The organism is Cohnella soli, from assembly GCF_042655525.1.
Taxonomy (GTDB): Bacteria; Bacillota; Bacilli; order Paenibacillales; family Paenibacillaceae; genus Cohnella; species Cohnella soli.
This window is the reverse complement of sequence record NZ_JBHSMI010000015.1, coordinates 1-115343: the sequence shown is the minus strand read 5'-3', so window position 1 is coordinate 115343 and position 115343 is coordinate 1. Positions and strand designations below refer to the sequence as shown.

Here is a 115343-nt window from a genome sequence, read left to right as displayed (position 1 = left end):
TCCCGCGACAATGCGCGCCAGTTCCAGGGCGGGCTCTCCCGTCGGCACACCGACGCGGCAGAAACCGCAATCGACTTCAACCAACATGCCGACGCTGACGCCTGCCCGGAAAACGGCGTCGGAGATCCCCCGCGCAGCCTCCTCGCTGTCTACCGCGACCACGAGCGATGATTGACCCGCGAGCGCCGAGAGCCGCTCCAGCTTCGCCTGTCCGACGATCGGGTAGGCGATCAGAATGTCTCGTATGCCACCAGCGACCATCGCCTCTGCTTCGCCGAGCTTCGCGACCGTAACGCCGACGGCTCCTGCGTTTATTTGCATCTGAGCAAATTGCGGCATTTTGTGCGTCTTCGCGTGGGGTCTCAGAGATACGCCCGCCTCCGTCGCGATCCGCTGCATGCGAGCGACATTTCGTTCCGTTTTGTCCAAATCGATAATCACGAAAGGCGTATCCAGCAGTTCCGTACGAGCCATTCGTCGTCTCCCCTTCCGTCTATACCCTCGGTCTATGTCTTGTCGTTGCGCCTTCTGTCGATCAGAACGCCAACTGGCCGCCGTCCACAACGATCGCTTCGCCGGTAATGAACGCTGCATCTTCGCTCGCGAGAAAGGCGAACACGCCAGCGACGTCCGCCGTCTTTCCCGCTCTGCCGAGCGGGATTTTCTCGTCGATATAGCGCCGCAGAAACGCTTCGTCATCGATCGCCTCGCTCATTGGCGTCTGAATATAGCCCGGGCAGACGCAATTGACGCGTATACCTTTGCGTCCGAGCTCAAGCGCCATCGTCTTCGTTAGCAGTACGACACCGCCTTTGGAAGCGTTGTAGTGAGCGTACTTCTCTTCTCCGACGAGCCCGTTGGTCGACGCCATGTTGACGATCACACCTCGGCCGGCCTGCGCCATATACCGGGCAACCCGCTGGGCCACGTAAAACATACCGTTCAGGTTAACGTCGACGATCCGCCGCCAGTTGCCGTCCTCGATGTCCAGAAAGGACTCCTCCCAAGCGATTCCCGCGTTATTGATCAGCACGTCGATCGCTCCGAACGCCTCGATCGCGCTGGCGACAGCCGCGTCCACCTCCGCCGGCAACGAGACGTCTGCGGCGAGCGCAAGCGCGCGCGTCCCGCGCTCTTCCAATTCCTTCGCCACGGCTGCCGCTTCCGCGCCGTCGTTGGACACAATGACAAGACTCGCCCCCTCCGCCGCGAAACGCTCGGCCGTCGCTTTGCCGATGCCCCGGCTTGCTCCCGTCACGAGAACGACCCGATCCACGAATCTTCTCATACGTTCGCCCCGTTCTCCGGAATGGCCGCGATCGCGTCAATCTCGACGAGAATGTCCCCGAGGCCAGCCTCCACGCACGTCCTCGCCGGCAACGGCCGGTCGAAAAACGTGCGATAAACAGCGTTGAACCGGTCGAAATCTTTCATATCGGCCAAGAAAACCCCGACCTTGACGACGTCGTTCATCTTGCAGCCCGCCGCCTCCAAAATCGCTTTGACGTTGTTCAGCGTCAACACGGCTTGCTCTTCGATCGTTCCCTCGACAACCTTGTCCGTCTCCGGGTCGAGTGGTCCTTGACCGGATACGAACACGAAACCGTTCGCCGCGATGGCCTGCGAATAAGGGCCTTCCCCTTTGGAGGCCTTGGCTGCGTTTACCGCTTCTCTCATCCTGGAACGTCTCCTTTGCGTCTCTCTATTTCGTCTCGCCTTCCGCGCGATTAGCGGCGCGCGGCACCGTGCCGCTATTCCGTCTCTCTACTCCGTCCCGCACCATTCCACAATCGCTCTTGCGTAAATCTCGACCAGTTGGCAAAGCCCCGGAATATCGACGTACTCATCCGGTGCGTGCGCATTGCCGCCGGGTGGTCCGAACACGATCGCCGGCGTTCGGCCGTAGATGTTAAAGACGAAGGCGTCGCACGCGAACGGTGCGCCTTGAACGAGCGCCGGACGGCCGGCGACCTTTGCCGTCTCTTCGGCGAGAAGCCGGATGAGCGGCATATCGTGCGCGACCTCCGCTCCCGGCAAGAAGCGGATCAGCTTGCGAATATCGGGCAACCCGCGATGACCGAGCCCGCGTTCCTCCAAATACGCGCGAAAGCCTTCGAGCAGCTCCGCGCGAAGCGCTTCCTCCGTTGTGCCCGGGTAACATTCGACCCAGACGTCGATATGGCACTCCGCCGGACCCGAATCGTTCAGTTCCGCCCGCATGTCACCCGCTTCGACCCTCGTCACGATGACCGGAAGAGAACGGTCGTGCCCATACCATGGCTCCGGCCCCCTGGCTTCCGCGCGCCGCTTCTCGAACGTCTCCAGATAACAAAGAAACGCACCCGCCTCGTACGCCGGATTGCGGATCGTCTCGCCGCTGAACGACATCCCGACGCTTCCCCGGAACGTCGCGCGCCACATCGCCCCACCGCGCGTCGCCGGACAAACGGCCAGATTCGTCGGCTCCGGCACGATCGCCGCATCCGCTTCGTATCCACGCGCGCGGCAGGCAACCGTCCCGTTCGCTCCGCCGTATTCCTCGTCGACGACCGATTCGATGAGAACGTCGCCCTGCGGCCGATAGCCAAGCTCCCGGAGACATCGAACGGCCATGACCGACGCGGCCAGGCCGCCCTTCATGTCGAACGCCCCGAGGCCATACAACCGATCGCCTTCGACGACTGGCGTCCACGGGTCTCGTTCCCAGCCAGGAGCGACGGGCGCCGTGTCGATGTGGCTGGAGAACAGGAGCGACCGGCCGCCGCCCGTTCCCGGCCATCTGGCGACGACGTTAGGACGCTCCGAATATTCCTTCCCCGGGTAATAGGCGGGATGATCCCGGAATCCTTCGGCCTCCTCGGGAGAAAACAAGTCGACTTCCAAGCCTAGCCCTTCCTCAAGCACGGTTGCCAAATACTGCTGGCTCGCCTTTTCCGTTCCGTCCGTTACCCGGTTGACGGTGTCGAAGCGGATCAAATCCGCTGCCAGGCCGACGATGCCGTCTCGATTCGCGTCGATCCATTCCCTGATTCTCATGACGGTCATCCTTTCTCGAACGCCGCCAAGCGTCCGTTCATGAAGTTGCCGGACACCCTCGCCCGGCCTTCCGCCAGCAGCCGTCCTAGCGGCTCGCTCCGAATGATCGGTACGCCGGCCGGCCGCTCCTCCTCGACCGAAATTTGATTGCCGGTCATGTTCAGCCGATCGATACGCGGCAGGTCGAACATCTCCTTCGAACAGCTCACGACGGACACGAGGTTGCCTGAAATGTCGAGCTGCACGCGCGCTTCCGCATCCTCTTCCGCTATGGCGTTCATCCGGACTAGACGGGTAATTTGGCCTCCGGTCACGATGTTGTTCCTGATCAAGATATTTCCGCGAGCCATGTTATAGTAACAATTGAACGGGTAGGCATCGCCTTCCCCCAGTCCGAAGTTCAGAATCTGGTTGCCTTCAACAATGAAGTTGTAATGCCCTTCCGTCGCCGGCTCATCCGCATACGGCCCGAAATCGATGCCCATGATCCATGTATAGGGTTCGCCGATATCGAGCGCGTCACGGTTCATCCCCGACACGATGTTCCCGCGTATCGTCGCGTTTCCCGTTTTGCGGCCTTCCGCATAGATGCCGTATAATCTGTTCCCGTGGCAAATGTTATCGGCGATGACCGCTCCGACGCCGGCGTGAAGGTCGATGCCTTTACGGTAGTTCCCATTGGCGCGGTTGGCAACGACCTGGACGTTCAAAGGCAACTCCAGGCTCGATCCGGCGCAGCCATAGCCGGTGCCGCCGTCCAGCGGCGATCCGTTATCGTTCAGGTCGTTATCCATAATGCTGATGCCGTCAACGTAACCGAACAGCACTCCCGCCACCCGGTTATGGTGCAGATGGCATCGAGTCACCTTAAACCTTGCCGCGTATTTCCGTTCGTCTCCCGTAGCGATCTTGACCGCGCTGTCGTTAAAGCCGCATATTTCCAACCGCTCAGCGACGACGTCGAAGCATTGCGAGAACCGGAGAGCCGACACCTTTCCGGCATACGATTGTCCCGGCTGCCCGAAAAAGCTTCCCTTATATTCGCACTTCAGCTCGCGGACAGCGATGCCGCTAATGCCCTCCCGGAAAACGAACAAGCTCGCCTCCGAATCGCCATCGTCCGGTCTCTGCTCGTATTCGTAGACGACGCGGCTGTTCATTCCGTCGCCAGTCAGCGACGTATGGTCGTGCCGGACGGCAACCGGTCCCGTTATCCGATAGTTTCCCGTCGGGATATACACGGTTCCGCCTCCCGCTGCTGCTTCGCAAGCGCTGCGAAACGCCGCCGTGTCGTCGGCCGCGCCGTCGCCCGCCGCCCCGAACTGTTTTACATTCCAAATCGGCATAGCGTTGTCCAGTCCTTTCGCAAACGGAGTTCTGGTGAAACAAACCCGCCCATCGCGAAGATAGGCGGGAATTCAGGGTCAACGGTATGCTCCGGTTACGGGTTGATGCCCATTTCCTTCGCCTTGGCGTTTAGTTCTTCGACAATCGTTTTGTAGTCCCCGTTCATATAACCCTGGGTTATTTTATTCCACGTTTCTTCGGCGTTTTTGCTAAGCACCGCCTTGACGAGGTCGACGTCGAACTGCTCGACCGCTTTCGTGCGGGATGGATAATCGATGAAATTCAGCCGCAGATCGGTGTCGACCGGCTTCGCGTTCTGCATCATCCATTGGAAGTTCGCCTCGGACATGTCCCGCAGCGTTTGCGGAATGAGCGGGTTCGTCGCGATACTCGTGCCGCTCCACTCGGTCAAATAGCTCGCCTTCATGAATGGATATTTGTTCATGAGCACGAGAGGCTTGCCGTCGGCATCCTTCTGATCGATCATGGAGATTTGGCCGTCCTTCTTCTCGTAATCGACGCCTTCGATGCCAAAGTGCAACAGATTGAAGCCTTCCTCGGAGAAAATGTAATCGAACAGTCGCAGAATGCGGTCGACCTTTTTGTCGTCCGCTTTGGCGTTGATGTAGCTCTCAGACCAAATGCCTGAGTCATAGAAGCGGTAGAAATTGCCATCGACGTTTTTGATAGGCGGGAGAATCATGAAGGCGTCCTCAAACTTCTTGTCGGGATTCAGCTCTTCGTATTTGGTCTTCAATGTTCTGAGCGTTCCCGGAGTCGTATCGTGGGCGTACGCGCCGGCCAAGCCGGAAGCGAACTTGTCGGTCGCTTCACCGCTTTTGATCGTGGCGAAGTCTTTATCCAGACCGCCGGCATCGTACAGCGCCTTGATTGCCTTGACGCCTTCCGTTGCCCTTGCGGTCGAGAACGCGGGAACCCACTTGCCGTCGCCGCGAACCCATACGCTTTTGCCGCCCATCAGACCGGGCTCGTAAGCGCCGAACAGGTCGGCGAGCCAGGACGGACTGTACGCGGTCAAGCCGATCGTGTCCTTCTTGCCGTTTTTGTCCGGATCCTTCTCGACGAACGCTTTCATCAGAGCGATGAATTCGTCCATCGTCTCCGGCGCCTTCGTTATGCCGACGTTCGCCATCCAATCCTTGCGTACGATAATTCCGTGGCTGTTGGCGTTCATGTTCGCGTCGCGGAAGTTCGGACGAGGGATCGAATAGAACTTGCCGTTCGTGTCTCCGAGCGGGAACCTGTAGGACTGGAAGTCCGGCGTCGCGAACAGTTTGGCCAGTTCCGGATACGGGCTCAAATCGGCTGGAAGCTCGTGTACGACGCCCTGCGTGATCCAACTCGTCAAGTTGGGCGAAGTGATCGCGTCGATCGCGAATACGTCGGGGAGCTGGTCGGAAGCGGCCCACACCTGGATTTTCTGGGTGTAGTCGTCCCACGTCGTGTTGACCGGCTTGATCGTCACGTTCAGCTTCTTCTCTACCGCGTCACGGATCGGATCGTTGAAGCCTTCCGGCATCGCATCGCCGATACTCCACAGGGCAATCGAGATATCCATGTGTTCCGCGAACGGATCCTCGGAAGGCGAAGCCGAGGCGGAAGCCGATTCCGAAGGCTTCGTGCTGTTTTCGGCCTGACTCGCCGACGGACTTCCAGACGCCTCGTTATTGTTTTTACCGGAGCAACCAGCGATCAAGGCGACGATCATTAACGACGCCAACAGCCATGCAAACGAGCTTTTTGCCACTTTCATTCGCTTTGCCATTCGCAACTCTCCCCTTTTCATACCAAATGGATTTTGTTCCAATAATCACATATAATAACAGGCGATTGCCGCTATTATCGATGTCCCAAGCGCGAAGCGGTTCGTTATTCCTTAACCGCGCCGAGCATGATGCCTTTATTGAAATATTTTTGGACGAACGGGTACACGAGCAGAATCGGCACGGTCGCGACGACCACGATCGCCATTTTCAGCGATTGCGTGTACACGTAGGAATTCTTGTTCTGCTCTATGATCGCCGAGCCGACGACGCTGCCCTTCAGCATCTCGAAGTTCATGAGCACTTCCCTGAGCACCATCTGCAAAGGGTACAGCTTCTGGTTTGAAATGAACAAGACGGCGGAATAGTAATCGTTCCAACGGTCCACAGCGTAGAAAAGCGATATCGTGGCGATGGCCGGCGTCGAGATCGGGATGACGATTTTGTATAGGATGTAAATGTCGTTCGCTCCGTCGATTTTTGCCGATTCCTCCAGACTTTCCGGCAAATCGTCGAAGAAATTTTTCAGAATGATGAGATAGAAAGGAGCGAGAGCCGTCGGGATGATCATAACGCTGATGTCGTTGATCATGCCTACTGCCTTCACGGTCAAGTAATATGGAATAAGGCCGCCGGAGAAAAACAACGGAATAATCGCCGCCGTATAGATCGGTCGCCATCCGGGGATGCCTTTCTTAGAAAGGGCGTACGCTGCGGCGATCGTGACGAGCATGCTGACAATCGTGCCGACGACGGTAACGATAACGGAAATATAGAAGGAGTTCAGGAAATAACTCGTTTCCATGACGATTTTGTAGGAACTGAAATTAAGCGATTTCGGAATGAGATAAATGAGCTGCTTGCGGATGTCCGCGTAGTCCGCGATCGAGATGATGAGCATGTAATAGAACGGAAAAACCGTGAGTATCGCGAGCAAAACCATCAGAAGAGAATTCGCGATGTCGAAAGGATTCCACTTTATCTTTTTCGTCCGCAACCGCGCCCCTCCTCTCAATACAAGCCTTTGCCAGTTCCCCTGCGGACGAGAACGTTCGCGCTGAACAGCAAGGTCAAGCTAATCGCGGATTTGAACAAACCGATCGCCGTGGAAGTTCCGAAATCAAGACCACTCACGAACGAACGCCGGTATACGTAAGTGTCGATCGTGTCCGCAACGTCGTAAACCGCGGGATTGTACAGGTTAAAAATCTGGTCGAAGCCATAGCTGAAGCTGTTTGCGATCTGTAGGATAAGCAGTATCCCGATGACCGACTTAATCGCAGGAAGCGTAATGTGGCGGATAAGCTGGAAACGGTTCGCCCCGTCGACGATCGCAGCTTCGTATAAGGAAGGATTAATGCCGGATATAGCCGCCAGGTAGATGATGGTGAGCCATCCGGCTTCCTTCCAGGAGTCGGTCACGAACAGCAACGGCCTGAACGTGGACGCCTGCGTCAGCAGATTGATTTTCTCCCCGCCCAAGGCAACGATAATCTGGTTCAGGACGCCTGCGTCGGCCAAGATGTTAAACGCCAAACCCGCCACGACGACCCACGAGACGAAATGCGGAAACGTGAATACGGTCTGCACGAATCTTCTGAATTTCTGCCTTCTAATTTCGTTGATCAGAATGGCCAGAACGATCGGAACGGGAAATTGGAAGATGATCCGACCAAGACTGAGAATGAGCGTGTTCCAGAAAGCCTTGTGGAAACTCGCGTCGTCCAGTAAGTCGTGGAAATGCTGGAATCCGTGCATGCTTGTCCAAGGGCTCCCCAATATGCCTTTCTTGAAATGGAAATCCTTGAATGCCAGAACTGCGCCGTACATCGGAATATAGGAGAAGACGATGTATAGGATGGCGGCGGGCAGCAGCAGCAAGTAAAAGTACCTGTAATAAACGATCCGCCTGACGACCGGTCTGGACAGAAATGCCGGCTTCTGGCGTGTAAGCGGTTTCCCAAATCCGAATTTGATATCCATCTTGACCCTCTTTCCGCCTCTGTCGTCATTGCCGTAACTGATAATCCAAGTATATAGGAGACGGATTGCCCGAGACTATGTCGGCAAATTAGATTCACCTATACAATTGTTAGATTTGCCCGATTTTTTTGTATTTCGAATATAAATTCAATGAACAAAAAATCATTTACGGTAATCGGAAGGGGTTTGGCCCATGATTTTCTTAAACACGCGCGTGAAGTAATAATACTCGTCATAGCCGACGCGGCTCGCGATTTCGTGGATCGGCAGCGCCGTCGTGCGGAGCAGCCGACCGGCTTGGCGGATTCTCAACCGGGCGACGTAGTCCGTGAAAGTCGCATTAAGGTTTTTCTTGAAAAGCTGGCTGACATAATTGGGGTTGATGTTAAAATGGCGAGAAATACTCTGAATGGAAATCTCGCCGTCGTAATGCTCGTCGGTGTATTGCAGAATGCTTTGGAACGTTTCGCTCCTCGCCTGCCGCGGCGACAGCGCGTCTCCTGCCCCCGAAGCCCGTTCGAGCGACTGCAGCAGCTCTTCCGCCATCCGCCCGAAATCCGGGTAAAGCCGGGCCAAATGCTCGTAGCTGTACGCGTAGTCCTCATAGGGGCCCGAATCGGAGCGATGCAGATATGACATGACCGAATTGTAGATCCGCAGCGCCTGACGGATGTTCAGTTGAGACCGCGAACGATTGAGCGATTCCAGTGAAACTCGGATTACGGGCGCATCCCTCTTCTCCAGCGCTTCATTCAATTGAAGCAACCCCGGATGTACCGCATCCGGGAACTCCGGGCCAATCTCGAACAACCCGGGCTTGCCCGTCATGAAAAACCGGTAAGCCGCTTCGATGACCTTCTCGATTTCGGACATGACCGTATCGACGCCGCCGGCTTCAGAGCGCCATCCGATCCCTTTGACGAGACGGGGAAAATGGTCCGTCAAATGTCGTTTCGTCATTTCCGCGTGCTTCTCGCCGATCAAATAGACGGATTTGTTGTTTCCGATTCGCAGGTTGGCCGCCTGAACCCGGGAAGGGAACGTCAACGCGCCGCCGATGCCGACCGCAACGACTATCCTGTCGTCGATCCGGCTCGTTACACCGAGCGCCTCCAGCGTCATCTGTGCCCGCCGCCGGCCGGCGGCCGTTACGTCCTCCAGCTCGTCCTGCAGCCTGAGCTCGTCGGAGGCTCTTAACTGATTCAATCGGCCCGCCGCCTTGGCCAGCATCCCGATGATTTCCCTCTCCTCGAACGGCTTCAGGCAGTAGCCGAGCGCCCCGCAATTCATCGCGTTCTGTACGTAGACGAACTCGGCGTAGCCGCTGATGACGACGAACAAGACGTTCGGGAAACGTCCGCTCGCGACGTTGATCAGCTCCAAACCGCCCATGCCGGGCATCTGCACGTCCGTAAACACCAGGTCGGGCTTAAGCGCTTCAATCGCCTCCAACGCCTCGATGCCGTTGGCCGCCTGGCCGACGACCGCGAAGCCGTGCTCGTTCCAATCGATGGTGGCGATCAAGCTTTTGACGACGAAGCTTTCGTCGTCGACGATCAATACTTTATGCATCCTCTTCACCTCTCGCCGGCAATATCAGAACGACCTCCGTTCCGATGCCTTCGGCTCCCTTCCCGATCTCCAAGCCGTATTCTGCGCCGTACATGAGTTGAATCCGGTTGCGCACGTTGCTGATCCCGATCCCCTCGCCCGGCGCGCCATCGCCGATCCCTTTGCCGTCGTCCTTTACCCATAACACAAGCTTGTCGTCTTCCATCCGCTTCCCTCCGATGCTCAAATGCCCTTTGTCCAGCTTATGCTCCAGCCCATGGGCGACCGCGTTCTCGACAATCGGCTGCAAAATCATTTTCGGGATACGCAGGTCGAGAACGCCCGGTTCGAAGTAGTAGGCCACTTCAAACCGGCCGCTGAACCGGGACTGCTGGATTTGCACGTAAGATTCGACGATGTCGAGCTCTTCCCGAAGGCTGACGATGTCCGCGCCTTTGACGCTGTAGCGGAAAATGCGCCCGAGTGACTTTGCCATGCCCATCGTTTTCGCCGCTCCTTCGTCCACGGCCATCCCTTTCAGCGTCTCCAGCGTATTGTAAAGAAAATGGGGGTTGATCTGACTCCTCATGAAAGCGAGCTCCGACTGCTGTTTGCCGAGCTTGGTCTCGTACAGGCTCGCGCTTGTGCTAATGAGCCGCTGCGTCAAATGATCCATCTCGTCCAGCATTGCGTTAAATTTATTCGCCACTATGCCCATTTCCACGTAGCCGCCCAGATTGATCCGCTGCTTGAGGCCATCCAAATCGGCCGCGATGACGGACGTCATGAACGATTTTAGCTTTTTCAAAGGATAGAGGATATTGTTAATAATGACGGTGAAAAGGATAAGCAGAAGCGCGCCGAATATGAGAAGAAGCGTTCCGATGACTTTCTGGATCAACGTAAGATCGGCGTACAGCTTGTTTTTCGGAATTACCGCGACGATCGAGCCGCCGATTTCGGGCACGTCCGCCTTGTCCACGACGAACCGATTCCCCGCAAACGCCTCCGGGTCGAGCCGCTTGCGAAGCTGGGAAGGGTCGCTGCTTGAATACACCCGGCTATCCCTGTCCAGCAAGTAGAATTGAATGGGGGATTCCTTGTATCGGCTATTCAGTTCAAGGCCGAGCACCTTGGCGTCGAAGACGACGGCCGCGACGCCGATCCTTCTGCCGAGCTGCCTGTTCGGATCGAGCGAATAGATCGTCGAAACGGCGACGAAGCAGTTTCGATCGAGTTGTCCGTACTTCAGCGTTTTCATTTCGGTAAAGTAATTAACGGTTTTGTCGCCCGTCCGGTCCAAAATGTCTTTGACGTCATCGTTCTTTCCCTTTAAATAGTAGGAAGTCCCCTCGTCGCTCAAAAATACGAAATCGACAATGCCCTCGTTCATGCCTTGCATGTTCAACAGGAAATTGTTCAACTGATAGAACAGTTCTACTTTGCGCAGCGGGTCCGTCTCGAGCAAATAGTCTTGCATGGCCTTGTTATTGGCGACGGCCGAAAGAATTCTCTCCATCAAGTCGCTGTTTCCCGCGATCGACTGCTTGATCTGGAACGTCATATCTCTCGTGTAGACGTCGTTGTTTTTCGTGATGACTTCCCTGACCTGTCCATAGATGAAAAAAATAATGAGCAAGACAGCAATACCGGTCGCAAAAGCCAGTATGATCAACTGCGTACGAATTGAAAGCCACTTGAAAAAATGCATGTTCTCCCCCTCCGGTCGGCTTGATCTCGCGTTCAGCATATCAAATTTTCACTTAATATATCACCGGCCGTTCGAGGAGGTCAACGAATAACACGAGAGCATGAATAAGCCGAGAACAACGGACTTTCGTTGAAGCGAACGTTGATTTATGCTTTAATGAATTTAACATAATGAAAGGAGTTTCCACATGGAGAAAAAGAAATATACCGTCCCTGCGCTGGAAAAGGGGCTCGCTATCATCGAACTGCTGGCCGACTCCGATCAACCGCTCGGCATTACCGATCTTTATACCCACTGCGGCATTCCGAAGTCGTCCATCTTTATGATTCTCTCCACGCTCGAGAGCTTGAAATACATCGAGAAGCTGCCGGGAGACAAATATAAGCTGACGATGAAGATTCACCATCTGGGCACTCGAGTGCTGTCCAAATTGAACATCCGCGACATCGCGCTTCCATATATGAAGAACCTTTCCGAGTCGCTCCAATTCACAGTCCACTTAGCCGCGCTGGAGCACGGGCGCGCCATCTACATCGAGAAAGTCAACGGTCCCGGATACGTTCAGTTCTCGACGAAGGTCGGCCAATCCCTTCCCGTTTATTGCTCGGCCGTAGGGAAGGCCCTTGCGGCGTTCCTGCCCGACAACGAGCTGGACGAGCTCGCCCGGTCGATCTCGTTCGAAGCGTACACGCCTTACACGATCGGAACTCCGGAAACGTTCAAAGAATTTCTCGTCTCTGTAAGAGAATCCGGGTACGCTATCGAAGACGAGGAAGGCGAGTCCGGCATCCGCTGCATCGGCGCTCCAATCTTCGATAACGAAGGCCGCGTGACGGCCGCCATCAGCGTCACCGCGCTAAGAAGCGAGCTGCCGAGCAACAAGTTCGGAGAAATCGGCCGCATCGTATGCGAGCACGCCTCGCTCATCTCCAAGGAGCTTGGTTACGTCTCGGAGTAAGGGAGGCTTGAGTAACTTTCAGGTAAGCGATCGCCCTGGCGTATAATGGTTTAAACTTGAAAGCGGCGGCGCTTAGGAATAATCCCTCTGCTCCGCCGCTACACGTCAATGGGCCCCCGGGATGCTATGCCCTCTCTACCAGTAACCCGTCATGCTCCGATCGAGCCGCATGAGCGCTTCCAAATAATAATAGTCTCCCAGATCATATAATCGTCCTTCGACAAGCCTCCGAGCACGTAATACGAGCCGTGCTTCAGCAACCCTTGCGCCTCCGAATCTCTTGTGATCTCGCTCATGAACGAATCGCGGCCAACCCCGCCTCGTATCCGAGCATCACTTCGCGCACGCGCTGCTCGTCGGACGAAAGCAGCGGCAGCCTCGTTTCAGCGCTTTGAAAAATGCCGAGCTTATAATAAAGCGCCTTCGTCGTCGGAATTTCGTCGCCGGGACCGAACATGTGAATAAACGGCAATATCGTTTGCGAAAAAATGCGGTAGCTCGTCTCGCGGTCCCTTGCACAGTATGCGTCCCAACTGGCGCGAAACGCCTCTGGATAAATGATAGGCGCGATGATCATGCTGCCATCTACGCCCGCCTCAAACGAGCGGAAGCAGATAATATCATCGCCGCCGAACACCTTCAGCGCGGATTGCCGCTTCAGTTCGCGCATTTTGCCGAAATGGTGGTCCGTCATCTTGACCGCCTTGATCGCCGGAACCGCCTTGGCCATATCGAGCAGCTCTTGCGCCGTATATTTCGTCCCCGTGGTCACCGGGTTGTCGTAGAAGACGATGTCAAGCGCCGTCTTCTCGCCGAGCTCCGCCATATACTCCGTAACCATCGCCGGTGAATTCGGAAAATAGTACGGGCTCGGTACGAGAGCCGAACGGACGCCGGCTTCCTTGGCGCTTCTCCCAATATCGATCGCCTCCCGCAAGTTCGTATGCCCGAGTCCGACGACCAGCTCCTTGTCTTGTGGAACGATACGCGCGAGATGGCGCACGATATCTATGCGCTCCTGCTTGGACAGCGCGGGGGCCTCGCCCGTGCTGCCCGCGACCACGTACCCGTCCACGTGAGCGGACGTATGCTCGATCATGCGGTCGAAGCCGCCGTAGTCGACCTCCCCGTTCAGGAAAGGCGTCGGAATTACCGGAATATTACCTTGCAGCGCCATTTTAAAACCTCCGTTCGTAGTTTTGGTTATGACTTCATGCTAACACTCCAGGTTAAGACCGTAGGTTAAGGCTGATATTGCATCAGTCTGCTGGCGGAAGGAATGAACTTGAACCAGTAGCACTCCGGTACGCCTCCTTTGTCCGGAAAAGGCAGTCGCTCTTCCTCGAGCTCTTCGATCGCCTCGACGCGCCCTTCGACAAAGTCGCCCAGCCTCGCGATCGCGTGCTCCGCATTCATAAGCAGCCCGCCGTAGCGGAAGTCGATCACTTCCCAGCCAAACGGCTTGTTCACCTCGTGCCAGCGGTCGCGATGGAAGTCGCGAAGGTCCCTCACTCTGCGTACGAGCTCGGGTAGCTTCACCGCGATCAACGTCTGCAGCAAGTCGAAATCCCGAGAACGATAAGTTCCGGTCAGTTCGAGGCCGATTCCGGCTTTGATTTCGAGTACCGCGCACAGCCGCTCGAGTACGCCGAACACAGCCGAGAATTCGCCGTTGCGTCCGGATGCCTCCGCCATTTTGTTTTTCATATCGCCGTAGTAGTCGCCTAGCGGCAGATCCTCGACGTTTTTGTCGAACAGCCCCATCAGCACGTTCTGCCACAGCAAGCAGCGTGAAGGATTCGCGTTGCCCGTGTTGCCTTCGGGCGCGCCCGGAATTTCGTCGATCCAGCGGATATCCATGAAATCGTCGTATCGCCCGCCCGTGCAGGCGGCGAATCTGGCCCTCAGCTTCTCCCCGGTCGGCTGCTCCGGGGAATAGCCGTGCTCCGCGAACAGTTGCAGGCCGAGCAATGCGGAATACCAATCGCATTCCGTGCCGTCGTCCCCCCACAGCGTCGCGATGATTTCCTTCACGCCCTCCCTCTTGCAGACGGCCAGCGCCGCGTTCGTCGATGCGAATGTCAAGCCGTAGTTTAGGACGAAGCCCTTCCAGTTCCAGATGCCCCCGGCGAAAACCGGCGTAGAACCGAACTCCTTATGCCGGCGAATCCAATTCTCGTAAAAAGCCTCGTCGCAGTGGTAATAGTCCCAATACACGAAACGGACGTCCTTCGGCATACCATCGATCGTCTCCTGCGGAATGACGCATTCCGGATCGTAGTAGCCGCCCGTCTTCGAGCCTGCCCGGAAATACATATCGCTCCACATCATCGGCTCCAAGCCGAGCTTGCGCGTAATGTCCAGTACACGATGCAAATGCTCGTTCATGATTTCGAACTTCGTACGGTAACCGTTCTCGCTTAAATACCGTCCGAGCCCGAGTTTCCAAGCTTCGTCCATACCAATGTGGATTCGTCTGCTCGTTACGGGAGCGACGGCCGCGCGGATCATCTGCTCGATAAAATCGTAAGTTCTCTCGTGCCCGACGAGCAGCGTCTCCTCGTCATCGCGAAATTCGTAGAACGGCTTCCACTTCAACACGTCCTCCAGATGGCTGAGCGTCTGAATGCAAGGAATCATCTCGATGCCGAACAGGGAGGCATACCTGTCCATAGCTGAGATCTCTTCCTTGGAATATCGACCTCTCATGTACCCGAAATAGGGTTGCTCCGGGACGTCGTAGCTGTCCTCCGAGTAAAGCATAATCATGTCGAGACCCATTAGCGCCATCATCCGCAAAAACCGGCGTACCGTCTCCGGCTTCATTACCGCGTTGCCTTGGGAAACGTCGAACATCGGGCCGTTCGTCGTAAACTGGGGCTGCTCTCGAATCACGCACTGCACTTCCCCCAACCGATACGCCTCCACGAGATGCCCAAGCGCGCGGTAAAACTCGACCTTGCGCCCATAAACGATTTCGGCGCCCTCCGCATTCATTCGCAGCGAAAGGCCGGGCGAGTCCGTTTGGACGACCGCGACCGGTACGCCCCCCGCTCCATACTCGATGCCTAGCTCGGGAGCGAGCTCTGAGATGCCTTGCTCCAGCCCCTCCATCAATCCCGAAAACGAAAAACGCATGTGCACCCCTACTTCGAATCGAAATTTTAAAATAATTTTCAATATACTGAATTTCAAATTGAGAATATCATTTGATTCGGACGTCGTCAATGCAATTATCGTTGTTTTTCATTGGGCTCTTAACATTTACGATCACATGATCTATGATAAATACATGATATCGTGAAATCGTTTTCTAAATACCGAACGAGATGAGGGGTTTCCATGAGACTAGCAATCGACGGCGGCAAGCCCGCCAGAAACGCGCCGCTCCCGCCGAACTATCCGGGAGCGGTCATGATGGGACAGGAAGAAGCAGCCGGCGCAACGGAAGTCATTCTGTCGAAGTCGCCCTTCCGCTATTACGGCCCCGACGTGCAAAACGCCGTCCACCGGTTCGAGGATACGATGAGTGCCGGGCTAGGAGTGCCCTATGCGTTGGGAGTGTCTTCTTGCACGTCGGCGCTGATCGTCGCCTTGAAGGCGCTCGGCATCGGCTACGGGGACAAAGTGATCGTGCCCGCCAATACGTTCCTGGCGACGGCCGGCGCTGTCGTATGCAGCCACGCGGTTCCGGTGTTCGTCGACGTCGACGACAGCCTGAACATGAACCCGCTCGATCTCGAACGCGTATGGGACGAGGACGTCAAAGCGATTATCGCCGTGCCTATCCTTGGCAATCCGTGCGACATGGACGCCATCATGGCGTTCGCGAGAGCGCGCGGCGTGCCCGTCATCGAGGACGTGGCGCAGTCTTGCGGCTCGAGCTACAAGGGCCGTTACGCCGGTACGATCGGGGATATCGGCGTCTTCAGCTTCCAGATGAACAAAATCATCACCTCCGGCGAAGGCGGAGCTGTCGTCACACGAGATGCCCTGCTGTTCGAGCGCGCCGTCCGCTACCACGATCAAGGCCTGTTCCGGGATAAAGAAAGATACGGCTTGGAGAGCGACGAGGAGGCGAACGGGTTCATCGGGCAAAATTATCGGATGAGCGAGCTTGCCGGCTCCGTTCTGATCGAGCAGTGGAACAAGCTGGAAGGAATCAACGCGAGCACCAGACGCAACCATGCCGCGATCCTGTCCGTTCTTAAGGCGTCCTTGCCGGGCTTTCGAAGCCGAAAGGTCGTCGACGAAGAAGGGTATCTCGGCTCCAACCTGGGCATGATTTTACCTTCCGCGGAAACGGCGGCCGCCTTCATTCGCGCATTGGACGCCGAAAACATCGGCACCCACCTGCTTTACGGCGGCAAACCTGTCTATCGCCAACCGCAGCTATACGAGCAAAGAACGGCGGATAAAAACAATTTCCCTTTCGACTATCGGTTCCGTAAACCCGTTTCATACAAAAAGCAGCCTTGCCAGGCTGCCGAGGATCTCATGGCGAGAACGGTTTATTTGCCCGTCAGCCCGCTGCTGACCAGCGAAGATATCGAGCAAATTACGGAAGGCATCGTCAAGGTGCACCGGGCGCTCGTGTCGGAAGCTCGGCAATAAACACCGGGAGCTGTACGGGGCCGACTCACAAGCGTTCGCATCTCGCATCGCTAGGGTAGCTTACGGCATGTGTGAACCTTGCACAAGCCCCCAAGACTCCGAGCAGGCGATTGCCTGACGGCAGCGCCATCTCGATTCACACGCGAGAGGACCTCAACTCCCACTGCAAAGCGGGAACTGAGGTCCTCTCCATCTTTCATGCGTTCGGCCGAAGCAGCACTTTCGCTACTTTCCCCGGGTTGCCGAGCAGCTTCTCGAACCATTCCTGCCCCGCCTCCAGCGGAGCTTCGATCGTCCAGTCGCGCAAATCGATTTGCCCTTCGGACAGCCAGCGCAAAGCGGTCTGAAAATTAATCGCCGAATATGCGAATGAACCGCTCAACGATATTTCCTGCCGGATCATATGATTGACCTGCAAGCTCGACTCGGCCTCGTGCAGCCCGGTCACGACGACTTTGCCGCCCGGTGCGCAATGCTCCACGCAGACGCGGCGAGTCGCAGCGGAGCCGACCGCGTCGATCGCAACCTGAACGCCCGCGCCGCCGGTCATCGCTCGAATCGCTTCGGCGGTATCCGTCTCCTTCGGATGCACGGCTGTCGCTCCGAGCGCCTCCGCCATTTCCAGTCTATCCTTGTTCAAGTCGACGGCCACGACGTCCCGGACGCCGTATACCCGCAGCGCCTGCAGTATGAACAGCCCGATTGGACCCATGCCCATGATCAGCACCCGATCCCCGGGTTTCGCCGCAGCCAGCTCAGCGACGCGGACGCCGCAAGCGATCGGCTCGACAAGAGCTCCTTGCTGAAACGACACATGATCGGGAAGCGCGTAAACGAAAGTCGCAGGAATTTTGACGTATTCCGCGTTGCTCCCCGGCAGCGCCGCGCTCAGCAGTTTACGTTCGGCACAAAGCTGCTGCATCCCTCTCAGGCAATAAGAGCATCGCCCGCAAGTGACGAGCGGGTTCGCCGTCACTCTGGCGCCGATAAGCAAATCCGGTCTTCCTGCGACGCCTTCGCCGATCGCCGCGATCGTCCCCGAGAACTCGTGCCCGAAAATGAGCGGCGGCTTGCGCAATGCGTTATGTCCCAAGTACCCGCTAAGCTCGGAGCCGCAGATGCCCGAATAAGCGACCTTGATCAGCACCTCGCCTACTTCCGGCGCAGGCACCTCCGCTTCCCTCATTTTCATATCGCGCGGCCCTTCGTACACCAATGCTTTCATCCGCTATCCCTCCCCGACAGTCACAGTTCCAATCTTTTTTCGTACGAAGTGAGATGCACCGGTCCATACAGCGTAATCTCGTAGCCGTTCTCAATGTGGATGCCGGCGCCCGGACAAATTTCTCTCATGCTCCTGCCTCCGTTACGGAAACCGAAAATACCCGCTTCACGCAGGGCACCCCGAATCGCGATTCGACGTCCGGATCGTCCTCTGTCGTCGGAATCCATGCGACAAGCTCCTCGACCGGCCGTTTCGCCGTTATTTCCGGCTCGCCGTTCTCCGATAATCCTCGAATCGCGGCCGATCTGCGCGCTTCGTGCCAATGCCATGCCTGTCCCGACGTCCAGAAGACGAACCCGTCCGCCCTCGCTCCGTCGACGAACGCGGACATCGCCCGCCTGACGGACGACAAGTTATGAATGTGAACCTGATGAAACAAAAAGTGCGCGATGCCTTGCGCCCGTCTCGTCCGCTCTAATATAGGACCAACGACGCTCGAGTCCGACCAGTAGCCCTGATCGAGGTCCTGCGTCTGAAAACCGATTTCGAGCACGTCGTAAATCCGGTTTTTTTCGTCGGCCCAAGCGACTGGGCGGTAAGGTCGGCACGTTCCGAACGGAAAACCGACATTGCCCCGCTTGCTCGGCCCTCTCGTCTGGTCGACCCGGATAGAGTGGCGCTCGCACCAACGGAACAATTCCCCCCAGCCTTCCAACCTCGTGTAGTGGTTTTTGTTGCTTACGATGTTCGGATGTCCCGTCACTTGCACGATCGCGCGCAATTGGCGGCTGAACGCTTCCTCGGACCATTCACCGCCGTCTTCCTCGAGCGCGTTATAATGAAACGCCAATTCGTGCCCCGCCTGGGCGACTCGCGCATGGACATCGGGGGAATATCCCGGATCGATCAAGCACCAGGTCGACTGAATGCCGCATTCATCCAGCGCCTCTAGCGTCGATACCGCATGCTCGTCTTCGTTCAAATCGCTGTCGTGCGAGATCATCGCGATATGTTCCGCCGAAGCCGGCCAAAAACCGAGAAAAGGCAAACTTAACCCTTGCGAATAAGCGCATCGGACGAGATGTCCGACCATCGCGTCCTTCCACATATCCGCGTAAGGGTAAGCGAAATAAGGCGATCCGGCCTCAGTCCGAAGACGATCGAGTTCCCAATCAAGCTCGATGCCGTCGTCCGCCTTCAGGATGCCTTCGTCCACGTCCGCGCTGCCGTCCGGCGCGGGTATGCCGTCGCGGAGAACGGGCTCCGTTCCTTGCTGCAAGCCAACGACTGTATACGGCACGTCGATCGCCCATCGCTCCATTCTCCCCCGGCCTACTTGGATCGACCGCAACGTCGGACCCTCGCCGCCTTCACCGTCCAGCCAGGGGATCGCGCGTAAAAATCGCAGCGGCGTCCCTTCCTCGAATGACGGAGGCAACGTCGCGTACCCGACGGAGACTGGCGCGCCTTCGCGGAAACCAAGTCCGCGCGCCAGACATCGCAAGCCGCCGTATGAAACGACGCAACCTCCCGCCTCCGCGTAGCTTCGCAAGCGGGAGGCCGTTCCGGCGTCGTCCGGCGCGTGCGCGGCGACGATGACATCGTACGAGCACGCATCCGCTTCCGGCCATTCGGCCAACGACTCGAAAGGAATACCGTAATCTTTCAAAATCTCTTCCGTATAAGCGCCGAACGTGTTGAGCCCGTGCGCCCAATGCTTTTCCGCCGACGCGCGGTCGAACCATACGCCCACCTTGGCCATTCTCATCGTCGTCACCTCGCGAACATTCAGACTGTTTGTTCCACAACACCTACGAATGGCATCACGGTTTTCCAGACCGGATCCAATGCGTCGTCAGCGAACACGGCCACCTTCGTTGCGCCTTCGCTGACGCCGTCGAAGCGAAGCGTTAATCTACCGTCCGACTCCAGCACGCCGCCCGTCCAACGGGATAACTTCAAGTCCACCAAATAGGCCATCGCATCGTCGAGCGTAACAGGAATGGCTCCCCGTTCGCGGACATAGGCGGTTACTCCATCCATGATGGCCCGCCAGCGCTCAGGCGAGATGTATTGGATGTAACCCGATTCGTGCGTAAACAATTGCGCGAGGACGAGCGAATCAAGCGCCCGGGACAGCTGGTTGACGCCGTGGTTGATCGTATCGTCGACGTTCTCGTTCGGCGCCCACTCGTAGCCTTGGTCGTCCCGAATCTCGGTCACGCTCGCGAAGAAACGGCTTTCGTCGCCGCTTTCTCCAGACGGATACCAATCTGCGTAATAGACGGGCGTGTTCGTCGCGAACGGCAGCCTCTTCGTATGGAAGGGCGCGCCATACGTCATCGTCCCGCCGTACGGCCGATCGGGCGGGTTCATCGACAGCACGTACCGGAAACCCCATTTTCGCAAATACGGGAGAAAACCGGCCGACAATTCGTAATAATGGGGAACGAACACCTTCGACATCGGCAAGCCCGGATTCGCCTCGTACCATGCTTCGACTTTGCGGGCGTTCTCCGCGACGGCTTCGTCCGGCAACGGCTCGCATACCGCCGCCTCCGACCAATAACCCAGTTCCGGTTTCCTCGGCTTATGCAGGAAATAAATAAAGTCCCAATAAGAGAACGCATGAGGACACGCCGTCGCCTGACCTGCGGCAAGGATCGGACGGAGTTCCTCCACGATCTCCGGCGTCAAGTCGTCGAGAAACAAGCCCGAGAAAGGCTTCCATCCAAGCTCGACGCAGTCCCTCATCCAATAAAGCCCGCTCTCGCCCCCCAGCCGTTTGCCGAAGCCGGATACGTCGTCCACGCGCATCGTGACGAAAGGAGGCAGGCAGCGGAGCACGAAAGGCTTGCGAGCCGTCCATACGAGAGAGCGCCAAAGTAAATCGTCCATACCGTACAACGGCCCGAGCACGTCCTGCCGCGCCCAAGCAAGCGTCGTCCATACGACTACTTTGCCCGATATCGCGTCTTCGGAAGGATTCAGGGACAGTAAAGGCTCTTGTCCGAGCGCAGCCACATTTTCTCCCTCGACGGCTAACAAAGGAGAAACCGCTTTCGACAGGTTGAAAAACAATCGACGTTCACCCGATTGATGCAGCTTTGCGATCGGATGGTCCGCATTCCTTACCGAAATCAGCCCGGAAGCACGGAGTTCCGAACGGCGAGACGCCCACGGAGAGATCGCCTCCCCGAAGGTAACTAGCCCCGTCCCGCTACCTACCGCTTGGCACACAGCTTCTGCCATGCCTGAAGAGCCCTCCAGGCATCCAGGATGCGAGAGCACGACAAGCGGCCATTGCGACAAGTTCGCCGGTATGCCTTCCGTCGCACAGTCGTGGATATCGTAAGCCATTCCCCATAATTCCAAGTACGGCGCGAACGTTTCCGTAAAAAGACAATATTCCGGGTGACGGGAGGAAACGATGATTAAAGGATGAACGAAACGGAGAGTCGCCATCTTTCAGCCGCCTTTGTTTGGTATATCGAAATCATTTTCAGATCACTGATTACGGAGACATCATAGCATATGCGACAAATGACCGTCAATCGTATCGCAACGCGTGCTTTAATCGCTGTCGGTGCGGCCAGCGATGCTCGTTCGGCGCGGGGAAACACACTTGATCTTACCGAACGGCAAAAAAACTACGACTGACCATTTACTTGCTATAGCCTTTGGATCACGCTCTACAGTGCCCGCAGTGTTCGCGGAATCACACCTCTAAAAAAAAGCAACGATTATATGGACTTTTCGTAAAGTCGCGTTAATCGTTGCCGTTGTTTAGATGTCCTTGCCCGCGGTGGCGTAATCGCGCTCCACTCGCTCAACTCGGGTATGGCGATAACTCATCGGTTCAACCATACCGTCATTCCTGAAACTTCGCTTTCGTTCGCAGCTTCCATGAAGCGGACGACTTCAATCATCTCCTGTGAATCAATCGGCTCTACGCCGTCCTGAAACATCTTCATAATCGCTTCCAGCAAACTGGCGTAATAGGGTTTGACTGCCTTGCTTATTTCGATGAGCTGGGACCCCCTCTCGCCATGGAGGAGACAGCCGTATTCAAAATTCCCTTTGCGATTCCCTCGAAGCGTGGCGACTCTGCCGCCCTTCCAACGGCCGACCACGACGTGCTGATCGCCATCTACCGTCGTCGATACGCTTTCGCAGCCCGGACCGAGAACAGAATAAGCGATCTCCGCCAGGTGAACGCCGTACCAGAACATGCCCGGCATAAGCAGTTCCAGCTTCATCGGTCCATAACAGTCAATTCCATACACGGTGCCTCCGGCCTCTTCCGCACAAGCTTCCATTAAGCTCTCCGCGTAACGAAGCGACGAGGCGCTCAAGAGCGTGACTCCATGCCGTGCCGCAAGCTCCGTCATCGCGCGGGCTTCTTCCTCCCGCATCGCAAAAGGCTTGTCTACAAACACAGGCTTTCCATACGGAGCAATGCGAGCGAATTGTTCAAGGTGTACGCGACCGTCGACCGAAGTCAGAAGAATGGCGTCCGACCGTTCGGCCAGCGCCTCCGGTGAATCGACGAGCGCGACACCGTATTCCTCAGTCAGCGTACGTGTGAAGCCGTCGATTCTGCCGTAGCTTAGCTCCAAATCGTGCGAACCTCCACGATATCCCGCGACGACACGCCCGCCCGACACATGGTATGGATGAGCCGAATCATTCAGCATTTCCGTGAAAGCGACGCAATGGGACGAATCTAACCCGATGATGCCGATGCGAAGAATATGCTCGTTCACTGTTTTGCTCCTTTCTGGTTTCGCAGAGCTTTTGTCTCTCATCTTGCATCTTAATGTTCATATAAATAAAAGACAAATCCATTAATCGTCTTTTAATAGGCGTACGATCAACGCTCCCCTGGACGATGCCGATCTACTTTAAGCGCAGATTCCGGTTCATTCAAGTAAAAACCCTCAACACACGCGTCATAGATGAGGGTTTTACCGATTTCGCCCGATGTGTCATTAAAGCCTCCGTCAAACCCGATCTCCGGTATAGGCAGTGAAGCGGTATTCACCCGATCCAACGTGGATCAGCGTCCGATCGCCGAGCCTGCCTATAAATTCAACATCAGGTACCTTGCCGATCTGTTGCCCATTCTCTAAAATGTCGTTCATGCTTGCAGCCGGAACGTGAATAACGGCAGTCGTATTAACAGGAATGGTGACATCGAGCTGCAATACTCCCGCCTCCTCTTGGCGCCAGTACACGGAGACGCGGCCCTGAACGAGATCATGATGAGCCCTCGCCCACCGGACTCCCTCTACAGGATGCGGTGTGATGGCGATCCGCTGAAAACGCGGTTCCTCATAGTCGATCCGGATACCGGCTAAGCTCGAATAGAACCATTCTTCGGGATGGCCGAACATAAAATGATTTTGCGAAAGCCCCGCCGTCGGACCGTCCCACAGTTCCGTCAACGTCGTAGCTCCGTACGAGATTTGGTACCCGTAGCTCGGATGATCGGTTTTGCGAAGCAGAGACGCGACGATTTCCGCTTGACCTCCTTCCGTCAGCGCCTTGAGCAGAAAGCGCAATCCAACCTCTCCGCCTGAAGGGCTGTTACCTCTTTGTTGAAAATCGCGCACGATGTTTGCCAACATCTGTTTCCGCAACGCATCGGGCACGATGCCAAGCGCGAGCGGCATCGCGTGCGACGTCTGGCTCCCGGTGGCGTACCGCCTAGCGTTCTCGTCGAGAAATTCGGCGTTAAACGATTGCCCGATACTTGTAGCAAGCTCCAGGAAATAACGCTCGTCTTCGGATTTTCCTAGCAATCTCGTGATTTTCTCCATCAATACGGCATTGTAATAATAAATTGCGGAAGCTGTGACGGGAATCGGCGTATGGAGCGGATAACCGTCGGACCCGACATCGCACCAATCACCCAGGCCGTGGCTTAACAGGTGATTTTCGGAACGGGACGTCAAATAGACGACGTACTTTTTCATGCCATCGTAATGCCGCTCGAGCATATCCCGGTCACCGTACCAATTGTAGGCGTACCATCCCGCGATAATATAGGCGCTCCCCCATTCCGGAGAATCCCGAAAACCGTCTTCGAAAACGGTATATTCCGGAGCGATATCCGGGACAAGCCCGTTTTCAAGCTGCGCCTCGGCCACGTCGTCCATGATTTTGCGGTAAAGATGCGGAACGTAGTAGTTGTACATGATGGAAGGCCCCATCAGATGGGCCTGCTCCAGCCAGCCCAATTTCTCGCGGTGAGGACAATCGGTCAACAGACTTTTCATGTTGCTTAAGATCGCCCAATTGATATTTTCGTGAATTCGGTTCCATAGCGGTTCAGAGCATGCGAATGCGCCTGACACCGATACGTCCGGATAAATCATCTGCCCTTCGATCCGTCTCAGCGTCGGCAACCTCTCGGCCGCAGGCGGAACATGATTTGCGGGAACGGCTCCTTCGACTTGAATATAACGAAACCCGGAGTAGGAAAATCGCGGGCTCCACGTTTCAATGCCTTCTCCATTCAACGTATAGGAGAAATAACTCGGCCCTTTCGTCCACGTTTGATTCACCGTGCCGTCAGCGTTCAGCAACTCGCCGTACGTCAGCTTCACGTTCGATCCGGCAGCGCCTTCCACATCGATCCCGATCCATCCTGAGAAGTTCTGCCCAAAATCATAGACATATACGCCAGGCGAGCATTCGTTCAACTGAACAGGCTGAAACACTTTCATGACTTTCAGCGGGGGCAGATCTTGCGCTCGAAGCTTACCGCTTGGCCCCATGACTGTCCGAGTACCATGCCATCTGTCGTCTTCTACGAAGTCGGCTTCGTCCCAGCCCGGCGTCCATAATCTCGCATCGTAATCTTCTCCGCCATACATACACGCGAACGCTATTGGCCCCCGACTTGCACGCCAATGATCTCCGCTTACGACTTTCGCTGTCGTGCCGTCGTCATATTCGACTTCCAAGCGCGCGATCAGCTTCGGCTCGCCGAAGCTGCCCACATACTTGGAATAACGTCCTCCCGTCACGTTGAAGAATCCGTTGCCGAGCATAACGCCGATTGCATTGTCTCCCTTTCGCACGTATTCCGTTGCGTCGATGACCGAGTACAGGCACGTCTTGTCGTAATTCGTCCAGCCGGGTTCCAGCACACGGTCGCCGACCTTTCTCCCGTTCAATCGGAGTTCATAGTGTCCGAGTCCGCAAATATATGCCTTTGCTCTTGCGACTTCTTTATCCAGACGAAATACCGATCTAAATATCGGGAGCGCCCCCGTATTCTCCTCGTCCGCCATCCCGATCCATTGCGCTTCCCAATCGCCCGGATCGAGCAATGCCATTTCCCATTCGCCCGTCTCGCTATCGTCCGTAGGCTGTCCGTTCGCATCCCATGCCTGCACTTTCCAATAGTAAGCCTGCCCGGATCGAAGCGGCAAACCCGCGTAGGCGATGTCGCGATGACTGCTGGAGACGACTTTTCCGCTGTCCCATAACAGTTCCGCTTCGCCGTTCGCCAATCGCTCCGGACTGGAAGCGACGACGATGCGATAAGCGGATTGGCTTTGCGCCCTTTTATCCGACTCGTAACCCCAACTGAATCGCGGATGGGGTCGATCGACCCCAATCGGCCGAGCTGAGTATTCGACTTGCAATCCGATCACTCGAAATTCGGCTGCCATTTCGTTCTCCCCTTTCCTCCACTACCCGTTCACGACAACCTTCCGAACGATCACGTTGGCGTCCAAGTTTATGTTAGGCATGAATTCGATCACCGAGAGCTTCTTGTCCGGATACGGGTTGGCGATAACGATCCGGTAGTACGTTCGTTCCTCTTCGCGGATAGGCCAAGTCGAATAAGACACTTCGATCAGAGAGCGATCGAACTCATAGACGTCGTAATCGTCGGACATTCGGGTCGTCCACGATCGGTTGAAATGCGAGATGTTTTCTCCGTATTTCACCGGGTACCGAATAACGGCTCCATCCTCGAACGTCAATACGTAATCCCCTAAATAATCTTTCTCCGGTTCAATGAACGTGCCGTCGAAAAACCAGGCGAATTCCCGCGTGAACGTCGTGGCGTGCGTAATTTCGATATGCGGCCCCGATAACGTGCGGCGATTTTTGTACCGGAACACGTCCGCGAACACTTCCTCTGCAAGAGCGGCGTATTCCCTTTCTTCGTAACCTTCCCGCCAGAACATCCTGGCGCCGTACGCCATATTGAAGAAAATCCCGTTTCGCTGCACATAATCTTCCCTCAGCGCGCTCCAATTCGAGATGCTCGCCCCTTGTACGCCTCTCGACAGCCTTCTCCCCCACTCCGGAATACCTGGCCCCTCGAAGTTGCCATAAACTAATGCCAAGCCGCGACTAAGATAATCTTCGTCATACGCTCTGGGCATCGACCAGTACCAGTGCATCACTTGCATATCTCGAGGAATAAGATCGATCGCCCGATAAGTTGGAGGAACGAATTGGATGAAGTTCCCTTCCTTGTCGCAGATGACGCGCGCTGACCCGCCGTGCGTCAGGCCGCGCTTGCTAATGCAATTGATCAGCTTATCGCCCCAGATCATCGCGCGTATCCCTTTGCGAGTTAAATAACCGTGGATCTTATTTAAATCTTCGGCGTAAATCTCCGCGGCGTCCTTGCCCTTGCATCGGTCGCACAAACCAACGGAATAATACTCATCGTGGCCGATATGGATCGTATCCGGCTGAAAGACGTCAGCCACTTCGTCAAGCACGTCGAACAACAGTTCATAACTTGCCGGGTTAGATGGACAATACGTGTCCGGGTATGCATCCTCTTTCCTCTCCGCCAGCTCGGGATGCCGGGTCAGCAAATAATCGCAATGGCTCAGACAAGGAACTTCCGGAATGACGCTCAATCCCCTGATCTTGCAATAAGAGACAAGATCCCGGACCGTTTCCTGCGTCAACCAGCCACCGCCTCCATTCTCGCAATGGATGGAGTTTTTCTCCCACTTGGAGCCATGTTGGATCTCTGTCGCTTTACCTGAATATTCGCGCATCTCCAGACAGTACGCTTCCCATCCTTCGTTAATTTCCGGATGCCGCTTGTACTCCATCGCTCCGCCGACCTCGATGACGATCGTATTATATCGATAATAGCAAGCCATATCGACGAAAGCCTTAAAGTAAGCAATGTCGTCCTCTGCCGGTAAATACACTTTAAGTCCACGGAAAGAACATAATGGAACGTTATAGATAAGGCCATGACGCAGAAACCCGTTATTCGCCAATTGAAGCAAATTGTACGCCCCATAGACGAAGCCTCTGCGGCTCGCCGCATAGATCCGAATCTCATCCTCTTCGAACTCGATCACGTACCCGTCTTCGTTGTTTTCGTACACATCGCCGAAAGTTACTCTAAGTTTATCGCGAAGATCTTCATGCGCCGAATCGACGAAGTGAACAGCAGCGTAATGGTTCTGCTCCTTGTTCGTCGACTGAGCCTCCGAGACGATCCCGCCGAGAAGCGCGTCCCCGTCAATGATCCGGGTGTCGGAAGTGATGAACGCTCCGACTTCCTTCAGCTTCGCGTACCTGTTCATCCGCTCCATCATTGAGCTGTATCCCCCATTCATTGTCTCTACTCTTTCACGCTGCCCATTACGATCCCTTTCATAAAATAGCGCTGAAGAAAAGGATACGCGCATAAAATCGGAAGCGCTCCAAGAAAGAGTTGTGCCGCCTTCGACGTGCGATCGGATACGTCCTTCAGATCTTCCAGGCTCTGGGACGAGACGAGCGTCAGATCGCGAACCGTCGTCACGGTCTGCAAGTAACTTTGCAATGGATAATGAGCCGGGGAGTTCATCAGCAACAATCCGTCGAACCACGAATTCCAGTGGTAGACGATCGTGAACAGCGCAACGGTCGCAAGCGCCGGTGCGGACACCGGGACAAACACGCGAATCAAAGTCGTCAGATGGCCTGCGCCGTCCATGAACGCCGCCTCTTCCAGTTCCTTCGGGAGCCCCCGAAAGAAATTCAGCAGCAGGATCACGTTAAACACTTGTACCGCATTCGGAATGACAAGGGCCCAGATCTGATCGAGCAGCCCCGTTTGATTAACGGCCATATACCACGGAATCAATCCGCCGTTAAACAAAATCGTAAGCATGAAAACCCAAGCGTATATCGTGCGCCCCCTAAACGCGTTCTCTTCCTTGGACAACGCGTAGGCGGAGAACAATGTCAACGTCAAACTGATGATCGTTCCAAGAGAAAACCGCTTTAGCGTCACGACCATCGCGGTCAGGAATTGTTGTTTATGCATAATAAACTTGTACGAACTGAACGTAAACTCGACCGGCCAAAACTTCACCATATTGGCGATTGCCGGCCCGGCGGAACTGAACGAAATCGCAAGAATGTTAATGAGCGGCAGCAAACAAACAATGGACAGGCCGGTCAGCAAGATGGTGTTGCCGATCAGGAACAGCTTTCTGCCAAGCGATAATCGAATCACGGTTCCCCCTCCTTCCTAGAAAATACGGTATTTCGCCAATCGGTACGCGAGGAAATAAGAAGCGGAAATAAGCACTAGGGACACGACGGACTTAAAGAGACCGACGGCTGTCGCGACACCGAATTGGGCATCATCGAACCCGAGACGGTACACTAACGTATCGATAATATCTCCGCTCTCGTACACTTGCGGGCTGTACAAATTAAACACTTGATCGAATCCGGCGTTAAGCACGTTCCCCAGACTGAGCGTCGTCAGCAAAATAACGATCGGCAAAATCCCCGGGAGCGTCACGTTTAAAGTTTGTTTCCACCGGCTCGCCCCATCGACGACCGCCGCCTCGTACAAAGAAGGATTAATGCCCGTGAGCGCCGCCAAATAAACGATCGTATTGAAGCCGAATTCCTTCCATACATCCGAACCGACGAGGACAAACGGGAACCAATGGTTATTTCCCAGAAAATAAATCGGCTTCACGCCATACGAACCTAAAATATCGTTCACAATCCCGGTCGACGGAGATAATATATCGATCAACACGCCGCTGAGAATGACCCAGGACAAAAAATGCGGAAGATATACCATCGTTTGCACCGCTTTTTTGAATCGTTCGTTCCGAACTTCGTTGAGCAGGAGAGCCATCAATATAGGCAACACCAGATTGGCGATAATTTTCATCAGCGCGATATAGACCGTATTCCACACCACTTGGATCGTTCCGGGCAAATTGGCAATATACTCGAAATTGTCCCAGCCTACCCACTCGGAATGCCATATGCCTTTCGCAGGCGTGAAGTTCTGAAAAGCGATTACCGTTCCCGCCATCGGATAATAACTGTAGATAGCAAGGATGGCCAGAGACGGCAACAACATGAGATGAAGCGGAAGCTGTCGCATCCTCGTTTTTCTTTGCATCGTTTCCACTCCTTCTGTTCCGCATAGGGAAGGGGGATACCCGTCGGGTTTCGCCTCCCGGATATCCCCCTCTTTTTAGACGATTATTTGTTTTTGTACCATTCGTTAACTTCTTTCGTAATCTCGTCTCCGCCGACTTTTTTCCAATCTTGTACGAACTTATCGAATTTATCGATCGAGTCGCCCATAATGATTTTCGTGAACACTTCGTATTCCATTTTGTCGAGCGTCGATTGCTTGGCCGCCATCGTCTTGGTCGGCGTGCCGTAAAATTCATTGTAATAATCCAGATTGTTTTTGGCGTATTCGTTCATCGCCCTGAACGATCCGGTTTCGCCGAAAATCCGGTCTTGTGACCATTCCGCGGTCGTTCCCGACCCGCTTAAATATTTCGTGATGAGGTCGTAAGTCTCTTTCTGCGTCGGATCGAGCTTCGACGTGTCTTTCGATTTCAACGCCTCGGTTACGCTCAAATGGATGTTCAGATTTTGCTTGGACGATCCGGCCCGCATGACGGCGAACTTGAATACTTCGATGCCGTCCGGTGTTTTGGCATATTTCTGGAGCGTTTCAAGCGTTTTCGATTTGCCGTAATTTCTTTCAATGTACAAATTCAGCATTTTGATTGCGGCTTCCGGGTTGGCGTAGCCTTTCTTCACGGCAACGAAATCGTTGATCGATTGGGTAATTCCCGGCATCGCCGGCTTATCGTCGACCGAGACGATCGGATAAGCTGTCCACTCCGCTTTCGGATCATTGTCGCGGCTGGCGTTAAACGGGAACAACGGATTCCACATGTGGCCGTAACTGAGCCCGTTTTTGCCGGCGCCTTGGGGTTCCGCCGCTTTGTTCGTGTCTTTGGACCCGAATTCTTTATCGATTAAGCCGGCTTTATACATTTCCTGAAGCTTCAGCAGCGCCGCTTTTACTTCAGGTTGAATGCTGCCGTTCACCAGATTGCCTGATGCATCTTTGATCCAAAAACGAGGGTACGCATGATAGCCGAACATAAAACCATCGATTCCCGCATAGCCGCTGTTGCGCTCATACAGTTCCTTCTGCAGTTCCAGCCCGATCGTGTCTTTTTTGCCGTTCCCGTCGGGGTCTTGGTTCGTGAATGCATCGGCGATTTTCACGACGTCGTCGATCGTCTTCGGCTCGGGGAGATTCAATTTCTTCAGCCAATCGCTGCGCACCCACAGCAAAGTGGAAGCATCGAAAGAACCGCTGACGGAAGGAATCGCCATCAATTTCCCGTTAAACGTCGCCGAGTCGAGAGCGATGTTGCCTTCTTCGGTGAAAATCTGTTTCGTGAGCGGGGACGCGTACTTGTTCCAGACTTCAGTTAAGTCTTCCACCATGTTCGCGTCGACAAGCTGTTTCAATTGAACTGCTTTTACGGGGATCAGATCCGGTACGTTGCCGGATGCGATAGAAACGTTCATTTTCTGCTCGAACGTCGATGCGTCCGCTGTCCAATCGTTTTTCAACTGAATGCCCAGATCGTCCAAATACGATCTTGTCCATACGTTGTTGTCGATCGTATCGCCCGGCGGGAACTTCATCGAGCCGGTAATGGCCATAGCGGTCGAAATGTTGATCGGCGTAGCGTACTTGCCCACCGGATCGATTTCCTCCGATGCGGCCGCCGATTCCGTCGGTTCCGCCGACTGGGACGATGGCGCGCTTGCGGAAGAAGGAGGTGCTGAAGCCGTGTTGCCGTTATTATTGTTTTTACTGTTACATGCCGTCGTTACCAGGATCAGGCTGATGACGAGCGCTAGGGCTGCGAACCCTTTCTTGCCTTTCCTCATGGATTGTGACCTCCTCTGTTTATGTTGCCTCTTCATTGTAGCAACGACCTCGACGTTCTCCCATTTCGACCTGTTGACGTTCCTTACGTTCCGTTTACATGTTCGCATCGCGATATTCCTGAGGCGTCATTTGTGCCATTCTTTTGAAAAATGTCGTAAAATAAGGCGCCGATGCAAATCCGATCGCCGTCCCGATTTCGTGAATTTTATATTTCGGGTCGCGAAGAAGCGCCATCGCTTTGTCTAACTTCGCCTCCGCAATATAGTCGGACAAGCCGACTCCCATCGTTTGTTTATACAGTCGCGATAAATAGGTGGGATTCAAGTACACCTGCTCCGCAAGCCGCGTGAGCGACAGATCCTGGTCCAGATGTGCTGCAATATAACGGTTGATTTGCTCCGCCACCCAGCTTGTCCGCTCATCCCATTCCTCTTTTCTTCGTTCGAACAACAGGTCCGACGTGAATGTTAAATAGCGGAACGCTTCCATAGCAGACCCGTGACTATCGAATCGAGTCAATTTATCCAAGTCAATCGCGGCAACAAGATCGGCGCCCGTCCTGCCTACATGGGACAAGAGCATAGACATGACGGAGTAATAACATTCGAGCATAAGCATGTAATGATACGGCTCCGCCAGCACGATCGATTTCAATTGCTCGAACCTTCTCGTAAACTCCTCCTGTTGTCGGCTTTCCAAACATTTCTCGAGCTCGATTATCTTTTTCCGTAATTGATCGTGATTTGGTCCGCTTTCGCGCGGAGTATGATTTCCGCCGGCCGGCAAGCCGTTAACTGCATACCATTGATCGGTAAGCAACATTTCATTCCCCTGACCAAGTCCAAGATTCAATATTTTATTTAATCGGGCATAAGTTGCCGGCAGTTCATCGAATGCCGATACCGAACTTCCCGCCGCAAGAGAGATCGGCAGCTTCAGTAACTCCTTGCAAGTCGTCTGAACCGACTCCAGCGTCCCGAGTACGAATCCCGCCCATTTCGAGCTTTCGCTGCTATCCGTTTCCCGGGCCTGGATAAACCATACGAATGTTTTGCGGTCGGCGAGCACCGACTGGAATCGACATGCGCCGAAATACTCCATTGCGACGTTCTGAACCGCGTACATGAGCAGTCCCATGTCCGAATAACTTGCTCCGTCCTCCCAACGGTCGACCCTGCCTACGACGAGTAAACAGGCTTCCTCCGGGCTTAACGCGATTTTGAGTTCTTTCATCCATCCGGAATCAAGCCGGTTGGCAGGCATATCGCCTTCCAGGAAAGCGAGCATATATTCCTTCTGCAGCGCCGGCAGCGCATGAAACATTTGCTCGCGCGCTTCGACGACAACCTGCTCGCTTCTTATTTCGCTTGCTAGCGCTTGGATCGCCTGCTCCACGCTTTGCACGATGGCTTCGTCGTATTCCGTCTTCAACACATAATCGATGACGCCGCCCCGCAGAGCCTCCTGAATATAAGCAAAATCGTCGTAACCTGTCAGGAAGATGACTTTACAACGCGGCCATTGCCGATTGATTCTTTTTTGCAGCTCGATGCCGTTCATGATCGGCATGCGAATGTCCGTCAGCACGATATCGATTCTCGTCTGCTCCATCCATTCGATGGCCTGAATGGGGGAATAGGCGCGGATGACGTCCAGCTCGAGATGCGTAAGTCCCGTAAACAATTCGAATAATCCGTCGACGATATACGGCTCGTCGTCAACGAGCAATAATCTAAGCATGTTCGTTCTCCTCCTTATCGATCGGAATCGACAGTTCGACTCTGAGACCGCCTGCCGCACCTCGGCTGAAAGACAATCCGTACTGCGTGCCGTATTTAATGCGAAGGCGACGATGCACGTTTATTAGCCCCGTGCTTTCTACCTCGTCTGCCGGCAGCTTCAATTGCGTCGCAAGGCGCACAAGCGTATCTTCAGTTAAATAATCTCCGTTGTCTTCTACGACGATGACAAGCGAATCCGTCTTTTCTTCGAAGGAAACGGTAATTTGGCCGTTGGACAATTTATTTTCCATGCCGTGGTCGTACGCGTTCTCGATGATCGGCTGAAGAATGAGCTTAGGCACGCTGATCCGCGAACAACCGGCCGGCACTTCTCCGAACCGCGCTTCGATTCGGTTGGAGAAGCGGATCGTCTGAATTTCCGCATAGGTTTTAACGAAAGCGACTTCCGTTTCGAGCGGGATGAACTCCGCCCCCGTACGCGTAATGAACTGATAGTATTCGCTAAGAAACTTCGTGAATCTCACGATGTTCTCGTAATCTTGAATTTTGGCCATGCGGTACAGAATGAAGAAACTGTTATATAGAAAATGAGGATTAATTTGCGATTGGAGTTGGCGAAGCTCGGATGATTGAACGCGGTATTTCTGCTCGTACACTTCGTGAACGAGCACGTTCAGCTTTCCGACCATGTCATTGAAATGATCGTATAAGTAGCGAAACTCGTCTTTGAACGGATTCACGACGACGGTCAGATTGCCTCTCTCGACTTCGCGAAAGGCGCCGATCAGTTTCTTAAGCGGCTTATGGATCAACCGGAATATCAAATAAGAGAAAAAGACGATAATGACAACGGACAAACACGAGAGCAGCCAGAAGCCGATCGTATATTGTTTCAGCGGTCCCAACACGTTTTTCTCGGGCAAATACATCAACAGCGTCATGTTGAACTTCGTAGAAGCTTCGTATGCCACCATCACTTTTTCGCTGTCGATTTTGACTGATTTCAATCCCGTACCGCTATAAAGGCTTGTCCGAGCTAGCTTGTCTTTGAAAAAATTAGCCGTGTCGCTATTGCTAGCGACGAGCCATGCCGCATCGCCGCCATATAACACAACGCCGCCTTGATCGTCGCTGCCAAAACCTTGGAGCGCTTTCTCGATTTTGTCTTTCGCAATCTCGACTGTCAGCACGAATAATGACGGAGTTCCGCGCATGACTGCATTGTCGGGATATGGAAAACTGAAAAAGAGCCTACTTTTCCATTGCAGGAACGGTGCTTCAACCCGGTCTGCCGGTGCGAGCATGGCCAGAAATTGTTCCTCTTGAATGCGGCTAATATATTCATTGGACGATATCGTCCGATTCAATGCCGGAATATATGCGACGACATTGCTAATGTACGGACTTGAGCTTTTGAGCAATTCCAGCCGTTTCTTCAATCGCATCGTCGCTTCCCAAATTTCGATTTCCGACATCACTTCCGATGCGATCGACAAGCGCTGTAAGTCGTCATCGACGATATATTCCTGCCCTTGCCGGATCATTCTTGCAAACTCAGCGTCCAATGACCCCATATAGAAGTGAACCCTGGAAGTCATTAACTTCGAGATCTCCTCTCGAACGCTGTTCGATCCGGATAGATTCATGAATAAACTAAGCGCGTTAAGCGGAATCAGTACGAGCAGAAACGTAAGCACCAACTTCGGAAAAATAGAAAGGGACAACAGCTTTCGCCTGAGGTAGGACAAAGGTTTCCATAACGTTTCGATTGTGGCTTGCACTATAGACCGCTCCTTCATCCATCGCTTCATGAAGTGAAATAAAGGACTGGCAAACCGAAGTTCCCAGCCCTTTATTTTTGTATATGAAACTATTTTACCTCGATTTCGGCGAATTGCATCCGATAAGTTCCCTCGTTAAATCTCAGGCTCGTTCCGTTAATCTTCACGTATCTGGCCGTTGAGGCAGGGAATGTGAAAGATTGCGCCTCGTTGCCCGGCTGCGTATATCCCGTCCGCGTGACGACGGTCGTCCAGTTGACGTTGTCCGGTGAAGTCTGGATCGTGAAATCGACCGGGAAGAAGTACCCCGTTTTCACGCCGTCGTTTCTCGGGAACAGGTTGACGGTACTGATTTTGCTGCTGCCTCCAAGGTCTACCGTTACCCATTCGGTATGGTTGGAGGTGAGATTGCTGTTACTGCTCCAGCCCATCGAATAGTAGACGTTCGATAACCGCGCACCATCCGTTGCGTTCATAAGCAACCATCCATCCGATGCGCTTTCATAAGAGCTGGACGCGGTCACTTTCTTACCTGCCGCCAAATTGCCCCCGAACGCCTGGATTTCGGCAAATTGCATCCGGTAGGAAGACTGGTTATCGATTCGAAGGCTCGTGCCGTTCACTTTAATGTATCTGGCATTCACGCTATCGAACGGGAACGACTGAACCGCATCGCCCGGCCGCGCATATCCCGTCTTCGTGACCACAGTCGTCCAGTTAACGTTGTCCGTCGACGTCTGGATCGTGAAGTCGATCGGGAAGCCGTATCCGGTCTGCGCACCGTCGTTGCGCGGATACAGGTCGACGCGGCTGAGCGGATACGTCTTGCCCAGATCAACGGAAATCCATTCGCTGTGGTTGGCTCCCGTGTTACTGTCGCTGCTCCAACCGTACAACCCCGGCGCGGATGACGCTTTTCCGTCCACGGCGGCCTGGGGAGACCAACCACCCGTAGTAAACGAGCTTGATGCGGCGACCGTCTTGCCTTCCGCATAGTTTTGCTCCGCGTTAATGGCCACGTTATCGAAATTGGCGCTGCTCGCGGTAACAAGCGCGATGTTGCCGGCCGAATAACCGCTATCGTTTACGTTCAATAGGGCGGTGGCATTATTGCCTGCGAATACTTGAATGTTATTGCCACTCGCCACGACCTTCACCGTCGTGTATTGACCGGCGACATAGCCGGGCACCGCCGCCTCGCTAAGCGTCGTGCCGGAACGATAGATAAAAATGTTCCCGTTGTTCCGCAGCCCGACCAAATATCCCGTATCGACATCCGTCGCGTTAGCGCTTCGCACGACGGCTCCGGCCCAGTTCGTACTAATTCCGTTATCGTTCAAGATTTTCGTATCGAACGTAAGGGCAAAATCGCCATAAGAACGGCCCTTCACTCCGGAAACAGCCTTCCACTGCGAGGCGTTGGACTGGCTGTATTCTCCTCCGGATACGGACCACGTCCCGAGCGCATGCACCCAATTGCCGTCGTTACCGCTGCTGAAGTCGTCGGAAAACGCGAACCTTGCATCGGCTTGCGACGAAACGATCTCGTCGAGAATTTGCTTGTGCGCAATATCCACGTTAACGCCCGAACGTGTGTAAGCCGTAAAATTTGTGATCAGAGATTCCGCGATGCTCTTGGCGATCAACGGTTTCGTCTGACGTAAAATGTTCAGCAGTTCATAATCTTGAACCCCGTACAGCTGGTTCTCACTGCGAACGCTGTCATAAATATCGTACGCCGGCTTATTCGGCCGCACGAGCCACCAATCGCCCCAGCCGTGTCCGTCTCCTCTTTCCGTATCGAGCGCGTACCACGATGACGTCGCGGCATCCCTGTCCGCCCAAACATTCCAGCCCCAGTGTAGATATCCTTTGGCGCCGACTTTCCATCCCAGCCAAGGGAGCAGCCTCGTTTTGTCGAGATGATAACTGATAAACCTGTTCATATAATTACCTTCAGGACTACTCGATGTGTAAAGCCATAACTCTTTGCCGTTTTCGATTCTTTGTTTTTGGTAGTACGCCGTATTCTGGTCGTAAAGCTCCGTCAGAGGCGTATAGTTTGTTAAACCGTTTTCCATCCCTGTCCATAAATAAGAATGAGCCTCGTTTGTCTGAACATTATTGCCGAACACCGCTTTAAATTTGGCGTAGTACCACATGGCGGCATCAATTTGACCTTGATTTTGGGGTTCGTCTTCGGCGGTCATAATTAATTTGTCGGTCCAGCCTTTCGCGTCGAGATGCGCTTTAAGAGCAGGAAGCAGCTGGTCCAAATACGCGTTGGCCGTAGCGGAATTGGGAACGTCGCCGTAATACACGGCTTTACCGCCCGTGCCTCTCACTAATGTGTCGACCTTCGAAGAACCGTCTCCCGGATGCTGTATTTGCTGCGGCACGTAAATATACTGCAAAGCGCCCGCATCGATAAACGTCTGAACGAACCGGTCGAACGTCGCCCATCCGAAATTAACGTGGCCATTCGTATCGACCGTCGTATCGGGAATAAGCAAGCCATGGAAATCCGTATGAATGACGTTGTTCCTGTGTTTAGCATGATTGGCAGCGATATTCTCGATGACCTTCCACCAGTTCGCATCGTACATTGTGACATTGTATTGCATAGGAATTTCTTGTTCCGTGGCGGCAAAATCCCAGCCCGCGGACCCGAACCAATTGTTCATCTTAAATGTGGATTGATTCGTGGGCGGAATGGTCACGTTATAGACGATAACCGTCACGTTCACCGTTACGTTGCCGCCGCTGCTGTTGACGACCGCCGTGCCCGTATACGTACCCGGCGTCTGCGTCGGCGACGCATATACGCTGTAGTAATAGGGCTGCGTCACATCGGCCTCGACCGTCTGCGGCGTGTTGTCCTCTAGAGAATCGGTATAATCGCCGCTGCCCGGGAAAGTGGATCCCGGAGGATTTTCCTAATCCCCGAAGCCGTTGGCGTCCGCGACTTTCCTTACGCCGGTATGAGTGATTTCTCTCGTCACTTTAATGTTCGAGGCGGGAATCGTCGCGCCTCCCGGTCCGGTAAGGGTGTTCGCGGTCACGTAGACGTTAGACTGTGAAGATGACGAACGAACGAGAATTTGTGCAGCTTGATATTCGTTTCTGGCCGCATATAGCGTAATAGCCGTGTTCGCGCCGGACGGCATCGTCGACGTCTGGAATGCCCTGTCGGACGCGCTTTGAATCCAGACGGACGGAGCCGCCGCTGACGCGCTTCCCACAGACAGAAAAAGGCTGGACAACAAGGCAAGCGTGAGCAGGAGTGAAAGCCGCGTTTTCGAGAAAATCGACGTTCGGATAAATGATTTCATTTTTTTCATTACAATCTCCTCCGTGTTGTTTGATTCCCATGCGACTTCTTCTTCGGATGTTCGCCGCGCATACCCCCTTTAGTCATACCATATAACAGTTGAAGCGTTTACATCGTTTCGAAATCTTGCGATTCCTTTCGTATTTCAGACCATTTTCGCGGAGAGCGATTTGGGACATTAAAATGCTCCCCTTAGCGGTGATAAGGGGAGCACTTCCTAAAGCTATTTCACTTCGATTTCGGCAAATTGCATCCGGTAAGTCCCTTCGTTATACCTCAAGTTCGTTCCGTTGATCTTCACGTATCTGACCGTCGCGGCAGGGAATGAGAAAGATTGCGCCTCGTTGCCCGGCTGCGCGTATCCCGTCCGCGTGACGACGGTCGTCCAGTTGACATTATCCGGCGAAGTCTGGATCGTGAAGTCAACCGGGAAGAAGTATCCCGTTTTCACGCCATCGTTTCTCGGGAACAGGTTGACCGTGCTGATTTTGCTGCTGCCTCCGAGGTCTACCGTCACCCATTCGGTATGATTGGAGGTGAGATTGCTATTACTGCTCCACCCCATTGAATAGTACACGTTCGATAACCGCGCGCCATCGGTCGCATTCATAAGCGACCATCCATCCGACGTGCTTTCATATGAACTGGATGCGGTCACCTTCTTACCTGCCGCCAAGTTGCCGCCGTACGCCTGAATTTCGGCAAATTGCATCCGGTAAGACGACTGGTTATCGATTCGAAGGTTGGTGCCGTTCACTTTAATGTATCTGGCGTTCACGCTGTCGAATGGGAACGACTGAACCGCATCCCCCGGTTTCGCGTAACCCGTCTTCGTGACGACGGTCGTCCAGTTGACGTTGTCCGTTGAGGTCTGGATCGTGAAGTCGATTGGGAACCCGTAGCCGGTCTGCGCACCGTCGTTACGCGGATACAGGTCGATGCGGCTGAGCGGGTATGCCTTGCCAAGATCAACAGAAATCCATTCGCTATGGTTCGCTCCCGTGCTATTGTTGCTGCTCCAACCGTTAGAATTCGCCGAAGATGACTTTCTGCCATCCACTGCTGCTTGCGGAGACCAACCACCCGCCGTATACGTGCTCGATGTGGAGACCGTCTTGCCTTCCGCATAGTTCTGCTCCGCGTTAATGACGACGTTATCGAACTTGGCGCTGCTGGCGGTAATGAGCGCGATGTTACCGGCAGTAAACCCACTGTCGTTCACATTCAGCAGCGCTGCCGCATTATTGCCCGCGAACACTTGAATGTTGTTGCCGCTCGCCACGACCTTCACCGTCGTGTATTGACCGGCGACATAGCCTGGTACCGCCGCTTCGCCAAGCGTCGTACCGGAACGATAGACGAACACTTTGCCGTTGTTGCGAAGCGCAACCAAATACCCCGTATCAACGTCCGTCGCGTTGGCGCTTCGTACGACGGCACCGGCCCAGTTCGTGATGTTTCCGGCATCGTTTACGATTTTCGTATCGAAAGTGAGGGAAAAATCGCCATAAGAGCGGCCTTTCACGCCGGAAACAGCCTGCCACTGCGAAGCGTTGGACTGGCTGTATTCCCCGCCGGATACGGACCATGTTCCGAGCTCATGCACCCAGTTGCCGTCGTTGCCGCTGCTGAAATCGTCGGAGAATGCAAACCTTGCATCACCCTGAGACGACACGATCTCGTCGAGAATTTGCTTATGCGCGACATCCACGTTTGCTCCCGATCGCGTGTAAACTGTAAAGTCGGTAATCAGGGATTCCGTGATGCTTTGGGCAATAATCGGTTTCGTCTGCTTCAAAATGTTCAGCAACTCATAATCTTGAAGCCCGTACAATTGGTTCTCGCTGCGGACACTGTCATAAATATCGTATGCCGCTTTATTCGGACGCACGATCCACGCATCACCCCAGCCGTTTCCGGCTCCGCTTTCCGTATCCGCGGCAACAAAATTCGTTCCGTTCCAATCAACCCAATAGTTCCAGGCCCAGTGAAGATAACCTTGGGCGCCGATTTTCCAACCCAGCCACGGGATGAGCCTTGTTTTGTCGAGATGGAAGCTGATGTATCGATTCATATAGTTTCCGTGCGGGCTGTTGGCCGTATAAAGCCATAACTCTTTACCGTTTTCAATTCTTTGTTTCTGATAGAACGCCGCATTCTGATCGTACGTATCCGTTTTTGGCGTATTATTCGTCAGACTGCTTGCAAGTTCAGGCCATACGATATAATGCGCCTCGTTCGTCTTCACGTTATTGCCGAAAACTGCTCTCAGCTTGCCGTAGTACCAAATGGCGGCATCGATTTCCCCTTGGCTTTGAGGTTCGTCTTCGCCGCTTACAATCAATTTATCGGTCCAGCCTTTCGCATCAAGATGTGCCTTTAAAGCCGGGAACAGTTGGTCCAAATAGGCGTTGGCCGATGCAGAATCAGGGACGTCGCCGTAATACACGGCTTTGCCATTCGGCCCTCTGACGAGCGTATCTACCTTTGAAATCATAATGTTGTTGACTTTTTCATGCTGAATTTGCTGCGGCACGTAAATATACTGTAACGCACCCGCATCAATGAACGTCTGAACGAACCGGTCGAACGTCGCCCAGCCGAAATTAACGAGGCCGTTCGTGTCGACCGTCGTATCGGGAATGAGCAAGCCGTGGAAATCCGTATGAATGACGTTGTTTCGGTGCTTGGCATGATTGGCCGCAATATTCTCGATGACCTTCCACCAGTTCGTATCGTACATCTCAACACCATATTGCAAAGGAATGATTTTTTCAGTACCGGCAAAATCCCAGCCAGCTGACCCGAACCAGTTGTTGATCTTAAACGTAGACTGGTTCGTAGGCGGAATGGTCACGTTGTAGACGATAACCGTTACGTTCACCGTTACGTTACCGCCACTGCTGTTGACGACAGCCGTGCCTGTATACGTCCCCGGCGTCTGCGTGGGAGACGTATAGACGCTGTAGTAATAAGGCTGCGTCACATTGGCCGCGTTCGTCTGGGGCGTATTGTCCTCCAGAGAATCAGTATAATCGCCGCTGATTCCCCCGACGGAACCCGGAGGATCTTCATGATCTCCATCGACTTTCCATACGCCGAAATGGGTAATTTCCCTCGTCACTTTAATATTCGAAACGGGAATCGTCGCGCCTCCCGGTCCGGTAAGGGTGTTCGCAGTGACGTACACATTAGACTGTGAAGACGATGAGCGAACGAGAATTTGCGCGGCTTGATATTCGTTTCTGGCCGCGTACAGCGTAATGGCCGTATTCGTGCCGGAAGGCATCGTCGACGTCTGGAACGCCCTGTCGGACGCGCTTTGAATCCAGACGGACGGAGCGGCCGCGGACACGCTGCCCACAGATAGGAACAAGCTGGACAGCAGAGCAAGCATGAGCAAGAGCGAAAGCCGGGTTTTCGAAAGAATCAGCATGCGGTATAGCGACTTCATGCTTTTCATTACAATCTCCTCCGATTTTCATTTTTTTCATTCGACTTCTTGTTCAGCCAACCGATCGCTCATCCCCCCTTGAGAATTACGATACAACAGTTGAAGCGTTTACATCGTTTCGAAATGTTGCAATTGCTTTCGTTTTAAAGACTTGATTTTTGTCAAGCGCTTCTGCCACATACAATACAAAAAATAAGAAGCTTTCAAAATTACTTTAATTTCGTATTTCTTCTCTTTTTTTTGCCTGTTGTGCGCTATCGACATTCGTGTCGATCTGACTAACCTTGCCTTAAATTGGGATCGTGTATCTTAAGATGACGCCCATGCTGGGCTTACCACAACAAACAGGCGCCGATGGGATATCGGCGCCTGTTTGTTCTCAAGTTTATTTATGTCCGTATGATAAGGTTAAGTCCAATTGGACTGTTCAACGGTTTTCCTTTACTGCTTGCCGAATTTAACAATTTGGTGCAGCGGAAGCTCCAGCGTATCGGCAACTTGTTCAGGCGTGAAGCCTTTGCTTAACAGCTTACGCGCGATAAGGCTTCGCTCCTCTTCCTTCCCTTCTTCTTTTCCCTCCGCTTTTCCCTGTTCGATCCCTTCCTCGTAGCCCCAGCGTTTCCAAGCCGGCATCAAATCCATGATCGCATCCCCTTCCTCCGGATATCGCTCTTGCAATTCCTTTAAGACGGCTTCGTCCTGCTCTCGATCCGGTACGAAATACATGTCCGCAACGGACATAATCAGCGCGATTCGCGCACTATCGAACTTCTTCCTCAGCCGCAGGATCATGCGCAAATAAGCCGATCGTAATTCTTTCTTCTCCGAATCATTATAACCCATTTTCGCAAGCAGCGCAGCAGCCACCGGGTTGTCGGAATCGATGAACCTCCGCCAGTTCTGCTTTCGCAGCTCCACCTTTAAAAACTTGAAGCGCACAATTTCAAGCCCGGGAATCTCCATCACGAACGTGTCCCGTTCATCCCGCGCTTCGTCCGACGTGAAGATCGCGATCGGAATAATCAGCTTGTGCTGCTTGCGATGCCGCTCGAACAGCCGGCTGAAGTAGATGAACATCCGTTCGTGAAAATCGCGTTGCCTGGTCGACTGAGGCTCCATATGCACCAAAATGTAAGCGTCCAGCGCCCGATACCGGGTTTCCAGCAGAAGGTCGAGCACACGTGCCTCCTCGCCGACAACGTCGACAAGCAACTCCTGCATGAGCAGCCTTGTCCGGCTGTGATCAAGCAACGCGTTTACATCCGTGAAAAACAACTCGAGAAATTCCGCGAAAAACGTCTGCAGCAGCTTCTTGAACGCCTCGTCATGAGGTGTAACCTCCTTCCCTTTTCGATTGACTTCCTCAGTTCGCCCGCTCATCCCAACCATCCTCTCCAAGGCCTCTCAAAACACAAACGCCGCCTGACCTCCTCATAAGGAGATCAGACGGCGTGTGCTTCACGACCGAAACGTTATATACAGAAGTTTAGCAGAATATACCTGTCGATGCAATAATTACTACGCCTACAAGTTTGCATAAAAGCAATCCCGGCAATGCTCCTCTTATCCTTCAATTTCGTAAGCGATTGCCCTGGACCTCTTTCGCTATGTCAAGAAACAGCAATCAGCCGCGAAACTTCCTTTACGAGACTGTTGAACTCCAACTTCTCGAACAATGCGTGGATCGCCGCGGCATCCGGTTGCCATAAACATTCCTCCGGCAAACATTCAACCGGCGCATCGCGACTGATCGTCGCCAGCTCCCGGCACAGATGCAGCATCTCGAGCTCGGCTTCGATTTTTGCTTTCACGCCTTTCGGCAAAGCATGGAGGTTGTCCAATATGCCTTCGATGGAAGCATATTCGACGAGCAATTTCGTAGCCGTTTTCTCTCCAATGCCTTTCACGCCCGGATAGTTATCCGACGTATCCCCGATCAACCCTTTCAAGTCGATAAATTGCTTCGGCGTCAATTGCTTCTCTTCCAGTAACAGCGCCGGGTCGTATACCGCGTAATTGGACGGGCCTTTTTTCATAATGACGACCTTCACTCGCTCGTCGACAAGCTGCAGCATATCGTGATCCCCGGTCAGCACGTACACTTCCATATGTTCGCTGAGTTTTCTCGATAACGTACCAATGCAATCGTCAGCTTCATAACCGGGAAAACCGATATTCGGAATACCGAGTCCACTGGCGACTTCCTTCACCAGATCGAATTGTGGAATCAGATCTGCCGGAGCATCGGGGCGATTCCCCTTATAGTCTGCAAACTTCTCCGTCCGGAACGTCTTGCTGCCAAGATCCCAGCAACAAGCAATGTGCGTCGGTCTAAACGTTCTGCAAGCGTCCAACAAATACCGGACGAAGCCGAACACCGCGTTCGTAGGCAATCCGTCTTTCGTCTTCCGAATGTAGCCGCCGTATGCGTTCGCGAAGTAACCTCTGAACAATAGCGCCATCCCGTCGACGAGCAATACTTTTTGTTCCGCCATTCGTTTTTCCTCCCCGTTTATCATTGCGTCGGTTCAGCTTCGCGTACGAACCATCCGATCCGCTGAGCCGCATCTAATAACACTTCTTCCGGCTCGACGAGCGCAAGCCGCACATACCCTTCGCCAAGCGCGCCGAACGCATTGCCCGGAATCGAAGCGACTCCGGTTGACGACAACAGCGCTTGAGAGAACGCCCTAGACGACCAGCCTTCAGGCACGGACGCCCACAGGAACATCGTCGCTTGCGGCATCGCTACGTTCCAGCCGTTGTCGTGCAGTGCAGATACGAAAGCATTGCGTCTGCGCTCGTACAAAGCACCGATCGGCTTCGACTCGCGCATATCCGCCTCAAGCGCAGCAATGCCAGCTTCCTGCGCGCCCAGAAAAACGCCGAAGTCGATGTTGTTTTTCAGCGCCCGCAAAGACGCAAGCGCCTCGCGGTTGCCGACCGCAAATCCGAGCCGCGTCCCTGCAAGATGGTAGGACTTGGACATGGAATGGAACTCGATCGCAACGTCTTTCGCGCCCGGAATTTCCAGCACGCTCGGCGGGCGGAAACCGTCGAACGCCATTTCGCTGTACGCGTTATCGTGAACAAGCAATACGCCACGCTTACGCGCCGTATGCACCGCCTTCTCGAAGAAACCGAGATCCGCCGTCGCGGACAACGGGTTACTCGGATAGTTCAATATCATAAATTTGATTTTGTCCCATACGGCTTGCGGAATCGCTTCGAAGTCCGGCAAATAGCCGTTCTCCGCCAGCAATGGCAGCGGGATCGGCTCGACTCCGGCTACCGCCAGTCCCGCACCGTATACCGGGTAACCCGGATCGGGCAGCAGCGCCGCGTCGCCCGGGTCGCTTATCGCAAGCGGCAGATGCGCAAGCCCGTCCTGCGTGCCCATGAGCGATAATATTTCCGTCTCTGAGTCGAGCAGGACGCCGAACCGAAACGCGAACCACTCCGCAACCTTCGCCCTGAACCCCGCTGTCCCTTCCGTCCCAGGATAACGGTAGACATCCGCTCGGAGGCTCGCTGTCGACAATACATCACGCAGCGACTCGGATGGAGGTAAATCGGGGCTACCGATATCCAGGTTAATTACCGCCATTCCTTTATCACGCGCCGTCTGCTTCCATCCGGCAACTTCGGCGAATATCGCAGAGCCAAGACGGTCTATTCGTCTTGAGCGATAAGCGCCACTCATCGGCCGAACCACGCCGGACCGACATCGGCTTCCTTGTAACCGACCGTAATCTTCTCGCCATCCGTAATAATCGGTCGTTTAATAAGCATACCGTTCATCGCGAGCAGCCGAATTTTTTCCTCGTCGGACAGCTTCGGCATAACGTCTTTCAGTCCTTGCTCCCGGTAGGCTTCACCGGATGTGTTCGTCCACTTCGAGATCGGCAGTCCGCTCAGACGAATAAACGCTCCCAACTCTTCAACACTCGGCGGCGTCTCCCTAATCTCGTGAAGCTCTAGCTCGTAGCCGTGCTCTTTCAGCTCTTTGATCGCGCCTTTGCACGTGCTGCAAGTCGACAGATGATACATTTTTAACGTTTTCTTTTTCGCGTTTACTTTCGCCACGATTTATTCCCCTTTTTCCAACTTGATCAGCCGCTGTTCCAAGCGGCGCATATCTTCCGGCAACGGCGCTTCCAGCATCATCGGCTCTCCCGTGATCGGGTGATCGAAACCAAGTCTTGCCGCATGCAGCGCCTGTCTGTTAATGACGTCGCCCAGATGCGCCGCGGTATTCGATTTCTCCCAACGTTCCTCCGTATAATACGAATCTCCGATAATCGGACACCCGATCGATGTCATGTGCACCCGAATTTGGTGCGTCCTCCCCGTTCCAAGACGGACTTCCAGTTCGCAGGCGTTCTCCCCGTCGCCGAATTCGAACGCTCGCGCGACATGGTAGAAAGTGAGGCAACTCTGACCGTCCGGACGGACGACGCGTCTGTGCGGATCTTCGTCGGATCGGTCAATCGGCGATTCGATTCTTCCTTCCTTCTCCGGCGGCCCACCATAGACGTACGTCCGGTACATCTTCGTCACTTTGCCTTCATTCATCTGGGCGGACAGTTGCTGCTGCGCGAGTGAATGTTTGGCGACAACGACTAGCCCCGACGTATGCTCGTCCAGCCGGTGAACAGGCCTGAACCTGATTTTCTCCCCGCGTTCCTGCCAATAATGAATGACGCCGTTCGCCAGCGTATTCAAGTAATGTCCGGTCGTCGGATGGACGATCAGTCCTGCGGGTTTGTTCAGCACAAGCAGATGCGCGTCTTCATAGACGATGTCAATCGGCATTGGCTGCGGCAGTATCGTTTCCGATTCCTCCGCCTCGATTCGTAGGCGGATGACGTCGCCTTCCGCAAGAACATGATTGCTCCACACTTTCTCTCCGTTAACGCTGAGCCCTTCATCCGACGACTTCAACTTCACCATGAGCCGTCGGGAGATGCCAACTCGCTTGCGCAGCACATCCCGCAGCATTCTCCCGTGATCCGACACGTTCGCCACAATCTCGATCGGCTCATAATATTGCTGCGACGGCTTTTGCGCCGCCTCTTCCCTTTTTTCGTCCATACCGTTCACGTCCTTCGGCGAAACACATGCGCGCCCCGCTCATACTCGACGTCGGGCACGCCAAGTTCGGCATTCGCCGCTCTTGCCGCCGCGAAGAAGAAATCAGACAACCGGTTCAAATATTTCCTCACTTCTTCAGGGCACACCTGGGACGCAGCCATCGTCACAACTCTTCTCTCGGCACGGCGGCTTACCGTTCTGCACACATGCAGAAGCGCTGCGGGCTCACTCCCACCGGGTAAAATAAATCTGGCGATAGGAGGCGTCACCGCTTCGTACTCGTCGATCCATAACTCAAGCCGTTCGGTCATTTCCGGCGCAACTTTCATCTTCTCCGCAACCGGTTCGGCATAACTCAAGTCCGAGCCGCAATCGAACAATTCGTGCTGAATCAGAACAAGCCGGTTCGCCATCTCTTCCAGAGAGGGCAATCCCGACCGGGCCAGCGCCGATGCAGCCTGACCGACGAAACTGTTCAATTCATCAATCGTCCCGTATGCTTCTACGCGCGCGTCGTCTTTCCGCACCCTTGCGCCGATGACCGACGTCTGTCCTTCGTCGCCCGTTCTCGTATATAGTTTCATCTGTTTTGCCCTCTTCGTTAAAAAAGAGGCCGGCGACGTGTCACCGAACCTCCTCCCGACTTAATAATACTTCCTTCATATATTCATTGATCTTCTGATCGAGCTTGCGACTGAGAGCCATAACAGGATCGGATATAAAAGAATGCTCCTGAAGAACCGCTTCCGTCATTTCCTTACGAAGACGATCGATTTCTTCCTTTAAAATCGCGACCCGATTCGGGCTATGAGAGTCGATGGGCGTGACCTGGCGGACTGACGTCTGATGTGTACGTTTTGCCGAACCCATGTCTTTCTCCCCCTTCTCATGACAATTGCTTCCTTCGACGGGTTAAAAACCATGGATATTATAGCAAAACATTTAGAAAAAGAACATCTATTTTGTAAACTTATCGATATCAAGCCAGTTTTCTGAGAAATTTATCAATTCTATCCAGTGACTCCGTTAACTGAGCAACCGAAGTCGCGTAGCAGCATCTCAGGAACCCTTCTCCGCCTTTGCCGAACACGTGCCCAGGTACGGCGGCGACTTTCGCTTCGAGAAGCAGCCGCTCGGCAAACTGCTCGGACGTAAGCCCAGTCGCTTGCACCGACGGGAACGCGTAGAACGCGCCTTGCGGCTCGTGGCAATCTAGCCCCATCTCCCGGAAACCTTTCACGACAAGCCTGCGCCGTTGGTTGTACGATTCCATCATGCGTTCTTTCTCTTCCATGCCGCTCTTCGTAAGCGACTCAATACCCGCAACCTGCGCCATCGTGGACGCGCACATGATCGTGTATTGATGGATTTTCAGCATAGCGTTAATCAAATCGGGATGCCCGCAAGCATATCCGAGACGCCAGCCGGTCATTGCGAACGCTTTGGAGAAGCCGCTGACGAGAAGCGTGCGGTCTTTCATCCCGGGAAGAGATGCGAAGCTGACATGCTTGCCTCCGGTGAAAGTCAGCTCCGCATAGATTTCATCGGAAATGACGATCAGATCGTTCTCTTCGACGATTTTGGCAATCGGCAGCAGCTCTTCATACGTCATAATCGCTCCCGTCGGATTGCTTGGATAACAGAGGATGAGCACCTTCGATTTCGGCGTGATGGCCGCTCTTAAGCTTTCCGGCGTCAGCTTGAACTGGTCCTTCGCGAACGTCTCGATGCCGACAGGCACACCGCCCAGTAGCTTCGTAATCGGCGAATACGGCAAGTAACTCGGCTCCGGAACAAGCACTTCGTCTCCCGGTTCGATCAGCGCACGCAACGCCAGGTCGATGCCTTCACTGCCTCCGACCGTCACGATCATTTCGTTCGTCGGCTCGTATGTCAATTGGAATTGATTAAATAAGTATTGTCCGATTGCTTCGCGCAGCTCAAGCAAACCGGCATTCGGAGAATATTGCGTTTTGCCTTTCTCCAAGGAATGCACTGCAGCGTCCCTTACCCGCCATGGCGTAACGAAATCCGGTTCGCCAACGCCAAGCGAGATAATATCTTTATCCTTGCTTGCGCTAACCAAATCGAAGAAACGTCGGATGCCCGACGGCGGAATCGCTCGCGCGCCCGCGGCCAGGTAACTTTGCATACCGCCGCTCCGCTGTTGGACTGTGGGGGGAATGAGCGGCTTTTCCTCGTCTTTAATCATCGTTCATCTCTTCCTTTACGGTAGGCTCCGGACGTCTTCGAACCGGGTTATGGCGATACGAGCAAGCGGTGGTCATCTTCGAATTCTTCAAAAATGATCCCGTCCTGCTTATATTTCTTCAAAATAAAAAACGTCTTCGTTGCGATGACCGATTCGATCGTCGACAGTTTGTTGGACACAAACGACGCGACTTCCTTCAAGTTCTTGCCTTCGATCTCTACGAGCAAATCATATGCGCCGGACATCAAGTAAACCGATTTCACTTCCGGGTATAAATAAATGCGTTCTGCGATGCTTTCGAACCCGCGGCCTCTTTCAGGCGTGCACTCGACTTCGATTAACGCAGTTACTTTCTCGTCGTCCACCTTGCTCCAGTTCACGACCGTGGCGTACTTCACGATCACGTGGTCCTGCTCCATTTCCGCGATCGCCGCGGCGACTTCCTCTTCCTTCGCGCCAAGCATCGTCGCGATCGTAGACGCGGTCAAGCGGGCGTCTTCCTTCAACAAATCCAAGATGCTTAATTTGAACTCGTTCATCGTGATCCCTCCTGAATTACTCTTCATCATACATCAAATACAGGCCGCGTGAAAAGTTAATTAAGGCAATTTAAGAAAATCCCCGCATCGGCTTGACCGATCGGGGATTCCGTAATTCAACGCTGGCATAGACACAAGCATGAGCCTTGCTTATTGCATCATTTGTGTCGCTTGTCCGTTCATGGAAGCTTGCGCCATTGCTCCTTGCGCCGTGCGGGTTTGTTGCACAAACTGATTGGTCTTCTGCTGCGTTTGTTGGTACGACTTCAACTGCTTGTCGATCTCCTGCTTCAGCACCGGCGAAGAGGCATTGTACATATTGTTCGATTGCATTGCATTATACAATTCACCTTGCAACTTTAATGTATCGTCCAAAAGTTGAGTGAACATTTGGCGAATGTCTGGACATACCGATTCCATCGCAGCCGTGGCGTATTCCCTCGTGACCCTTTTCAGATCGCTCAAAACCGTATAGGCGATATCCTCATCAGGCAAAGTCGTTTGATTCATCATCGTCGATCCCTCCTTAAGCCTGAGGCTGTGCCGGCGCCAACGATTGATGCTGTTGGACGGCACTCAGCAGTGTGTTGTAGTGCTGCGTGTGAACGTCGATCATATGCGTGCACATTTGCTTGATCTGGGCGTTCGTCATCGTAGCGGCGGCGACCGCGCATTGCTTGATCAATAAATCCTCATTCGACATGGAATCGGCGATATACTCGAGCTCTTTGGCAGTCATCGCTTGCATCATGGACAGAGTACCTCCTGTTTGCTATTGGACATCAGAGGTTAGTGTGCATTAAGGAAGACGATGTTATGCTTGGGCGGAAATGGAAGAGAAAACAACTGAGCCAAAATAAAAGCCCCGCGGAGCTAATCGTAGTAATCGAAGAAATTCTAACGATTAGCGGTGCGAGGCACCGTTATTCAGACAATTCGCCGGAATCCGAGCGATTAGCGGTGCGAAGAGCCGTTATTTCGTTAACGAAGTGCCTTCAAAATATCCCCATGCTCAAGTAACGCTCACCTGTATCCGGAGCAATGCAAAGCACTCGCTTGCCTGCGCCCAGCCGCTTGGCGACCTGCATCGCCGCCCACACCGAAGCGCCGGATGAAGGACCGACGAGCAAACCTTCCTTGCGCGCAAGCAGGCGTGTCGTCTCCAGCGCGTCGTCGTCCGCAACTTGAATGATTTCGTCGTAGACTGACGTGTTCAGAATAGCCGGCACGAAGCCGGGACTTGTCCCGACGAGCTTATGCGGGCCTGGCGCTCCTCCTGATAGCACCGGAGAACCGGCAGGCTCCACGACAGCGACGTATAAGTCCGGAAGCTGCGCCTTCAGCGTCTCTCCCGTGCCCGTAATCGTTCCCCCAGTGCCCGCCGTCGCGACGAACGCGTCAAGCCGCCCTTCCATTTGCTCGATAATTTCCAATGCCGTCGTCGTTCGATGAATGTCCGGATTGGCCGCGTTCTCGAATTGGTTCGGCATGTAACTGCCCGGATTATTGCCGATAATTTCCTTCGCCATCGCAATCGCGCCGGGCATCCGCTCCGCAGCCGGCGTCAAGACGACTTCCGCGCCATAGGCGCGCAGCAGCGAAATGCGCTCCTTCGTCATATTGTCCGGCATAACAAGGATAAGCCGGTAACCTTTGGCTGCTGCATACATCGCGAGCCCAATTCCCGTATTGCCGCTAGTCGGCTCTACAATCAGCCCGCCGGGAGCGATCAGCCCTCGGGTTTCGGCATCCATAAGCAAACCCGACGCGGCGCGGTCTTTCACGCTGCCGCTCGGGTTCATTTTCTCCAGCTTCACATAAATTTCCGCATGCTCCGGACCAACGATTCGTTGTAATCTGACCGCGGGCGTATCGCCAATCAACTCGATGACGGAATTTACGATCCGACTCATTGCGCACCGTCCTGAGGCTGGCTAAGCTTTCGTATGATCTGATGACGATGGGCATCGCCGAGCATCGATTGCACAGTAAAACACGAAGGACAGACGTACATCGTTAACGTAAACGGCGCTTCCATCGGATGATCGCCGTCAAGCGCTTCGAACGCCCGTGGACGGAAATGATCCGCCGATACGAGCTGCTCTCCCGTTTCCAACATATACTCGCGGCATTGCGGACATTCCGGGACTAACTCCTGCTCGTCGACCAGCTGTTCGACCATTTCCTCGAATCGTAACAACTCATCGTTCGGTTCGGCCAGCGATTCCTCATCATCCACCCAGTCGAGATTTTCCTCATCGTCGATACCGATTGTAACTCCTACACCGTCTTGATCCGCTTCGAATGCTTCCGTTTCCTCCTCGTCCTCGTCCTCGTCCTCGCCGATATCTACACGCAACGTACGGTAACCATCAAGCTCGTTATCGCAGATGGGACAATACTTTTCGGGCTCCTGCCCGTCTTCTTGCAAAATTTCGCTTTGGCACCAAGGGCATATGACGACAGCCATCTTGCATCAAGCCTCCTTCATCCAATAAATAACGCCGATGGCGACAAACAATACAGCGAGCGCTAACAACGTTCCCCACAAATATTTCATGATGGATTCCTCCGATTTAAACGACCGCCGCCCCGATGATGTAAGACAGAGAGACAGAAATGATGAGTGCTAGCAGACCGACCGCTCGGTTATCCTTTCCGATTTCCTCGTCGATCTTGAAAACGGGAGTCAGAAACTCGAACAAGAAGTAGGCCGCGAGCAGAAGTACAAAACCGACGCCAGACCACAGCAAACTATGATAGATCGTATCTTTAGCCTCGATGGAAAAACGAAAAATGTTGCATATGCCGAAAATTTTCCCGCCTGTCGCCATCGCAACCGCGACGTTTCCTTTACGGATTTCTTCCCAGCTATCGTACCTGGTCACCCATTCGAATACGGCGAGAAACACGATCAGCGCGAGAATACCGACGGAAAAATAGGCAAGCATCGCCGGCAAAGGGCGAGACATCAAGGAATCGACCAATCCGTCCATCGTTTCGACCTCCCGTTAATTCCCGATTGTTCCCATTAATGAAGCTCGGCTACGGACACCCCTGCTCCGCCTTCACCGAATTGGCCCAACCGATAACTTTTGACGTGTTTGTGACGTCTCAGAAACTCTTGCACGCCGGTTCGCAGCGCGCCCGTTCCTTTCCCGTGTATGATGTACACTTGGCCGAGGTTCGACAAGAATGCTTCGTCGAGGAACCGGTCGACTTCCATAATCGCTTCGTCCAGCATCATTCCCCGCAAATCAAGCTCGGTACGGACATTGTCGTCCCGCGATCTCTTGACAATTGTCGCTTGCGCCGCAACCTTCTTCGCCTGTTGCGCGGAGCCCCGCACCGGTTCCAGATCGGATATCGCTACTTTCATTTTCATAATGCCAAGCTGCACGACCGCTTCCGAAGAACCGCTTAACTCGACAACGACGCCTTTCTGCCCGCCCAGACTATGCACTTTGACTTCGTCTCCAGCTTCGATCTTCGCAGGCTTCCCGCCTGTTGACCGGTTCGGCTTCGCGACAGGCGACGGAACCGCTTCCTCGAGTCGTCGCTTCGCCTCGATCAGCTTGTGCTCCTTCACCGATGCACCTTCTTCAAGAGCAAGCTTGCGCAAATCGGCGATAATTTCCTCCGCCTCCCGCCTTGCTTTGGAGATCGCGGTGCGCGCTTCCTCCCGTGCATTGTCCAGCAACTTGGCTTTCTGTTCCTGCAGCTTGAAGCGTTCCTCTTCGAGGTCATTCTTCATTTTCTCTGCTTCTCGCTGCAGCCGTTCCGCAAGTTGACGGTCAGCCCGAGCTTGCAGGCGATCTTCCTCAAGCGAAGCGATCATGGAATCGACTTTAAGCTCATCCTCGCTCACTTCGCCTTTCGCATGATCGATAATGCTTTTCGGCAAGCCTAATCTTTCCGCAATCGCGAAGGCATTGCTTCTTCCCGGCACGCCGACAAGCAGTCGGTACGTCGGACGGAGCGTCGTGACGTCGAATTCCATGCTTGCGTTGATGACGCCTTCGCGATTATAAGCATAAGCTTTCAATTCGCTGTAATGCGTTGTGGCGATAAGCCGACAGCCTTGCTTCTGCAGATGCTCCAGGATGGCGATCGCCAGCGCCGAGCCTTCCGCAGGATCCGTTCCCGCTCCAAGTTCATCAAGAAGGACGAGACTGCGGCTCGTCACTTGGTTGAGCATGGAGATCAAGTTCGTCATATGGCTGGAAAACGTACTCAAGCTTTGCTCAATGCTTTGTTCGTCGCCGATGTCAGCATAAATACCGTCGAATACGCACAAGATGCTGCCTTCTTCCGCTGGGATGAACAGACCGGACATCGCCATCAGACTGAGCAAGCCGACTGTTTTGAGCGATACGGTTTTGCCGCCCGTATTCGGACCGGTCACGATGATCGACGTATAAGAATCACCGAGGCCAACATCAATCGGGACCGCATTCTTGAACTCGATCAGGGGATGACGCGCTTGCCTGAGCAGTAATCTGCCTTCGTCGTTCATCTCCGGTAAAGTCGCATGCAACGATTGAGCCAAGGAAGCTTTCGCGAAAATAAAATCGATAACGCCGATTATTTCCGCGTCTCCCGTGAGCAAATCGGCGCGATCCCCGACTTGTGCGGTCAGCTGGCGCAAAATGCGCTCGACCTCATTTTGTTCCCTGATTTTCAATTCGCGCAGCTTGTTGTTCATCTGAACGACGGCTTCAGGCTCGATGAATAATGTTGCTCCGCTTCCAGACTGATCGTGCACGATGCCGCCGAAATGCGCTCGATACTCTTGCTTGACCGGAATAACATATCGGTCGTTCCGCATCGTGATCAGCACGTCTTGCAGCATCTTCTGCACCGAGCTGGAGCGAATAAGCGATTCCAACTTTTCCCTAGCCCGGCCGGCGTTTACTCGAATATCTCTGCGAACGGAGGCGAGCTCCGCGCTTGCTGAATCGAGCACATCGCCTTGTTCGTCAATACAACGGCGGATATCGTCTTCAATCGCTTTAAAATCGGTCAATGGCTCGCATAGATCGGCCAGCAGGGGTAACTCCGTCTCTTCCCCGGCTGCTGCGATAAAACGACTTAATCTGCGGGAACCGAAAATAAATTGTGCAATCTCCATTAATTCCGGAGGCTGCAACATGCCCTGCAGCTTTGCCCTGCGAAGCGACGAACGGACGTCCGTAACGCCTCCAAACGGCGGAGCGCCTTTCAGCGCGACGGCGCGCGAAGCTTCATCCGTTGCGGCTAGGCGTCGCTTGACGACGGACAGTTCGCGAGCGGGAGACAATTTCTCCGTTTCTTCCCGGCCAAGACTCGTCGCAGCGAGCTCCGTCAGCCTGGAGATGATTTTATCGTATTCCAATGTATGTAAAGCTTTAGCATTCACGGGGGAATTCAACTCCTTCGCCCTCTATTATAGCCGAACCGCCCGATCTTGCGAAACCTTCCGCTCATACAGTTTGAAACTCGGGACACAATATCAATAAAAGGAGGCGTTCACATGAATTTTCTAGGTACTGTCGTACGGTTTGTCGTGTCGGCCATCGTGCTGATGGTCGTCGGCTGGCTCGTTCCCCAATTTTCCGTTGGCGGTTTTTGGAGCGCGTTGATGCTCGCCGTTGTCATCGCCGTGCTGGGTTGGATTATCGAGGGCATTTTCGGCAAAAAGGTGACTCCATTCGGCAGAGGAATCGTCGGGTTTCTCTCAAGCGCGCTTGTCATTTGGTTGGCGCAATTCGTCATCGGTCACGTAGCGGTCACCGTTGTCGGCGCTTTGCTGGCCGCGCTGGTGATCGGCATCATCGACCTCTTCATCCCTGTCGCGACGCCTTACGAAGCGATACATCACAGAAACAGGGGTTAAGAAGTTGCTAAGCAGGTCCTCAGAAAAGGTCCTACAGAAACCATCCGTCCCGTTCGCGGGAGGATGGTTTCTTTTTGCCAATAATTTGTCAAAATTCCGCCATACTCCCCCGAATCTCCAGCTTGGCGCTTATGGTACAATGGGGGGCGACGGGAACATCTTCCTCGCTTTAAACGAGTGTCGTTACCCGAAAATCGATCGGAGGGAATCATCATGTACAAAAAAATCGCTATGTTTCTTACACTCGCTGCTCTCGCTCTCACTCTAGCGGCATGCGGCGGCAATAAAAACAACAACGCTGAGCCAAGCGGCTCCGCTGGCGCAAGCTCCCCGGCTGCCGAAGCTTCACAGGAACTCGTCATCAACGCGACATCTTGGGAATTCGACAAAGCGGAATATACAATGCCGAAAGATACGCCGGTCAAGCTGACGCTTAACAACACTAAAGGCGCGCATGGCATCGAGATCAAAGGCCAAGACTTCGAAATTCACGGCAATAAATCCAAGGTCATTACATTACCTGCCGGCACTTACGAAATTCACTGCAGCATCATGTGCGGAGCAGGCCACAAAAAAATGGTATCGAAACTCGTCGTTAGCTAAGCAGTAGAGGATATTCAAGGGGCAGGAAGCCGTCCGAATTCGGGCGGCTTCTTTATTTTGGTTAGGGTGCCTTCGACCTTCAAAGGGAATGATAAGACAGCTATCAACCAAGGATTGACGATAAGGAGACGGTAATGCCGAACTCAAACCATTCTGCCGTTCGCTCTTCGCGGCTCGATTCCCAGACGAGGCTATTACTCTCGGTTAATGCCTTTTTCGTTACAGCCAACGCTTTGTCTGGCACATACCTCGGCGTATACATATGGAAAGCAAGCAACGATTTCGCCAAGGTTGGCTGGTTTACGCTATTTAATTACGTAATCATGGCGTTAACGTTCTGGATCGCAGGCAACGGAGTGAAGGAAAGTAATAAAATGACCTACCTCCGTGCAGGAATTTTCATATCTGCCGGATTTTACGCCGTAGTCCTTCTTCTCGGCTCATCCGCACAGAATTGGATCTATTGCCTTGGCATGCTGCAAGGGTTGGCTGCCGGCTTGTTTTGGTTATCGTTTAACGTCGTGTACTTCGAGATGACGGACGCGAATAACCGGGACCGCTTCAACGGATTGGCGGGCGTCATCGGCTCTGTCGTCGGAATCGTCGTCCCGTGGACATCCGGCTTTCTCATTTCCCGAAGTGCGGGCGGGAACGGATACCGGCTTGTTTTCGCGATATCACTGGGCGTTTTCGTTGGCGGGTTCCTGCTCAGTTTTCTACTGCGCCATCGAAAAACGAGAGGTGATTACAACTGGCTATTGCCTTTTCGTTACATCGTTCGACGCCGTACGCCATGGCCTGCCTTATTCGGCGCGCTCGCTGCTCAAGGCTTGCGCGAAAGTGTCATCGGCGTCTTCATCGGCCTGCTCGTCTTCGTGGAGACGGGGAGCGAAATGCGGCTGGGGCAATTCGTTCTCCTCACTTCCGCCGTCGGCTTCGTCAGCTTCTACGTCACCGGCAAATGGCTGAAACCGTCATGGCGCGACAAAGGCATGCTCGTCGGCGCTGCGTCTCTTGCGCTTTCCGTCATACCGTTGTTTTTCGGAGTCGGCTTTGTCAGTTTGCTTGTTTATGGCATCCTATCTGCGCTTTTCATGCCTTTATTCGTTATCCCGATGACGTCATCGGTGTTTGATTGGATCGGCAGCGACGATGAAAGCGCCAGCCTGCGCGTTGAATTCGTCGTCCTGAGGGAGCTTGCGCTATGCGCGGGCCGAATCGTCGGTATGGGGATCTTCATAGCCACGGTCGCCGCGACGCGCAAACCAGCGATCATCAGCCTTCTTCTGGCTTTCGTCGGAAGTTTCCCTCTGCTTAGTTGGTACTTGACGAGAGGGAGGCTCCGAGTCGGGATGGAAGGCCGACGGTCAGGAAAATCTCCCTCTCCGCGCCTGAAGTCGGCGAAATAAAAAGCCCGATCGATACCGGCCGACGCATCGCACTGGATGTCGTTGGCCGGTATCGATCGGGGCATTACCCAAAATCACGATAAGATCAAGAATGCTCAAGCAAGTCGATCCATTCGTTGTACTCGTTTTGAAGTTTAGCATACTCAATTTTTAATTCCTCGTGCTCGCCCTGCAGTTTCTTAAGCTCGCTCAAAATGCGTTCGCCCTGATCTTCGACTTCTCGCAGCCGAGCGATCGGCACCGAGTCCGTCGAATCGATCGCTGGCGCCGCCGCCGCTTCCGCAAGCGCCGCTTCCAGTTCGCGTTCCGCGCGTTGCGCCGATTCGCGCCATGCTTCCCCTGCTTCGGTCAGTTCACCGATACGGGCTTGCAAATCTTGCGCCATCTGTTCGGCTGCTTGCTTATCCCCGACTGCAGAAGTAAGTCGCGTCTGAAGCTCGTCCGCGAGTAGGTTCCGTTCCGCTTCCGCAGCTTCAATCTCCTGCAATTGCTTCTGCAGCTTGTCCCTCTCCTGCTCGACTTTCTCTAGTTCGACTGCAAAAGCACGTTGGCGCTCCGATGTCGCCTCTTCGACTTCGTGAAGCATTTCCTGCTGCTCCAGTACAGTCATCCGCTGATCTTCGGCGACTTTCGCCCAATGCTCAACATCGCTTTCAAGTTGGACGCGCAGCTTGTGCCATTCTGCGAGTTGCGACTGCAACTTGTCTCGTTCTGCTGCCGCGGATTCGAGCTCAGCCTTGGCAAGCTCCAATTCTTCCGCATAGATCGCTTCGATATCTCCGGCTTCGGTGGACGCTTTGTCCATAATAATCTGGATTTCGGCATCTTTGCGGTTCTCAAGCGATTTCAGCTCGCTTGAGCGACGTTCTTCCGTCTCTTCCAGTCGGGAAACAAGCTTCGCGTATTCGTCCGCGAACTGCTCCCGAAGCGATTCCAGTTCGTTTGCCCGGCGACTTTCAAGCTCAGCAAGCTTCGACCTAGACGTTTCCGCCTCTTCCGTGCGAATCTCCTGCAACCGTTCAGCTTCAGCACGTACAGATGCCAGTTCGTTCGCAGCCTTGTCAGCTTTGGCCAACGCCAAAGCCAATTCTTCGCGCAAGGCAGCTACAGTTGCGGCAGCTTCCTCTCTCTCGGCGATCCGACTCCGCTCGATTTGTTCCCGTTCGGCATTCATCAGCCGCTCCGCTTCTTCGCGAACAGACGTCAACTGCGTCTCCGCTTCGGCCAATAGGCGCTCGACTCTGGCCTCCGCATCGCTGCTCGCTGCAAGAACCCGCTCGTCCGCCACCGCTTGCGCGGAAGCGAGCGCTTCTTCGCCGCGCACGAGCTCTTCCATCAGCTTCTCCTCAAAGGACGCTTCCGCTTCGGCCAGCTTACGTTGCGATTCCGTCTGGGCTGCACTTACGCGCTCTTCCGCTTCCGCATGTGTCGCCCAGACAATTTCGTCCGCTTCTGACTTCGCTGCGAGCACACGTGCCTCCGCATCTGCTTTTACGGCGGCGAGTTCGTTTTTGGCTTTCAACCTTGTGTCTGCAAGTTCCGCTTGCGCTAGCGCTTTGGCCGCGGACAGGTTTTCTTCTGCTTGCGCCTTTGCTTGGGCAAGTTCCTCCTGTGCCTGCGCTTTGACTGAGGACAGAATTTCCTCTGCTTGCGCTTTCGTTTGCGAGAGTTCCTCCTGAGCAAGCGCGAGGGCTGCGGACAGGTCTTCCTCTGCCTGTGCTTTCGCTTGCGTAAGGTCCTCATGTGCCTGCGCCTTGACGGCGGACAAGATTTCCTCTGCCTGCACTTTTGCATGCGCGAGTTCAGTCTGCGCTTGCGTCTTGGCCTGCACAAGCTCTTCGTGCGCCTGCGCCTTGACGGCGGACAAGATTTCCTCCGCCTGCGCTTTTGCTTGCTCGAGTTCCTCCTGTGACTGCGACTTGACCGCGGACAAGATTTCCTCCGCCTGAGCTTTCGCTTGCTCGAGTTCCTCCTGTGCCTGCGCCTTAGCATGCACAAGCTCTGCGTGCGCCTGCGCTTTGGCTGAAGACAATTCATCCTCCGCCTGAGCTTTCGCATCCGCGAGTTCATCTTGCGCTAGCGTCTTAACCGCGTTAAGCTCTTCCTCCGCGAAAGCTAATGCCTGCGACAGTTCTTCTTCCGCGAGTGCCTTAACGGCGGCTAATTCCTCCTCCGCCAGCGATTTCGCTTGTGTAAGTTCCGCTTGCAGCGCAGCCAGTTCGGCTTCATACCGCTCTTTCGCTCTCTCGAGCTCGGATTCGCCGAGCGCGATCGCCTCGGTCAGCAGCTTCTCTCCATTCAACTTCTCATTCTCAAGCCGGTGAGATAAGTCTTCCTGCAGAAGTTCAAGCTCTTCGATTTTTTTCTTGTACGTTGTCTCGTCTTTCAGCAATTGCTCGTATTCGCGCTTGATGCGCAACAGATCGTCGCCCATATTTACGGCGGCGAGCACAGCGAGCCTTGGCAGATCAAGGCGGGGCGAGCCGCTGTTGATTTTGCTCATCTGGTCGTTGACCATCGAGGCGACCCGTTTCATATACTCCGTACTAGTGTGACCCGTTATCGTATACTGCGTTCCATATATGTCAACGGTCACACGCGTTTTGTCATTCCCATTCACAGCGTGATCCTCCCATTGCGTCCATTTACAAAAAAAGCAGCGAACCGCCTTCCGCCAAGTGGCGTATAGACGTATTCGCTGCTTCCCTAGCGGTTTCCTGCCTATTTTCTAAGCTCTGCACCGAAAGATTGTTCCAATTGCGACAATACGCGGGCATGTGCCTCGCTCACTTCTTCATCCGTTAACGTACGTTCCGCGTGACGGTACACGAGAGCGATCGCTACGCTCTTCTTATCCGCCGCGACTCTATCTCCCGTATACACGTCAAAAACTTTCACCGACTCAAGCAATTCGCCAGCCGATTCCGATATCGCAGCCGTCAATGCCCCGCCCGCAACCACTCGATCGACGACGACGGCGATATCCCGCTCCATCGCAGGGTAACGCGGCAGCGGTTTGTAGGTGATATGGGCATCCGCATATTCATAGACCGGCGCCAGCTCGATTTCCGCAACATACGTGTCCGGCAGATCGAATTCGCGCTGCACTTCCGGATGAAGCTGGCCGATATAGCCAATCGTGTCCTCGCCGCGTTCGGTGCGAATTGTGACCGCTGCCGTGCGTCCAGGATGGAATCCCGCGGGTTGCGCAGCTACATATCCGATTCGCCCCGACAACCCAAGCCGGTCGAAAGCTTTCTCAAGCAAGCCTTTCGCATCGAAGAAATCGACCGCTTCCGCCGTCCGGTTCCATGCCGCAGCGCGGCGGTTGCCGGCAAGGAGCAGCGACAATCTTGGCTTTTCTTGCGGCAGACGCGTTAACGTTTCTTCGTCTGTATGATAAACGTTGCCAATCTCGAGCAAAGCCAGATCGTTGTTTTTGCGGGTCAAATTGTACGAAGCCGCTTCGATCAGACTTGGGAGCAGCGACGTGCGCAGGACGCTGCGCTCTTCGCTCATCGGCATCGCCAATGCGATTGGCTTCGCTCCGTCGTTCAATTCGGCGAACAACGCAGTGCGCGATGGAGAGGTTACGGAATAGCATACCGCTTCCTGCAAGCCGGCGCTCGTCAGCAGTTGGCGCAGCTCCCTGCGGATCGTCTGAGGTTTCGTCAGCTTGCCGGCCGTTGTCGGGCCTTCGATCAGAGTCGTCGGAATTTCGTCATAGCCGTGCAAACGGGCGACTTCCTCGACCAGATCGACGTCACGGCTAATATCTCCGCGCCGTGAAGGCACCGTTACCGTCCAATCCCCTTCGGCAGTCGACTCCGAGGCGAACTGCAATCGCGACAAAATTGTCTTCACTTCAAGAGAAGAGAGAGAAGTGCCGAGCATCCCGTTAATCCGCTCTAGCGACAAGTTCACGACCGTCGGCTCGACGGAAGCGACTTGCGCCTCGGCAACGCCTTCCGCGACATGGCCGCCGGCATAACGCGCGATCAGCCCCGCTGCGCGATCGAGCGCCGCGAGAACGCGACCCGGGTCGACTTCTTTCTCGAACCGGGCAGAGGCTTCGGAACGAAGACCAAGTTGGCGAGACGTACGACGTACGGTGCCGCCGTCGAATTTCGCGGACTCCAGCACGATAGCCGTCGTATCCGCCGTCACTTCCGAGTTCTCGCCGCCCATCACTCCAGCGAGAGCAATCGCCTTCTCCGCGTCGGCGATAACAAGCATCTGCGGCTCGAGCTTGCGGTCTTGACCGTCCAGCGTGACAAGCGTTTCGCCTTGGTTCGCAAGACGGACGTCGATGAGGCCGCCGGCGATTTTCGCCGCATCGAATGCATGCAGCGGCTGACCGTATTCGAGCATGACATAGTTCGTAATGTCGACGATATTGTTGATTGGACGAACACCCGCCGCAATCAATCTGTTCTGCATCCACAGCGGCGAGGGAGCCACTGTAACGCCAGTCACAAGTCTTGCCGTGTACAGCGAGCATTGCTCTTTCGCAGAGATCGACACGCGAACGCGATCCGCTATCGTCGTCTCCGTAGACTCAATAATATCTTTCTCAGGTTCCGGCAACGTTAGCGGACGCCCCGTCAATGCCGCCACCTCATATGCGACACCCAGCATGCTGAGGCAATCCGAACGGTTCGGAGTCAGATCGAGCTCCAACACGGAATCTTCAAGCGCAAGAACATCGAGAATGCTCTGGCCAACTTCCGTATCCGCAGGCAAAATCAAAATCCCTTCCTGCTGCTCCTTCGGCAGCAGCTTGTCGTTAATGCCAAGCTCTCGTGCGGAGCAGATCATCCCTTGAGACTCAACGCCGCGCAGCTTTGCGCGTTTAATGTCGAGGCCGCCTGGCAGCTTCGCGCCAACCGTAGCGACCGGCACCTTCATGTTCGCGCCGATGTTCGCCGCTCCGCATACGATTTGCAATTCCTCGCCCGTGCCGACGTCCACTTTGCACACGCTCAGCTTATCCGCATCCGGATGTTTCTCCCGGCTCGTGACATAACCGACGACTACGCCGCTTACGCCTGCGTTGCGGGAAGGTACGTTATCGATCTCGATGCCTCCGCGCGTCATCATTTCCGCCAGTTTCCGAGCGTCAATGCCGCTCAAGTCGATATAATCGGATAACCACCGATAAGATACGTTCATGGGAAACTCCCCTCATTTTATCCAAGTATTATGGTCGCAAACTTTCCACGCTTCGTCACAACTTCGCGAATTGACTCAGGAATTTCGTATCGTTCGCGTAGAAATGCCGGATATCGTCGATGTCGTATTTCAGCAGCGCGATACGCTCGACGCCCATGCCGAATGCAAAACCGGTAACTTCGTTCGGGTCGTAACCGCCATGCTCGAGCACTTTCGGATGGACCATGCCGCAGCCGAGAATTTCGATCCAGCCCGTATGTTTGCACATCCGACAGCCGCTGCCGCCGCATTGCGCACACGTCACATCGACTTCCGCGCTTGGCTCCGTGAACGGGAAGAAGCTCGGGCGCAAGCGGATTTGCATTTGCGGGCCGTACATTTCCTGTACGAATTGCAGCAATGTTCCCTTGAGATCGCTCATACGAATGTTCGGGCCGATAACAAGCCCTTCGATTTGATGGAACATGAACGAGTGCGTCGCATCGTCGTCGTCGCGGCGATACACTTTGCCCGGGCAGATCACTTTCACCGGCGTCTGTCCGTTCATCGCTTTCATCGTGCGAATCTGAACCGGCGACGTATGCGTGCGAAGCAAAATCTCGTCCGTAATATAGAAAGAATCCTGCATATCTCGAGCGGGATGGTTTTTCGGCAAGTTCAGCGCTTCGAAGTTAAAGAAGTCGGTCTCGACTTCCGGACCTTCCGCGATCGTGTACCCCATGCCGACGAAAATATCTTCGATCTCCTGGGCGACTTTGTTCAGCGGATGGACGGCCCCCGTCGCAACCGGCTTACCCGGCAGCGTCACGTCAATCGTCTCTGCTTGCAGGCGGTGCGCCGTCGCCGCGCGATCGAACGCCTCCTGTTTCTCCGCGATCACTTCTTCGATAGCGGCGCGCACTTCGTTGCCGACTTGACCGATCACCGGGCGCTCTTCCGCGCTGAGCGCGCCCATGCCGCGCAAAATTTCAGTCAGCTTGCCTTTCTTGCCCAAGTAAAGCACGCGAAGATCGTTCAGCGAGGCGGCATCGGACACCGTGCCAAGCTGATCCAGCGCTTCGGCGCGCAAAGCTTCCAAACGTTGCTTCATTCGAAACTCTCCTTTGTCTGGTGGAAAATAAACATTCACAAAATACCGGTAAAAACAAAAAAAGCCTTCTCTCCCGAAAGGGACGAAAAGACGTGGTACCACCCTTAGATCGGAACGCCCAGCCTTGCGCAACGTGAGTTGCACCGCCTTCCGGCACTCCCTTCTCATACGGCGTAACGGGCCGCGAACCGATATCTCCTACTGGCATGACTTCTGCCTGCCGTTCAAAGACCTGCTCCGGAGCGAATTTCGGCAGCCTGATTTCCTAGGAACGCTTCCAGTCTACGGCGTTCCCTCCCTGTTAAGAAGGCACTGCTTACTTGTCTCCATCAACGCATTTAAGATTTATACAACATTATAGGGGAATCGCTGCCCGCAAGCAAGCCCGAGCTCATCATATCCAAAGCAACCGCGGCCGCTTCCGATTATTTCGGCAGCCTCTCGGCTAATGCCGAGAGGCTGTTTGGTTCGGTAGAGAAATGGCGACACTCGCTTAATCTAAATCAATTCCGATTTCCGAAGCAGTCTCTGCACGAGAACCGCAACTTCCGCTCTGGTAATATGAGCTTTTGGCGCCAGCATAGTACTCGCCCGGCCCGTGACGATTCCTGCCTGCAAGCTATCGGCGATTCCGCCCAGCGCCCATCCGGAAGCGCTCGCGGCATCCGCATACGGTCTCAGCAAGTCAGCCGCTTCCTTTCTAGGAAGCTTCGCTCGCAATTCAGTCATTTCCATCGCCTTTGCGATGATCGCCATCGACTGCTCCCGCGTAACGAGATCCTGCGGACGGAATGTTCCGTCTCCGTAACCGCTGATCAAACCGTATGCATAAGCCGTTTGGATCGCTTCATTGTACCCGTCCGATCCGCTTACATCCTTGAACCGGGACGCACCGCCTTCGGGCTTCAACCCCAAGCCGCGCACGAGGATCTCCACGAACTCTGCCCGCGTAATCTGTCGATCCGGATTGAACAAGCCATTCCCGGTTCCGGTTACGATCATCCGCGAGCCCAATTCGTTCACCGCCGCTTTCGCCCAGTGGCTTGCGACATCCGAGAATTCCAACGGATGCCGGACGACGGCGTACGTGCTATTCGTCCTGCTGCTAATTTGCGCGTATAATGTGCCGTCGATATTCACGACTTTCGTAGGGACATGGCGAAAGGTTCCGTTTGGATTCGCTACAACCCCGGTCGTGATTTGATTCGGATCAACGCCTTCCGGAATCGCAATCGCTCTTTCCACATACGCATTAAACTTCGGCACCAAGGTCGCCGTTTGTCCGAAAATCGCCTGTACAGTGAATTCCAGCGGCGGAGCGACAAGCGTGAATGTCCCTTTCGCTGCCGCGTCTTCGACGAGCTTCGCGGTTCCGGCTGCAGGTGTTGCGATCTCGATCCGAATGTTGATGTCCTGAAGATCGGCACCTTGACCAAACTGCGTTAACAAAGTTTGAATATCGATTTGCTCCGCGGGCAGTCTGTACATCGCGCGATCCGTTTGAATCACGATGGCCGCCTGCCTTTGCTCCATCTTTTTCACCAATAGACCGTTTAATTCGCCGATCACGACATCGGACGAGCCGGGGACCCGAATCGCGACCACGGCATTCACATTTTCCTCCTCAAGTTTTCGTTCCAGCTTCTGCCGATCGACGGTTACGGTCGTAACGGTCTGACCGTTCACGATTTTCTTCGCGGCCGTTCCCACGCTTTCGGTTTTGCCGTTCACCTGAACGATAAGATCAGCCGTTTGCGTTTGAGAATCGGACATAGGCTCACCGTCCCCTCCGTCCGGAACAGAGGCGAATGGCGTCGCTTCATTCGATGCCAAAGAAGCTCCGCTGCTGCCGGCATCGTTGATCGCTTTAACCGTAAACGTATAGGTCGTTCCGTTAGTCAATCCGGCAATCGTAATCGGGCTGTCCGTTCCGGTCGCCTTTATGTCACCTGGCGAAGAGACAACTTCGTAACCAATGATCGGGCTGCCTCCATCATTCGTCGGAAACGCGAAGCGAATCGACGCTTTGCCGTTGCCTGCGGTTGCCGATACCGCCGTCGGGGCATCGGGCACTGTAATGACCTTTATCAAGCAAGTCGCCGAGAAATCGCCGGATGCCGCGGTCGCCGTAATTGTCGCCGTTCCCGCTCCGACTGGCGTAACGACGCCGCCGGTTACCGTTGCAACGCTCGAGTCCGAACTGCTCCACGTTACGTTCCGGTTCGTCGCATTAAGCGGCATTACAGTCGCCGTTAGTTGAGAGGTCGATCCGCCAAGCTTCAAATTCAATGACGATTGATCCATCTCTACTCCGGTCGCGTCAATCTCCGGCGTAAGCGCCGTTAATGCTTGAACCACAACATTATCGAATAAGGCGGCATCGATACTATACAGCCTGAAACCGACTTTTCCGGAGCTGAAGGTGTCGTCCTCAAGACGATCTACCAATACTCCGTTCACGTACGTCGTTATTTTCGATCCGTCCGCTTCGATTTTGATATGGGACATCGCGCCCTGTGTCATAACCGCAACGGAAGGAAGAAAAATAAACGGTTTGATGCTTTGCCAGTTGCCGGCAACCTTCTTCAAAAATCCAAGTGTGCCATTACTAAACTGCCACATGTAATAATTGTCGTCATCCTTGGCTCTGAATGACAGCCCCATATACCCGTTAGTAATGGAAGCATCGAGCTCGTACGAATAATTCGTCCAGTCGCTTCCGGCCGCGCTTCTCATCGTCTCATTATCGGTCAGCGCAAGCAGGCCGTTATCGGTTGTTGCATGGCTCGTATTCTCCCATTTGCTCAACCCGTCGTTGAAATCGTCGGTCAAGAGCGCCCCTGGCGGAAACGAAGGAGGCGGTGAAACCGGAATACGGATCGGACTGACGACAACGTTATCGTACGCGGCTTTATCCCCAACTCCCGTCCAAAACCCGACCGTTCCGGCGCTAAAAGTATTGTCCGTCGTTGTATCGACGAGAATATCATCGATATACGTTTTGATGACGGACCCTTTTGCTTCGATTTTATAATGATGCGGAATATCCGTAACGAGACTTATCGGCAGGGCAATGTAAGGCTTCACCATCTGCCAGTTGCCCCCGACCCTCTTCATGAAGGCAAGGGCGCCATAACTGAATTGCCACATGTAAAAGTTGTTGTCGTCCGTCGCTCGGAACGACAGTCCCATGTAACCGTTGCCCGTAATCGTGACATCGGATTCATATGCATAGTCCGTCCAATCGCTGCCGATCGAGCTTCTCATGAATGCGTTGTTCGATAAATCGATCCGCTCGCCGTTAATCGCGGCATTCGTCGTATTGACCCACTTTCCTAATCCGCTTCCAAAATCATCGGTCATCCACGCATCCGCCGGAAAAACCGGATCGGGCGGCGGCACCGCCGCGGACGTACCGGAAGGTCCGCTTCCCCACACTTCCATCTCGTATACGGCCGGGCCTACACGCGAATCGCTTCCGTAACCCGCCGTACTGTAAAACCTTACATATCGAGCGTTGACTGCATCGAACCGGTACGCAATTTGGCACGTCGAGTTGTTGCGTTCCCTTGCGACCGTCGTGAACGTACTGAAATTAACGTCATCGCTGACTTGGATCTCATAGTCTTTTCCCGCTTCCCGCTTATCGAAATTGCCGAAATTCAGCGTGACCCGGGATATGCTCTTGGAGGAACCGAGATCGGCCTGCAGCCATGTCGGCGTTCCGCTCGCGCCGCCCCATTTGGTTCTCGTATTGCCGTCGAAGGCGTTCGACGCAGGCATGTACCCGTTGGAATCTTTCGCGGTTCCGGTCGCCGCGTAACGAACCAGCCCATCCCCTCCGCCACCGTATAACGTATTCAGCACGTTTAACGAGTTGGAGGTGACGACTTGCTCGATGTCTTCATGGAACGGGCCTTTGGGCAAAATCGTCTCGAACCCGGCAATCCCGTCATGATAAGCGTCGTAGGTAGGAACATAACCCGAATCGCCGCTGACGTTCGCGCTTAGAAGCGTAATCGGAAAAGGCGATTTCGCGCGAATATCCGCGCCGATTTCCACGAACGGCTCGCTGTCGACGCCGACGAAGCCGATCTCCGAGCCGATCTTAGCTCCGCTAAAGGTGAGGTCGTAGGTGGCGAATTCATTGCCCGGCACGGCATCGACCGTTTGAGTTGCCTGATAGGCATCGATCGGCTCGGTTAACGGTTCAGTAACGACATTGTTAAGGAATGGGATGATTTCTTTGCCGAATTGCAATCCTCTTGCCACAATCGTGTTGTAATCCGCATTTTTGCTGCCATAGATATCGGGACCTGCGTCTCCATAAAAGCCGTTAAGGAATAACGCGATAAAATCGGAATTCAAGCTGCTGTATTGCGATTCGATATAGTTGATGCCGATGCCCGTCAATTCCGTGGTGATCTTGTTCCATTTGGCCGGAGTCTCATTGCCGAGACCCGTATTGTGAACCGGATAGTTGATTGCGGCAGCGATCGGCATACCGTCGGAAACTCTCGTAAATTTCAATCCTACAAAGCGGTTATCGTACGCAAGGTTGGGGGATACGCCATAAGCCGGCCTGCGATTCACCCCAAGATTATTCCGGTCGACGATATACCCCATATTGGCAGGCGTCAAGTTAGCGATTGCCGAATCGATTCCCGCTATGAAGCGTTGCAAAACCGTTTCATCCGTAATCGTCTCCGGACCCTGATGATTGTGAGTCGGAATGAAGAATACTTGACTTGTCGGAACTCCGGCCGCATCGGCGAACCGTTGCAAGGTGCCAGTCGGGAACACGCGCATCGGATCCCGCGCAAGCTCGTCGTACAGCACCATATCCGGAACGACGAATACCAATCGTTTGAGGGTCACACTGTCTTCGAGCACCATAAACCGCGCATAGATGTGATCCAGAATATCGTCCGGCACGACAGCTTCAACGCCCCAATCCGTCCTCGTATTCGCGGTAGGCGTAATATCGATTTTAGACACTCCCACTTTCAGCCGGGAGGAGGCGGGTTCGGGCGAAACGCCCGTCCCGAATACCGAGGTTCCGCTGGAATTCCAGACCTGATTGGACGAGGCGAAGGTCATCGGAGGAATAACGGCGGAATCGAATAATTGGGAGTCGTTCTGCAAATAGATGCTGCTATTGCTGATGATGCCGCCCGTATTGCCTGTCCCTACCCAGTACGATTGATTGCCGGCGTACTTGGAAACGTTATTGTTTTGGAGCGTACAATGATCCACCGCGATATTGGCATTGTTCTGATAGATATCGAAAGCGGCACCGACATTATCGTGCAAATTGCAGCCGCTAAGCGTAATGTTTTGATTCCCTTTGCTAATATCGACGCCGGAGCCGTTGATCGAATCGCCGAATAACAACGTATTTTTCACTTCTACGTTCGCTAACAGCAAGTCGCTGCTTTCGATCGCCTCGATCCCGGCTACCCCGTTGCCGTCCCCTTTTAGGTAGCCTGTTTGATCTATTGTTACATGATCTGCGCCGCCGCCCGTCGTATGACTGAAACGCAAACTTCTGCCTCCGTAATTTTGCGTAAACGTACTGTTGATCACATTGAAGTTCCCCATCTGGTTGTTCGAGAGACGATCCGTATATTGATGGTCCAAGTCGCTTCCGTTGGAGGTGAATGCGGTGAAAACCCCGGTGTCGGTCCGATAAAACGTATTGTCTATTAGTGTTACATTGCTGATGACCCGTTTGCCTCCCACAGAATCAACGCCGCCGATCGTAAATCCCGTTCCGCCATAGAGATCCGGATATGGCATCCGCATTTTACCTGCCGCCGCGTCGTAATAAGCCGGGGTGGTTATCTCGGAATCATGGAAATAGCAGTTTTCCACCCAAATAAAATCATGGTCGTAAGTGTTGTTGTACCATACGCTGATGCCTGCCGGAATAGGGCCGAACTCCAGATTCTTTATTTTATAACCGCTGTAATCCACGATTTTAATTCCATAGACGTTGGTTGCTTCGCTCCCGGATAGAACCGGCCTGTTACCCGTTCCATAGGAAGAGATCAATATAGGGTTGGCTGCCGTTCCGTTCCCTTGAGGATAAAAGGTCGTTCCCGTCCATCTGTCGCCGCTCTTGAGAAGAATCTGGTCTCCCGGTTGAAAAACGACGGTGTTGGCCTTTTCGAAAGTTTTCCAAGGGGTAGACGGGCTCGTTCCGCTGTTAGAATCGTCACCCATGCTGAAGCTGACATAATAGATACGTCCAGCCGCATACGCCGGTTTTCCCGGAAAAATCGGAATCGTCAGTAGGGTAGTCAGAACCATAAACAAAATAAAGCGTTTACTTTTGAACGCGGTCATGGTCAATCCCTCATTTCGTTTAGGGTAGGATCCCTACCGACAGCAATCCCATCGAAGGAATCGAACAGCGAATCTTCAAATACCCGTAGACTCCGTCGTTGCGGTATTCGAAATCCGACGAAAGCCGGGCTTGCGAGGTTTCCGGCATCAGGAGCTCGATCGATTCCCCGACGGCGATATTCGGGTCGAGCCTCAGCACCGGATTGCGAATCGGATCCAGATGATTGTTTTGAATGCCGATCGCCAGTCTGGCGCCGCTACGCTCCTTGCGGCAAATGACGCGAACGTCGGGATGGCCGTTAACCGTAACGGCCACAGGCGCGCGGTTCACCCACCCCAGACAGCGAGTCAGTTGCTCCTGACGCGCATAGTTGTAGATCAACTGCATGCCGTTTCGGGCTTGATAGAAGTCGAACGCCATTACGCAAAACCGCCTTCCCTGCCCGTTCTCGTACAGAAATACGGCAGGGTAACGCTCATCGTCGCCGTTTCCTTCAAAGCGGCTGATAACGGTCGCTCCTTCACGAACGTCGAATGCGCGATAGATCTCGTCCCCAGGTGTCAGCAGCCAGACGAGATGGCCCGCGTAGCTGCCGCTAAAGGCTTCGTCCGAGAAAGATTCGAACCGCGGCGCTTTTCCCGCGGCGGATGACCGAATGCCTACGTCGATCCCCCGTTCCGCGAGCCAGGTTGCGGCCGACGCATCTAGAACGGCGCCGCGGTCCAGCAGCCGTTCCAATTCCTCGTCCGGCAAACCGGCGGCTCCATAGCCGGACAGCAGCACGGGCCCCTCGTTGTCCTCGTAGGCGACGGGAATGCCAAGCCGTGCCAGATAACGCAGCGCCACCGGTTCCTCCGGCCAAGTCGCGACGCCTTGGCCCGCATCCTCGGGCATCGCGACATGCATGAAATTGTTGGGTCGATACACTGGCATAACGCCGGCATCGCCATAATCGGCAGGAAAAAACCGGCTCAACTCCGCGTAGTACGGAGCCACTTCCTGCTGAAGCGCCACATACCCCGGCTCATGATCGGGAGGCGGCGAATAAACGACCGGATAGTGGATCATCGCGGGAAAACCGGCTGTAATGAGCCCTTGCTGATAAGCGTTCAGCATTGCGGAAGAGCAATGATACCGGGTATGCGGAAACGTATCTCCTTCTGCCGCAAGTTCGATGCCCCATCTGCCGGCCCAACTCTGTTGAAGCCGCGTTAATTCGATTACCCAGCCCGCTTGGGACGGTTCCTTGGCCCAGTAAGGAGCGCCGATCGTCCGCAGGAATGGCTTAGTCGGACCTGCAAGCGCTTGCAGCAGCGACAGCATGTCCACCCCTTCATTGCTCCATAACGTCATGCCCGTCGCCAGACCGATTCGAGTCGCCGGATTGACGGCATGAACGGCCCGCTCGATCCGCTCGGCGAAGCCGAGCAGAGATTCGCCAAGTACTTCCAGCCATGCCCTGCGGATTTCGTTCGGTTTTCCCTGCAGAGCTTGCTTGATTATCTGTTCCCGCTCCATCCTAATGCCCGTTTTTTCTTGAAACGCTTTCAGATGCAGCGGGCAGAAGCAACCTACCGATGCGTTCGGCTTATGCGTATGAAGCCGGAAATCGTCGTCCAGCAGAATCAATCCGACGCCCGATTCCGTCATGACGGCAAGCGCATCGCCGATATAACCGGCAAATGCCTCGTCCAGCGGACAATAGCAGCCCGCGGCTTCTTTGCCTTCCGGGCCGACGATTTGCTGGAAGACGGCAGGTCCTCCCGCAGACAAACTGCCTCCATGACCGATCGTATGGCCGAGCCAAAATGCCGGTTCTATCGCCAACGCTTGCAAATCCGCGATTCGTTCGCGGAGAAGATCCGACCATACCCGGTAGAGCTCCAAGCTTGGCGTGTCGATCGTTTCCTGTCTCGGAAGCGGCTCGAGCATGGCGTCTCCGACAACGCTTTTCTTCACTTTTACCGGCGTACGGCAAATGTTATCGAGGGGAGCGAATAATAGCGCCCGATCCGCCTTCATCTTGCGAAGAACATCCAGATAATCTTCCCACTGTTGTTCCTGGAACGAGACAAGCGGGATCGTGACGGAACTGTGCATGGACATGCGGTAATCCTCCCCGCTGCTGTGGATTGTTATAATCGATAGAGCTGAACTTGCCCGAACAGTCCGTACGGCTTGACGACATAATCTTTCGTCCAAGCGTCATTTTCCCGACGGAACGATCTCCAGTCGGTCCATGCGTTGCGGTCGTTCGCTTCGTGAAGCGGACCGAACAGATTTCTCGGACTCCCCATCACCTCGATATCGATTTCGTTGCGGCCCGGCCGCATCAACCCCGATAAGTCGAGGAGATTGGCTGCTTTCCAAGGGATATGCCCCGCCGTTCGTCCGTTCACGCGAACTTCCACCGTTACCGCGCTGTAAGTCCCGAGCTTAAGAGCGTAACATTCGCCTGCGTCCTCTTCGCAATCGTAATTCAAGTGATAAACCAGGCTGCCGCTATAATGAAAATAGCCTTGCAGGCCCCAGTCGCCGAAATGCAGCACGGCCGGTTCCGTCGTAATGCTTCGGTTCGCGTTCACGCCGAAATCTCCGACGATAAAGGCGTCTTCCAGCTCCATCCGGTTCGTATAGGCGCACGTTAAGATGATTTCGTTCCGCCCTTCGATCAACGGGGGAAGCTTGATTTTGTCGAATGACCGATCCATATACCATCCATCGGGCGCGTTCTCGACAGGTTGGTCGTTCAACGTTACCGTAAAATGGCGGGCTTCTTCAAGCACGAGATAGACCGCTTCCTTCGGCGCCTTCTGCACGTCGAAACGGAATATAAACTGCACCGAGGTACCATCCTTGGCATGAGGCTCGCCCACCCATTTGTATCGCTGCGGCAGCCCGTTGTAATACACCTGCCTCATCCCGAGCCTCTCCCTGACGGCCCGTTGGGCTTGCCACACTTCCGTTTCTTCCGACCAGCCGTCCTTTTCGATCCGGTACGAGCAGCGATCGAGCACTAACGCGTTGTCCGCGGTACGCGTGAACCGGCATGCCGGACCGAGCGATGCCGCCACTTCTCCCGGAGCGTCAGCAGGGTAGAATGCAGGAGCGTCGAAGTCAGGCGCTGCGAGATTAAGCTTGTTTTTATCGATAAGATAAAGCTTCGAGTCCGCGGGGCCGAACGCGACGCCGAAACGTAAGCCGCTTTCGTCCTCGAGGGCTTCCATTACCTTGATCTCGCCGGTTAACGTATTCCACTCTTCCAACCGCCCGGCGAACGGAATCGATACGGTAACGGAATGGGCTTGCTCGCGGTCGTTGTTAACAAGAAAAAGCGAATAATGATCCGGGTGTTCCCTGAGCATGTAGAGAATGGCTTGCTCTTCCGTCTCCGCTTCGTTGCGAATGCTCATCTTGCGGGGAACGGCCGCTTCCAATGCCGCCGCGGCTTCCGCCCGGCTCGCCGCGATCGTCATCCGAGGGTGCGCGAACAATTCGGCCGTCCGTTCGTCGATCGCCCCTTCGATTCTCGTCGGAACGGGCTCCAGAGCGATAACCCGACCTCCTGCTTCCAGCAATTTCAGGAGCAGCGCGACGGTGGACCCGAACAACGTTAGCGCAGGAGGAATGAGGACGGCCGAATATCCCGCCTTGTTGACGTAAATCTTGCCTTCCTTCACCGCCCCCTCTTTCTCCATGATGATCTCGTCGCCCAGATCGAAATCATAATGAATGCCCAACATATACCGAAGAAATTCGTTGAACCGTTCTCCGTACTCGTTCACGGAACGGGTGTATTTATCGGGAACCCAAGCTCCGGGAAACGTTAGCTCCGTTCCAAGCATGGACCAAGCGGTGGAAACGGGATGCAGCACCAGAACGTCCCGAATCGGCGTTCCTTCGCTAAGTACCGTCGACAAGCGGGCGAAATAGTCTTCCATCAAACCGTTGTACTTCCACCAGGACGTGTTGTAGCTGAACGCCGGCGGATAATCGCGCTTTCGGCATCCTTTGAGGCTGTATAGCGCCAGATGCTGGCAGCGCAGATTAACTCCCATCACGTACTGCCAATCCCCGATCCACTTCTGTCCCTCGAAATCGAAATCCCAACCCGTGCATCCGTACATCTCCGATAAGACGCGCTGTCGGCCGAACTGGTTCGCGACGCTCGTACATTGTTTGACGGTTAGATTTTCTTTCGTTTGCTCGGTAAGCATATCGATTCCCGGCACATGCTGATAGCGGTAATGGGGCATGACGGCGCCGCCGACCCGAATCGATGCGCCCATATCGTTCTCGAACAAATAGTGGCCGGTAAAAGCTAGCCCGTTGTTCTCGCACCATTCTCCGAGCTGCCGAGAATACGCTTCGCAGAAACGTTCCGTCACCGTGCGCCAGTAGTCGTGACGAACCTTGGCCGACTCTTCCCCCTCCAAAAACAAGTAGGGAACGAGGGAAAGCAAATCGTAGCCTCTTTTTTCAAGAAAATACTCCGCGAACCCGTCCGTCCAAGTCACCCAGCCTCTGTTGCCCGTGAAAGAGCAGTAACGATGCGCAACGTTGGGCTCGTCGGTAAAAATACCGGGTATCGCATTGCCGAACTCGCCGCCTACTTCTTTCTTATACGCCTCGTAAGTCGTATCGATAAATGCGTTCACGCTGTCCGGGTTCAGATTGTCCGAAGGCGCGTCTCCGTTGAACCATTCGGACGGAAGCGATATTTCTCTCCTAAAAACGAGCAGAGATTCACCGCTTTCCAGCTCCTCTGCAGCGTGCGGTTCTACCCGGACGCTGTCCCGCAGGACATCGCCGTCGATCTTTCCTTTAAACACGGCGAGAACCGCGTCGTCCGTTTCGAATTTGCCGGTCGATACTTCGATCGTCAGCCCTTTCGAACGGAACGCGTCTCCGCCCTGCGCCGGAACGAGGCCGCCCGCTGCTCCCGAAGGCCAGCGGTCTTCGTCGTAAATCCAGGCGGCCATGCCTTCCTCGCCCGCCGTCCGTACGGCCGTTTGGACGGCGGCCATCCATTCCGCGCCCATATATTCCGTTTCTAAGCCTTCGCGGGAGTGCATAAAAAAACCGCCGATGCCGTTTGCCTTCATATCCTTGATTTGACGAACCAACTCGTCTTCGGACAGCTTATCGTTCCAAGACCAAAAAGGCGCGGATCGATGCTCGGCGGACGGATTCGCGAATCGATCCCGCAACCCACTCAAACTGCTCATACACTCGTCTCCTTGTTGAATGCGGATTTCCTTGAACGCCCTCCAACGCTAATGCACGATGCCGATAAATAACAGATGAAAGTCGGTTCCTTTGCAGTCGTCCCGGTTGCCGTGGACAACCTCGATCTCGCAGTGGTGATATCCCGTCCCTAAGTCATCTCCGATTAGATAAGGCCGAAACCAGCCGTCCTCCGGACACCATGCGGCCCTTTCGCGGACGACTTCCGTCCATTCTCCCCCGTCAAGGCGATATCGGAATTCGGCGGATTTTTTGCCGAAATCAAAACCGAGCACCAGTCCTCTCCCGGCGAAGGAAAAGGATAGACGCGCTCCAGGCGCGGATGTAATCATTGCTAGCCCGGCACCGCGAACGTGATCCCACCGCCTAACGACCCAAGGCCCTTCCCGCTTCACTTCCGCCCAGGGGAGCAAGCTTGTTCGCTCCCAGTTGTCCGCATCGATCGGCGCCGGGAGCCCGCTTCGGACGGACGGTAAGCCCTCCGACAGTTCGTCCAGCAATTCTTTCCGCAAAAAATGGTTGACGCTCTCCGCATAGCTCCAACTGCCCCGACTCGTCGGATGCAGGCCGTCCGGAAGCCATTCGTCCCAGCGCATTTTCCCGCCGCGAACTTCCTCCAGCGCATGCAGGCCCATCCAGACCGAACTGATGCCGTAATGCTCCGCGAGTTGTTCGAATTCCGCTATGGAAGCCGGAATTCGTCCCTCGGACATATCCGCGTACATGAGATGATGAAAGGAATAGACCAGCACGACGTCCCGGTCCCCGTCGTTCAGCAGTTTACGGATCAACCCCTCCCGCGAACGACCGCGCTTGCCGATAGGCTCCTTCAGATCGTTGACCGCATATTCGACGAATACAAGATCGCAGCCGCGCCCGATAATTTCCCTTTCGGCCCGAAAGACGGCAAGATCGCTGCCCGTTCCTCCGATCGCCGCGTTCTCTACGGTAATTTGGACTTGCGGAAACTTCTCTACAAACCAGGCAATGACACCTTCGCACCAGTTATGTCGGGGCACGGGCTCCGTGATCGAGCCGCCGAGAAAACCGACGGTCAATTGTCCGAGCCCGATTTGCCTTCTCGTGCGGGCCAAAGCCGTTCGATGGTTATAAATCGCCGACGTCATCCGTTGCACCTGCCTCCTTCCTGCCACGTTATCCCTTGACGCTCCCGAGTACGATCCCTTTTATGAAAAAGCGCTGAAGGAAAGGATACACGATCAGAATCGGAAGCATCGCTACGAAGATTTGAGCCGTCTTGACCGTGCGCGTGGAAATGTTCAGCACTTCCCTGACATCGGAAACGCGGCTCATATCCGGATTCGTGACGATCGTTTGCAAATACGTTTGCAGCGGATAATGGAAAGGCTTATTCATATAAAGAAGCCCGTCAAACCACGAGTTCCAATGACTGACTAACGTGAACAATCCGATCGTCGCCAGCCCCGGCATAGACAGCGGCATAAAAATGCGAAACAGGATAACCCAATGGCCGGCGCCGTCGACAAAGGCGGATTCTTCCAACTCCTTCGGCAAACCGCGGAAGAAATTCAGCATAAGCGTAATATAGAAAACCTGTACGGCCGACGGCAGCACCAAAGCCCAGATCGAATCCAGCAACCCGTATGATCGGATAACCATATACATCGGGACCAGTCCGCCTCCGAACAGCATCGTCACGACGAAAAACCAGACGTAAACCGTTCTCGGACGAAAATGGATCGATTCTTTGGACAGCGGATACGCCGTTAATAAGGTCAGAAATACGCTAAGCGTAACGCCGAAAATCACGCGTTGCGACGATACCATGAACGCCTGGCTGAACTTGGACTCTCCCATGATGTACCGATAGGCGTCCAGGCTGAATTCGACCGGCCAGAATCCGACACGATTCGCTTCTGCCGCGGCCGGGCTGCTTAGAGAGAAAGCCAGCACGTTCAGGAACGGCAATAGGCACAGCAGCCCAAGCGCAATCATGATCGCGTTGATCGAAAATCTGGATAACCGGCTGCCGAAATTTTTCGATTCTACCATAGAGGCTCTCCTTTCTCAAAAGATGCGGTAATTAGCAAACCGATAGGCGAGCCAGTAGGACGAAGAAATCAAGAACAATCCAATAAACGACTTAAATAGACCGACAGCCGTGGCGACGCTGTATTGCGCATCCATAAAGGCCAGACGATAAAGCATCGTATCGATAATATCTCCCGACGAGTAGACGGAAGGGCTGTACAGAATGAACACTTGCTCGAACCCGGCATTCAGAATGCTGCCGAGACTTAGTACCGAAAGCAGAACGATCGTCGGCGCAATGCCGGGCAGCGTTATGCGGAGAGTTTGCCGCCAGCGGCCGGCTCCGTCGATGTGCGCCGCCTCGTAAGTGGTCGGATCGATAGCCGTAATCGCGGCCATATAGATGATGGTGGAAAAACCGAAGTCTTTCCATACGTCCGTGGCGACAAGAGTAAACGGAAACCATTGGTTGCTGCCGAGAAAAAAAACGGATTTGAATCCGAGCCATTCGATGAAACGATTGACGATCCCTCCGTCAATGGACAAGACGTCGATCAGAATGCCGCCAAGAATGACCCAAGACAGAAAATGGGGCAAATAGATGAGCGTCTGGACCGTACGCTTCAGAAAACGAATTCTCATCTCGTTCAGCAGCAATGCCGCCGCAATCGGAACGATTAATCCGGCTATAATTTTCATGACCGCGATAAAAACCGTGTTATAAATGACCTGATAGATTCCCGGCAAATTAAACAAATAGGAGAAGTTATCGAACCCGACCCAGTCCGAGCCGAACAAGCCTCGTCCCGGAACGAAAGATTGAAAGGCAAGAACGATTCCCGTCATCGGCACGTAAGCGAACAAAATCGTAAAGATTATGCCGGGTACGAGCATCAAATGAAGCGGCAAATTTCGTTTTAAAAACAATGCGTTTCGTTTCATGGTTGTTACCTCCCTCGGCCATGCAATGCGGCAGCCGAGAGGGATTATACGAAAACGCTACAATCCCTCCGCTGTGTCCCCGACTTATTTGAAACTGTTGACTTCCTCCGTAATCTTATCGCCGCCCAATTTGTTCCAGTCGCTCACGAACCGGTCGAACGAATCGATCCCTTCGTCACCCAATATGATTTTCATGATCATCGCATCTTCCATTTTCTTGAGCGTCGGCATTTTCTCCGCCATGGCCGGCGTGGAAGCGACTTTTAACGGAGTGGAGAGAATGTAATTATTTTTGTAATAGTACTCGTCGAGAACTTCCAACCCGCTCTTCGGAGTCCCGAATGACCGATTGAACGCCCATCCGTTCTGAATGCTAGGATCTTTCGAATTTTTGGGATCCTTCAAATACTTGTTAATTCCGTCTAGATAGGCAAAGACGTTTGGCGTGTTTTTCGTGCTGTCCGCCTGCTCGTGAGCGAGGAGCGCGGCTTTTACGTCTCTGAATTCGGGAATATGGGTCATCGGAGCGAGCGGATTCACGATACCGTACACATAGTACAAAACGCCGGTATCGGGATCGGATCCGTACTTCTCGTCCTCCACTTGATGAACGACCCAGTTCTGAACCCAGAAATTCGCCAGCTTGACGACCGCTTCCGGATGCTCGTAGCCTTTGCGTACGACCCAATAGCCGGAAGCCGTGGATCCGATATAGGCTTTGGAAGGCGTGCCGTCTACGCTCGGCATCGGATAAGCGTTCCATACCGCATCCGGATTGTTGGCATAAGATTGTTTAAGCGAGCCAAGCGGGAAAGCAAAGTTTCCGAACGCCATGCCTACTTTGCCGGAGGCGATCGATTCCTTCATCTTCTCGACATCCTTGACCCCGAACTCCGGATCGATGATGCCTTGTTTATATAACTCGGCAAGCTTCTCCAGCGGAGCTTTCATTTCCGGCTGAATGCTGCCGTATACCGCCTTTCCGCCAGCATCCGTGACCCAAGCCCCCGGATAGGCGTGAAAGCTGTTAAAGTAGCCGATGAACGGATTCATCAGTTCTTTGCTCAAAGCCAAGCCGAACGTATCCTTTTTGTTGTTTTTGTCCGGATCCTGCTCCGTGAAGGCTTTGGCTACGGCTATCAACTCGTCTGTCGTCTTCGGCGGTTGAAGCCCGAGGTTATCCAGCCAATCTTGACGAATCCACAGTTCCATGGCAGACCAATACCCTTGCGTGGTCACCGGAATTCCGTACAGTTTGCCGTCCACGGTCGAGCTCTTGATCGCGTAGCCGCCGTCTTCATCCAGCATTTTCTTCGTATCCGGGCTTACGTATTTGTCGTACAAGCCGGACAAATCTTCAACCATGCCGGCTTTAACTAAATTTCTCAGCTGCACGCCGTCCACCAGCATCATGTCCGGAATTTGTCCGGAAGCGATTACCGTGTTCACTTTGCTGCTGTATTGATCTCCTGCCACCGCGAACTCATTGACAAGTTTGACGCCGAGGCCGCTTTCGTAAAAATCGTAAACCCGGTTTTTATCGATGGATTCGCCGGGCGCGTATTTCCAATCGGTTCCGACCGACCTCCCGATATTCACGGTGATCGGCGGATCGAACTTTCCAAGCGGATCGACATTCTCGGGAGCGGCGCTCTGCGTTGCTTCCGGCTTATCCGAACTTGCGGACTGGCTCGCGGACCCGCTATTCGATTTCGAGCAAGCGCTTAAAGTCCCAGCAGCCGTCATGATGGCGAGAAGCAAAACAACGGATTTCTTCCCTGCGCGTTTGGCCATGCTTGTTCCCCCTATGGTTCATTGTGGATGATCACTCGAGTGATTGACCTCATTATAATGGACTGGCCATCCTCCCCAACAAGAGTAATGTTTTGCTGTCGCTTCTATTTTGTTGCTCTCTTGCGCCGATTTATTGTCGATCCGTAGATTTGCGGTTAGGATGTAGAAAAGGAGGGTGTCTTATCGGGATGAATACGATGTTTCCTTTACGTTACGGCATTTTCCTTAAGCTCTGGACGACTTTCTTGGCGATTCTGATTCCTATTTACGCGATCGCTTTCCTCATGAGCAAATCCGGGGTCGATATTATGCGCCAACAAATTTATCACCTGATGGAACAGAAATCCGCCTATTTCGTTTCTTCCATGGATTCCGAGTTCGAACGTATCTCCCGATTGCAGTTGGAATTTCTGAGCGATTCGGATTTGCAGGATCTGAGCAACCGGCCCGAAACGCTTAAAGTGTACGAACGCACGAAAGCTTACAACGATCTGCTGACCAAACTGAAGACATTGGCTTCGTCCAGTCGATATATCAAGGAAGCCTTCGTCCTTATGCAGCACGATAATCGCCGCTTGTCGTCCGTTAATGGATATACGGAAATGGACCCCGGCGAATTCTCATCGTTTAGCGGGCTGAAGAAATTTACCTCGTCCGGTTTGAGCTATAAGAACGATCAAGTTTATTTCATTCTCGGCTTCCCGCAGCTGTCGAGCAGCACTTTCCTTCTGGTCATCGAAATTTCCCTCGATAAGATCCGGGAGGAAATCCGGAATCCGAATACGATCGGAGACGGTCTCGCCTATATCAAGAGCAATGACGACGGCACCGCGATGTCCGTCTCCTCCTTCGACAGGGATGCCTACGGCGAGCTTCTCGCCGGGGAAATTGCAACGGAAGAAGGGACAGTGATCCATGTTCAAGACAAGTCTTATTTGCGCTTCGCGGAACGATTCAAATCCGTCAATTGGTCATATGTCATGTTGGTCGACGAGAAAAAGGTGCTGCAGCCCGTTCTTCCGTTCAAGCGATGGTTGTGGATATTGTCCGCCTTGTCCGTCTTTGTCGTGTTCGTCGTCTCGCTCTCTCTGCTTAGGGTCATTCATAAGCCGATGCTTAAGCTATTGAAAGCTTTCCGGCAAATCGAAACCGGTCAATTCGACGTTCATCTTCAGCACCGGACCCGGGACGAATTCAATTACGTGTACGATCAATTCAACCAAACCGTTATCCGGCTTAACATTCTGGTCAAGCAAGTGTACGAGCAAACGATCCGCAGCCAAAGGTCGGAGCTTAAGCAGTTGCAATCGCAGATAAACCCCCATTTTTTCTATAACAGTCTTTACATTCTCTATCGCATGGCTCAGGAAGAAGATTACGAAGGCGTGTCCGCCATGTCCAAGCATCTGGGGGATTATTTCAAATTCATCACGCAGAACAAATCGGATGTCGTTTCCTTGGACAAAGAAATTCAGCATGCGGCCGTGTACGTATCCATTCAGCAGCTCCGGTTCCATGATCGCATCGTTTTCCGATTCGACATCGAGGGTCCCGCCGACGAATGGGAGGTGCCGCGCCTCATCATTCAACCTTTCCTGGAGAACGCCATCGTGCACGGCCATGAGCATACGATCCGGGACGGGCGCGTGGACGTCCGAATTCGTTGCGACGAATCGGTTTTGGTCGTTGAAATCGAAGACAACGGAAAAGGGGTCGAATCGGATGCCCTGCATGAGTGGGAAAGGAAACTGCGGACTCAGGACGAGACCGACGATCACGCCTTGTGGAACGTTCATCGCCGTTTGCAGCTTCGTTACGGCGCAGCTAGCGGAATTAGGCTGCAAACGGGCAGCAGCGGGGGTTTGCTCGTGACCATTACAATTAACCGGAAGGGGAACGGTACCGATGTTTAATGTGCTGCTGGTCGACGACGAGCCGTTTATCGTGGATTCCATGTTTAATATGCTGGAGAGATCGGACAGAAACGAACTTCTCTTATGGAAGGCGACGTCCGCTCCCGAAGCGATAGAGATCATGCAGGAGAACCGGATCGATATTCTGATCACGGACGTGCGAATGCCGGGAATGAACGGCATCGAGCTCGTGGAGCGGGTCAAAAAACATTGGCGGAACTGCAAAGTCATTTTTTTGTCCGGTTACTCCGACTACGAATATTTGCAATCCGCGCTTCGCCACGACGCTTTCGATTATTTGCTAAAGCCGGTCGATGACGATACGATTCTGGACACCCTTCAAAGGGGAATATTGGAAATCGAAACCGAACTGCAAACGCTCGACGTGATGGCCCGAGCGGAACTTCAATTGCAGAAAGCTCAAAATCTACTTCAAAAGGAATTCGTCGAGAGCTTGTTAACGTCGCAGCCTCCCGCGGCGAATACGATACAATCGCAGCTTCGCGAGCTTCAGATCCCTCTTCTGCCCGATCGGTCTTTCATTATGATGCTTGGAAGGGTCGACCGGTGGCCGCAGGACTACTCGCCGAAAGACAAGCTGCTGATGCAAAATGCGGTCCACAACATCGTAGAGGAGTATTTGCACCGGATATGCCGAATTCAATCATTTTCCGAAAGCCGATATTCCGTTTGGCTCATTCAGATCGACGAACCGGATTCGCCGGACGAGGATCAATCGAAAATTCAGGACCCCGCCAAACTGCAATGGTATATTAACGAGCTCCTTGAAAAAATCCAACAGTCTATCCGGCATTATTTGCGCCTTCCCGTCTCGTTCGTGCTCTCTAAGCCGGACGTCGAATGGGGACAAATCCATCAAGCCTACCACTCCATGCGCGAACTGATTCAGAGGGGCATCGGTCTCGACGAGGAGATCATCCTTGTCGAGCAAGCGGACGATATGCTGGTCCGATTCGGGGGACCGGAATGGATGTCCCAAGATGTTAGAAAGCATATCAATCAGTTGCTTAGTTTGCTGGAATCCGGCAACGGCGCTGCCTTCCGGCAGGAATTAACCCGTTTTCTTCAGCTCGCCCAACGATCGGTCTTTCTCGATTACGCTTTTCAATTGGAAATCTTCGCCCATCTGTCTGCCATGTTCTTGACCTACATGAACGCCAGAAAATTGACCGGCGCGATCGCGAACGCCCCAGGCTTGGACCCTCTGGCCCATTACGGCAAACATGCTAATTGGCCTGCGTTGGAAACTTATTTCTTGCAATTGACGGATCGGTTGCTATCGCTTGCGGAAGGAGAGAGAAAAGATCAGAAGAAAGAAATTATCGATCAAGTAGACGCGTATATCGTGGACAATTTGCAACGAAATATTTCGCTGAGCCATCTCGCCAAGCGGTTTCACCTTAGTCCTTTTTATCTATCGCGGCTCTTCCATGCGGAGAAGGGGATTTCTTTGTCCGATCGGACGAAAATGCTGAAAATATCCAAAGCGATGGAGCTTCTTCTCGTGGATGGAATTAAAATCCAGGAAGTCGCGCTGGAGCTCGGCTTCGACAACGTTCCCTACTTCACTAAATTTTTCAAGAAAAACGTCGGCATTACCCCGTTGGAGTACAAACAGAGCAACAATAATCCATGAAAGGAAGGAGAAATCACCAAGACCGTGAACATGCAACGTAATCCTATTCGGGTCGTAGCAGCTCCGGACTCGTTCAAAGGAAGCCTATCAGCGAAGCGTGAAAAGGGATACCTGCCGTTCGGAGAGGCGCTGACGGCTCCTCGAACGGCAAGTATCCCTATTTCTTTCTCATTCGTACGATCACTGCATTTCGGATCAGCGCACGCTATCGTCCGTTCGCTTAAGCTTTTTTCCGGAACAGCGCCACAATGAGAGCGAGCGCGCCGAGGACAACGCCCGCGATTGCAATCGACAGCGTCAGCCCGTCGCGGCTGTCGCTTGATTCAGCCCCGCCCGTGGCTGCCGCGCCATGGCCATCTCCATGTCCGTCCCCTGTCGCCGCCGTAACCGTCGTAACGGATGCCGGCTTATCTGCGTCCGGAGCGCCAGTCCATTCGACGACTTCGCCATCGCCATAGGTCTGGTACGCCTTCCAGACGAGTTCTTTCGCGTCGTCCGCGATTTTTCCTTGAAAGCGGAATTCCGCGAATTCCGTTGCGCCGATACCAGATCCATCCGCTTTCCATGTAATGCTGACGACTTTGTCGTCCGCACCCTTTTCGAATGCATACGTCCAGCCCGCTTTCGCCTCCACGCGGCTCACATCGGCGCCGGCCGGAACGGCGACTTTTACTTCTGTCGTCGCGGTCTCTTTCTCCGAAGGGACACGCATCGTGAATACTTGGTAAGAACCGGCAGGCGCTTCCTTCGGCTGCACGGTCACGTGTGCGCTGGCAAGGCTAGCGAAGCTGAATGTCAATAACAAAGCAAGTACGAGCACAAAACTTTTTTTCATGGGAACGATCCGACCTTTCCTGTCCGATAGGTTGTTTGATATTCCCAAGTATAGTCCCCGACAGAAAAAGGCGCATGACTCGAAAGAGTCATACGCCTTTGCAGTCTGTGACGAAATTGCGACGCTCGCGGCTCATCGCCTTTAATCCGTCTCCACCATGCCCCGTTCGTAAGCGTAACGTGTAAGCTGGACCCGGTTATCTAAATGCAATTTCTGCAAAATGTTTTTCAGATGGTTTTTTACCGTATGCTCGGACAAGATGAGCGCAGCCGCCACCTCCCGGTTCGTCTTCCCTCTCGCCACTTCCTGCAAAATCTCCCGCTCTCTTGGTGTAAGCGGCTCGATCTCGGACAGATCTTTACGCGCAGTCGCAGGGTCCGCCGTCTTCCTAGCCGATAATTCTCTTAATATCGCCGTCGCCAGTTCGGGATTCAGCGGCGTTTCTTCAAGCGCGACCGCTCTCAAATATTCCCGCCAAGCGGAAGGATTCAAGTTTTTCAGCAAGTAACCTTGCGCACCTTTCCGAATGGCTTCGAACAAATGAGACACCTCGTCGGATACCGTCACCATGACGATTTTCGCTTCGGGGTACGCGCTTTTGATCGCTTTCACCGCTTCGAAACCGCCCATTCCTGGCATGTGAATATCCATTAAGATCAAGTCCGGCCTGAGTGCGCCGGCCAGTTCAAGCGCTTCTTCACCGCTCGCAGCTTCGCCGACGACTTCGAAATCGTCCATCGCAGAGACAATCGTCCGCATCCCTTCCCTGGCATGCTTATGATCGTCCGCCAACAATACTTTAACGGGCATACACGCCCTCCTTATCCAACTTCCGCAATTCGACAACCGTACGACTTCCGCGCCGTTCCGCTACAAAAGTCCACCCCATCGCCTGAGCTCGGTCGCGAACGATGCGGAGCCCGAACCTCCCCTGCGCCTGAAGCGGATCTGCGGCAAAACCGACGCCGTCATCTTCGACCGTGCAACGGAATCCGTTCTCCCCCTCCTTCTCGCCGTTGACGAACACGCGGGAAGCTTTCGCATGCTTGCGCACGTTAATGATCGCCTCTCTTACGCAAGCGTGAAGTTCGATTTTCTCCTTGTCGGTCAAGCTTCCTTCAGGAATGCTCCAGTTGAATTCCGCCGTCGCTTCCGCAATGCCAGCCGTCTCCCCGAGAAGCTCGCGCATCGGAGCGACCCAAGCCGCCTCCGCCGGGGAAGGCGGCTGCTTGAGGTTCGCGATCGCTTGCCTCACGTCCTCATGCATGACCCGCACCGTCTCCCGCAACCCTTCCGCAAGCGGCTTCACCGGTCCTTCGACAACTTGCTCGTCCAACTGGTCAAGCTTCACCGCCAGCAGGAAGAGAGATTGCGAGATGCCGTCGTGAAGCTCCCTTGCCAATCGCTCCCTCTCCTCCAGTGAAGCGTTCGATTCTTTCTCCCGTTGCAGTGCCTGTTGCGACTGTTCCAATCTGCCGAAAAGCCCGCGTACGACTGTCAGGGTAACGACCAGAACAATAAAGGGCGCGAGGAAGTTACCGAGATCCATCGACAAATAAGGCAGGAGGAACGTATGGCGGATGTATTCCCACAGCCCGATCGTTAACGTCGGGATAAGCAGAATCAACCACTTCAGACGCCGGTCTTTGCTCCGGAAGATCATCTTATACGCCCCCTTTTCCATCATTCAAAATATCTCGATCAATATATTCGATAAGTGGTCTCCAAAACCCGCTCGTTGTCTTCGCCGTCGGTCACCCGAATTTGCGCCGTCCATTCACCTGCAAACGGCAAGTATGGTCCCTTGGAACGGTAAGTCGTTTTTAGAAAATCCGGATAGGCATCTTGTTCCTGGTCCGTATATTTCTCAAGCGGGACGTCGATATAGCCCACATCCTTCTTGCTTGTCGGCAACATCCGCAGCTTTACGGATTTCGGCTCGCCTTTCGCGACTTTCTCGGGCAGCCAAATTTTTAACGTAAAATTGTTTTCTCCCGGTTCGTTCGGCGTAATCCGAAGCGTGACATGCATCTCGGTTCCCATCTTGTGATAAGTCAGCGGTTCGTTATCCGGCAGCGGCGTCTGATAGGTCAGTATGCCGACACACAGCACGATAGACGCAAGCAACCCCGCATCGATCTTGAGCAAGTATCCGCGCGGTGCGTCTCCTTTGCGTAAACGCTGTCGAATAAGCAACGCCGTAATCGCAACGAGCACGGATAACGCGACTTTGGCGATGAGCCATTTTCCCCATAGGGTGAATTTAAGATATTCGAGCGATGGGAGAAAATCGAGCGTTGACAGCACACCCGTTACCCAGAGCGCCACGAAAGAGATGAACGCCCATTTGGAGAACGCCATTGCGAAACGACCCGCTTCCGACCGATCTATACGCCAGATCGCAAGCAATAGAAGCAATCCACCGCCCCAGAGAGATGCAGCCGCCAAGTGCGCGAAATCAAGGCCAACTGTATAAATAACAGGATCGTAAGCGGCAGCATGTCCGGACCAAGCTTCGGCGAGCAGAGCGGCGAGCGGCCAGATCAACCGCGCAGATGCGGCCAACGACGGCAATAGCGGCGCGGCGAGCGCCAGCAATAACTCCGCAATATACAGCTTGCCGATCGTCGTCTCCGTCAGAATGCGTCCCCACTCCGAGATCGGTTCCCCTTGCCCCAAATCCTGAAGGCTGAAGAAGACGTAGACAAGCGTCGCGATTAGCGCGAATTTGCCCGCCAGTGCCAGCGTGCGACGATACGTGTCGGTGGCGTCCGCTGACATTTTCCTTCTCAGTCCCCACATCGCAAGACCGGCAACCGTAAGTAACCCGGCGTAATAGACAATTCTCGAGGCGTATAATAGAAAAGATTGCTGCGTGAGGCCCGCTCCGCCGTGTTCATGGGCATGACCGACTTGCGAATGCGGATCGAGTTCACTCGCGTCCTTCAGCGATGTCGGATTGCCGACCGTAAAGACGTATGCGCCGGATACCGGATGGCCGTCGGCCGAAATGACAGAATAAGAGACGGTATAACGGCCGACTCCTAGCTTCGGCAAATCGATTCTGAGCGCCTTGTTCCCGTCGAACAGCTCCGGTTTTCCTTTGGAAATATCGCGTTTATCTTCGTTTAGCACGGACAACTTCATGCCCCCGCTGTCAAGTCTTTCGTTAAAGCGAAGCTCGACGGAAGCCGGCCCGGTTTCCAGCTTTGCGCCGGATACCGGCGTCGTCTGCTCCAACTGCGCATGTGCCTCCGCCCTGCCGGACAGCGTGGCCACCCCTAGGCAGATCACGACTAGCGCGATCGCCAGTCTTGCCGCTTTTATAATAAAATCGTTTCCCACATAACTGCGGGAACGCTCGGAACTTGTCATCATTGCCGCCTCCTGTTCGCCCATTCTGGCTACTCTATCGTACTCGAACCCGACTACCTGTTCAACTCCAGATGAGCTAGTTGGTCTAGCAGAATTAATTCGCCAAAGTGACTAACTCCATGCTCGGGGCCGCTTCCAAGGCCGAATTAATTCGCCAAATTGACTAACTCCATGCTCGGGGCCGCGTCCAAGGCCGAATTAATTCGCCAGCGTGAGTAACTCAATGCTCGATGCCGTCTCCAAGGCAGAATTAATTCGCCAAAGTGAGTAACTCCATGCTCGGGGCCGAGTCCGAGGCAGAATTAATTCGCCAAAGTGAGTAACTCCATGCTCGATGCCGCTTCCAAGGCCAAGTAAACGAGCTCTCCGGTTTTCAGGCGAATCATCCTGGTGGCCAATTCCCCACAAACCACCAACACAATGACCCCACCGCCGCGACAAAGCGCAGGATGAGGTCGTTTGTGTTAAGAAAATATGCCTGCTTCCGAATAACGGCTGATCACAAGGAAATCGTTTTCTTACTTGCTTTATTCCTTTCGCTCCCAAACAAAGCTTCGAACTGAGCAGCCGGGACCGGACGCGAGTAATAGTAACCCTGGGCCTCCTGACATTTCTGTTCCTTCAGAAAAGCAGCTTGACCGGCACTCTCCACGCCTTCGGCCGTCACCTTCAAATTCAAGTTGCGGGCCATCGCGGAAATGCCGGACACAATCGCTGCGTCGTTGCGGTCGGTGAGTACGTCGTTCACGAACGAACGGTCGATTTTTAACTTATCGATCGGGAACCGCTTCAAATAATACAGTGAGCTATAGCCGGTGCCGAAGTCGTCGATGCTGATTCTAACGCCGATGTTTTTCAGCTTCTCCAGCATAGCCGTGGCGAACGCAACGTCCGCCATAATGCTTTCGGTAATTTCAAGCTCCAGCCATTGCGGCTCGAGCCCTGTTTCCTTGAGCACGCTGGCGACTCTCTCGCTCAAGTCATGCTGTCGGAATTGACGTATGGACAAGTTAACCGACATAACAATCGGCGGGAATCCCTGATCCTGCCACGCTTTCATCTGCTTGCATGCCTGTCGCAGCGCCCATTCGCCGAGCGGTAAAATAAACCCATTCTCCTCGCACAGCGGAATGAAATCCCCCGGAGAAATTTCCCCTCGTGCAGGATGGTTCCAACGTAGAAGCGCTTCAGCCCCGACGAGATATTCGTGCTCCAAGTCGACCAGCGGCTGATACGCGAGATAAAATTGGTCGAGCTCCAGCCCAATGCGCAAATCGTTCTCTAGAAGCAACTTTTCTTTCGCCTTCAAATTCATCATCTTGTCGTATCTCTTCCAGCTATTGCGAGACTCCTTGGCGTTGTACATCGCGATGTCGGCGTTCTGAAGCAGCAGATCAAGCGTGCCTCCATCGTCCGGGAACAGAGCTACGCCGACGCTCCCGGTAATGTGGAATCCCGAAGGGCCGATCTTGAACGACTCGTCAAACAAAGCGACAAGCGCCTTCGCGGCTTCACCCGCCTCCTCTTCATTCTCAATATCGCCAAGTAGCAACGCGAACTCATCCCCGCCTAGACGGAAGACGTTGTCCCGCTTCTTCGCGAACTTCGACAATCGCTCAGCCACCGCTACGAGCAGACGATCACCGAACGAATGGCCCATCGAGTCGTTAATCGTCTTGAACCGGTCGACGTCAAGCCAGAGTAGCGTGAATTTTCCGCCGTCATCAATCGTTCTCGCCATCGCCGCTTTCACTTTCTCCGAGAATAAGCGACGGTTTGGCAGCCCCGTCAGTTCGTCGTGGAAAGCCAAGTAATTCACTTGAGACTCCGTCTTCTTCTGCCTGCGATAGGGCTCTTCTATTAGAACGAGGTAGATGCCTTTCAGCAAGAACGAATAACCAATTAGCTTAAAAGCATCTCCAAGCAAATCATGCAACCCGCCGATTTTCATGCTGAACGAATCTTCAATTTTCGCGAAAAAGAGCCAGATGATCGCCTGTACGATCGTGAGCATCGCAGCAGGTTTTTCGAGGCGATGACGATACAATAGCATGCATATTGCAGACATATATAATGCGAGAGTTAAGGCCGATTGATACACCGCAAATTTCCCAAGAGTGGCCTCGTTCCAGTTTTCCATTCGAAAAACGAGAAACGACACGCCAGCTACCGCCAGAATAACCGGAATGATCGTATACAGCCGAGCTCGCGGCTTAACCATCGTGTTCCGCATCGAAAATACGATAAGAATGCCAAGCGCGCCGACCGACTGAGAAAACCACTCCAACGTGATGCTTGGCGCTTCACCGGTCGTGGGCCTATACATAGGCATCCCCGGCCCGCTGAGAGCATGAAAAAGATCGAATAGCCCGATCGCCGTAAATAATGCGGCAGTCATAAGCCGTTGTCTGCACAATGTCGGAACGAATATTAACCAGCCCAAGACGGCCAACGAGAAACACGCTGTCGCACCGAACGCTTCCAGAATCGCATGCACCGCTGCTTCGTTCATCGGAGCGAGAACACGCGCCAACCCATTATCGACTAGCCTGATGCATAAGAAAACGGCCGAAGCCGCAATGACCGTCCAAGCCGTTTTCATTTCCGCACGATTCATCACCATCAATTGCCCCCGACCCAATCATTGCCAAATCTATTCGCGATCTTCACTTTCCCGAATTGTAAATATTCAACGTATTCCTTCATTTTCCTGCTTATGAACTAGGACTTTAACACTCCCTTGACTTTTGATCGACAAAATTCGAGCTTTATTGCAAAGTCACTTCGTTGAGCGAATCGCGATTCCTGCACCCTGCAACGCTTCTGCAACCATCATCGCATGCTCCACAGCACCCGGTCCGTCTCCGTGCAAACAGATCGTGCCGAAGCGTCCGCTTGCCGCCAGATCAATCGCCTGCATCGCGACCGCGTCTTGGCTTAGATGTACCGCGCCTTCGCGATCGCGCGGCATTAGTCGACCGTCAGGCAGATAGGCCCGGTCTGCGAAACCTTCGGCCACGAACGTCAGCCCACAAGCCTCTACGGCTTGGCTCCACGCCGTATCCGGCAGCCCGAACAGCATAAGCCGATCGTCCAGTCGGTAAATCGCATTCGCCACAGCCATAGCCATAGCTTCATCGTCTGACGCCATATGATAAAGCGCACCGTGCAGCTTCACATGGGCTAACGTTCCGCCCGCAGCCTTGATGAGCGCTTGCAGCGCTCCGATCTGATAGAGTACCATGTCGGCTGCTTCGTCCGCCCCGACAGCATGTCGCCGCCTGCCGAATCCTTCACGGTCCGGCAAGCCCGGATGAGCCCCGATCGCAACGCCGAGCTCAAGACAGCCTTCCACCGTCATCTTCATCACAGTCGCGTCTCCAGCATGATAACCGCAAGCAATATTGGCCGAAGTAACGTATCGCAGCAGATTCCGATCTGAAGCTCTTCCTGCCGCTCCCGTCAGTTCTCCCATATCCGCATTCAAATCGATCGTTCGCACTTCTTTACCTCCGTTCAGTTTCTCATCGCATCATCAACTTTAGGCCAGCCTTTAATTGTGCATGCTCACGCTCCCGCTGTTGTAGCGCACGATCTGCCGAATCGGTGTCCGTCAGGGAGAAAGACAACCAATCTCCAGGCGCAGCTTGTGCCAACAACGGCAGATCGGCTGCGATCACGTTGGCGAGCTTCGGGTAACCGCCCGTCGGCTGGCAATTCATGGCTAACACGATCGGTTGTCCGTCGGACGGAACCTGGATCGTTCCCGGGCTTACGCCATGAGACTCCATCTCCCCGCCCTCCGATATCGGAATGGCGAGACCATTCAGGCGCACTCCCATACGATCCGAAGTCGTCTTCACCCGGTATGCCTCACGGAACAGTTGTGCCCTGACATCCTCTCCGAATCTCTCCCACTCCGCACCCGGCAGCAGCCTGATCGGGATCAAGCGACGTTTGCCCGACATCCTCACCATAGTCGGAGCCACACCCTCCTCCCAACCGGACGCGCTCCAACTCGGTGCGCTCCAGTCACTTCCGTCCGCCTCCGCTTTCCGCCTAAGCTGATCAAAGAACGTCATCTCGCCCGACTTGTAGCACCGGATGCGGTCTCCCGCTTGCAACGCGCGTCCCACTCCGCCTCCGATCCTCGCCCGTGCATCCGTCGCACGGCTGCCAAGCACCACGGGAACGTCGATGCCGCCGGCAATAGCCACGTAAGCTCGACAGCCGGACGCAGCCGCTCCGAACGTCAGTTGTGCCCCCTTACGCAAAAGGACCGGACGGTTCATCGGCAACTTCGATCCGCTCACGGACGCGCCGAGATCTGCTCCACATATCGCGACGACGATGTCTCGGTTGGCAGCATATTCCCCACCGATTAGCGTAACCTCCAAAGCGGCCGCCCCTTCGTCATTGCCGACAAGTACATTTGCCTTACGCAGCGACACCCTATCCATCGCCCCGCCTCGAGACACGCCGAAGGCTTGCCAGCCGGAGCGACCCAAATCTTGAATGGTCGTAAGCACCCCTGGCTTCAACACAGTGAGAGCGTCACTCTCCGTCCCCTCTCGCTTGAAGACGTGGCTGCCATCTTCGCGTTCGGCAATTCGCTCCACGTACGAGTGTTCGAAGCGCCCAGCATCCGTCCCTCCTTCTCCCATGTCAGCCGCAACGAATCGCACGCGATCGCCCGGCGCAAGCAGAAAAGGCCGCTCCGAGTCCGGTCGGAACAAAGGGACGTCCGTTCGTCCGATAATTTGCCAGCCCCCCGGAGACATGACGGAATAGACGCCCGTTTGTTCTCCAGCAATTCCAATTGACCCTGCAGGCACTTTCAATCGTGGCGTTGCCCTCCGAGGTTGGGACAGTGCGGAGTCAAGGCCGCTCAAATACGGAAAGCCCGGAGCGAAGCCAAGCATCGCCACCTCATACGTCGCAGATGCGTGACGGGCGATGAACTCGTTTTCCGTTAATCCGCTTGAGGTTGCGCAAAAAGCCAGGTCGGGTCCCGCCACTCCGCCATAGAAGGCTGGCAACTCTATGACCCGCCTTTGTTCGCCACCCGCCGGAAGATTAGAGGAACGAACGAGCCGCAATGCTTCTTCAGCCGGTTCTCGAACGCCAAAGGAGTTGTCCCGAAGGTGGCAAGCGATCGTCCGGAATGCCGGAACTGTCTCGCTCAACCACAAGAACTCGGCGCCGTTCAACAACTTCGCGCAGAACGCGAGTTGCGCCGCTGTTATCTCTCCAGCCCAACGGAGAAGAAAAGCGCGGTCTCCAAGCAACTCGATCGCAATATCCGTTTTCGGCATGACAACTCCCCCTTCGGCAACTTGCATTTGCATCATTTTCGACCGAACCGTTACAATCAATATATCGGCATGAAAGGATGGGTTCAAAAGTGGAAACATACGATTTGGCGGAGCTCTCGATCGCACAAGGCCCGCACACATGGCATCTCGCCTTCTCCCTCGCCAGGCTATTCGTTGTCTCCGAAGCCGGCACGAGGTTATGGTATATCGAGATCGACGGTATGGACGATGACAAATTGCTCACCCAATTTGCAGAATCGCACGACATCGGCGTCACAATGACAGCCGTATCGGCCGAAGGTCAGGCGTTCAGCGGCGCCTGCTATTTGCATCCGAATCCCCTTCATCGCGCTGCCGCTCTGCGTGGCGATGGCCGGTTGGAAGGTTACTCCCATCCGTAACGAAGGCGGTCACACTTCATGAGCGCATGGATCAGCGGTATTGTCCGGTTTCGCTTCGCGATTGTCGTATGCTGGCTGGCATCAGCCTTGCTTACTTATTTATTTCTTCCGGATTTGCAGAACGTCGTTCGTCATACCGAGCAGCGCTTTCTGCCAACGGACTCGGATTCCGTACAGGCTACACGGCTGCTTCAACTCGTGCATCCGGATTCTCGTTCGCTGTCAAGCGCCGTCATCGTCGTCTCGCGTCCGGGCGGCCTGAGCGACGGGGATATTGGCTGGATGGACGGCTTGCTGAACAACATTGCGAACCGCAAAGACGAGATTGGCATAACCAGCGTGCTCTCTTCCCGCTCCCAGCCAGAGTTGGCCGAACGAATGACGAGCGAAGACGGCACAACACGGCTGGCGATCGTCAATTTGCCTTTCGCGGACTTCGACGACGAGACAAAACTAACGCTGCACCGTCTCAATTCACTATTGAAAGACGTTCCGGATGGCGCCGTAGCCGCACTAACGGGTACGGCGGCACTATCTCAGGATTTTCAACAAGTCTCGGAAAAAGGACTACGGACGACCGAACTGTTAACCGTCGGCATCGTCTTATTGATTTTGTTTGCAGCTTTTCGTTCCATTGTTATCCCGTTTATCCCGTTATTGACCATCGGCGTAAGCTTCGTCATCAGCCGCGGCTTAATCGCATTCGCATCCGAACAGTTCGGTTTACCCGTCTCCCACTTTACGGAATCATTCCTGATCGCCGTTCTATTCGGGGCCGGTACCGATTATTGCATCTTGTTTATACAACGATATCGCGAACATGTCCGGGGGCCGCTGCTTGCCGACCGTGCGGCAGCGCTCGGCGACGCGATGAAAGGGGCCGCGCGAACGGTTCTGTACGCTGCAAGCACCGTATTCACAGCGTTCTTGCTTCTTGGTATCGCTGATTTCGGCTTGTATCGTTCGGCTGTCGGCATCTCCGTCGGCATGGCCGTGTCCATCGCGGCTTCGGTGACGTTAACGCCTTGCTTGCTTCTTCTTATCGGAAATAAAACGGTCCAGCCAATTGCCTCACGCCCCTCTTCCCTGCGTAGAGGACACTGGGACCGACTGGCCTCGATATGCTCTGCAAAACCCGGCATTATCCTGCTGGCTTCTTTCGTCGTCCTGCTGCCGCTGGCGCTGCTGTTCCAAGGTCAGCGCTCGTTCGACGATATTTCCGAGATTGATCCTCATGCAGCTTCGGTCCAAGGCTTCCGGCAAGTAGAGAAAGCATTTGGCGCCGGAGAAGCGTTCCCTGTTACCGTCGTCGTCTCTTCGCGTGAGTCGATGCGCTCCACGACCGGTCTGGCCGCTCTCGAGCAGATCAGTTCCGATCTCGTTCGGGAAAAGGGGATCAAGGAAGTTCGCAGCGCGGTCAGACCGCTTGGGCGGAAGCCGGCGCAGCTCACCGTCGAAGGGCAGCTTACCGACGCCAGTATCGCCCGTGAACTCGTCAAGTCCATCATTTCCGACCAGCAACTGCTGATAGAGGCACTGAAGACGATGGCGCTTGGCGCCGTTCCTCTCAGCAAAGGCTGGGTCGGCGTCGGACCGGCAGTCCGATATTGGGAGAACGGTTTGAGCAAGCTTTTGTCTTCGCAGATCGGCAGCTTAAAGAGAGCGCAAGAAAAGGGACGCGCACCGGAGTCTGCCGAAGCATCTGCCTCCCGTCAAGCCGCTCTTGATTATTACGTGTCTCCCGACGGCCATACGACAAAACTGGAGCTCATTCTCGAAGATTATCCATACGGCATTGCTGCCATCAACTCGGTTCCCGCAATCACGGATCGGGTGCGCGCAAGTCTGCTAGGAACGGCCTTGTCCGATTCTGAGGCTTATGTGACCGGCGTTACAGCGAAATATAACGAGTTGAAAGAAATCTCCTACCGGGATTTCATCCGTACTGGCTCACTTATGCTCGCGGGCATCGCTCTCCTGCTTGGGTTGCTTCTCCGTTCGTGGACCGCGCCGCTGTATGTGCTGCTCTCGCTTGTCTTTAACTATGCGGTGACGATGGGACTTACGGAATTCCTATTCGTTAAGACGTTGGGATACGCTGGTTTATCCTGGACCGCTTCCTTTTTTATTTTCCTGGTGATCGTCGCTTTGGGCGTCGATTACAGTATTTTTCTAATGGCAAGGTACGACGAGGAATTGCGTGTTGGCGAACATGCCGGGAATGTCCGCGCTTCGATGGCGAAGGCGATGCGCACAACCGGCGGCGTCATCGGAACTGCGGCAGCGATAATGGGCGGCACGTTCGGTGCGCTGGCGTTCTCAGGCGTAGAAGCACTAGTCCAGATCGGTATTGGCACGTTGATCGGCCTAGTCGTATATGCCAGTTTGTTCATCGGCGTTATTCTGCCCTCGTTTGCCGTATTGCTTGGTCGCACGAACAGGCGGTCAATTAAATGATTCCTGAAAAAGGACCTCAGCTCCCACTTTGCAGTGGAAATTGAGGTCCGTTCGCGTGTGAATTGGGATGTTCCCATGCCTTGCAAACACTTGTGGGACAACCCTTCCATAGCTTATTTGTTGCCGTGAAATATTTCAGGCGTCGTCATTTTGTCGTAAAATTCCGTGAACAGATCGCGCTTATCGGACGCGCGCCAGCCCATCGCCGAACGAGGATGTTCGTCTAACGTTCCGGTGATCATATCCGGAATCAAATATCCCCATTCTTCCTTCTCGCGAAGCTTGATCATATGTTTCTCGATCATGCCGAGCACAGGACGAAGGCTATACTCCGGACGGGAAAGCTTAGCGAGCAACAGCTCGGTCGGCGTATTGCCTGCCGCGCGGCCCATGCCGTATACGGATGCATCGAGCAGTTCGACGCCAAGTTGCGCCGCGGTTAACGTATTCGCGAATGCAAGCTGAAGATTGTTGTGCGTGTGAACGCCGAGGCGTTTGTTTTTCAGGGAACGACGGAATTTCTCGACAAGGAAACGGAAATCGTCCGGATCCAGGCTGCCGAAAGAATCAACGATGTAGACGACGTCGATCGGGCTGTCGTTAATCATCGCGAGCGACTCGTTCAGTTCGTTATCCATGACGCCGGATAGAGCCATGATGTTGATCGTCGTCTCGTATCCGCGCTCGTGGAACAAAGTTCCGAGTTCGATCGCTTTCGCCGTATCACGGGCGTAGCAGGCAACGCGGATCAGGTCGAGCAGCGATTCGCTGCGATGAAGCACGTCGGCTTCGTCCACGCGTCCAACGTCAACAAGCGCCGAAAGCTTCGTGTTTTTCTTCTGAATGATTTTGCGCAGGAAATCGTCGTCTAGAAATCTCCAAGGCCCTTCCGTGCCTTCGCTCTTGAGCAGCTTCGGAGAGTTCTTGTAACCGATCTCCATATATTCTACACCGGATGCGTTCAACGATTCGTATAAGTCTTGCACGAACTCCACGCTGAAGTCCCAATTGTTGACGAGTCCACCGTCGCGCACGGTGCAGTCTACGATTTTACAATGATTCGTTTTATTATGTACCGTCATATCCAAACTTCTCCTTTGTAATAGCACGATGCTCGATTTCAAAACATAGTAATTATAAGTTTACATGAAACCGGCAACCATTGCTAGCACGATCCGCCCAATCTTTATGCCAATTCGAAAACGATGTCCTCGCCCTCGAGATCGATCCGCAAACTTCTGCCCTCTAGAAACCATACATCCTTGCTTTCCATGTAGAAAGTTACTTGTTCTGCAACAGTCGTCACCGCGGCGTCAAGCGGCGTATCCCTCGTAATGCCGAACGCAAACGGCGTTTCTCCTCCGCTCACGTATCGTACGAACACCCGGACGACTTCGCCGTCGCCGATGCCCCAATTTCCTTTGAAGCATGAAAGCGCGGATGGCGTTACGATTAGCTCCACACCCATCACCTCGTTCATTCGAATAGAATACTTCATTTATTTTACAACCATTCGGCGAATAAAGATACGGATACGTCTGTCCCGGTCTTATAAGATGAAACAATCGCAGGTTGGAAAACGTAGTAAGGATTGGAACGATTACTTATAAAGGAGAGATAGCTATGCGTTACTATGCTGGAGAAAGAACGATTTCTTGCCCTTGCTGCGGCAACGACTCTTTCGATAAGGATTTTCGAATGCTCAACTCGAGGGGCGCCAGCTTCCTCGGTCTGGATTGGGCGAACAAAAATGCGACGATTCTAATCTGCGACAATTGTACGCACATTCTCTGGTTCATGTCGGAGCCAAGCGAAGGCAAATAATTGATCGTCCTTGCTTAATCCTTCTCAAGAAATAGAACCGCCTAGCCCGGCGGGCTAGGCGGAATAACAAATGCCGTCACACCTGATGACGAATACGGTTGGCAATGGGAAAATCGATATGAGGCTTAGGCAACGCTTCTTTGCCCGGTTGATCCGTAGCGGTAGCAAGCCTTTCGCTGAGCTCTGCGAACCACGCTTCGTCGCGCGTCGCAAGCGCGATATCGATCATATTCTGAATCGCATTCGGCTCATCCAGCGGCATCTCGGGTAATCTCCTCAACCAATGAACGAGCGCTGTCGTCGAGTGTCCGACGGATTGTTCATTATCCGAGCGTACAACGAATAGTTTGGCTATTTGCTGGCTTTCGTCGAACGACTCGATAAAGCCGTGCACGAACTCACCGTTTCTTGTCTTTGCCTGTACCCAATCGCTAATTTCGAATTTCATCTCTAACACCGCCTGTCCGTGGAATGGATCGCTTTGCCTCAACTAACTGTAACATCATTCATTACACTTCGGTCATACTGTAATAATATGTGTTACAGTTTCTTTTGTCAAGAGAATGCCTCTCCATCTTTCGAAAATGGGCGCCTGCGCCGTCGCGTACGAAAGACGAACGGGGCCACTGCGACCGACAAAACGAGCAGTGCAACGCCTGCGAGAGCAGAAATGCCATACGTTCTCAGCCACAGGGGACCGTCCGAGACGCGATCATACAGCCAGCCGCCGACGATCGGTCCAATAAATCCGGCGATGCCTGTAAACGCCGAGAACAAGGCGACGTACATGGGGCGCTCGGATTTGGGAGAATCGCCGATCAGGAAGTTAAATACGAGCAGGTTATAACCCGCGAACCCGAAGCCCAGCAACGCATGCGCGACGATCAGTACGAGAAACGCCGGTACGATCGCCATACCTGCCCATATCGCACAGGACGCCGCAATTAAGGGAAACGTCCAAAGGAGCAATGCGTTCGTCGAATAGCGGCTGTTCAACACGCCCCAATAGTAGTAGCTGACCATCATTACGAGGTTTTGAAGCATGATGATCAGGGTAACTTTGCCGGTTCCGAGCTTCATGATTTCCAGCATCACGTAAGAGAAAAGCGGGACCGCGGTATTTTGCATCAGAATGAACACGGAAATAAAGAACGTCGCAGAGAGAAACCGACGATCCTTAAAAGGCAGCAACAGCATTCTGAACGATCTCCCGCTCTCCGACGGCTGAAAAGGCGGGTTCGAATAATTCGCAAGTCCCCACCCGTTCCAGAAGATGCACAGTGCCCCGATCGCGAACAGCACAGTGAATCCTTTCGTTCCCGGTAGCCAATCCATCAATTGGCCTCCGATGAGCAGCGTGAGACAGACGACTGCCCAGTGAACGGTATTGCGAATGCCGAAATACTTGCCCCGGACGGCGGCAGGTACAATATCCGCCATCATCGACGTCCAGATGACGCCGCTTGCCTGTCCCGCGACCATCGAAGTTAACCAGAGCACCAGATAGGCGGGAACCCAGGCTTCGTTCTGAAACGTAAGCGGAATAAGTCCAGTCGCGACCCATAAGCAACGGTGCAAGATGCCGAACAAAGCCATGTAGAACCTGCGGTTATGCCAAGACTGCATAGCAAACGCGATTAGCACCTGAATAAGAAGGGCGAACGGCGGAATCGCCATGACCAGTCCGATATGAAACGCGGTAAATCCGAGATAAGTCAAATAGACGGTCTGAAGCGGACCGCCTAGCAGATTTCCTAGTATGTTCGCGGGAATGCCTTCGATGATCGAGATCCGCAGCCCTCTGCGGCTTTCCGACTCACTCGATCTTCCGATCGCCAACGATTGCTTGATTCCCCTTAGCACGCTGCCCATGTTGGTTCCCCCATGTTGTTCCGGTTTCGTTTACCGGATCCACTCGCTCAATTGCTCGATATGCGCGAACAACGATCTGACCATCACACCTGTGCCGCCCTTGCACTCGAATCCGCGATCGCTCCACATCCAGGCAGTGCCTCCGATATCGATATGAATCCAAGGCAAATCTTCCGCGAAGCTGCCGACGAACATCGCTCCGGCAATCGCCCCCGCCCAAGTACCGCCGTGATTTTTCAGGTCGGCGACATCGCTCTTGAGCAACCGCTTATATTCCGGATACGTCGGCAGCGGCCAGACATACTCTCCTGCCTTACGGGCATCGTTAATGAACCGAGCAGAAAAAGCTTCGTCATTCGAGAAAACGCCGGAAGTTACGTCCCCGAGCGCATGCATGACCGCTCCAGTCAGTGTCGCCACGTCGATCAGCTTCGTCGCTCCAGCCTTGATCGCCGTCGTCAAGCCGTCGCCAAGCACAATCCGTCCTTCCGCGTCCGTGTTCAACACTTCAACCGTCTTACCGCCATACATCCGTACGACGTCTCCCGGTTTGAACGCGCTGCCGGAAGGCATGTTCTCCGCCGCAGGAACGACCGCGACAACGTTGGCCGGCGGCTTCCCTTCCCCGATTGCGCGCATCGCGCCGAGTACCGCCGCTGCGCCGCCCATGTCCGAGATCATCTCTTCCATGCCTGACGCGGGCTTGATCGAGATGCCGCCCGTATCGAACGTAACACCTTTGCCGATTAAGCCGATCGTCTCCGCCGAGCCCGGATTCCCCCGATATTTCAACACGATCATCCTCGGAGGATTGGCGCTGCCGCCGCCAACGGCGAGAAGCCCTCCCATGCCTTCGGCAGCCGCTTCTTTCTCGTCATATATGCGGCATTCGAATCCGTAAGCGGCTGCAAGCGAACGGGCTTCTTGCGCCAGCCTCTCCGGCGTCAGCAAATTCGCTGGCTCGTTCGTCAGTTCGCGCGCGTAACAAACCGCATTTGCGACCCGAACGCCCGCGTTGATGCCGTCCTGCCATGCTTGCGCGTCAGCGTCCACCGATAGTTCCAGCTCAACCCGCTCCAACTCCGCCTGTTCCCGGCCTTCGGCCGATCGACTGTTCCTTCGATACAGACCAAGTAGCAATCCTTCCGCGAACGCTTGCAACGCCTCCTGCGGTTCAACGCCGTCCTTAGTCGAAACCAAACTTGCCGTTGTGACGAACCGCGCGCTTTTGAATTTATAGCTTATGAGCGTCGCACCCATTGAACCAGCCGCATCTCTCAGCGCTTTCGTCGTGTACGGACGTTTGCCTTCGATGCCAACGAACAGCGCATAACGGCAACCGTATCGTCCTAACGTTGGCAACACTGCGACTTCACCCGATTTACCCTTAAACACGCCTCTGGCCGCAAGCGCTCTCAATTCGCGATCCAACTCCGGGCTAAGCAACGTTTCTTCACCGCGTACCACTTGTTCATCCGCGACAACGATCGCGACATCCATCCCCGTCTCGTTACCGTCGGAAACAAAGGAGGGCGTTAACGTCCATTTCAATGATTCATTTTTCCACATCATAAAGCTGTGTCCCACCTCGAGATGAAAAGTTGCTCTTCACCCCGATTCTACTCTTTTCCTTCGACGCATGGCAAATAAATTAGGAATTCCGTGCCCTCGTTAAGCTGGCTGTCGACGTGGATCGTTCCGCCATGATTGCTAATAATGCGGTAGCTGACGGATAGTCCTAGGCCCGTCCCTTCTTCTTTCGTCGTAAAGAACGGATCAAACAGTCGGTTTAACGTTGAGCGCATCATCCCTTTGCCGTTATCTTTGATCGAGATTAGGGCATATTTTCCCTCTTTGCGGGAAGTAATGGCGATGTTTCCCTTACGGTTGTCGTCGGTGTCCGCAATCGCGTCCATCGCGTTATTAATAATATTGAGCAGTACTTGTTTGATCTGTTTCGCATCTATCGCAACGGTCAGGAACGGATCGAAAATTTCGTGGCGAATCTCGATCCCTTTCATTAACGCTTCGCTTTCGGAAAGCAATATCGTCTCCTTGAGCAACAGGCTGACGATTACTTTCTGTTTCATCGGAGCGGTCGGTTTGGAGGAGTTCAGAAACTCGTAAATAATGTCGTTCGCCCTATCAATCTCCGATAAAATAATCCGGCCATATTCCTGCTTCCCGATCTCGGCTAAATACGGGTTAAGCAGTTGGATAAACCCCCGGATCGAAGTGAGCGGGTTACGAATTTCGTGCGCGATCGCCGCGGCGATCTTCCCCAGCATGGCGAGCTTGTCGTTCTGGAACGCTGCTTGTTCGATCTGCTTATACTCCGATACATCTTTCACACTGACCAAGTAATCGCCGTCCAATTCCTCCGATTGCGAAATGCTGACAAGCAGCACCCTCCCGCTTGCATCTTGAAACTCTCCTTGAAAACGTCGGCTGCGCTTCATCTCTTTCACCGCGCGAAGAATATGCTTCCGTACGTTTAACGGCAGCGAAGGATGGAAAAGCAATTCGAACAACGTGCCGCCGATCAGCGATTTTCTCGGCACTTGCAGCAAACGCGACATTTGCACATTCAGGAACCTCAGCGTGCCCGCGCCGTCGAACAGCGCGACTCCGCTGTCCATTTGCTGCAACACCGTCTCGAACTTGCTTGAACGCTCATCTTCAATAGAGACGGAATGGACCACGTTCGCCCTTAGCAGCAATTGCTCGGCTTCCGCATTCTCTCTTGTTGCCGCGCTGTCCGCCGAACGCAACGACAATAGCAATTCGGTAATAAACAAAAGAGACCGGTGAACGAACGTCAACCGGTCTTCGGGTTCCGCATTCGACAGCAAAAGTTTGACGCTTTCTTCGTGATGCTCCAAAATTTCTGCAGCCGGCCGGCAGCAGAGTTCAATTCGTAACTGCTCGCTTTGCGTCCGACTTCCATGACCTCCGTTGCGAACGAAGTCCGCAAGGACTGGGAAATATTTCATTCTCCAACCGTCCATTCGAATACTCCCCCGTAACTGGCTAAAGCTGGCATTCTAGTATTTGAAATTAATCAAATCATAGCCAGCAATTAGCATTACTGTCAACGGGAGAACTTGTCGAGCGAAGTCGAAACGAGAATAGGATATTTTTCCCTCATAATCGGGATTTTTCTTTCCGTTTAATCCCGGTCATCTCTTTCATTCCGGTGATCGTCCCGGTTATGGCCGTTGTTGTCCCTGTTGTTGTTGTCGTTCCGGTTTTTGTCGCGATTGCCGCCGTCATGCCTGTCGTCGTCGTTCTTGTCTTTGCCGTGATCGTCGTTGCCTTGCCGGTCGCTGTTCCGATGTTCATCCTTGTCTTTATTATCTTTGTTGTCTTTCTTCTTACCGTCGCGATCGTTATCCTTATTTTTTTTGTCATCATTTGACTGCTTATCGCGATTTTTGTCGTTATTCTTTTTGCCATCGCCTTTCATGTTGCCGTTGTTTTTACTTCCGTCTTCCGATTTCTTGCCATTTTCGCCCTTCGGGTTTGTTTCTTTGTCGGTCTTGTCGTGTTTCTTGTCGCCTTTATTCTTGTCGTCTTTATTCTTGTCCTCTTTATTCTTGTCGCCTTTATTCTTGTCGTCATCGTCGCTTTTCGGACGAAGCTCACCGTGGTCATCGACAATCAGGTGTTTATTCTCGTAGCCGCCGATCACTTGCTTTAAGCCGCCCCATTCGGACGCAATAACTTTGAGCGAGTTCGCCTTGATCGCATCAAGCGTCACATGATGGCCTTCCTGCTTGGAAATGAGCCAGAACGCCATTTGACCGGAAGAGATTCCGTTTGCGTTTGCATCGTCCCTGATCTGCTTCGGCACCGTGAACGTCGTCGTCACTTGAGGCGTAACGTCGCTCGCGCCTTCGCTCGCTGCTTTATTCAAAATCCGGCTGACCGTCCCAGTTACGGCGTCCTCCCATTGCGCTCCCGGAGAGCGAACGGGTATGCTGACAATAACAACGTTACTGTCGTCGGCCGACAAATAATGGCCTTCAGTCAGGTGGTCGGCCAATTCGTCCATGACCTCTTCCAAAGTTCTTCCCTTGAACCGTACACCCTTCACAATGGCGCGTGCATCTTCATTCACCGCCCGCAGTTCCCGCACATGTTGCTTGGCGTCCAGTCCAAGCTCAATGCTCGGATTGATGTCCATCGACACGTAAGCGACGACAGGTGGCGTTCGATAAAGGAAAAATCCGAATACGATCATCAAAACCGCCATCGCGCAGGCGCCCGCTTGCAAGAGACGTTTCCGTATTCTCTCCGCCGATCTCGCGCCTATGTCGTCCACTATTGTCTCTTCCCCGACTTCATGGATGGGCTGCCGTTTCACACGGACGAAGCGTCCATCCGGTGTCAGTAGCACGGCTATTCTTTTCTCCAACGCCATTACCGTTCCTCGATTCATGATGTCGCCTCCTCTCCGTCGTGATCAAGCCCGATGTATTCTCGTAAAAAAGGATAAGTGCCATAAGCAATCAATCCGACCGCTACCAAATATTTGCGATGCCGCTCCGCTGTTTTGCGCGTAATGTCCCCGCCTTCGCATAACTCCTTGATCGGAAGCTGCTTCTTTTGTCTTAACATGCCGCACAGTCGCTCATCCTCGCCCAGCCTTCTTCCGACTTTTAATAATGCGATTCGAGAATCCCGATGGCGAGGGGAATGGTCGACCAAATCCCCGAAAGTAATACCGTAACCCGATAGTTCCTCGGACAAGGCCGCGATTTCCGCCTTCCGGTCTTCCGCCGTTCTTTCACGTGCGTATGCATCCATCGCTTGTGCGACTTCGAGCCGGTTGCCCGCGCTATCGCCGTCTGCCGACTCCGTATCGAAGGCACTATAAGGTACGACCTCGGAATGTTTTTTTTCCTGCCTCGCGTAATCGATCAGTCTTCTTTGTATGACCGTTTCCGCGAAGCCCAAAAAAGACCGTCCGGCATCGCTCAAAAAACGATTGATGGCCTCGTCGAACGCCGCCAACGCAATGCTATAAGCATCGTCACGAGCTGGGTCGACGTACCTTCGGCAAAACCGACTGGTCGTTTTCAGTATGAATGGATGATAGCTTCGAATCAGCTCGTCCCGCAGCCGATCATCGCCTTGCTGTATTCGCTCCACCACACTTTCCGGCTTATCTCCCGCTATAGGAGAAACCGCCGGACGCCCGGGGGAGCTAAACCATTTCTTCCATAACACGAGCAGCACCCGCTCACCCCACATTTATACTTTTCGCGCTCATCTTCGATTTTCAGGGGGTATCCAGGCAAAAAGACCGCCCCGCAGAAAAAATTCTTCCCGGGACGGCCATCTGGTTATCATTCGGCATGTTTATCGGAATCCCAGCGGTTATGGATTACACCGCGCCGCCGGGCGCTTGTTTCATTTTTAACTTATGGCGACGCTGACTAAGCACAATCAGCCGCTTCTTCAACTGCTGCTCCCACTCGGCGTCCCGGATTTCCTTAGCGATAGTCAGCAAGTCGAGCGACATGTCGATTTGATTTTGCACGATGGCCGCCGGATCTTCCTCTTCGTTGTTGACGCAGTTCTCGTGAAGCGCTTTATCGGACTCGTCAACGTAATCGTGGAAGTCGACTTCTGATGCTCCGTCACCATGTGCATATTCAGCCAATATTTCGTACTCGTTCTCCACGAGATAATGGACTTCGATCCGATGACAAACCGGACAAAACAAAATCGGCACGTTGTGGATGCGCGTACGATAATGCTTCAGCGTTCCTTTCGTTCCGATCATGCTGGCTCCGCAGCAAAAGCTCATCGCCTTCCCCTCCTTCGCGTCAGATCTACTATTGTTCACACTATATTCTATACTCATGAACGCAATTCCTGCCATCGGCTATCGTCGAAACTTAAAAACTCTCCGGAACTTGCGTCCCAGAGAGTTTTTATGAAAATTGCCAAATTATTTCGCGACGAGATGTTTGTCTCCCGCTTTCCAGTTCATCGGGCACAGGCCGCCGGATTGCAACGCTTGAAGCACGCGCAACGTTTCTTCCACGCTGCGGCCCACGTCGTTGTGGTTAACGACTTGGTATTTCAGTTCGCCTTGCGGATCGATGATGAACAGGCCGCGAAGCGCGATGCCTTCTTCTTCAATCAACACGCCATAGTCGCGAGCGACTTGCTTCGTGATATCGGCACCGAGCGGATGGTTCAATTGACCAAGACCGTTGTCGTTCTTAGGCGTATTAATCCAAGCACGGTGGCTATGTTTGCTATCGACGCTAACGCCGAGAACTTCGGTGTTCAGGCCTTTGAATACTTCGTTCGCCTCGGAAAGAGCCGTAATTTCCGTCGGGCACACGAATGTGAAGTCCAGCGGATAGAAGTACAATACGAGCCATTTTCCTTTGTAATCGGACAAAGAAACTTTGCCGAAATCTTTGCCGTCGCCGTTCGCCGTTTCAAGCGTAAAGTCCGGTGCCGGACGTCCTACCAAACGTTCTGCCATGTGTAATTACCTCCTGTAAGCCCGACCTTGTCGCCAGTGCTTGTCCTCCAATTGATCACGTTAAAAATCGTACCATTCGCGGACAAACTAGTCAAGATGATAACTATTCCTTTTTTAGAATAATTACAATCTATGTGTCGATTGGTTTAGCGTTTGATTGCAGCGACGATCAGATCGCCCATTGCCGTCGTGCCGAGCGCCTTGCTCTTGTCGACCGCGATATCGCCTGTGCGGTGGCCGGCGTCAAGCACGTTCTTGACCGCCGTCTCGATCGCCGTTGCCGCTTCTTCGTAACCGAAAGTCAGACGGTACATGAGCGCGACGGAAAGGATCGTTGCGATTGGATTCGCGATGCCTTGGCCCGCGATGTCCGGTGCCGAACCGTGAACCGGCTCGTACAGGCCGAAGCTGCCTTCGCCGAGGGAAGCCGAGCTGAGCATGCCGATAGAGCCTGTCAGCATAGCAGCTTCGTCGCTCAGAATGTCGCCGAACATGTTCTCTGTTACGATGACGTCAAAGCTGGACGGACGGCGAAGCAATTGCATCGCGCAGTTGTCGACGAGCACGTGCTCAAGCTCGACATCCGGATATTCCGGCGCGATACGGATAACAACCTCTCTCCAGAGGCGGGACGTTTCGAGTACGTTCGCTTTATCGACGGACGCGAGGCGTTTGCTGCGCTTCTGCGCGATCTCGAACGCTTGGCGTACGATGCGCTCAACTTCGGTAACATTGTAGACGCAAGTGTCGACCGCTTCTTCGCCGTGCGCGCCTTCGCGACGGTATTTCTCGCCGAAGTAGATACCGCCGGTTAGTTCGCGAACAACGATCAGATCGGTGCCTTCGAGCACTTCAGGTTTCAGCGTGGAAGCGTCCTTCAAGCAATCAAATACGTTCGCGGGACGAATGTTGGAGAACAGGCCGAGCGCTTTGCGAATGCCAAGCAGCCCCGTCTCAGGGCGAAGCTCTTTCGGATTGCTGTCCCATTTCGGTCCGCCGACCGCTCCGAGCAATACAGCGTCGGATCTTTGGCACATCTCGAGCGTATCTTGCGGAAGAGGCGTGCCGCGCTCGTCGATCGCGATACCGCCGAACAAGCCGTGTTCGAATTCGAATTGCAGACCGAACAGTTCCTCCGTTTTACGCATTACTTTGATCGCTTCCGCGACAACTTCAGGGCCGATTCCGTCGCCTGCGACGACGGCGATTTTTTTTACTTCTGCCATAATATTATTCACTCCAATGTTGGGTTTAGGTTGTCTACTGAGACCTTCTCTCAATTGTAGTACATTTAGCTCCATTGACAAAATAGATAAAATCTATTACTTCAATAGGCGTTGACTATGGGCGTAAAAACGTCTCAGTCTACTTCTGATGATCTCGCTGGACCGGCGATCAAGACACAATTTATGCTGCAAATTCGCACGTTAATATACATTGATTATCACAGCGGATTGGATTACAATGTTTGCATGAGGTGATGATATCAATGCCCAATATTAGACCGATATCGGATTTAAGAAATTACACGGAGTTGCTGAATGAAGTCAAGGAAAATAGCCCTGTTTATTTAACGAGGAACGGTCGAGGAGAATATGCGATCGTTAAAATGAATGAGTTGGATAAGTTGCAAGCCATAATCAAACTACTCGCAAAGCTTGAGGAAGGCGAAAAATCAGCAAGAGAAAAGGGATGGCTCTCAGCGGATGACATTGCAGCCAAGTTAGGATTGTAATAATGGCTAATGTTCAATATTCACATGCAGCGCTAGATGATTTGCAGCAACTCAGCGAATACCTTACAAACAACTGGGGCGAACTTATTGCCAAAAGAGTGCTACAGAAGATTACTTCTGATATTCGTAGGTTGGAACAATATCCCGCATTAGGCACCGACTTAGGGAAGAATATTAATGTCCCCTCTGATTATCGCTATATTTTTTCTGAGAAGAATGATGTGTTTTACCGCATAGAAGCAGAAGCAATCAAGATTATCCGGGTACTGCATGAACAGCAAGATTACATGCAACAATTGTTTGGATTGAGCAAGGAGGATTGAGTGAGGAATTAGGCGCGGATACCCTTCTCCGCAGTACACAGCAAAAAACGACGCCTGCAGGCGTCGTTTTTTGCTGTTGCCACATCGCTTATCATGGACTAGAACGATGCACAACTATTACTGCTTCACCAATACAGTCTCCATAGCCCGGTTCAACCGCTCGAAACCTTCGATCGTTCCCGCGAAATCGTTATGCGTAAAGTTCAGGCGTAACATGTTTTTCTTAGCGGCATCGTCCGCGAAGAAGGAGACGCCCGGCACGAACGCGACGCCGAAGCCGACTGCGGTCTTCATGAGCTCCGCCGTATCGACCGCTTCGGGAAGTTCCAGCCAGAAGAACATGCCGCCCTTCGGCTCGTTCCACTTGACGCCCGGCCATTGCTGCTTCTGAAGCTGTTCGGCCATCTGGCGCATGCGCGCCTCGTATTCTTTGCGAACGAATTCGATATGCCCTTCGAGATCGAAATGCGCCATGAGCTGGTACAGCGTTTGTTGATCGAGCGAGCTCGAGTGCAGGTCCGCCGCTTGTTTCACCCTTGTCATATGGCGAATGATTTCCGGGTCGCCCATCACCCAGCCCGTCCGCAGCGCCGGAGCTGCCGTCTTGGAGAACGTGCTCGTATAGACGACGCCCGAACCTTTCGGATGCTCGTCAAGCGAGAAAATCGACGGATACGTCACCGACGCGTCGCCGAATTTCAGTTCGCCGTAAGGATTATCTTCAAGAATTAGCGCTTCGTGCTCCCGACATAGCTTCAACACCGCTTTGCGCCGTTCGACGCTCCACGCTTTGCCCGTCGGGTTGGAGAAAGTCGGGATGACGTAGACAAGCTTCGGTCGGTATTGCTTCAGCTTCGCTTCCAAATCAGCGGTATCCAAGCCGTCTTCGTCCCCGTCAACGGATACAATCTGCGCGCCGTAGGAACGGAACACTTGCAGAGCTGACAAGTACGTCGGCTTCTCGACGAGAATGACGTCTCCCGCATCGATATACACTCGGGTCAGCAGATCGATCGCCTGCTGGGAGCCGGTCGTGAGCAGCATGTCGTCCGGCGTTACCGTAATGCCTTTGCTGGCCATCCATTCGCAAATCTTCTCGCGAAGCGGTGTGTAGCCTTCCGTCAAACCGTATTGAAGCGCCCTGTTGCCTCCGGCCAGCACGCGCTCGAACGCTTCGCCAATCGCTTTAACCGGAAAATGTTCCTCCGCAGGCAAACCGCCTGCAAACGAAATGACGTTGCTGCTCTGCGTCAGCTTCAAAATTTCGCGTACGGCCGACGAAGTAAAAGTGCCTACTCTGTTCGAGAAACGATAGTTCATCCGAGCTTCCCCATTTCTTCGGCTTAGATCAGTGTAACGTTGTCGCGCCGGCTGCGTGTCGGTCCGTTGCGCTTGTCGACAAGACGGTTCAATGCATCAACGTACGCGCGGGCGCTTGCTTCAAGAATGTCCGTGCTTACACCGCGTCCATGCGCCGACGAGTCGCCTTGCTTTAACACAACATGTACCTCGCCGAGCGCATCTGTTCCGTCCGTAACGGATTTGATCGTGTAATCGTCGAGTTCGACCGTTTCGCCCGTCAGCTTGTCGATTGCGTGGTAGATGGCGTCTACAGAACCGTTCCCTTCTTCCGTTGTCTTGACAATCCCCTTAGGCGTCTTGAGCGTGATCGACGCCTTAGGTGTCGCATGCGTATCAAAGGAAACGACGAGTTGCTCAATCGCGAATACTTCAGGCGTCTCGATCATTTTCTCTTCGAGCAACGCGCGGATATCTTCGTCGCTGACGTTTTTCTTGCGGTCCGCGACATCTTTGAACTTGCCGAACGCCGCATTCACTTGCTCTTCCGTCAACTGCTCGTAACCGAGATCGACCAGCTTCTCGCGGAACGCGTGGCGTCCGGAATGTTTGCCGAGCACAAGCTTGCTGTCTCTCAGACCGATCGTGTCCGGGCTGATAATTTCGTACGTCGTTTTCTCCTTCAGCATGCCGTCCTGATGGATGCCGGATTCGTGCGCGAATGCATTGGCGCCGACGATCGCTTTGTTGCCCGGAACAACCATGCCCGTCAATTTGCTGACGAGGCGGCTCGTACGCGCAATCTCTTTCAGGTTAAGCGAAGTCGTCGCCTGGAAATAATCCGCGCGCGTCGCGAGCGCAAGCGCCACTTCCTCTAGAGCGGTATTGCCGGCGCGTTCGCCGATGCCGTTGATCGTGCCTTCGACCTGGTCGGCTCCGTTCAGAATCGCCGCCAGCGAGTTCGCGGTCGCCATGCCTAGATCGTCGTGGCAATGCGCGGACAACTGAATATTTTCGATTCCGGCGACGTTTTCTTTAAGCGTTTTGAATATATTGCCGAATTCAGCCGGATTCATGTATCCGACCGTATCCGGGATGTTCACGACGGACACGCCTTCGCGTACCGCCAACGTCGTCACTTCGCACAAGAAGTCCAGTTCGGTGCGACCTGCATCCTCCGCCGAAAACTCTACGCGACTGAAATGCTTTTTCGCATAACGAATTGCCTTCTGCGCAGTCTCGAGCACTTGCTCTTTGCTCATGCGCAGCTTATGCTGTCGATGGATAGGCGATGTCGCCAGGAAAATGTGGATCGCCGGGTCTTGCGCGCCCTTAAGCGCTTCCGCCACCGCGTCGATGTCTTTCTCCACTGAACGGGCAAGGCCCATGACGGACGCGTTCTTCACCGCACGCGCAACCGCGTTGACGGCAGCCAAGTCGCCCGGAGACGCAGCCGGAAATCCCGCTTCGATGCGGTCGACACCCAACTTCTCCAGTTGAAGAGCGATTTCAACTTTCTCCTGCGTATTCAGGTTAACGCCGGGTGATTGCTCCCCGTCCCGAAGGGTCGTGTCGAAAATATAAATTTTTCTCATAACTGAACTACCGCACCTCCAGAAGCCTTACGTGACTTTGAACCTTATTATAGCATAACATTCCCGCATGACGATGGTCGCGGTTAGACAAAAACCCCGGCGGCTTGCCGGGGTTTTGTGTTATTCGTCCGTTATTTATTTCTTGATCCAGTGCATCAGGCCGCGCAGTTGTGCGCCGACGACTTCGATCGGATGCTCGGCTTCATTGCGGCGGGTAGCTGTAAGGAATGCGCGTCCGGATTGGTTTTCCAAGATGAAGTCGCGAGCGAATTTGCCTTGTTGGATGTCGGAAAGAACGCGTTTCATTTCTTTCTTCGTTTCTTCCGTTACTACGCGAGGGCCAGTAACGTAGTCGCCATACTCAGCCGTGTTGGAGATCGAGTGACGCATGGAAGCGAGGCCGCCTTCGTACATCAAGTCAACGATCAGCTTCAGCTCGTGCAAGCACTCGAAGTATGCCATTTCAGGTGCATAACCAGCTTCAACAAGCGTTTCGAAACCTGCTTTAACGAGCGCAGAAGCGCCGCCGCACAATACAGCTTGTTCGCCGAACAAGTCGGTTTCGGTTTCTTCACGGAAGGAAGTTTCGATAACCCCTGCACGCGTACAGCCGATGCCTTTAGCATAAGCCATACCGATTTCGAATGCTTTGCCTGTGCCGTTCTGGTGGATAGCGATCAATCCCGGTACGCCGAAGCCTTCAACATACGTACGGCGAACCATGTGGCCCGGGGATTTCGGAGCAACGAGCAGAACGTCAGCATCCGCAGGAGCGACGATTTGACCAAAATGAACGTTAAAGCCGTGGGAGAACATCAGAGCCGCGCCTTTTTTGAGGTTCGGTTCGATTTCGTTTTTGTATACGGAAGCTTGCGTTTCGTCCGGCATCAGAATCTGCACAACGTCCGCTTTGCGCGTTGCATCGCCAACGTTCAATACTTCGAAGCCGTCGTTACGAGCAGCTTGCGCGGATTTGCCTTCGCGAAGACCGATGATAACACTCAGTCCGCTGTCGCGCAGGTTTTGCGCTTGTGCGTGGCCTTGGCTGCCGTAGCCGATTACTGCGATTGTTTTGCCTTTAAGAACGCTGAGATCAGCGTCTTTCTCATGAAAAAGATTAACTGCCATGGGGATGTGTTCCTCCTTAAAATGGGTAATGATGCGAATATGTCGACCCTCGAAGCGGGCGTTCCAATGGTGGCGCTAACGCGCCGTCGCGACATCGTGCTAAAGCCCGAATCTCGCTCCACTCGAACCCCCGCTTCGAACGGACGCTTCATGTTTGCTCTCTTCTTACGTTATGGCCTTACTTCAAACCTCTGTTCATAGCTGTGACGCCGGTACGGGATAATTCCCGGATACCGTATGGCTTGAGCAGTTCGATCATCGCGTCGATTTTCTCCGAATCGCCAACGACTTGCACGACTAGCGATGCAGGGCCAATATCGACGACTGCTGCGCGGAACGTCTCCACGATGCCCAGAATTTCCGGCCTGGAAGACGGCTCGGCGCTAATCTTAATCAGACCTAGTTCACGGGCGACCATCGGATTCGAACTGATGTCGATCACTTTAATGACGTCGATAAGCTTGTACAATTGCTTCTGGATTTGCTCCAGGGTATTGTCATCGCCCGTCGTAACGATAACCATACGCGACAAGCCCGCTTCTTCAGAAGCGCCTACAGTAATGCTCTCGATGTTGTACCCCCGGCGGCCGAACAGGCCGGAGACCCGTTGCAGCACGCCAGGTTGGTCGTTAACTAATATCGCTATCGTAAATTTACGGTTCATTCGGCATCCCCCATGATCATCTGATCGATCGTGCTTCCTTGGGTAACCATCGGATACACGTTCTCATGCTTGCGGACGACGAACTCGACGACCGCAGGCCCCGGATGATTCAACGCTTCTTCCCATACGCTGCGGGCATCATCCTTGTTCGAAGCGCGGAAACCTTTGACGCCATAGGCTTCAGCCAGCTTAACGAAGTCCGGACTGCCGGAAAGGTCGATGTGGCTGTAGCGGTTGTCGTAAATCAGTTCTTGCCATTGACGAACCATGCCGAGAACCTGATTGTTGATAATAACCACTTTAACCGGAATGTTGTTGATTGCGCAAATCGCCAGCTCTTGCGCACACATCTGCATGCCGCCGTCGCCGTTGATCGAGACAACCGTCCGTCCCGGATTGCCCATCTGGGCGCCGATCGCCGACGGGAATCCAAAGCCCATCGTGCCGAGTCCGCCGGAAGTGACCCACGAGCGCGGCTTGTTGAACGGATAGTATTGCGCCGCCCACATCTGATGCTGGCCGACGTCCGTCGTCACGATGGCATCGCCTTTCGTCGTCTCATGAATCATCTGAATAACCCATTGCGGCTTCAACTCTTCCTCGGAGTCGACATACTTGAATGGCTTCTCCGCTTTCCACTCGGCGATCTGCTTACGCCATGCGTCGGCTTTGGACGCGAACTTGGCGATCGAGTTCGCTTGTTGGAGCACCGCTTTGACGTCACCGACGATCGGGATGTCCGTTGGTACGTTTTTGCCGATTTCCGCCGGATCGATATCGATATGGACGATTTTCGCTTTCGGTGCGAAACCGGCCAGCTTACCCGTTACGCGATCGTCGAAGCGCGCGCCGATGCTAATGAGCAAATCGGAGGACTGGATTGCTGTGTTGGCGGTCCAAGTACCGTGCATGCCCGGCATCCCCATATGCAGATCGTTACCGCTCGGGAACCCGCCGAGACCGAGCAGTGTCGTCGTCGTCGGAATGCCCGTCTTCGTAACGAACTCGTACAATTCCTCATGTGCACCGGAGTATACAACGCCGCCGCCGGCCAGAATAATCGGTCTTTCGGCGTTCTCGATCGCGCGGATCATTTTCTCCACTTGACCTTTGTTCGGTTGAACCGTCGGGTTGTAGCCGCGTAAGCTCACTTGATTCACCGGTTGGAACAACGCCTTCTCGGCGGATACGTCTTTCGGAATATCGATAAGCACAGGCCCTTTACGGCCGCTATTGGCAATATGGAAAGCTTCGTGGATGACGCGCGGCAAATCCTCCGCCTTGCGAACGAGGTAGCTATGTTTCGTAATCGGCATCGTGATGCCAACGATATCCGCTTCCTGGAAAGCATCGGTCCCGATTAGCGACGTTGCAACGTTACCGGTGATGACGACAAGCGGCACCGAATCCATGTACGCGGTCGCGATGCCCGTAACCAAGTTCGTTGCTCCGGGTCCGGAAGTAGCGATACATACACCTACTTTGCCTGTGGAACGTGCGTAGCCATCGGCAGCGTGAATCGCGCCTTGTTCATGGCGAGTCAGCAAATGCTGGAAGTCGGTAAAACCATGCATCGCGTCATAGATGAACAGAACGGCGCCGCCCGGATAACCGAAGACGCACTCAGCGCCCTCCAGCAATAAGCTGCGAAGCAGCATTTCAGAACCCGAAATGACTTCCGGCTTGCTCCACTTTTCGATCAACTCTTCTTTGGATTTCATTTGAACACCTTGAGCACTCATCCATTTTTCCTCCTTTCGATGAATCAAGCAAAAATGTCTACAACGTCTTGCAAACGCTGGAGAAATCTTGCACGGATTATTCGGGGACGTTGGGCACTAAGCCGATCGGTACGAATAATCAAAAAAGCCTTTCGTCGCCTGAAGCCATTAAGGCTATCAAGGGACGAAAGGCTGTAGCTTCCGCGGTACCACCCGAGTTTGCCGATCACCTCGCGGTGACGGCCTTGTAAAGTACAATGTGCTCGCAATGCAGCGAAAATACATATGCACTTTAAGCGCAATAACGTGCGCTACTCCGATTCACCCTAATGCGCCAAACGGCGGTTCAGGCGAACAGCTCCGAGGAGACTTCGCTAACGGGGATTAAGGTACCGGTCTCAGCTAATCCGATACTCTCTGAGCATAAGAGCCCCACTGCTTTATCCTCATCACGGCAGTTTTGCTTCAGTCGATTTAGACATTATTATATTCTTCGCCAGGACGTTCGTCAATACACATCTTCGTACACCTGTCGTTGTGCTGTGATAATGTCACCCTATAACTGTTCTGAGATAATGTCACTATGAGACAGGAGACAGTGACATTGAGCAGAGCCGAATTGAAGAAG

The 115343-nt window shown here is 53.9% G+C and carries 86 protein-coding genes and 1 pseudogene (1 of these 87 running past the window's edge); 12 read left to right on the top strand and 75 right to left on the bottom strand.

The features are described 5' to 3' along the window. The 10 genes from ACFPOF_RS08495 to ACFPOF_RS08450 all read right to left on the bottom strand — a co-directional run. Positions 1–474, bottom strand: partial view of an alanine racemase gene (locus tag ACFPOF_RS08495; RefSeq protein ID WP_378131550.1) — the start only. 630 nt of this gene lie to the left of the window's left edge; only the first 474 of its 1104 coding nucleotides appear in the window; the start codon lies at positions 472–474; the stop codon falls past the left edge of the window. A 61-nt stretch (positions 475–535) separates the two neighbouring features. Next, positions 536–1288, bottom strand: a complete 753-nt coding sequence (locus ACFPOF_RS08490) for an SDR family NAD(P)-dependent oxidoreductase (protein ID WP_378131549.1) — start codon at positions 1286–1288, stop codon at positions 536–538. Beyond that, complete coding sequence (locus ACFPOF_RS08485) at positions 1285–1677, bottom strand: Rid family detoxifying hydrolase (protein ID WP_378131546.1); 393 nt, start codon at positions 1675–1677, stop codon at positions 1285–1287. The genes ACFPOF_RS08490 and ACFPOF_RS08485 overlap by 4 nt, the downstream gene beginning before the upstream one ends. A gap of 87 nt (positions 1678–1764) precedes the next feature. Beyond that, the gene (locus ACFPOF_RS08480) at positions 1765–3036 is read right to left on the bottom strand and encodes a M20 family metallopeptidase (protein ID WP_378131544.1); all 1272 of its coding nucleotides are present in this window, start codon (positions 3034–3036) and stop codon (positions 1765–1767) included. Between the two features lie 5 nt (positions 3037–3041). Then, a complete protein-coding gene (locus ACFPOF_RS08475) occupies positions 3042–4382 on the bottom strand; it encodes a right-handed parallel beta-helix repeat-containing protein (RefSeq protein ID WP_378131542.1) in 1341 nt (446 codons plus the stop codon). A 95-nt stretch (positions 4383–4477) separates the two neighbouring features. After that, the gene (locus ACFPOF_RS08470; RefSeq protein WP_378131540.1) at positions 4478–6169 is read right to left on the bottom strand and encodes an extracellular solute-binding protein; all 1692 of its coding nucleotides are present in this window, start codon (positions 6167–6169) and stop codon (positions 4478–4480) included. 104 nt (positions 6170–6273) lie between these two features. Next, positions 6274–7164, bottom strand: coding sequence for a carbohydrate ABC transporter permease (locus tag ACFPOF_RS08465; RefSeq protein WP_378131539.1), 891 nt, complete (start codon positions 7162–7164; stop codon positions 6274–6276). 14 nt (positions 7165–7178) lie between these two features. Next, positions 7179–8150 (bottom strand): ABC transporter permease, encoded by a 972-nt coding sequence (locus ACFPOF_RS08460; RefSeq protein WP_378131537.1) that lies wholly within the window; start codon positions 8148–8150, stop codon positions 7179–7181. A 162-nt stretch (positions 8151–8312) separates the two neighbouring features. Continuing rightward, entirely contained in the window at positions 8313–9722 is a 1410-nt protein-coding gene (locus tag ACFPOF_RS08455; protein ID WP_378131535.1) for a response regulator transcription factor, read from the bottom strand. Next, positions 9715–11412 carry a cache domain-containing sensor histidine kinase gene (locus ACFPOF_RS08450; protein WP_378131533.1) on the bottom strand — a complete coding sequence of 566 codons (1698 nt, stop codon included), beginning with the start codon at positions 11410–11412 and terminating at the stop codon, positions 9715–9717. Before ACFPOF_RS08450 ends, ACFPOF_RS08455 begins: the two co-directional genes overlap by 8 nt. 187 nt (positions 11413–11599) lie before the next feature. Between ACFPOF_RS08450 and ACFPOF_RS08445 the strand changes: the two genes are divergently transcribed. Then, a complete protein-coding gene (locus ACFPOF_RS08445) occupies positions 11600–12370 on the top strand; it encodes an IclR family transcriptional regulator (RefSeq protein ID WP_378131531.1) in 771 nt (256 codons plus the stop codon). Positions 12371–12505: 135 nt separating this feature from the next. On the opposite strand, the pseudogene ACFPOF_RS08440 reads toward ACFPOF_RS08445, so the two are convergent. From ACFPOF_RS08440 to ACFPOF_RS08430, 3 genes and pseudogenes are all read right to left on the bottom strand, one after another. Next, a pseudogene (locus tag ACFPOF_RS08440) lies at positions 12506–12648 on the bottom strand (glycoside hydrolase family 88 protein); the annotation flags it as partial. Positions 12649–12662: 14 nt separating this feature from the next. After that, positions 12663–13547, bottom strand: coding sequence for a dihydrodipicolinate synthase family protein (locus ACFPOF_RS08435; RefSeq protein ID WP_378131530.1), 885 nt, complete (start codon positions 13545–13547; stop codon positions 12663–12665). A gap of 65 nt (positions 13548–13612) precedes the next feature. After that, positions 13613–15508, bottom strand: coding sequence for a beta-N-acetylhexosaminidase (locus ACFPOF_RS08430; RefSeq protein WP_378131528.1), 1896 nt, complete (start codon positions 15506–15508; stop codon positions 13613–13615). A gap of 204 nt (positions 15509–15712) precedes the next feature. Between ACFPOF_RS08430 and ACFPOF_RS08425 the strand changes: the two genes are divergently transcribed. Continuing rightward, positions 15713–16984, top strand: coding sequence for a DegT/DnrJ/EryC1/StrS family aminotransferase (locus ACFPOF_RS08425; protein WP_378131526.1), 1272 nt, complete (start codon positions 15713–15715; stop codon positions 16982–16984). A gap of 196 nt (positions 16985–17180) precedes the next feature. On the opposite strand, the gene ACFPOF_RS08420 is transcribed toward ACFPOF_RS08425, so the two are convergent. The 29 genes from ACFPOF_RS08420 to ACFPOF_RS08280 all read right to left on the bottom strand — a co-directional run bounded on the left by ACFPOF_RS08420 (position 17181) and on the right by ACFPOF_RS08280 (position 54997). Further along, positions 17181–18209, bottom strand: a complete 1029-nt coding sequence (locus ACFPOF_RS08420) for a galactitol-1-phosphate 5-dehydrogenase (protein WP_378131524.1) — start codon at positions 18207–18209, stop codon at positions 17181–17183. Between the two features lie 124 nt (positions 18210–18333). Further along, on the bottom strand, positions 18334–19977 hold the full coding sequence (locus tag ACFPOF_RS08415; protein WP_378131522.1) for a hypothetical protein: 1644 nt from the start codon (positions 19975–19977) through the stop codon (positions 18334–18336). Positions 19978–19997: 20 nt separating this feature from the next. Further along, complete coding sequence (locus ACFPOF_RS08410) at positions 19998–21674, bottom strand: hypothetical protein (RefSeq protein ID WP_378131520.1); 1677 nt, start codon at positions 21672–21674, stop codon at positions 19998–20000. A 386-nt stretch (positions 21675–22060) separates the two neighbouring features. Beyond that, the gene (locus tag ACFPOF_RS08405) at positions 22061–22975 is read right to left on the bottom strand and encodes a Gfo/Idh/MocA family protein (protein WP_378131519.1); all 915 of its coding nucleotides are present in this window, start codon (positions 22973–22975) and stop codon (positions 22061–22063) included. Between the two features lie 237 nt (positions 22976–23212). Beyond that, a complete protein-coding gene (locus ACFPOF_RS08400; protein ID WP_378131517.1) occupies positions 23213–25894 on the bottom strand; it encodes an alpha-L-rhamnosidase in 2682 nt (893 codons plus the stop codon). Positions 25895–25915: 21 nt separating this feature from the next. Beyond that, positions 25916–27808 carry a family 20 glycosylhydrolase gene (locus tag ACFPOF_RS08395; RefSeq protein ID WP_378131515.1) on the bottom strand — a complete coding sequence of 631 codons (1893 nt, stop codon included), beginning with the start codon at positions 27806–27808 and terminating at the stop codon, positions 25916–25918. A gap of 26 nt (positions 27809–27834) precedes the next feature. Further along, positions 27835–28716 (bottom strand): carbohydrate ABC transporter permease, encoded by an 882-nt coding sequence (locus ACFPOF_RS08390; protein WP_378131513.1) that lies wholly within the window; start codon positions 28714–28716, stop codon positions 27835–27837. Between the two features lie 15 nt (positions 28717–28731). Next, on the bottom strand, positions 28732–29631 hold the full coding sequence (locus tag ACFPOF_RS08385; RefSeq protein WP_378131511.1) for an ABC transporter permease: 900 nt from the start codon (positions 29629–29631) through the stop codon (positions 28732–28734). A gap of 83 nt (positions 29632–29714) precedes the next feature. Further along, the gene (locus ACFPOF_RS08380; protein ID WP_378131509.1) at positions 29715–31445 is read right to left on the bottom strand and encodes an extracellular solute-binding protein; all 1731 of its coding nucleotides are present in this window, start codon (positions 31443–31445) and stop codon (positions 29715–29717) included. A gap of 94 nt (positions 31446–31539) precedes the next feature. Beyond that, entirely contained in the window at positions 31540–33186 is a 1647-nt protein-coding gene (locus tag ACFPOF_RS08375; protein WP_378131507.1) for a response regulator, read from the bottom strand. Beyond that, positions 33179–34969 carry a sensor histidine kinase gene (locus ACFPOF_RS08370; RefSeq protein WP_378131505.1) on the bottom strand — a complete coding sequence of 597 codons (1791 nt, stop codon included), beginning with the start codon at positions 34967–34969 and terminating at the stop codon, positions 33179–33181. The genes ACFPOF_RS08375 and ACFPOF_RS08370 overlap by 8 nt, the downstream gene beginning before the upstream one ends. A gap of 89 nt (positions 34970–35058) precedes the next feature. Then, positions 35059–37818, bottom strand: coding sequence for a discoidin domain-containing protein (locus tag ACFPOF_RS08365; protein WP_378131504.1), 2760 nt, complete (start codon positions 37816–37818; stop codon positions 35059–35061). A gap of 87 nt (positions 37819–37905) precedes the next feature. After that, entirely contained in the window at positions 37906–38310 is a 405-nt protein-coding gene (locus ACFPOF_RS08360; protein ID WP_378131502.1) for a hypothetical protein, read from the bottom strand. A 213-nt stretch (positions 38311–38523) separates the two neighbouring features. Then, positions 38524–41763 (bottom strand): discoidin domain-containing protein, encoded by a 3240-nt coding sequence (locus tag ACFPOF_RS08355; protein WP_378131500.1) that lies wholly within the window; start codon positions 41761–41763, stop codon positions 38524–38526. A 432-nt stretch (positions 41764–42195) separates the two neighbouring features. After that, positions 42196–43134, bottom strand: a complete 939-nt coding sequence (locus ACFPOF_RS08350; RefSeq protein WP_378131498.1) for an Rpn family recombination-promoting nuclease/putative transposase — start codon at positions 43132–43134, stop codon at positions 42196–42198. A gap of 230 nt (positions 43135–43364) precedes the next feature. Further along, positions 43365–44249, bottom strand: a complete 885-nt coding sequence (locus tag ACFPOF_RS08345) for a 5'-3' exonuclease (RefSeq protein ID WP_378131496.1) — start codon at positions 44247–44249, stop codon at positions 43365–43367. A 20-nt stretch (positions 44250–44269) separates the two neighbouring features. Then, positions 44270–45457, bottom strand: a complete 1188-nt coding sequence (locus ACFPOF_RS08340; protein ID WP_378131494.1) for an aminotransferase class I/II-fold pyridoxal phosphate-dependent enzyme — start codon at positions 45455–45457, stop codon at positions 44270–44272. After that, complete coding sequence (locus tag ACFPOF_RS08335; protein WP_378131492.1) at positions 45454–45840, bottom strand: Spx/MgsR family RNA polymerase-binding regulatory protein; 387 nt, start codon at positions 45838–45840, stop codon at positions 45454–45456. The genes ACFPOF_RS08340 and ACFPOF_RS08335 overlap by 4 nt, the downstream gene beginning before the upstream one ends. A 3-nt stretch (positions 45841–45843) precedes the next feature. After that, positions 45844–46848 carry an RluA family pseudouridine synthase gene (locus tag ACFPOF_RS08330; protein WP_378131490.1) on the bottom strand — a complete coding sequence of 335 codons (1005 nt, stop codon included), beginning with the start codon at positions 46846–46848 and terminating at the stop codon, positions 45844–45846. A 5-nt stretch (positions 46849–46853) separates the two neighbouring features. Then, the gene (locus ACFPOF_RS08325; protein WP_378131488.1) at positions 46854–47432 is read right to left on the bottom strand and encodes a cob(I)yrinic acid a,c-diamide adenosyltransferase; all 579 of its coding nucleotides are present in this window, start codon (positions 47430–47432) and stop codon (positions 46854–46856) included. A gap of 40 nt (positions 47433–47472) precedes the next feature. Further along, complete coding sequence (locus ACFPOF_RS08320; protein WP_378131486.1) at positions 47473–47718, bottom strand: aspartyl-phosphate phosphatase Spo0E family protein; 246 nt, start codon at positions 47716–47718, stop codon at positions 47473–47475. A gap of 109 nt (positions 47719–47827) precedes the next feature. Beyond that, on the bottom strand, positions 47828–49060 hold the full coding sequence (locus ACFPOF_RS08315; RefSeq protein ID WP_378131484.1) for an aminotransferase class I/II-fold pyridoxal phosphate-dependent enzyme: 1233 nt from the start codon (positions 49058–49060) through the stop codon (positions 47828–47830). Positions 49061–49107: 47 nt separating this feature from the next. Continuing rightward, positions 49108–49599 carry an Lrp/AsnC family transcriptional regulator gene (locus ACFPOF_RS08310; RefSeq protein ID WP_378131482.1) on the bottom strand — a complete coding sequence of 164 codons (492 nt, stop codon included), beginning with the start codon at positions 49597–49599 and terminating at the stop codon, positions 49108–49110. A gap of 150 nt (positions 49600–49749) precedes the next feature. Then, positions 49750–50112: a spore coat protein gene (locus ACFPOF_RS08305; RefSeq protein ID WP_378131480.1), complete on the bottom strand. Its 363-nt coding sequence runs from the start codon at positions 50110–50112 to the stop codon at positions 49750–49752. A gap of 13 nt (positions 50113–50125) precedes the next feature. Continuing rightward, on the bottom strand, positions 50126–50350 hold the full coding sequence (locus tag ACFPOF_RS08300) for a hypothetical protein (RefSeq protein WP_378131478.1): 225 nt from the start codon (positions 50348–50350) through the stop codon (positions 50126–50128). 244 nt (positions 50351–50594) lie between these two features. After that, positions 50595–51512: a cysteine synthase A gene (cysK, locus tag ACFPOF_RS08295; RefSeq protein WP_378131476.1), complete on the bottom strand. Its 918-nt coding sequence runs from the start codon at positions 51510–51512 to the stop codon at positions 50595–50597. Continuing rightward, a complete protein-coding gene (locus ACFPOF_RS08290) occupies positions 51509–52069 on the bottom strand; it encodes a hypothetical protein (RefSeq protein WP_378131474.1) in 561 nt (186 codons plus the stop codon). The genes cysK and ACFPOF_RS08290 overlap by 4 nt, the downstream gene beginning before the upstream one ends. Before the next feature lie 106 nt (positions 52070–52175). Then, entirely contained in the window at positions 52176–52595 is a 420-nt protein-coding gene (locus ACFPOF_RS08285) for a DUF350 domain-containing protein (protein WP_378131472.1), read from the bottom strand. A gap of 35 nt (positions 52596–52630) precedes the next feature. Further along, a complete protein-coding gene (locus ACFPOF_RS08280) occupies positions 52631–54997 on the bottom strand; it encodes an endonuclease MutS2 (RefSeq protein WP_378131470.1) in 2367 nt (788 codons plus the stop codon). 114 nt (positions 54998–55111) lie between these two features. Here ACFPOF_RS08280 and ACFPOF_RS08275 point away from each other — a divergent pair, with 114 nt between their 5' ends. From ACFPOF_RS08275 to ACFPOF_RS08265, 3 genes are all read left to right on the top strand, one after another. Then, complete coding sequence (locus ACFPOF_RS08275) at positions 55112–55474, top strand: phage holin family protein (RefSeq protein ID WP_378131468.1); 363 nt, start codon at positions 55112–55114, stop codon at positions 55472–55474. A 213-nt stretch (positions 55475–55687) separates the two neighbouring features. Beyond that, positions 55688–56077, top strand: a complete 390-nt coding sequence (locus ACFPOF_RS08270) for a cupredoxin domain-containing protein (protein ID WP_378131466.1) — start codon at positions 55688–55690, stop codon at positions 56075–56077. Positions 56078–56211: 134 nt separating this feature from the next. Continuing rightward, on the top strand, positions 56212–57486 hold the full coding sequence (locus ACFPOF_RS08265; protein WP_378131464.1) for an MFS transporter: 1275 nt from the start codon (positions 56212–56214) through the stop codon (positions 57484–57486). A gap of 85 nt (positions 57487–57571) precedes the next feature. Here ACFPOF_RS08265 and zapA read toward each other — a convergent pair whose 3' ends face one another. From zapA to ACFPOF_RS08215, 10 genes are all read right to left on the bottom strand, one after another. Further along, positions 57572–60106, bottom strand: coding sequence for a cell division protein ZapA (gene zapA / locus ACFPOF_RS08260; protein WP_378131462.1), 2535 nt, complete (start codon positions 60104–60106; stop codon positions 57572–57574). A gap of 101 nt (positions 60107–60207) precedes the next feature. Next, the gene (gene pheT, locus ACFPOF_RS08255) at positions 60208–62658 is read right to left on the bottom strand and encodes a phenylalanine--tRNA ligase subunit beta (protein ID WP_378131460.1); all 2451 of its coding nucleotides are present in this window, start codon (positions 62656–62658) and stop codon (positions 60208–60210) included. A 55-nt stretch (positions 62659–62713) separates the two neighbouring features. Next, positions 62714–63748 (bottom strand): phenylalanine--tRNA ligase subunit alpha, encoded by a 1035-nt coding sequence (gene pheS, locus ACFPOF_RS08250; RefSeq protein ID WP_378131458.1) that lies wholly within the window; start codon positions 63746–63748, stop codon positions 62714–62716. Between the two features lie 498 nt (positions 63749–64246). After that, entirely contained in the window at positions 64247–70096 is a 5850-nt protein-coding gene (locus ACFPOF_RS08245) for an S-layer homology domain-containing protein (RefSeq protein ID WP_378131456.1), read from the bottom strand. 19 nt (positions 70097–70115) lie between these two features. Further along, positions 70116–72203, bottom strand: coding sequence for a hypothetical protein (locus tag ACFPOF_RS08240; protein WP_378131454.1), 2088 nt, complete (start codon positions 72201–72203; stop codon positions 70116–70118). A 29-nt stretch (positions 72204–72232) separates the two neighbouring features. Then, on the bottom strand, positions 72233–75325 hold the full coding sequence (locus ACFPOF_RS08235) for a glycosyl hydrolase (RefSeq protein ID WP_378131452.1): 3093 nt from the start codon (positions 75323–75325) through the stop codon (positions 72233–72235). Between the two features lie 48 nt (positions 75326–75373). Continuing rightward, a complete protein-coding gene (locus tag ACFPOF_RS08230) occupies positions 75374–76471 on the bottom strand; it encodes an SGNH/GDSL hydrolase family protein (RefSeq protein ID WP_378131450.1) in 1098 nt (365 codons plus the stop codon). 28 nt (positions 76472–76499) lie between these two features. After that, positions 76500–77378 carry a carbohydrate ABC transporter permease gene (locus ACFPOF_RS08225; RefSeq protein ID WP_378131448.1) on the bottom strand — a complete coding sequence of 293 codons (879 nt, stop codon included), beginning with the start codon at positions 77376–77378 and terminating at the stop codon, positions 76500–76502. Positions 77379–77393: 15 nt separating this feature from the next. Further along, entirely contained in the window at positions 77394–78299 is a 906-nt protein-coding gene (locus ACFPOF_RS08220) for an ABC transporter permease (RefSeq protein ID WP_378131446.1), read from the bottom strand. Between the two features lie 84 nt (positions 78300–78383). Beyond that, positions 78384–80093 carry an extracellular solute-binding protein gene (locus tag ACFPOF_RS08215; RefSeq protein ID WP_378131444.1) on the bottom strand — a complete coding sequence of 570 codons (1710 nt, stop codon included), beginning with the start codon at positions 80091–80093 and terminating at the stop codon, positions 78384–78386. 188 nt (positions 80094–80281) lie between these two features. Between ACFPOF_RS08215 and ACFPOF_RS08210 the strand changes: the two genes are divergently transcribed. Then, on the top strand, positions 80282–82006 hold the full coding sequence (locus tag ACFPOF_RS08210; RefSeq protein ID WP_378131442.1) for a sensor histidine kinase: 1725 nt from the start codon (positions 80282–80284) through the stop codon (positions 82004–82006). Further along, a complete protein-coding gene (locus ACFPOF_RS08205) occupies positions 81999–83663 on the top strand; it encodes a response regulator (RefSeq protein ID WP_378131440.1) in 1665 nt (554 codons plus the stop codon). Before ACFPOF_RS08210 ends, ACFPOF_RS08205 begins: the two co-directional genes overlap by 8 nt. A 220-nt stretch (positions 83664–83883) precedes the next feature. Here the strand turns inward: ACFPOF_RS08205 and ACFPOF_RS08200 are convergent, their stop codons facing one another. From ACFPOF_RS08200 to pxpB, 7 genes are all read right to left on the bottom strand, one after another. Next, positions 83884–84498, bottom strand: a complete 615-nt coding sequence (locus tag ACFPOF_RS08200) for a YcnI family copper-binding membrane protein (RefSeq protein ID WP_378131438.1) — start codon at positions 84496–84498, stop codon at positions 83884–83886. Positions 84499–84639: 141 nt separating this feature from the next. Then, positions 84640–85308, bottom strand: a complete 669-nt coding sequence (locus ACFPOF_RS08195; RefSeq protein WP_378131436.1) for a response regulator — start codon at positions 85306–85308, stop codon at positions 84640–84642. After that, the gene (locus ACFPOF_RS08190; protein ID WP_378131434.1) at positions 85298–86161 is read right to left on the bottom strand and encodes a sensor histidine kinase; all 864 of its coding nucleotides are present in this window, start codon (positions 86159–86161) and stop codon (positions 85298–85300) included. Before ACFPOF_RS08190 ends, ACFPOF_RS08195 begins: the two co-directional genes overlap by 11 nt. Positions 86162–86199: 38 nt before the next feature. After that, on the bottom strand, positions 86200–87876 hold the full coding sequence (locus tag ACFPOF_RS08185) for a copper resistance CopC/CopD family protein (RefSeq protein WP_378131432.1): 1677 nt from the start codon (positions 87874–87876) through the stop codon (positions 86200–86202). Between the two features lie 496 nt (positions 87877–88372). Continuing rightward, positions 88373–90496: a putative bifunctional diguanylate cyclase/phosphodiesterase gene (locus tag ACFPOF_RS08180; RefSeq protein WP_378131430.1), complete on the bottom strand. Its 2124-nt coding sequence runs from the start codon at positions 90494–90496 to the stop codon at positions 88373–88375. Positions 90497–90652: 156 nt separating this feature from the next. Further along, a complete protein-coding gene (locus tag ACFPOF_RS08175; protein WP_378131428.1) occupies positions 90653–91375 on the bottom strand; it encodes a LamB/YcsF family protein in 723 nt (240 codons plus the stop codon). A 22-nt stretch (positions 91376–91397) separates the two neighbouring features. After that, positions 91398–93188: a 5-oxoprolinase subunit PxpB gene (pxpB, locus tag ACFPOF_RS08170; protein ID WP_378131426.1), complete on the bottom strand. Its 1791-nt coding sequence runs from the start codon at positions 93186–93188 to the stop codon at positions 91398–91400. An 89-nt stretch (positions 93189–93277) separates the two neighbouring features. On the opposite strand from pxpB, the gene ACFPOF_RS08165 reads away from it, so the two are divergent. Both ACFPOF_RS08165 and ACFPOF_RS08160 read left to right on the top strand, forming a co-directional pair. Next, positions 93278–93589: a hypothetical protein gene (locus ACFPOF_RS08165; protein WP_378131424.1), complete on the top strand. Its 312-nt coding sequence runs from the start codon at positions 93278–93280 to the stop codon at positions 93587–93589. Positions 93590–93607: 18 nt separating this feature from the next. After that, positions 93608–96046: an MMPL family transporter gene (locus tag ACFPOF_RS08160; RefSeq protein WP_378131422.1), complete on the top strand. Its 2439-nt coding sequence runs from the start codon at positions 93608–93610 to the stop codon at positions 96044–96046. 113 nt (positions 96047–96159) lie between these two features. On the opposite strand, the gene ACFPOF_RS08155 is transcribed toward ACFPOF_RS08160, so the two are convergent. Further along, positions 96160–97128, bottom strand: a complete 969-nt coding sequence (locus ACFPOF_RS08155; RefSeq protein ID WP_378131420.1) for an aldolase catalytic domain-containing protein — start codon at positions 97126–97128, stop codon at positions 96160–96162. A 104-nt stretch (positions 97129–97232) separates the two neighbouring features. Continuing rightward, a complete protein-coding gene (locus tag ACFPOF_RS08150) occupies positions 97233–97544 on the bottom strand; it encodes a HesB/YadR/YfhF family protein (protein WP_378131418.1) in 312 nt (103 codons plus the stop codon). Positions 97545–97669: 125 nt separating this feature from the next. Between ACFPOF_RS08150 and ACFPOF_RS08145 the strand changes: the two genes are divergently transcribed. Continuing rightward, positions 97670–97870 carry a hypothetical protein gene (locus ACFPOF_RS08145; protein ID WP_378131416.1) on the top strand — a complete coding sequence of 67 codons (201 nt, stop codon included), beginning with the start codon at positions 97670–97672 and terminating at the stop codon, positions 97868–97870. 76 nt (positions 97871–97946) lie between these two features. On the opposite strand, the gene ACFPOF_RS08140 is transcribed toward ACFPOF_RS08145, so the two are convergent. The 9 genes from ACFPOF_RS08140 to leuB form a co-directional block, all read right to left on the bottom strand. Then, positions 97947–98318 carry a hypothetical protein gene (locus tag ACFPOF_RS08140; protein ID WP_378131414.1) on the bottom strand — a complete coding sequence of 124 codons (372 nt, stop codon included), beginning with the start codon at positions 98316–98318 and terminating at the stop codon, positions 97947–97949. A 107-nt stretch (positions 98319–98425) separates the two neighbouring features. Beyond that, positions 98426–99742 carry an MFS transporter gene (locus ACFPOF_RS08135; RefSeq protein ID WP_378131412.1) on the bottom strand — a complete coding sequence of 439 codons (1317 nt, stop codon included), beginning with the start codon at positions 99740–99742 and terminating at the stop codon, positions 98426–98428. Between the two features lie 30 nt (positions 99743–99772). Further along, entirely contained in the window at positions 99773–101314 is a 1542-nt protein-coding gene (locus ACFPOF_RS08130) for a leucyl aminopeptidase (protein ID WP_378131410.1), read from the bottom strand. 47 nt (positions 101315–101361) lie between these two features. Continuing rightward, on the bottom strand, positions 101362–102750 hold the full coding sequence (locus ACFPOF_RS08125; RefSeq protein WP_378131408.1) for an ATP-binding protein: 1389 nt from the start codon (positions 102748–102750) through the stop codon (positions 101362–101364). 161 nt (positions 102751–102911) lie between these two features. Beyond that, positions 102912–104183 carry an anti-sigma factor domain-containing protein gene (locus ACFPOF_RS08120; protein ID WP_378131406.1) on the bottom strand — a complete coding sequence of 424 codons (1272 nt, stop codon included), beginning with the start codon at positions 104181–104183 and terminating at the stop codon, positions 102912–102914. Further along, positions 104180–104998, bottom strand: a complete 819-nt coding sequence (gene sigI / locus ACFPOF_RS08115; RefSeq protein ID WP_378131404.1) for an RNA polymerase sigma-I factor — start codon at positions 104996–104998, stop codon at positions 104180–104182. The genes ACFPOF_RS08120 and sigI overlap by 4 nt, the downstream gene beginning before the upstream one ends. A gap of 133 nt (positions 104999–105131) precedes the next feature. Then, positions 105132–105557: a hypothetical protein gene (locus ACFPOF_RS08110; protein ID WP_378131402.1), complete on the bottom strand. Its 426-nt coding sequence runs from the start codon at positions 105555–105557 to the stop codon at positions 105132–105134. Between the two features lie 144 nt (positions 105558–105701). Further along, on the bottom strand, positions 105702–106250 hold the full coding sequence (locus ACFPOF_RS08105) for a peroxiredoxin (RefSeq protein ID WP_378131400.1): 549 nt from the start codon (positions 106248–106250) through the stop codon (positions 105702–105704). Between the two features lie 146 nt (positions 106251–106396). Beyond that, positions 106397–107476, bottom strand: coding sequence for a 3-isopropylmalate dehydrogenase (gene leuB, locus ACFPOF_RS08100; protein ID WP_378131398.1), 1080 nt, complete (start codon positions 107474–107476; stop codon positions 106397–106399). 263 nt (positions 107477–107739) lie between these two features. On the opposite strand from leuB, the gene ACFPOF_RS08095 reads away from it, so the two are divergent. Both ACFPOF_RS08095 and ACFPOF_RS08090 read left to right on the top strand, forming a co-directional pair. After that, a complete protein-coding gene (locus ACFPOF_RS08095; RefSeq protein ID WP_378131396.1) occupies positions 107740–107985 on the top strand; it encodes a type II toxin-antitoxin system Phd/YefM family antitoxin in 246 nt (81 codons plus the stop codon). A gap of 2 nt (positions 107986–107987) precedes the next feature. Next, the gene (locus ACFPOF_RS08090; protein ID WP_378131394.1) at positions 107988–108308 is read left to right on the top strand and encodes a type II toxin-antitoxin system RelE/ParE family toxin; all 321 of its coding nucleotides are present in this window, start codon (positions 107988–107990) and stop codon (positions 108306–108308) included. Positions 108309–108425: 117 nt separating this feature from the next. On the opposite strand, the gene ACFPOF_RS08085 is transcribed toward ACFPOF_RS08090, so the two are convergent. The 5 genes from ACFPOF_RS08085 to ilvB form a co-directional block, all read right to left on the bottom strand. Further along, positions 108426–109628 (bottom strand): aminotransferase-like domain-containing protein, encoded by a 1203-nt coding sequence (locus tag ACFPOF_RS08085; protein ID WP_378131392.1) that lies wholly within the window; start codon positions 109626–109628, stop codon positions 108426–108428. A gap of 23 nt (positions 109629–109651) precedes the next feature. Continuing rightward, entirely contained in the window at positions 109652–111202 is a 1551-nt protein-coding gene (locus tag ACFPOF_RS08080) for a 2-isopropylmalate synthase (protein WP_378131390.1), read from the bottom strand. A 135-nt stretch (positions 111203–111337) separates the two neighbouring features. Continuing rightward, positions 111338–112330 carry a ketol-acid reductoisomerase gene (gene ilvC, locus ACFPOF_RS08075; RefSeq protein WP_378131388.1) on the bottom strand — a complete coding sequence of 331 codons (993 nt, stop codon included), beginning with the start codon at positions 112328–112330 and terminating at the stop codon, positions 111338–111340. A 178-nt stretch (positions 112331–112508) separates the two neighbouring features. After that, on the bottom strand, positions 112509–112994 hold the full coding sequence (gene ilvN / locus ACFPOF_RS08070; protein WP_378131386.1) for an acetolactate synthase small subunit: 486 nt from the start codon (positions 112992–112994) through the stop codon (positions 112509–112511). Next, on the bottom strand, positions 112991–114736 hold the full coding sequence (gene ilvB / locus ACFPOF_RS08065) for a biosynthetic-type acetolactate synthase large subunit (RefSeq protein WP_378131384.1): 1746 nt from the start codon (positions 114734–114736) through the stop codon (positions 112991–112993). The genes ilvN and ilvB overlap by 4 nt, the downstream gene beginning before the upstream one ends. Between the last annotated feature and the right edge of the window lie 607 nt (positions 114737–115343).

What these genes read in the sequence shown, in the direction of transcription:
- ACFPOF_RS08475 (WP_378131542.1), bottom strand. Translation starts at nt 4,382, where the DNA reads ATGCCGATTTGGAATGTAAAACAGTTCGGGGCGGCGGGCGACGGCGCG.
- ACFPOF_RS08270 (WP_378131466.1), top strand. Translation starts at nt 55,688, where the DNA reads ATGTACAAAAAAATCGCTATGTTTCTTACACTCGCTGCTCTCGCTCTC.
- ACFPOF_RS08275 (WP_378131468.1), top strand. Translation starts at nt 55,112, where the DNA reads ATGAATTTTCTAGGTACTGTCGTACGGTTTGTCGTGTCGGCCATCGTG.
- ACFPOF_RS08310 (WP_378131482.1), bottom strand. Translation starts at nt 49,599, where the DNA reads ATGAACGAGTTCAAATTAAGCATCTTGGATTTGTTGAAGGAAGACGCC.
- leuB (WP_378131398.1), bottom strand. Translation starts at nt 107,476, where the DNA reads ATGGCAGAAGTAAAAAAAATCGCCGTCGTCGCAGGCGACGGAATCGGC.
- ACFPOF_RS08090 (WP_378131394.1), top strand. Translation starts at nt 107,988, where the DNA reads ATGGCTAATGTTCAATATTCACATGCAGCGCTAGATGATTTGCAGCAA.
- ilvB (WP_378131384.1), bottom strand. Translation starts at nt 114,736, where the DNA reads ATGAGTGCTCAAGGTGTTCAAATGAAATCCAAAGAAGAGTTGATCGAA.
- ACFPOF_RS08145 (WP_378131416.1), top strand. Translation starts at nt 97,670, where the DNA reads ATGCGTTACTATGCTGGAGAAAGAACGATTTCTTGCCCTTGCTGCGGC.
- ACFPOF_RS08455 (WP_378131535.1), bottom strand. Translation starts at nt 9,722, where the DNA reads ATGCATAAAGTATTGATCGTCGACGACGAAAGCTTCGTCGTCAAAAGC.
- ACFPOF_RS08460 (WP_378131537.1), bottom strand. Translation starts at nt 8,150, where the DNA reads ATGGATATCAAATTCGGATTTGGGAAACCGCTTACACGCCAGAAGCCG.
- ACFPOF_RS08340 (WP_378131494.1), bottom strand. Translation starts at nt 45,457, where the DNA reads ATGAGTGGCGCTTATCGCTCAAGACGAATAGACCGTCTTGGCTCTGCG.
- ACFPOF_RS08410 (WP_378131520.1), bottom strand. Translation starts at nt 21,674, where the DNA reads ATGGCGACTCTCCGTTTCGTTCATCCTTTAATCATCGTTTCCTCCCGT.
- ACFPOF_RS08105 (WP_378131400.1), bottom strand. Translation starts at nt 106,250, where the DNA reads ATGGCAGAACGTTTGGTAGGACGTCCGGCACCGGACTTTACGCTTGAA.
- ACFPOF_RS08235 (WP_378131452.1), bottom strand. Translation starts at nt 75,325, where the DNA reads ATGAGCAGTTTGAGTGGGTTGCGGGATCGATTCGCGAATCCGTCCGCC.
- ACFPOF_RS08120 (WP_378131406.1), bottom strand. Translation starts at nt 104,183, where the DNA reads ATGAATCGAGGAACGGTAATGGCGTTGGAGAAAAGAATAGCCGTGCTA.
- ACFPOF_RS08125 (WP_378131408.1), bottom strand. Translation starts at nt 102,750, where the DNA reads ATGGACGGTTGGAGAATGAAATATTTCCCAGTCCTTGCGGACTTCGTT.
- ACFPOF_RS08215 (WP_378131444.1), bottom strand. Translation starts at nt 80,093, where the DNA reads ATGGCCAAACGCGCAGGGAAGAAATCCGTTGTTTTGCTTCTCGCCATC.
- ACFPOF_RS08190 (WP_378131434.1), bottom strand. Translation starts at nt 86,161, where the DNA reads ATGATCTTCCGGAGCAAAGACCGGCGTCTGAAGTGGTTGATTCTGCTT.
- ACFPOF_RS08420 (WP_378131524.1), bottom strand. Translation starts at nt 18,209, where the DNA reads ATGAAAGCATTGGTGTACGAAGGGCCGCGCGATATGAAAATGAGGGAA.
- ACFPOF_RS08395 (WP_378131515.1), bottom strand. Translation starts at nt 27,808, where the DNA reads ATGATGGAGCGGATGAACAGGTACGCGAAGCTGAAGGAAGTCGGAGCG.
- ACFPOF_RS08355 (WP_378131500.1), bottom strand. Translation starts at nt 41,763, where the DNA reads ATGAAAAGCATGAAGTCGCTATACCGCATGCTGATTCTTTCGAAAACC.
- ACFPOF_RS08285 (WP_378131472.1), bottom strand. Translation starts at nt 52,595, where the DNA reads ATGGACGGATTGGTCGATTCCTTGATGTCTCGCCCTTTGCCGGCGATG.
- ACFPOF_RS08180 (WP_378131430.1), bottom strand. Translation starts at nt 90,496, where the DNA reads ATGGTGATGAATCGTGCGGAAATGAAAACGGCTTGGACGGTCATTGCG.
- ilvC (WP_378131388.1), bottom strand. Translation starts at nt 112,330, where the DNA reads ATGGCAGTTAATCTTTTTCATGAGAAAGACGCTGATCTCAGCGTTCTT.
- ACFPOF_RS08490 (WP_378131549.1), bottom strand. Translation starts at nt 1,288, where the DNA reads ATGAGAAGATTCGTGGATCGGGTCGTTCTCGTGACGGGAGCAAGCCGG.
- ACFPOF_RS08300 (WP_378131478.1), bottom strand. Translation starts at nt 50,350, where the DNA reads ATGATGCAAGCGATGACTGCCAAAGAGCTCGAGTATATCGCCGATTCC.
- ACFPOF_RS08110 (WP_378131402.1), bottom strand. Translation starts at nt 105,557, where the DNA reads ATGAGCTTTTGCTGCGGAGCCAGCATGATCGGAACGAAAGGAACGCTG.
- ACFPOF_RS08480 (WP_378131544.1), bottom strand. Translation starts at nt 3,036, where the DNA reads ATGAGAATCAGGGAATGGATCGACGCGAATCGAGACGGCATCGTCGGC.
- ACFPOF_RS08435 (WP_378131530.1), bottom strand. Translation starts at nt 13,547, where the DNA reads ATGGCGCTGCAAGGTAATATTCCGGTAATTCCGACGCCTTTCCTGAAC.
- ACFPOF_RS08200 (WP_378131438.1), bottom strand. Translation starts at nt 84,498, where the DNA reads ATGAAAAAAAGTTTTGTGCTCGTACTTGCTTTGTTATTGACATTCAGC.
- ACFPOF_RS08400 (WP_378131517.1), bottom strand. Translation starts at nt 25,894, where the DNA reads ATGGCAGCCGAATTTCGAGTGATCGGATTGCAAGTCGAATACTCAGCT.
- ACFPOF_RS08245 (WP_378131456.1), bottom strand. Translation starts at nt 70,096, where the DNA reads ATGACCGCGTTCAAAAGTAAACGCTTTATTTTGTTTATGGTTCTGACT.
- ACFPOF_RS08150 (WP_378131418.1), bottom strand. Translation starts at nt 97,544, where the DNA reads ATGAAGTATTCTATTCGAATGAACGAGGTGATGGGTGTGGAGCTAATC.
- ACFPOF_RS08155 (WP_378131420.1), bottom strand. Translation starts at nt 97,128, where the DNA reads ATGACGGTACATAATAAAACGAATCATTGTAAAATCGTAGACTGCACC.
- ACFPOF_RS08445 (WP_378131531.1), top strand. Translation starts at nt 11,600, where the DNA reads ATGGAGAAAAAGAAATATACCGTCCCTGCGCTGGAAAAGGGGCTCGCT.
- ACFPOF_RS08185 (WP_378131432.1), bottom strand. Translation starts at nt 87,876, where the DNA reads ATGATGACAAGTTCCGAGCGTTCCCGCAGTTATGTGGGAAACGATTTT.
- ACFPOF_RS08220 (WP_378131446.1), bottom strand. Translation starts at nt 78,299, where the DNA reads ATGAAACGAAACGCATTGTTTTTAAAACGAAATTTGCCGCTTCATTTG.
- ACFPOF_RS08080 (WP_378131390.1), bottom strand. Translation starts at nt 111,202, where the DNA reads ATGAGAAAAATTTATATTTTCGACACGACCCTTCGGGACGGGGAGCAA.
- ACFPOF_RS08330 (WP_378131490.1), bottom strand. Translation starts at nt 46,848, where the DNA reads ATGGACGAAAAAAGGGAAGAGGCGGCGCAAAAGCCGTCGCAGCAATAT.
- ACFPOF_RS08085 (WP_378131392.1), bottom strand. Translation starts at nt 109,628, where the DNA reads ATGAACTATCGTTTCTCGAACAGAGTAGGCACTTTTACTTCGTCGGCC.
- ACFPOF_RS08130 (WP_378131410.1), bottom strand. Translation starts at nt 101,314, where the DNA reads ATGATGTGGAAAAATGAATCATTGAAATGGACGTTAACGCCCTCCTTT.
- ACFPOF_RS08320 (WP_378131486.1), bottom strand. Translation starts at nt 47,718, where the DNA reads ATGGGTTCGGCAAAACGTACACATCAGACGTCAGTCCGCCAGGTCACG.
- ACFPOF_RS08430 (WP_378131528.1), bottom strand. Translation starts at nt 15,508, where the DNA reads ATGCGTTTTTCGTTTTCGGGATTGATGGAGGGGCTGGAGCAAGGCATC.
- ACFPOF_RS08225 (WP_378131448.1), bottom strand. Translation starts at nt 77,378, where the DNA reads ATGGTAGAATCGAAAAATTTCGGCAGCCGGTTATCCAGATTTTCGATC.
- ACFPOF_RS08290 (WP_378131474.1), bottom strand. Translation starts at nt 52,069, where the DNA reads ATGGCTGTCGTCATATGCCCTTGGTGCCAAAGCGAAATTTTGCAAGAA.
- ACFPOF_RS08325 (WP_378131488.1), bottom strand. Translation starts at nt 47,432, where the DNA reads ATGAAACTATATACGAGAACGGGCGACGAAGGACAGACGTCGGTCATC.
- ACFPOF_RS08380 (WP_378131509.1), bottom strand. Translation starts at nt 31,445, where the DNA reads ATGAGGAAAGGCAAGAAAGGGTTCGCAGCCCTAGCGCTCGTCATCAGC.
- ACFPOF_RS08140 (WP_378131414.1), bottom strand. Translation starts at nt 98,318, where the DNA reads ATGAAATTCGAAATTAGCGATTGGGTACAGGCAAAGACAAGAAACGGT.
- pheS (WP_378131458.1), bottom strand. Translation starts at nt 63,748, where the DNA reads ATGAAGCAACGTTTGGAAGCTTTGCGCGCCGAAGCGCTGGATCAGCTT.
- ACFPOF_RS08230 (WP_378131450.1), bottom strand. Translation starts at nt 76,471, where the DNA reads ATGACGTCGGCGATTTATAACCATCGAACGGCTTTGGCCCGCACGAGA.
- cysK (WP_378131476.1), bottom strand. Translation starts at nt 51,512, where the DNA reads ATGAGTCGGATCGTAAATTCCGTCATCGAGTTGATTGGCGATACGCCC.
- ACFPOF_RS08425 (WP_378131526.1), top strand. Translation starts at nt 15,713, where the DNA reads ATGAGACTAGCAATCGACGGCGGCAAGCCCGCCAGAAACGCGCCGCTC.
- ACFPOF_RS08385 (WP_378131511.1), bottom strand. Translation starts at nt 29,631, where the DNA reads ATGCAAAGAAAAACGAGGATGCGACAGCTTCCGCTTCATCTCATGTTG.
- ilvN (WP_378131386.1), bottom strand. Translation starts at nt 112,994, where the DNA reads ATGAACCGTAAATTTACGATAGCGATATTAGTTAACGACCAACCTGGC.
- ACFPOF_RS08470 (WP_378131540.1), bottom strand. Translation starts at nt 6,169, where the DNA reads ATGGCAAAGCGAATGAAAGTGGCAAAAAGCTCGTTTGCATGGCTGTTG.
- ACFPOF_RS08305 (WP_378131480.1), bottom strand. Translation starts at nt 50,112, where the DNA reads ATGATGAATCAAACGACTTTGCCTGATGAGGATATCGCCTATACGGTT.
- ACFPOF_RS08360 (WP_378131502.1), bottom strand. Translation starts at nt 38,310, where the DNA reads ATGAAAAAAATGAAATCATTTATCCGAACGTCGATTTTCTCGAAAACG.
- pxpB (WP_378131426.1), bottom strand. Translation starts at nt 93,188, where the DNA reads ATGCCGAAAACGGATATTGCGATCGAGTTGCTTGGAGACCGCGCTTTT.
- ACFPOF_RS08350 (WP_378131498.1), bottom strand. Translation starts at nt 43,134, where the DNA reads ATGAGCGGGCGAACTGAGGAAGTCAATCGAAAAGGGAAGGAGGTTACA.
- ACFPOF_RS08135 (WP_378131412.1), bottom strand. Translation starts at nt 99,742, where the DNA reads ATGGGCAGCGTGCTAAGGGGAATCAAGCAATCGTTGGCGATCGGAAGA.
- ACFPOF_RS08345 (WP_378131496.1), bottom strand. Translation starts at nt 44,249, where the DNA reads ATGGCGGAACAAAAAGTATTGCTCGTCGACGGGATGGCGCTATTGTTC.
- pheT (WP_378131460.1), bottom strand. Translation starts at nt 62,658, where the DNA reads ATGAACGTATCTTATCGGTGGTTATCCGATTATATCGACTTGAGCGGC.
- ACFPOF_RS08160 (WP_378131422.1), top strand. Translation starts at nt 93,608, where the DNA reads ATGAGCGCATGGATCAGCGGTATTGTCCGGTTTCGCTTCGCGATTGTC.
- ACFPOF_RS08315 (WP_378131484.1), bottom strand. Translation starts at nt 49,060, where the DNA reads ATGATTAAAGACGAGGAAAAGCCGCTCATTCCCCCCACAGTCCAACAG.
- sigI (WP_378131404.1), bottom strand. Translation starts at nt 104,998, where the DNA reads ATGTGGGGTGAGCGGGTGCTGCTCGTGTTATGGAAGAAATGGTTTAGC.
- ACFPOF_RS08485 (WP_378131546.1), bottom strand. Translation starts at nt 1,677, where the DNA reads ATGAGAGAAGCGGTAAACGCAGCCAAGGCCTCCAAAGGGGAAGGCCCT.
- ACFPOF_RS08240 (WP_378131454.1), bottom strand. Translation starts at nt 72,203, where the DNA reads ATGTCCATGCACAGTTCCGTCACGATCCCGCTTGTCTCGTTCCAGGAA.
- ACFPOF_RS08210 (WP_378131442.1), top strand. Translation starts at nt 80,282, where the DNA reads ATGAATACGATGTTTCCTTTACGTTACGGCATTTTCCTTAAGCTCTGG.
- ACFPOF_RS08205 (WP_378131440.1), top strand. Translation starts at nt 81,999, where the DNA reads ATGTTTAATGTGCTGCTGGTCGACGACGAGCCGTTTATCGTGGATTCC.
- ACFPOF_RS08265 (WP_378131464.1), top strand. Translation starts at nt 56,212, where the DNA reads ATGCCGAACTCAAACCATTCTGCCGTTCGCTCTTCGCGGCTCGATTCC.
- ACFPOF_RS08450 (WP_378131533.1), bottom strand. Translation starts at nt 11,412, where the DNA reads ATGCATTTTTTCAAGTGGCTTTCAATTCGTACGCAGTTGATCATACTG.
- ACFPOF_RS08095 (WP_378131396.1), top strand. Translation starts at nt 107,740, where the DNA reads ATGCCCAATATTAGACCGATATCGGATTTAAGAAATTACACGGAGTTG.
- ACFPOF_RS08375 (WP_378131507.1), bottom strand. Translation starts at nt 33,186, where the DNA reads ATGCTTAGATTATTGCTCGTTGACGACGAGCCGTATATCGTCGACGGA.
- ACFPOF_RS08195 (WP_378131436.1), bottom strand. Translation starts at nt 85,308, where the DNA reads ATGCCCGTTAAAGTATTGTTGGCGGACGATCATAAGCATGCCAGGGAA.
- ACFPOF_RS08415 (WP_378131522.1), bottom strand. Translation starts at nt 19,977, where the DNA reads ATGAGAATGGCCAAGGTGGGCGTATGGTTCGACCGCGCGTCGGCGGAA.